The following is a 114,535-nucleotide window of genomic DNA, read 5'->3' as shown; positions in this document are numbered from 1 at the left end:
TTTCTTGTTCACCGTATCCGGCGCAGATTCGGCCTTTACCGTTAAGAGGTCCGCCTTCAGCGGCTGCGGCTGCGTTTGACGGCGCCGGCGACCACCTGTATTAAAGGGAGCGCCCCGAAAATCAGCATACATATCAATTCCTGCAGAGTAGTTGTAGCGAAGACTGTAGAAAGAGAATGCATGGATGTTGCCAGGCTGACTCCGGATAGTACATCAACCAATGTAATTAAGAGCAAGGTAAGGACGGCTAACAGGACATAAATACCGAGAATTTTCATGGGGATGCTCCTTAGGCTCCGCAAGCTGATTTGCCGGTTCCGGGCAGGCGGGCTACAGGTATTATCTCCATTTATGGAATGAGTAATCAACAAAAAAGCTGCCGGGAGCCCGTTAAGGCTGCCCAGACAGCTTCATGATCATTCATTTATTGCCCGGAAGTCAGCCAGTCGGCCAGCTCTTCCGTCTGTGCCAGAACGGCGATCGGATCATAATACCAGGAACGTTCTTCTTTCCATACATAGATATGCCCGTTCTTGACAGCTGGCAGGCTGCCCCAGATCGGATCTGCCTGGAAGTCTTCTACAGTCTGTGTGTTATCGGTCACGACGAGATAATCACCTGCATATTTACCCAGCGTCTCGGCGGATAATTCTGCCCACTGCTTCTCCATGATCTCTGCAGCGACTGCAGTGGGCGGCTTGCGTCCCAATGCCTGATAGATCGGCTGTCCGCCCCGTCCGAAGTTGTCGCCATACACCCAGGTGGATTTGTCGGCATGCTCCAGGATGCTGAAGGTAGCATCGGCAGGGATCGCTGCATCTACACGGGCCTTGGCGGCAGCGATCCGCTTGTCGTAATCAGCCAGCCAGTCTGCGGCTTCCTGTTCCTTGCCTAGCAGCTTGCCGAAATAAGTCAGCTCTGCGTGGGCATCCTTCAGATCACCGTACGGCACAATGACGGTAGGGGCAATCTGGCTTAGGGTCTCATAGCTGTCCGCATTGCCGGAGATGATGAGGTCCGGGTTCAGGGCGATAATATTCTCCGGTGACATCTTTCCGTAAGTGCCGGTATCCGTGACTCCGGTAAGTGATTCCTTGTAATACATATTCTCAAGCGTCAGTCCGGGAGCACCGACAGGGATCGTATCCAGCGCAATCAGACTGCCAAGATACTCTTCGGCCACAATCCGCTGCGGTGTGGTCGGCACTTCAATATCCCCATTTACAGTGGTTACTGTTTTGAAGGCGGGAGCTGCTGTTTCGGCTGCAGTCTCCGGCTGCGGAGACGAAGCGGGAGCTTCCGTAGCATTAGCTGCAGCACCACCGGTACTGTTATTGGACGTGTTGTTTCCACAGGCTGAGGCTATAAGCATCAGTGCCAGCAGCATAGGAAAGAAGATCCAATGTTTCTGGGGACTCGGGTTTGAATAGTGATTTATCAAGATGTATGCCTCCTTATGTAGAACGATTATCATTCTCAATAACACTTTACAGATTTTGCTCGGTTTACACTATGGCTGAATGTGATGTTCAGGCATGTAAATTTATGATGTCAGCGCCTGTAGGAGAACCCTTAACTGGGCTTCGGAGGAGAGCGGATCAAATCCGTAGAACATGGCAGGCTGATTCAGGAAATAGATCCTGCTGCCGGAAGAGGCAGTCTTATCCTGCTCCACTGCATGATGAAGAAAGGAACGGAGCGGCTCCTGCAACTTGGCTGTTCCGGCGCTGCAGGTAATAAATATATGATCTGCGGGATAACTGGCGACATCACTGAAAGCAATCTCCAGATAACCTTTGCGGATGAGACCTTCGCTTACAAGGCTGCCGGGGGGCCGGAAGCCAAGATCATTATACAGAATCTGAGATCCATGGCCATAGCTGCTGCTGAAGCAATAAGCAGCGTCTCTGCCAATCTCCCAGACAACTGCGGTTCCCCGGGTACCGATCTGCCGGTCGAGCTGCTGATTGGCGAGAACGCAGTGTTCATCATAGACACTTAGCCATTCTTCAGCCTGAGTCCTGCGGCCAGTGACCTCCGCAATGAGCCGGAACTGCTCACGCCAGTCCATTTGCATGAAGGGGATTTCAATCACCGGAGCTACGGATAACAGCTGCTTATTCCTGTCAGGCAAGGAGTAGCTGATAATTACATCGGGCCGGGCAGAAACCAAGCGTTCATATAGACCTGTGGAGCCGCTTCCCTCATTTAGCAGCTTATGCTTGGAGGGAACAGGCTGCAGCCTCTCCATCCAGGCGGAATATACTCCGAGCCGGGGAACAACTTCAAGCGCCTGCAGGCTGGCCGTGTGATTGAAATTCAGCGATACAACGGATTTATTCTTGCGGTGATAGGCTGCAGGAGATATCCCCACGACCTGCTTGAATTTGCGGCTTAGATAGGTGCCTTCGCCATAACCGACCTCAAGCGCCAGGGTGCTCAGGTTGGGGGCTCCTGTCAGAATGCGCTGCTGGGCTTTGCGGATGCGCAGCAGCGTTACATATTCATTAAAGGTCTGCCCGGTAGATTTGCGGAAAGCACGGGAGAAATGCTCCGGAGTAACTCCGGCAAGCTCTGCAGCCTGTCCTCTCGTTAAATCTTCATTATAGTGGAACTCTATGTATTGCAGTACCCGGTCAAGCCAATGACGCGCAGGCTCCGTGTTCTCAGCAGCACTGCCATGGAGTTCAGTGAGCAGCTCAGTGAACAGCTGCTGCAATGCAAAGGGCCGATGCTCTTCCGGCTGGTTCCAGCTGCTCAGCAGCCGTGACGCCATCGCGCAAATATATGGCGCACAGCTGCGGAGCGGTATACCGTTGTTCAGCGGACTGGAACGATGGCTTGTGCCGGGGAGGACAACATATTCGATCCACACACCCTGCAGGTTATGACTGTGCTGCAGGGTGAGGTGTGCGGGGCTGTCACAGCATACAGCAGTGCCGCTGGACAAACGGGTACGTTCTCCGTCCCTCTCAATCATTCCGCTGCCTCCGGTAACTATAATCAGCAGGGAAGAGGGCGGCTGGCGGATATCCTCCAGGTAAGAAGCGGGCTTGTCCAGTGCAGTAATCCGCACCGGGATATAAAAATTATGAGGATATGGCAATGAACTGCCGGAATGCGGTGTATGCATGTTCAGAGTCACTCTTTCCTTGGGTGATAATCATTCTCATTACCTAGTATAACAGCCTTTCCCGCTATTGACGATCCTCTGAATGGTAAGTAGAGTTTAAGGAGACAGACAAAGAGGGTATTGTTGTACTAGAGGGGAGCGGGAATTCTATGACGACCTGGAATCTGCAAGGGACGGTCAGCCATCTGCTGATCTGTAACGGAAGCGACTGCAAGAAGCACAAGGGTGAAGAGGTCGCTGACGCGATAGAGGATGAAATCGGGAAGCAAGGGGCTAACTCCCTGATCCATACTACTGTAACCCGCTGCAATGGAAGATGTTCGGATGCGTGTGTAGTCATCTCATATCCGGAAGGCGTATGGTACAGGGATATCACTCCCAAATCAGCCAAAAGTCTGGTACGCAAGGTGCTGAAGGGCGAACGGCTGGAAGAGAATGTGCTCTACACTTATGAAGAAGGCCTGAAAGCCGTTAACCCCAAAGGGGCAAAGGGTAAAAAGAAAAAGTGAATGATATACGATAATGCAGTCCGTCACTGGTAAATTTTCGGTGGCGGACTGTTTATTTTTGTCAGAGGGAGGATTATGATTGAAAGAAAAAGTCAGAGTAAGGGGGAAGCAGGATGTTTGTGAATTTCGAACCGGATGACCGTGTGCTGCACAGCAAGGCGTTCTTGCAGGAAGAAGTGGAGTATAATCTCATTCACCTTATCACCGGGAACCCGGAATCGCTCCGGCTCAAGACTGCCGAGGATGAGCTGATCTTCGCACATACGGAGGGGTATAATCCCTGGTTATGGATTTCACCGGAAGTGGACGCTGTGCAGCGCAGAGCACTGGTCAAGCAGCTCGGGGAGCGGGTGAAGGAGCTTGGGTTGTCAGGTGTAACCGGGGCTCCGGAGACGGCCAGGCTGTTCGCAGAGGCGTATTGTGAGAATACCGGCAAGCTGTATCATGTCCATATGATAATGGAAGCCTATCATTGCCCGCAGGTGCAGAAGCCCTCTAATGTCAGCGGTAAGCTGCTGCAGGCAGATGCTGGTTATATTCCGGTCATTGCAGATTATTTGGCCTGCTTCGTGAAGGATGCGTTCGGCACTGATAATGCGCCGGAGAATTTCCTCGGCTACGCCAGAGACATTACCGGATCCGGCACACTCCGTCTGTGGATGGTACAGGACAGGCCTGTATCCATGGCGAATCTGGCGCATCTGTCCTCCAGGTATGCCCGGATTAATGAAGTCTTTACTCCGCATGACTGCCGTAAGCAGGGATATGCGAGTGCAGCTGTAGCAGAGCTGTGTGCTGAACTGCTGGGCAAGGGCATTACGCCTATGCTCTATGCCGATGCCGCAAATCCGGATTCCAATAAGGTCTATCAGTCGATCGGGTTTGAGCGGACCGGCAGCGTCGCGGATTTGCGGTTTCAGTAATCCGGTTCTACCTGGGTGAATATAGGGTGAGGGAGTGTTAAAGAATGCTGCAGGGAATGAAAATAATTGTGACCGGGGCCGCTTCGGGGATCGGTAAGGCGATCGTCTTGCTTAGTCTCCAGGAAGGTGCTGAAGTGATTGCCTGTGATCTGGATGGCCGGGGGCTTGAGGAACTGAAGGCCGAGGCGGCTTCGGATAAGCTCTGCTCCTTCCGGGTGGATGTGAGCAATTACAGCGAGGTGGAGCAATTCTTCGCATACATACAGCAAGAACATGCTGCGGTTAGCGGTCTGGTCAATAATGCCGGCATCTATCTGGGGCGCAGTCTGCTGGAATATACGCCAGAGGATATCGGCAGGGTACTGGATATCAACATCAAGGGGTACGTCTATTTCTCGCAAGGGTTCGGACGGCTGCTGCTGGACCGGAAGCAGACAGGCGTCATCGTCAATATGGCCTCCGTCTCCGGTCAGGAAGGCAGTTCAGATGCAGTGTATGGCTTAACCAAGGCAGCTGTTCTCGGCTTGACCAAAAGCTGCGCCATGAACTTTGCCCCTCATATCCGGGTGAATGCAGTTGCCCCGACGATGACCAGTACTCCGATGATGGGGCATATCCCGGCCTGGAGGCAGCAGGAATATCTGGAGCATCAACTAACCCCGGAACCGCTGCTGGCGGAGGATATTGCCGATACGGTGGTTTTTATGCTAAGCCGCAAAGCCCGGGCCTACACCGGGGCGACTTTTGATATTAACAATGGCTGTTATTTGCGCTGAGCCGCCAGGCTGGCGGTTCTGCTGAACAGGCTGCAGTCCTTACTCCACTAGAGCAGCTTCGGGTTGAACCGGAAATTTGACTTGCAGCCTCCGTCTTGACTATGCTATTACAAAGTGCAATTAATCACACTTATATCGTAAGTGTTGCAGCAGGGGGGCGGCAGTATATGGATAGACGTCAGGTCTGGCCGGATAAATTCAAGAAGTTTTTTCTGAATAACAAGTTTGTGGTGGGGTTACTAATCGCGCTGCTGATTGGTGTTACCGTGCTCGTATTCTCTAAGATTCCGTTTATTTTCAAACCTTTGTCGGTGCTTCTGCATACAGTGGCAGCGCCACTGCTTCTCTCGGGGGTTGCCTATTATCTGCTGAATCCGCTGGTTGACCGTCTGGAGCGGAGAAGCAAGGTGAAGCGCGCTTACGGAATTGTTACCATGTACCTCGTAATTGCCGGGATTATTACACTGATCCTGCTTATGGTTATTCCCATTATCCGTACCCAGCTGATGGGACTGATCGACAATTTCCCTAAATACAGTGCGCAGATTCAAGAGGAATTCCTCCATCTGACAGGCAGTGAGTTTTTCGGGAAGATTCAGGAGAGTGTGGGCACGGATCTCAGTGATATCACCGGCAAAGTTACTACGTGGGGCACCTCGTTCCTCAATAATGCTGCCAGTGGCGTGGGCAACTTTGTAGGCACTTTGACAGAAATTGTTCTGGCAGTGGTGACTACGCCGTTCATTCTGTTCTATCTGCTGCGTGACGGTAAAAGATTGCCCGACTACCTGATGCGGTTCATTCCTACCTCACTCCAGCCGCAGTCCCGGATGGTTATGCAGGAAATGAACAGCCAGGTGGCCTCCTACATCCGCGGGCAGATCATTGTCAGCTGCTGCATAGGTGCATTGCTCTATATTGGTTATCTGATCATCGGGCTGGAATACTCCCTGGTCCTGGCTATCGTTGCCGCATGTACTGCGGTGGTCCCTTATCTGGGGCCTGTTATCGCGATTACGCCTGCACTTGTGGTAGCGATGGTAACTTCGCCGTTCATGCTGCTCAAGATGGTGATTGTCTGGACTGCCGTCCAGCTGATCGAAGGGAAGTTTATCTCTCCGCAGATCATGGGCAAATCGCTGAAGATACACCCGATCACGATTATTTTTGTAATTATTTTTGCCGGTAAAATGTTCGGGGTACTCGGCATCATTCTCGCGGTACCGGGTTATGCCGTGCTCAAAGTAGTGGTTACCCATATCTTCCAGTGGTTCCGTTTCCGCTCCGGACTCTATAAAGTGATTGAAGAAAAAGCTGAGGAATAAAGCGAAAAGGATGAGTGTAATGACAGGACAACTAGTGACTACAGCCTATGGGCAATTACAGGGGGAACAGAGCGGCGGAGTGAATGTCTGGCGCGGCATCCCGTTTGCTGCTCCTCCTGTCGGAGAGCTGCGCTTTCGTGCACCGCAGGCGCCGGAACCGTGGAGCGGAGTGCGCGAGGCGAAGGAATTCAGCCCGGTCAGCCTTCAGCCGGTAAGCACCAGCGGCACGCGGTTTGGCGGTCTTAATCCGGCATATTCGGAAGACTGCCTGTACCTGAATGTCTGGTCTCCGGCAGCAGAGCAGGATCAGGCCCTGCCCGTCATGGTCTGGATTCATGGCGGGACCTTTGTAACCGGTGCGGGCAGCCAGCCGATGTTTGACGGAGCCCGGATGGCCGCAAGCGGCAATGTTGTTCTGGTTACGGTGAATTACCGGCTCGGTCCGCTAGGTTTTCTGCATCTGTCTCCGATGGGAGCGGGGCTTGGCTCCAATCTTGGACTACTGGACCAGATTGCCGCTCTGGAATGGGTGCGGGAGAATATTGCGGCATTTGGCGGTGATCCCGGAAATGTTACGGTGTTCGGGGAATCGGCGGGCAGCATGAGCATTGCCGCGCTGCTGGCGATGCCGGCGGCCAAGAGGCTGTTCTCGCGCGCGATTATGGAGAGCGGCGCGGGGCAGTGCCTGAGCGGCCAGCAGGGGGAACAGATTGCCGCCGCCTTCCTGGCAGAGCTTGGCCTTCAGCCCGGCGGTGATACACAGCTGCTGCATACGCTCCCTGCCCAGCAGATTATGGAAGCGGCGGGCCGGATGGCGTACAAGCTGTCCGGGAATTCGCTGAGCATGTACTTCCAGCCGGTCATTGAGCCGCTGACCTTACCGGTGGAACCGGCACAGGCAGTGCGTGACGGGGCGGCAAGCGGCATCCCGCTGCTGATCGGGACGAATCTCCACGAAGGCAATCTGTTCTTCCGTGAGGGACAGGCAGGCGAAAGCTTCGATCGTTCGCTCAAATCGCTGGAGCTGCTGATGGGCATCGAAGACCTCTCAGAGCTGACCTCTGATTACAGCAAAACCTGGGAAGGGCAAGCCGAGGTGCTGACCGATCTGTTCTTCTGGGCCAGCTCGATTGCGTTCGCAGAGAAGCAGCGGGATCACGCTCCGGTGTGGATGTACCGGTTCGACTGGACCGTGTCCGGCCATCCGCTGCTGGAGAAGGCCATTCACGGTGCGGAGATTCTCTACGTGTTCAACAACCTGCCGCTGCTGAAGCAATATGGCCTGGCAGTTACGCCTGAGATGGAAGGTGTGGCCGAAGCAATGCAGAGAGCCTGGACAACCTTTGCCCACCGTGGAGATCCGTCTGCACCGGAACTTGCATGGCCGCAGTACACACCGGAAAAGCGCGCTACGCTGCTGTTCGATCAGGTCTCGCGTGTAGTGGAAGATCCGGATGGAGAGAAGCGCCGGCGGATTTTTGAGCATTATGCGGGGTGAACGGATACGGCTCTTGATTTCAATAAGGCGCGATATACCGGAATGAGGAGCAGAAGTGCCCCTGAATTCGCCGAAAGCGGGCGGGAAGCGGAAATGAGGGGCAGAAGTGCCCCTGAATTCGCCGAAAGCGGGCGGGAAACGGGGATGAGGGGCAGAAGTGCCCCTGAATCCGCCGCAAGCGGGAATGAGGAGCAGAAGTGCCCCTCATTCCGCAGAATTGGCTTAACTACGTCAAAGAAAAGTATCCTATTGATCAAGAAAAAGCAGCAGCCCTTACCGGAGAGTCTGATTCCCCGGCAAGAGGGCTGCTGCTTTTTAAGTTGAGTCTCACCGCAAGCCACCGAATAAGGATCGTGCAGCCCGCAAACGTTAGTTCACCGATGTATAACCAGTCTTCTCAACCAGCTCCTGTCCTTCAGGGGACAGAATCCAGTCCAGGAACGGCTCAATATTGGGATTGGTGCTTCCTGCAGTTACCGCATAGAATTCTGCAGCGAACGGGTACGCCCCGCTGCGGATGCTATCCTTAGTGGGAGGCACGTTATCAATCTCCGGCAGCTTGATCTCGTCGCTCGCGTTCATTTCCGAAGCATAGAACAGGAAGCTGAAGCCGAGTGCATTATTGTAGTTGCGGTAGCTGGCGGTCAGGCTGATAATCCCGCTCATGACGTCTGCAACATTTTCCGTAGGGGGATTCATCAGGTTCCGGTCCTCCATGATTTTCTCAAGCATAGTCTGGCTGCCGCTGTTCTCGTCCCGCTGAAACGCACGGATTGACGCCTTCTTGCCGCCGACCTCTTTCCAGTTCGTTACTGTGCCGGAGTAGATATCCTTCACTTGTTCAGTGGTTAAGCTACTGACCGGATTGCGCTTATTAACAAAGAAGACAAAAGCTTCGCGCCCGATCGGAGTGAGCTTCAGCTCACGGCCTGCCAGCTTCGCCTGTTTGGTCTGGGCGAGTGAGGGGGCTGCGGCAAAAATAATATCGGCATCGCCTTTGATCAGCCGCTTATAGGCTTCGGAAGTGGTGGTGCATACGGCAAGATCATTACCGGTCTCATAAATACTATGGTTATAAGTATCAGGCGGATATACCGCTTGAATAAAAGCGGAATATAGCGGGTAAAGCGCAGTTGCGCCGTCCAGCCGGGGCATTTGTTCCTGTATTTGATAGGCGGGCTTATGATCCAGGCCAGCGGCAAGGGTATTTACCTCAAACGGCGCGTACTGGGACAGATTGACCTCCGGCTCCCTTACTTCGGCAAGATTGTTCACATAAGCCTGTCTGATTTCATGACCGGCTGCGCTCAGCAGGCAGATTCCGGCAAAAACCGCCAGCGCAATCAGGCGGAACCGTCTGCTGAACAGTTCAAAAATAGAGATTACGGTGAATACAGCAAGGCCGGCGGCAGCGGCAAGGACAAGCGGAGCATAGAACAGCATACCACCGGTAAAAGTAGCAATAATGTAGGCAATAAAACCTGCAAATGTAATGATGGCTAAGGCAAGGATGGAGTATAGTAGATTGGTTCCAAATGATCTTTTCAAAGCGGCCTCCGTTGAGATTACTATATTATGGATGAATAGTTCATTTGTAACCTATTCTATAACATGCCTCCGTTTCTGCCAAACTCTATAGTGTGTATAAATGCGGAATGATGTATTTTCACGAAAAAATGATCGCTCGATGAAAAAAAGTATGCTTATTTTCATAAAAAGGCTAGACGAATTCAAGAAACGGAGTTATCCTGAGATTGTGAAAATAATAACAGAATACAAGATTCTCGGGGTAAGGTGAAATTCCTGACCGGCGGTGATGTTCTGAATGAACTAAGCCCGCGACTCGTTACTCTTTCACAAGAGGAAGCGACTGATCTGGTGACAATCCAGAGCCGACGGTAAAGTCCGGATGGGAGAGGATCATAAGGTAAAGGCGGCGGGGTATTCCCTGATGTCTTTATTGATAATGGCCCCCGTTGTTTGCCCTGTTTACAGGTGACGCGGGGGCTTTTGGTCTCTTATCGAGGGTTTGTATCGACAAGGAGAATGAATGATGAGTAATGTATCTGCTTCATCTCAAGGAGTCCGTACCGCACCGCTGCGCAGCGGATTCTGGCTGGTAGTTCTGGGCGCTGCCCTATGGGGTGTTGACCCGCTGTTCCGTATTATCCTGCTGAAATCACTGACCTCTTCACAGATCGTCCTGCTGGAGCATATTGTGCTCTTCCTGGTGGCTGCACCTGTGATGTGGCGCCAACGCGCAGAATTGAAGGGCATTCGCCTGCGTCAAGCCGGAGCACTACTGGTTGTGTCATGGGGCGGATCAGCCCTGGCTACGATTCTGTTCACCAAAGCCTTGTCCAGCGGAGATTTCAATGCTGTACTGCTGCTGCAAAAGCTGCAGCCGCTGTTCGCCATTGGTCTGGCCGCTGTTATTCTTAAAGAACGCCTGCCTAAAAATTTCGCACTGCTGATCATTGTTGCACTGGCCGGCACTTATCTCCTTACCTTCGGATGGACGATTCCGTTCGGCCATGTGAACAGCTTCATGGGTGTAGGGAGTCTTATGGCGCTGGGCGCCGCCGCATTATGGGGCGGGTCGACTGTTATGGGCCGCTATCTGCTGGGCTCGATGAAATATGAAACTGTAACTTCACTGCGCTTTATTCTGGCATTGCCGCTTTTATTCGTGATCACCAGCATGGAGGGAGCTCCGTGGCAGATTAGCGGAGGTATCAGCGGTTCGGCTGCTGTTGCCATTAATCTGCTGCTGCAGGCTTTGCTGCCCGGTTTGCTCAGTATGCTGCTCTATTACAAAGGTCTGAACACAACCAAGGCTTCTGTAGCCACTCTGGCTGAACTCAGCTTCCCGATGACAGGAATTCTGATCAACTGGATTGTATATCAACAGCTTGTGACTCTGCCGCAAATTATCGGCTTTGCACTGATCTGGACGGCGCTGTTCTTTATTTCGAGCCAGCAGAGCCGTCAGGTTGAGCTTATCAAACAGAATTAATAACCGGATAGCGCAGCCTGAGGGAACTACCCCAGGGCTGCGCCTTAATAAAGAGGATGTTCCCGCCAGCCGCACAACGGCCGGGAACATCCTCTTTTTGTATGCAGAGAAAGGCTGCCCACTACAGAGAGACGGCAACCTTATTTACTTATCCTGGAGCGGTTATTTCTGCAGGTACGGCGTGAATGCGATGCTGCTATAGCCGAGCTGCTTGAGCTGTGCCTGTGAGATGTACAGCCTGCTTCCGGAATTGAAGCTGTTCGCAGGTGTTAGATTTACACTCTTGCTGCCGCTTGAGATCTCGTAGCTGTAACCGGCTGACCTATCTACGGCGCTGCTCCGCTCCGGCACTTCAATGCTCCAGCCGAGCGCGGCTGCCAGCGGCTTCACCGGAATCCAGTCTTGCCCCATATTGGAGAATACGGTAGATACATCGACGCTCTGTCCATCCAGATTGACGCTGTATTCGTACGTTAAGGCTACAGGGATTTCCACGACAGGCAGGTCTTTCAGCACAGTATCCTGCGGCAGCACTGCTTCCGGTCTGGATGAAGGGGAAGCGGGAAACAGCGTTTCCAGTTCGCTATAGTCAGTGATCAGCCGTGAAGTCCCGCTCTTCAGGTCATAGACCCAGGGCAGACGCTGCGGCTCGTTTTTTACATAATAGATAATTCCCTTGTTAAAATTCCAGTTGTACATGGTACCTTTCAACAGTTCCTGCCGTTCCCCGGTTGACGGATTGTAGGTACTGATCACGTTCTGCCTGGCGGTCTCATTGTAGCCGCTCTCAAGCAGCGTATGCTGATTCAGCCATAAGGCTCTGTAGTATCTTTGTGAGGAATAATATACGGAGACGGCACCTGTCTTCATGTTTTTGAGATAATGGTCATTGAATTTGCCAATATATCCGCTGCCCAGCGGAGAAGTAGGCATTAACAGATATCGTGAGCGCTCCAGATACCCCCATTTGCCGTCCGGGGACAAGGCATAAATAGTTTTGCGCAGGATGGATTGGCTTTGGGGATCGTACACGTAGCTTTGCTCAGGGTCATCATTTCCTGTTAACTGCAGGGAGCCGCTGTCATTCTTCCGGAAGTACTGGAAGGGCTCCTGCCATTTGGCGTATGATCCGTCTTGTTGTCTGGCAACGACCGCATCAACAAACTGGTTCCCGTCCACTTGGCCCACCGAGTAGAGCTGGATGCCGCTGGTCTTGTTGATATACGAATCGTAATAATATATTTCTTCTGCGGCATGCGCTGTAAGCGGCGCAGCCAATGCCAGAATCATAGATGCACTAATAGCCATACGTAACGATTGACGCAGCACTCTCTTCATTGTATCTCCATCCTCTCTATGTAAATAACTGTTAATATAGACGGCCGCAGCAGGGAAAGGTTTCGGATACCGGGCTCAATAAATATGAATTCCAGGGTTAAAGAGTAAAAATAAACCTTTTCTCCCATACTACCGTTATTCTTGCATCTTCAGCTGCTTCATACCACAAACTTAGGAGGTACCGCAGATGGACAATAATCACCCGGCTCCGGCCATTTATATTCAGCTCAAAAACCGGGTAACGGTACCCAAAGGCAAAGGTGTGCTGCTGCGCGATGTGGCCTTTCTGATCACCGAGCCGGAGTGGCGGGAGCCGCTGTATTCGCTGCTGCTGGTGCAGCCGAAGCAAAGTGACGGCAATCTGATTCTGATTGATCTGCTGACGGTGATTCCCCGGATTCACACACTGCTGCCGCATGCGGATATCCAGCCGATTGGCGAAGGCCGGACGATTGTGCAGATCGAAGGCCCGGCGACGGCCAATAAACCCTCCATTGCTTTGTTTGTGCTGGTGTGGCTGCTGCTGTTCTTCGGCTCGGCGCTCACGATCATGAATTTCCATGCTGATGTCAGCATGCAGGAGGTGCAGATCCGGATTGTGGAGATGCTGACCGGCCATAGGGATGAACATCCATATGTATTTCAGATCGCCTATTCGCTGGGCATCGGGCTGGGAATGGTAATTTTTTTCAACCATTTGTTCAAAAAGAAATGGAACGAGGAGCCGACACCCCTCGAAGTGGAGATGTTCCTGTATCAGAAAAATATCGACCACTATGTCGTCAACGAGGAGTACAGCAAAATGAAGCGACGCGGAGATGATGTATCCAGGCGCGGGGAGGAGTGAGCATGACTGCACAAATATCGCTTGGACTTAACCTGCTGCTCGGCATTGCCGGAGGGATCGCTGTCGGCGGCGGGGTAATCGCTCTTTTTATCGTGCTTGATATGGTGCCCAGGCTGGCGCAGCTGACCTCCTCCTACGATAAAGTGCACTGGTATGAAGGAGCGATGGTCGGCGGTTCACTGCTAGGCACAATGAGTGATTTCTGGAACTGGAAAATAGCAGCGGGACCGCTCATAGAGCTGGGAGTCGGTCTGTTAGACGGTGTATTCATCGGTATGCTTGCCGCTGCGTTAACGGAGGTGCTAAACGTCCTGCCGATTCTGGCTAAAAGGCTGCATATGACACATCTGTTGTTCGGGCTGCTGATGGCTATGGTATGCGGCAAAGTGGCAGGTTCATTGTTCGACTGGTTTGTATACCGACAGTAAAAGGAGGCTACGGGGTGGTTAGGTATATTCACAGCGGTGATCAGGTGGAAGACAATAAAAAGCAAGACAAGCCGGCACAGCAAAAGCCGCCGCAGCATGAAGGTCAGGCTGCACAGCAAAATATTGTAGATGAAAGCCAGCCGCAGCAGCATGAAGAAAAAGCTGCACAGCAGGGTGGTGCAGACAGTGGCCAGCCGGAGCAGGATGGACAAGCTGCACAGCAGGATGGTGTGGTTGGAAGCTATACGCAGGATGCGGAGGTTTCGGCTGAACTTGGAGCAGTTAACCGGCCGATAGAGGGCGGTGCCGAAAGCCGCTCCGGCATGGATGCCGGTCCGGGTGCTGAAGGCAGGACCTCTGAAGCAGAGTCTGACGGCAGTACGGCAGCGGAAGGTCGTGATGCTCGGGGCGCAGCGGACCGTGCGGCTACAGGCAGTACAGCGCCGGACAGCCATGATGCTGGGGGAGCGGCGAATGCCAAGGCGACCGGCAGCACATCAGCGGACAGCCGTGAAACAGGAGGCGCAGCGGATAACGATTCTTCCGGAAGCACAGCGGAGGACAGCAACGCCGCCGGAGACGATCAGGATAGCCAGGAGTCCGGCGGCGGGGTCAAGGGATTCCTGACCAGTTTGTTCGGCGATGATGCAGGGCCGGAACAAGGAGCCGGAGCGGGGACAGGCTCCGGTGGCGGACAGAATCAGGATACTGAAGCTGCGGACGAGCTTGGCCAGCCGGACCGGTCCCAGGGAGATGCCGCCTCAGCTGCTCAAGGAGGCAAAGATACCGGGGAACCGGAACCCGGTGCGGATATCGGAGTGGATTCCGGGGCAACCGGTTACGGTGACCACGATCTGCAGGCTTCTGATGGAGCCGGTACACCGGATCAGGAGGGGCCGGCGAAGGCCCGTCAGGATCATTCGGATACGGGGGCTGACACTGCTCCGGGAACTAGAGCGGACGATGAGGACAAGCAGGAAGCTACGGCATCGGCTGCTGACGATGGCCGGGGCACAGCTTCAGGTTCAGGTGATGACCAACCGGCAGCACCAGCCCCAGGGAGCCAGTCACAGGATACGGAGACCTCGGATGAACTGGGTGCAGAGACGCAGGAGAAGAGCCATAAAGGTTTTTTTGCCAGATTGTTCGGGGATGATGAAGAACCTGAGGATGGGGAAGAGGACTCTACTGGAGCGGCAGGGGGGCAAGGGGCTTCGTCCAGGCAGGCGCAGAGCGATGGGACAGGTGATACTGAACAAGAGGAAGCACCTCAGAAGGCTAAGGATAAGAATAAGGATAAGGAGAAATCCAACAGCAAATCTAAGAAGGCCAAGTCCAGTCAAGGGGCGGACTCCGCCGGCAAGCCCAAGGATCTGCTCCAGCAGAAACGCGACAATGAACGTTCCGACTCTCTGGAGCAGTCTATCCTGTACTGGCAGGGCAATGATAAGGTATCGGCTGACCTGGAGGATACCAAAAAAACGCTGACCGAAGTCATGGGCCTGGGCTCATCCTTTGATATCGTTTTTAGGGAAATGTCCTTTGGAGGCCGGCGCGTTGCACTGCTCTGCATCAGCGGGTTCGCCAAGGATACGATCATCGACGAGATTCTGAAGCGTCTGACCTATCTGACCCCGGATAATATATCCACCGATGTGTTCGCCAGCTTCATGAGCGAATATATTCCCCATGTCCAGGTAGAGAAAGGCGAGCTGCTCAGCGAGAGCATCAATAAAGTCCTGTCGGGTATGAGCGTGTTCTTCATCGAGGGTGAATCCCAGGTTATTATCATGGATACCCGTTCGTATCCTTCACGCAGCCCGGATGAGCCTTCGATTGAACGGGTCGTCCGCGGAGCGCGCGACGGCTTCACGGAGACGCTGCTGAGTAACGTGGCTCTGGTCAGACGGCGGATCCGCGACCCGGGGCTGAAATACGAGATGCATCAGATCGGACGCCGCACCCGGACGGATGTCTGCTTAGCCTATATTGACGATATCGTCGACAAGACTCAGGTGCAGGCTGTTACCGATAAGCTGAAAAGCGTCGATATCGACGGGATTCCCCTGGCTGACAAACAGCTCGAGGAGGCCATTGTCGGCGGCGGCTGGAACCCCTATCCGCTGGTCCGGTACTCGGAACGGCCGGATATTGTGGCCTCGCATCTGCTGGAGGGCAGAGTGGTGGTTTTTGTGGATACTTCACCAAGTGTCATGGTTCTGCCGACGACCTTCTTTGATCTCTGCCAGCATGCGGAAGAAAACCGCCAGACGCCTTTTATGGGGAGCTATCTGCGCTGGGTGCGCTTCATCGGTATCTTTGCCTCGATGTTCCTGCTGCCGCTGTGGATGCTGCTGGTCCTCCATCCGGAGCTGAAGCCGGCGATGCTGGAATTTATCGGTCCGCAAAAGACGGCAAAAATCCCGCTTATCGCCCAATTTTTAATCGTTGAATTAGGGGTTGATCTCCTGCGGATGGCCGCTGTCCATACACCTACACCGCTCGGCTCGGCGATGGGTCTGATTGCTGCCATTCTCGTAGGCGACATCGCTGTGCAGACCGGTCTTTTTGTCAACGAGGTGGTGCTCTATATGGCGGTAGCTTCAATCGGGATGTTCGCAACGCCGAGCTATGAGCTGGGGCTGGCCAACCGGATTGTCAGGCTTGGGCTGTTGCTCGCCGTGGCTGCCTTCCAGGTTCCCGGCTTCATGATAGGGACGACGCTGCTTGTGGTGCTGCTGACCACTCACCGTTCCTACAATTCTTCTTACATGTGGCCGTTTATACCATTTAATGCAAAAGCGATGGGTGAGATCATCCTGCGCCAGCCGGTGCTCAGCTCCAAAACAAGGCCTTCCTTCAACAAAACCAGAGATAATACGCGGATGCCGCCTGTCCAGGAGGAAGAAAACAAGTCGTAGGAAAATACAAATCAACTGCAAATTAGTCCATTCTATGGAGTTCCCTCTGTCTGCTATACTGAATACACTAAACAGCCCCGCAAGAAAGTGGAATTCCTCTCCTGAGGCCACTTTTAGGGAACGCCGCGGGGTTCTGTAACATATACTAGACAGGGTGGAACAGATATTCCACAGAAATTGGAGGACTGCGCAATGTTTTTACACGGGACGAGCCGAATTAACGATGCAGGGCATTTGGAAATCGGCGGATGTGATGTGACGGAATTGAAAGCGGAGTATGGTACCCCGCTATATATAGTGGACGAGCAATTGGTCCGGCGCCGCTGCCGCGAGTACATGGACGCTTTTACAGCTTCCGGGCTCGGGTTTCAGGTTGCCTACGCCAGCAAAGCGTTCTCAACTATGGCGATGTGCAGGTTGGCGGATGAGGAAGGACTGTCGCTTGACGTCGTTTCCGACGGAGAGCTGTACACTGCACTGCAAGCCGGTTTCCCGGCAGCACGGATTCATTTCCACGGCAACAACAAGACACCGGATGAGATTGAAATGGCGATCGATGCAGGCATCGGCTGCTTTGTAGTCGACAATCTGGTTGAACTTGGTCTGCTGCAGGCAATTGCTGCCCGCAAGGAAGTTACGGTTAACATTCTCCTGCGCGTCACTCCGGGCGTTGAAGCACATGCTCATCATGCTTATGCATCCACCGGACAGACGGATTCGAAATTCGGTTTCGATGTGGGGAACGGATCGGCAGAGGAAGCGGTTCGGCAGGCTGACAGCAAAGCCAATCTGACCCTGCTTGGCATTCATTCGCATATCGGCTCGCAGATTTTTGAGACCGAAGGCTTCCAGCTGGCCATTGTACGCATTGCCGAATTCACCCGCAAGGTGAAGGAGGAACTGGGCATCAGCTTCCCGGTCGTTAACCTGGGCGGAGGATTCGGAATCCGTTATGTGGAGGGTGACACGCCGCTGCAGGTTTCGGAATACGTCGCTGCCATTACTGATGCAGTGAAGACGAATTTCGCCGGCATCGGCGAGAGCCTGCCGCAGATCTGGGTGGAGCCGGGCCGCAGCATCGTAGGCGATGCCGGAACGACACTGTATACTGTAGGAACAAGCAAGGAAATTCCGGGTGTGCGCAAATATGTGGCCGTTGACGGCGGAATGACGGATAACCCGCGTCCAGCGTTATACGAATCCAAATACGAAGCATTGCTCGCAAGCCGTGCGACTGAGCCGAACGTGGAGACTGTATCTATCGCCGGTAAATGCTGCGAGAGCGGGGATATGCTGATCTGGGATGTGGAGCTGCCCAAGACAGAGAGCGGAGACCTGCTGGCTGTTGCCTGCACAGGCGCTTACAATTACTCCATGGCCAGCAACTATAACCGTATCCGCCGTCCGGCGGTAGTCTTCGTACAGAACGGCCAGAGCGATCTGGTGGTGCGCCGTGAGAGTCATCAGGATATCGTGGCCAATGATATTGTGCCGGCACGTATTGCCAAACAGACCGTTACGAAATAAACCTTAACCGCTGCGCAGGCAGCAGGGGCAGTCAAACAGGGCAGGCGGGAATCGTTCCCGCCTGCTTTGCTTTGTGCCCCGTTTCATAGTAAACTAATAAAAGTGTTCTATATTTGTCATTTCGAAAGGGGTCATTTACATATGGCTAAGCAAGCGAAAATTACACTCGAAAACGGCGGTGTCGTGCTGATCGACTTGTTCGAACAGGATGCGCCTAATACTGTAGCAAACTTTGAGAAACTGGCTAAAGACGGATTCTACAACGGACTGTTGTTCCACCGTGTCATTCCAGGCTTCGTAGCTCAAGGCGGCTGTCCTAACGGAACAGGCTCCGGCGGCCCGGGTTACACCATCAACTGCGAAATCAACCCGAACAAGCATGAGCGCGGCTCCCTGGCTATGGCGCATGCCGGCAAGAACACAGGCGGAAGCCAGTTCTACATCGCCTACGCTCCACAGCCACACCTTGACGGAGTACACACTGTATTCGGTAAAGTGGTTGAAGGTATGGACCAAGTGGATGCCTTCAAAGGCCGCGACAAAATGGCTACTGTTGAAGTAGTAGAAGTATAAAACAAGCAGTACCAGAAGCACCCGGCTGGGTTATCCAGCCGGGTGCTTTTTATTGCACATATATGCATTTACCTCATTCTGATCCGGCCTCTGCGGCTGTGACGGGAGCCATACAGCTCCGGCAGCTTGAAGAAGATCAGGAACATCAGCAGGAAGATGACAAAGGCAAAGGCCTCTTCGACGAGCAGGTAATACGGATAAGGGCCGAAATAATCAAGTACAGAGAACGTGCTGGGCTTATGGGCCAGAAACATATAGTTGGAATCCAGCAGCCTGTCGGCGGCATAGACACATGCGGCGACAATATTCAGACAGAGCATCGTGAAGAACAGCGAGCGCCAGGTAGGCCTATAGCCTTCTATCCAGGTCATGTACAAGGATGCGAGAATAATCGACCCGTGGGCGATGAAGAACAGCAGGAAGCGGAAATGCGGAAACGGGTAGACAAGGTTAGGCGTAAGCAGGGCGATGAATGCACCGCCGATCCCGGCGAAGTAGAGAAAAGAATACAGCAGCCTGCTGCGTGTAAGCAGCATAATGACAGACAAGAGCAGGGTGATTCCGCATAGTTCAAGCGGCAGGGAGGAACTGCGGCTCCAGATATCCTGGGAGACATACCAGACATGCAGCCCGCCCTCGCAGGCGATCAGCAGCAACGCCAGCAGCAGGCGGATACTGAGCTTCAGACCGGAATGCGTCCGCAGGACGAAACGTGATACATAGAGCAACAGACAGCATAGGACAACGATAGACAGGGCAATGAGATGCGGGGTGGAGAACATTAAGAAATCTTGATCACGATAGCGGTCCCAAAAAAGATTATGGTTCACTGTGCTCTCTCCTTGAATCCAAGAATAATAAAAGAAAATAAAAATTCATAATTTGAATATATCTGATTCTAAAGATCTACTCTTAGGTGATATAAGTATATATCGTTCGGGCTGGACAGAAAAGGCAGGACTATCAGTTTATTTACATAAGATGGACGCATATGCCCGTATACATAACGACCCATCAGGCGGAGTGTTTTTACCGGTGCGTTCAGCAGCCATCTTTTCTGCATGCTTGTTTCATATCAAACTAAAGAACGGGGGCTTCTGGGAAATGGTGAAAAAAAGAACAAGTCTGGCCATTGTAATAATCATGCTGTTTGTGCAGTATGCCTACGGACTGGGGTTCACCCAGCAGGTTAAAGCGGCGGCGATCGAGCAGGACAGAGATATTATTACCAGTGTATCCATGGCCGTGTATGGGCCGGATGGACAGACCGTAACCGGAAGTGTATATGATGTGGATTCTACTGTTACGCTGGATTATACCTGGTCGCTTCCCAACGGGCACGGGTATACTCAGGGAGACAGCTTCACCTTCCAGCTTCCTGAACAATTCGAGCTGTTCAATGATATCCAGGGCGGACTCGTGTCCGACGATGGAGATGTCGGGACGTTCACAGTAAGCCAGTCGACACATCAGGTCGTCATGACCTTCAACGATTACATCCAGAGTCATGACAACGTACAAGGAACCCTGCGGATTAATACCAAATTCGATAAACAGGTGATAAGCGGCAGTACGGTTCAGCAAATTCTATTTCCGGTAAACGGCGGAATACAGACCATTAGCGTGGCATTTAAGCCATCCGTGGGTTCGACGATTGAGAAGAAGGGTGTCTCCAGCGGCTTCAATGCAGATCAGATCTTCTGGACTGTGGATGTTAACAAGAAGCTGGAGCCGGTCAGCAATGCGGTTGTCACAGACCCTGTTCCTGCCGGATTAACGCTGGACAGCACGGTAACCCTTGCAGTGTACCAGCTGAATGTTCTGCTTGACGGTACAGTGACTCAAGGCCTGCTTGTAGACAGCAGTAAATATACCGTTGACGTTTCCGGCGGTACAATTGTTCTCCGCTTCACGGACCCTGTAATCACAGGTGCTTACCGTATTGCCTATACGACACAGGTGGTCAGCGATAGCCTGACCAGCTTCACGAATACCGCTACCTTCACCGGTGACGGACGTGATCCGGTAAGCGGCTCGGCTACTGTCGATATCGAACGCGGGGGAAGCATCAAGAAGAAGGCAGCCAGCTATGAGTGGGGTAAGCAGACCATCACCTGGGCTATTGAGTACAACTACAATAAACGCACAATCTCTGCGGAGAATGCGGTGCTGACAGATGTATTCAATCAATCCCAGCAGCTGGTCGCGGATTCGCTGCGGATTTATCCGGTGACGCTGGATTCTGCAGGAGGAGCTACGAAAGGCACGGCTCTAACCGCAGGTGTAGACTACACCATAACGCCTGTTGTTGATGGAACAAACACCGGTTTCAAACTGCAGTTTGCGGGAACTGTGACCTCTGCATATCTGATCGAATATAAAACCAAAGCCGTGGACCGCGTATTCAGCGACACCACCATTACCAACACGGTCTCTGACAGCACATACAGCGATAAGGCTACACAGCTTATCCGTCCGGCCATTATTTATAAGAATCTGTCAGGAGTCAATTACGCCACCCATGTAACGGACTGGAAAATTACGCTGAACGGCGATAATTATCCGATGAGCCAGGTAGTGGTTACGGATAGTTTCCCGTACGGCGGACAGAAATATATTCCGGGTTCACTGGTCGTACGCAATGAAGCAGGTACTGTGCTTAATGCTTCAGCATATACCCTAATTGCCAGTTCACCGGTGCAGCCTAACGAAGGCTTCAAGGTGAAATTCAATTCACCGGTCAGCGGCACATACACAATTAGTTATCAGACTGAATTCAGCAATGACTGGCTTACAGGCACTACAGATAATTTCATTAACGTAGCGCGGATCGACTGGAAGGACAGCGCGGATAACGCCCAATGGACAGAAGCCAGAGGGCAGTTCATTCCGGGTCCTGAGGTGAAGAACAACGGTTTCAAATCCGGGGTATATGATGCCTCTGCCAAAGAGATCACCTGGACAGTGGGTGTAAATTACAACAGCAAGGCTATTGCCGATCCCCGGATAAAAGACATACTGAACGCCGGCCAGTCACTGGTGCCGGGTTCACTAAAAGTCTATCGGATGAACATTGCTCCCGGAGGGGCTCACAGCTTCGGTACCGAACTTGCGGGCAGCGCCTATAGCTACACTGTCGGAAGCGGGAACGAGCTTCAGGTGGATTTTGACAATGCAATTAATTCGCCTTACTATGTTGTGTTCAAAACAAGCCTGGCGGGACAGCTGATTGGTACCACCGTTGCAAACACGGCCAATCTGCTGGATGGCGTGAAGAAGGTCTCCAAAGATCTGAAGGCTTCAGTGAATATTCCGCATGGCGATGAGTACGTGTTCAAGGATGGCGTTCAGAATGGAGATAAGCTGCAGTGGACTATCGCGATTAACCGGACGCAGTCCCATGTGAAGGATGCCGTTATCACCGATGTGCCGAGTACCAATCAGATTCTGCTGCCCGACACGTTCCATCTGTACCGGACGGTTACGGCCGTGAATGGCGATGTTACGAAGAGCGGGCCTGAGCTCTTAAAGGATACGGATTATACCTTGAATATCAGTGCCGATGCCGAGGGTAAGCAGACCTTCGTGCTTAGCTTCCTTCAGGATATCCATTCCGCTTATGTGCTTGAATACCAGTCACTGATCGTAGCGAATACGGGGGATAAACTGGTCAATAGCGTTAACTTCAGCGGTAATAATGTCGTACTGGTCAATAAGGATACCAGCAAAGAGATCATAGTGGGCGTATCCAGCGGCTCGGGAACGGGCAGCGGGGTCAGAGGCACGCTGAATGTCCACAAAGTTGATGCCGGCGACGGCACGAAAGCACTTGCCGGAGCAACCTTTGAGCTGTACCGCCTGAACGGCAGCGATCGTGTACTGGTGAATACCCGGACTACTGATGCAGCGGGCAATGCAGTATTTAACAACATCTGGCTGGGCAGCTATGTCCTAATCGAAACTGCAGCACCTGCCGGTTATGTTGTGGATGCAAGTGAGCATCCGGTCACCATCGGTTCATCAGCAGCGGTGAATCTGACGGTAGCAAATACTCCTGCGGAGCAGCCGACAGCAACACCGACACCATCGCCTATACCGACGGCCACCATTGCTCCAACAGAAGCGCCTACAGCCACTCCGGTTCCAACGGAGCAGCCTGTAGAGACAGCTGGACCAACGGCTGTTCCAACGGCAACGAATGGACCTGAGGCAACTCCTAATCCTACGGCAGGACCAGTCACACCTGATATTACACCGGTACCAACACCGGCGGGCACGGTTGTTCCGGGGATCATTATCGATGATCTGGAAATCCCGGCAGGTCCCGGCGTACCTGCTACAGTGCAGCCTTCAGCACCGGTAGCAGCGGTTACACCTGCACCAGTCACGCCGGAGCCGGAAGTGCCGGTTGATGAGGACATTCCGCTCGGCGGTGTTGATATTGAAGATGAAGACATCCCCCAAGGGACGGTCACGGAACAAGACTCCGGCGGGACCCTGCCGCAGACTGGCGAGAACAGCCCGCTGCCGGTTTATATGGCAGGACTCGGGTTAATCCTAATCGGGTTCGTGATACACCGGGTGTACAGACGGAACCGGAATCAGGAATAACCGGTAATTAATCAGGGCAGCGTGATTATAGGATCAGCCGTCACTAAGAGCAGGCAGCAGATAATAGCTGCCTGCTCTTTTTTGCTGTGATTAATAAAGGCTTGGAATAGATTGGTCATCTGCGGCGGAAATGCTATAATTACTAAAATTCAAAGTTTCGGAGGGATACATCAATGTCCACGTGGAAGGAATTTAAAAGCTTCGCAATGAAGGGGAATGTGCTTGATCTGGCGGTGGCGGTGGTAATCGGGGCGGCTTTCGGCAAAATTGTTACATCACTCGTTAATGACATTATCATGCCGCTTATCGGACTAATCAGCGGAGGCATCGATCTTAAGGAACTGCACGTAGGCAGCGGAGAAGCCGCAGTGAATTATGGTCTGTTCCTGCAGTCGGTTGTGGACTTCTTCATTATCTCCTTCTCGATCTTCATGGTGGTTAAGCTGACCAGCAGATTCAGACGCAAGGAAACCGTTAAAGTTGAGGTAGTCGAACCACCAGCTCCGGCACCTGAGGTTGCGCTGCTGATCGAAATTCGTGATTTGCTGAGAGCGGACAAGCAGCGTGAGTCAGAGAATTAAGGGAACTAAGTTACATAAATAAAGTAAATTTCCGAAACACACTTGCATTTCCCGCACGTAAGTGATAATTTTGTTGTAGGCAAAACTTGTTATTCAACTGAATATATCAATCCTTCAGGGCAGGGTGTAATTCCCTACCGGCGGTGATGCTGTTAGAATGGCTGTTTCTGGCCAGTTCTGCTGCTCAGTCCGCTACCCGATCCGTATGCTGGTGATACGGACGGTGGACCTGGTGCAATTCCGGGACCGACAGTATAGTCTGGATGGAAGAAGGAGAGATTGACGTGCTGTGCTTGTACAGGCGGCCGTGCTGCAGTGTTTTCGAATATTACGTGCGAATTTTCACAATGCCATAAGTCCGGCGTTTATTTACGCACCTATTTTTTGAGCAGCTGTTACCTCTCGTATATCCCGTCTTGAACTCCTCCTGGAGATTGAGACGGGTTTTTCTGTTTAAACTGTACACATTATGAATATAGCCGGCTGATTGGAGGGAAGTCACATGGATAAGATGAATGATGAGTTTTATATGTCCCTTGCGCTGGACATGGCGGAGAGGGCTCAAGGTCAGACCGGGATTAATCCTGTGGTCGGATGTGTCGTTGTGAAGGATGGCGCGATGATCGGGATTGGCACCCATCTGCAGCGCGGTACCGGGCATGCCGAGGTCCATGCGCTCAACATGGCTGCAGGCAAGGCGCAGGGAAGCACTGCATACGTGACGCTCGAACCCTGCAGCCATTATGGTATCACGCCTCCCTGCAGCCAGAGACTGATCGATGAAGGGGTGGCAAGGGTTGTCGTTGCCTGTGAAGATCCTAATCCGCAGGTTGCAGGCCGCGGTGTTGAGATGCTGCGTGAGCAGGGCATTGAGGTGGAGGTAGGCCTGCTTCGGAGCCGCGCACTCAGGCTGAATGAGAAGTTCATCAAATACATTCTGACGAAGCAGCCGTTCGTTACGCTGAAGAGCGCAAGCACCTTGGACGGCAAAATCGCCACCCGTACAGGGGACAGCAAATGGATATCGAATGCGGAATCCCGGGAGCTTGTACATACCCTGCGCCATCGCCATCAGGGAATAATGGTCGGGGTGAATACGGTGATTGCCGATAATCCTTCACTGACGACCAGACTAAATGTGCCCGGGTTGAATCCAATCCGGATTATCATCGACTCTACACTGAGGCTGCCTCTGGAGAGCGCCGTAGTCACGGACGGGCTGGCTCCCACAGTAGTCGTTACTACAGAAGCGGCCGATCCGGCCCGCAAGGCAGCATTGCTCGCTGCAGGTGTTCAGGTTGTTGCCGCAGGCAGCGGACCGCGTGTCGATCTGCAGGCTGCCATGGCTGCATTAGGCGGGATGGAGATCGGTTCGATTCTGCTCGAAGGCGGCGGCACGCTGAACGGGGCCATGCTGGAGTTGGGACTGGTTGACCGTGTAGTCCTCTTCTTCGCTCCGAAGATTGTCGGGGGCGGCGCAGCAGCAGCAGGAACCTTCGACTTCCCGGGCGTGGAGCTGATGCGGGATGCGGTAACGCTGGAAGGATTGGAAGTGGAAGTGCTCGGGGATAATGTCTGTATCAGCGGCACCCCGGCGCGCTAACAGAAGCGTATTTAGGGACAGTGTTTTATTTATGAAAACTGTAATTTTGAAGGAGGGATATAATGTTCACCGGCTTGATTGAAGAGGTGGGTATCCTCCGCAGCGTCACCAGCGGGGGTGAGATGATGGTGCTGAATATCGGCGCCTCCCTCATTATGGGTGATCTGAAGATTGGCGACAGTGTCTCCGTCAATGGGGTCTGTCTTACAGCCACGTCCATAGGCGATCATTCTTTCACGGTCGATGTGATGCCTCAGACGTACCGCAACAGCAATCTCAAAAGCTTGCGGACCGGGGGCAAAATGAACCTGGAGCGCGCGATGGCAGCCGGCGGACGTTTCGGCGGACATATTGTCCAGGGTCATGTGGATGGAACGGGCGAGATCCGCAGCGTGAAGCGCGATCAGAACGCGGTCGTGTTCGAAATTGCGCCGGACCGCAAATCGCTGTTTAAGTATATCATTCCCAAAGGCTCCATTACGATTGACGGCATCAGTCTCACCGTAGTGAATACGGAGTCGTCCACGTTCACTGTCTCCATCATTCCCCATACCCTTGGAGAAACGGTGCTGGCCCACAAACGGCCGGGTGACAGTATCAATATCGAATGTGATGTGCTAGGCAAGTATGTGGATCATCTGCTGCATTATGGTTCACGTTCCGGCGATGAAGAAGATAAGAAGAGCTCGAAGATCAGCCACGATTTTCTGGCGGCTAACGGGTTTGTATAATTAAAGATTAGGCATACGGCAGCCGGCAAGGCAGCGTACAGCCATCAGGAGGACAGTAACATGAGCCAGCAAGACAAGAAGGACAGCGTCCTGGACCCGATTGAGGATGCAATTTATGATTTGATGCGCGGGAAGGTCATTATCGTTGTGGATGATGAGGACCGCGAGAATGAAGGGGACTTCATCGCGCTTGCCGAACGGGCAACCCCTGAAGTTATCAACTTCATGATCACCGAAGGACGTGGCCTGGTCTGCGTCCCAATTACCGCGGAACGTGCAGAGGAACTGGATCTGCAGCCGATGGTGGCCCAGAATACCGATAACCACGGCACCGCTTTTACCGTATCGATTGACCACAAGGATACCACTACCGGTATTTCCGCCGGGGAAAGATCCATGACCATCAAGGCGATGCTGGATCCGAATGCGAAGCCTTCCGACTTCCGCAGACCGGGCCACATGTTCCCGCTGATCGCGAAGAAGGGCGGAGTATTACGGCGTTCAGGCCACACGGAAGCCGCTGTCGATCTGGCCCGCATGTGCGGTGCCTATCCGGCGAGCGTTATTTGTGAAGTGGTCAAGGTTGACGGCACGATGGCCCGCCTGCCTGATCTGATCGAGATCGCCAAGAAGCATGACCTCAAGCTGATTAGCATCAAGGACCTCATTCACTATCGTAATGAGAAGGAGCATCTGGTTACCCGCGAGGTAGCGGTGAATCTGCCGACCGATTTCGGTGATTTCCAGACGATTGCCTATACAAACGAAGTGGATGACAAAGAGCATGTAGCTCTGGTAAAAGGGGATATCTCTGGTGATGAGCCGGTGCTGGTGCGTGTGCATTCCGAGTGCCTGACCGGCGATGTATTCCATTCCCACCGCTGCGACTGCGGCCCGCAGTTTGAAGCGGCGCTGCGCCAGATTGAAGAAGCAGGCAGAGGGGTGCTGCTCTATATGCGCCAGGAAGGCCGGGGCATTGGCCTGATCAACAAGCTGCGTGCTTACAAGCTGCAGGAAGAAGGACTGGATACGGTAGATGCCAACCTGAAGCTGGGCTTCGCGGCGGATCTGCGTGATTACGGCATCGGTGCACAGATTCTCAAGGATCTGGGCGTCCGCCAGATCAGACTGCTGACCAACAATCCGCGCAAGATCAAAGGGCTGGAAGGCTACGGCCTTGAAGTGGTGGAGCGCGTGGCGATCCAGATGCCGGAGAACAAGGACAACACCAAGTATCTTCATACGAAGCAGGCCAAGCTTGGCCATCTGCTGACTTTTGACAAGATCGAACAGAACGAGGATTCCAAAATTTAATCATAGAATCACTAAATTATACATGAAGGGTTGATGAGCACAATGCCGAATTATTTTGAAGGACATTTAGTATCCGAGGGTTTGAAATATGGGGTTGTCGTAGGACGTTTCAACGAATTCATTACAAGCAAGCTGCTCTCCGGAGCGCTCGACGCATTCAAACGCCATGGTGTAGCTGACGATGAAGTGGATGTTGCCTGGGTACCGGGGGTATTCGAAATTCCTCTAATCGCGCAAAAAATGGCCGAAAGCGGCAAGTATGATGCGGTGATCACGCTGGGTACTGTGATCCGCGGATCTACAACACACTATGATTATGTGTGCAATGAAGTTGCCAAAGGAGTTGCGGCAATTAATCTCAAGACAGGCGTTCCGACGATCTTCGGTGTTGTGACGACCGAGAATATCGAACAGGCCATTGAGCGCTCCGGAACCAAAGCGGGCAATAAGGGCTGGGATGCGGCAACTGCTGCGATCGAAATGGCTAATCTTAACAAGCTTTTTAAATAACACCCCTCTTGACGAATCAGTTCAAATCGTGCTTATTTATAAGTATGAGAAGAAAGCATGATCATAGATCTTTCTACTTGTGTAGCGTCCGTGCGGCGCTGCACTTTACTTTTTTTGGGCTGGAGGAAACCGCGTGACTGTATTGTACAAGCTGGAGACGTTCGAAGGTCCGCTCGATCTGCTCTTGCATCTGATTGACAAAGCGGAAATCGACATCCAGGACATTCCGGTCAGCGAGATCACTGAGCAGTACATGGAATACCTGCAGGGGATGCAGGAGCTTGAGCTGGATATCACCAGCGAGTTTCTGGTCATGGCTGCTACCCTCTTGTCGATCAAGAGCAAGCTGCTGCTGCCGAAGCCGCCGGTGATCGAGATTGAGGATTTCGATTATTACGAGGACGACGGTTATGATCCGCGTGCGGAGCTGGTACAGCGGCTGATTGAATACCGCAAATTCAAGAGCATTGCCGTGCAGCTGCTGGATATGGAGAGTGAGCGCAGCCTTATTTTCACGAAGGAGCCGGAGGATCTGGGCCCCTTTGTTCCTACGCAGATTGACAATCCGCTGACGGGATTACATACCGCCGATCTGATTGCGGCGTTCCGTAAGGCGCTGAGCAAGGCTGCCCGGAGATCCTCTTATCAGCGGATTACACGTGATGAGATTTCGGTGAAGGACCGGATCCGTGATGTGACGGAAGCACTGCAGCGTAAAGGGATGGGCGGCAGATTGCGCTTCTCGTCGCTTCTGCATGATGAGATGGCCCGGCATGAGATTGTAGTGACCTTCTTAGCTATTCTGGAGCTGATGAAGATGAAGGCGATTTTCTGCTACCAGGAGAAATTATTTGACGATATTGTGATGGAGTGGAGAGGAGGAGAGGAAGTCAGTGGACTACAACACGCTGAAATCAATTATTGAAGGCCTGCTGTTTCTCTCAGGGGATGAAGGGTTATCCGTCCGCCAGATTGCCGAAATTACCGAGCAGCGGCCCGATCTGGCCACAAGAGCGCTTGAGGATCTGAAAGAGGATTATATTTCGCAGGGCCGGGGCCTGCAGGTAGTGCAGATCGCCGGGAATTACCGTCTGGCGACACTTCCAGAGCATGCACAGTATTTCGAGCGTCTGGCGTATTCCCCTTCCAGATCATCCCTGTCCCAGGCAGCGCTGGAGACACTTGCGATTGTGGCTTACCGCCAGCCTATCACGAGAGTGGAAATCGAAGAAATCCGTGGTGTGAAGTCTGAACGGGCCATTCATACGCTGGGGAATAAGGATCTGATTCATGAGGTGGGCCGGGCGGAGGCTGTCGGACGTCCGATCCTGTACGGAACGACCAAGTCCTTCCTGGACAGCTTTGGCCTGGCCAGCCTGAAGGAGCTTCCGGAGCCGTCGAGCTTCGATACTTCAGAGGGCCTGGAAGAAGAGACGCAGCTGCTGTTCAGCAAGCTGGACAGCCAGATGACCTTTGAAGAGGTAGAGACAGAATAAACGCAGCGGATGAACGCTGTTCTATAAATGCCGTTGTCCCCGCCGGGACAGCGGCATTTTTTTTTGGCTGCAGATTCTTTTTGGAGATGTTTGCAGAAATGCCGAATTTTATCCAGCAGGATTTGCCATACTAAATCAGAGGCTCCGCTATTCACATTATCTGAGGCTTCTTGGAGGTTACGATTGTGACGTTATGGCTTGCGATACCCTTATGCCTGCTGCTGCTGGTTATTCTGCTGTTCGTGCTGGTTCTGGCTTCATCGATTCATTTTCATTTCCGTCTGTGCAGGCTGGGAAAGGATGACCGTATTGAGTTTGATATTAAAGCTGTATTCGGGCTGGTCAAATTTCATTATGAGCTGCCTGCGCTGGTTTTTGATAGTCTCGAACAAGGAATTAAAGTTAAACTCGAAAAAAGCGGAATCGCACCGGTGAAAATGGACAGTGACAAGGAAGAAAAAATTGACCGGGAATCCGTGACGGAATGGTTAAAGAACATCCGTACTGCACTCAAGGCAACCCGTGGGCTCAAAAAATGGCTGGTTGGCACATTATCGCATGTCAAGATTACCAAGCTGGACTGGTCCACGGATTTCTCGCTGGGTGATGCGGCTGATACGGCAACTGCGGCGGGGGCCTTATGGGGCATGAAGTGGACGATGATCGGCTGGGTGTCACGTTTCGTCAGACTCCAGCGGAATCCGCGGATGTTCGTTGCCCCGGTGTTCCGGGACGAACCATGTTTCTCTACGGAAGCGGTATGCACAGGCAAACTGTCTGCAGGGTATGCTTTTTATGCCGGACTGTTATTACTGCGGCGTGTATCGAAGGTGGAAGGCGGCCTTGGAAGATGGAAGAAACTGCTTAGCCGGACACAGTAATAAAAAAACTACATACTCCATTCCATAGTGGGCAAGATAAGACTGAAGGTACACTTATATACACACGAGGAGGAGAAAAACAATGTCAGATCATCCTATTCAAGGTCTCATGCAGACGGCTATGGAAAATATCAAAGGCATGGTTGATGTAAATACGATTGTCGGTGATCCTGTAGAAACGCCGGATGGCAGTATCATTCTGCCGATCAGTAAGGTTGCGTTCGGTTTTGCCGCAGGCGGCAGTGACTTCCGGGTGGAAGACGATGCTCCGGGCGTGAACGGCAGCGGAACCGGAGTCAAAATGCTTCCCTTCGGAGGCGGTAGCGGGGGCGGTGTATCCATACGTCCAATCGCTTTTCTGGTAGTGGGCAGGGATGGGGTACATATTGTGCCGCTTGACAATCAAACCCATCTGTTCGAGAAAATTATTGATGCCACACCTAACCTGATCGATAAAATCCAGAATATGTTCCAGCCAGGCGGCATTCCTGTGGGGAATGATGCCCATGTTGCCGAGGTGACCAAAACTGTAGTCAAAACTGAGCCAACCACTCACTCGTCGGCACATTAACACACCGCCAGGAAGCTGACGGTTATGTATAAGCGGGGGTATCGCCTTTCAAAGGTGATATCCCTTTTTTGACGGACAGAAGCGGATGGGACATACCAGTCCCCCGTACCGCATACACTTGTACAACCAGGCAAGACGGAAGAACCGCTGCCCTAGACCTGATAAGAAGCCGGAGGATGAACATGAAGACATTAACCCGTAAATCGTTGATTTCCTTAATTTTGTGTTTACTGCTGCTTGCACTGGTGCCATTGTCTTCTATCCGGGCAGAGAACAGTTCGATTTCTACTCATGCCAGAGCGGCGGCGCTGATTGATGTGGAGTCGGGAAGACTTCTATACAGCAGCCGCGGTGATGAGCCGATGCTGATTGCCAGTTTGACCAAAATAATGACTGCACTAGTAGCGATAGAAAACGGTAATTTGACGTCAAAGGTCAAGGTCGGCAAAAATGCCTTTGCCAAGGAAGGTTCTTCACTGTATCTGAAGCAGGGCGAAGAAATGACGCTGGAGGATATGCTGTATGGATTAATGCTGCGTTCGGGCAACGATGCGGCAACCGCAATTGCTGAGCATGTCGGAGGTTCCGAGCAGGGCTTTGTCTATCTGATGAATGCCAAGGCGGAGGCGCTTAACTTAACCCATACGCATTTTGCCAACCCGCACGGGCTTGATGCCGAAGGGCATTATTCCAGCGCAAATGATTTGGCTGTATTGACTGCTTATGCGATGCATAACCCCGTGTTCAAGGAGATTGTGGCCACCAAAGAGAAGACGGCGGACAATCCGTATGAGAAATGGGATTACAAATGGAGTAATAAAAATAAAATGCTGCGCCTCTACGAAGGGGCGGACGGTGTGAAGACGGGTTATACCAAAAAAGCGCTCCGCTGCCTGGTCAGCTCTGCCACCAGAAACGGCCAGCAGCTTGTCGCTGTTACGCTCAATGACGGCAATGACTGGAATGACCATTCGGCGCTGCTGGATTTCGGCTTCAACCACTATCCGCTCAAGACCTTAGTGGAACGCGGAGAAGCTGTCAGCGGCTACAGCCTGGTTACCGGCAAGGACTTCGCCTATCCGCTCGGACAAGGGGAAGAGGCAAGGCTAATTACGAAGCTGGTACTTAGTGAGGAGAAGAGTGCAGGGGTGGCGGATGCGCGTGGCAATAGCGGCACCGGCGCCAGTAGCAGCGCCAACGCCAGCAGCTTCGGGCTGAAGGGTGTGATTATAATGCAGCTTGGCGGCAAGGAAATCGGCCGGGTTCCCGTGTATACGCCAAGCCAGCTGCCGCCGGAAACATCCGCCTACGAGAAGAAATACAGTCCTGCGGGAGGAACTGCTTATCCGGCGGATAACTGGCTGCAGGCATTCGGCAGCGCGCTGCGAGCCTTGTTCCAGAGCGGCGAAGATCAGAGATAGTTGTATAATGTGCAATTAATAACAGCGAAAAGGGCTGCTTGCATCTTTTAAGTGTAGTCTGTACAACTAAATCTGCCCTAATGGGCGAGAACCAAGGTGCAAAGGTAATTTAATTGTACGAAATACAACTAAACGGGTGGCCGGTTGAAAGAGCAGACGTTTTAGTTGTACAAAGTGCAATTAAGCATACCTAATATACTGTGATCATGTCTCGGCAACCCTCAGCAGCGATATATCAAAGCGGTTTTCACTAGTTTAAATCGGACGCAAAACTAATGCTCAACTATAGCTCAATAAGTGTTCTACTAGCGCCAAAGATAAACCACCTTATCGTGTCTTGCTCATGGCGGGAGGGGCGTTAGGTGGCCAAGGGGATGGGCGGAATGAAGCAGCGAAAATCCACAAAACTGCCGAGAGCCGGAGAATATGTAACATAAATCCCGCTATTCCCCCGGAGTAATATAACTTTAAAGCAAGATATCATACTCAGATAGCAGCATCTGTACAGGTTAACTTTAAGCCGATTTCTAAAGTGGGGTTATGCAGAGGGCTAGGGGAGATAAGAAGAATAGAGCTGGAGGAGGGGATAAGCATGTTAAATGGAATCTGGCTGGGGATGATCCTGATCGGGTTTGTATTTGCAGCGGTTAACGGACGGATGAACGAGTTCACCGCTGCCGTGTTCGACGGTGCGAAGAGCGGGGTCACCGTCAGCTTCGGGCTGATCAGTGTGCTGGTGTTCTGGCTGGGGATTATGCGGATTGCGGAGGATGCAGACCTGCTGAAGAAGATCTCCAGAGTATTGGGACCGGTAGTCTCGTTTCTGTTTCCGGATGTGCCCAAAGGCCATCCTGCGATCGGCTACATCCTCTCCAATATGAGCGCTAACCTGCTGGGGCTCGGAAATGCCGCTACACCTATGGGCATTAAGGCGATGCAGGAGCTGCAGACACTTAATCCGGATAAGGAAACCGCAACGCCTGCCATGTGTACCCTTCTTGCACTGAACACTGCCAGTATCACGCTGATTCCGGCAACCCTGATTGCGATCCGGCTGAATTACGGATCGGCTGACCCGGCGGCAATCGTCGGCACCACGCTGGCGGCCACGGCGGTGGCTACACTTGCCGCCATTGCTGCGGACAGGCTGTGCCGCCGTCTGACACTGCTGCGCAGGCCGCCCGGACCGCCGCCTGCCATCAGGGCCGGCACTGCTTCAGCGACAGGGAGCGCAACGCTCCCACATTCTTCAGTGAAAGGGTGAGCCTTCCTTGTTCCAGTTAATCAGTCTGATCTCCGCCTGGGCGATTCCGGTGATGGTCACCTTTATTCCGCTGTATGCCTTCTCCCGCAAGGTTCCTGTCTATGAATCTTTCGTCGAAGGCGCGAAAGACGGATTCGGCACCGCCATTGCGATTATCCCCCATCTGGTCGGCATGCTGGTCGCGATCAGTGTCTTCCGCGCTTCGGGTGCGCTGGACTTCCTGATGGGCTTTGTAAGCCCTCTTGTGCAGAGCCTTGGGATTCCGGCTGAAGTCCTCCCGCTCGGTCTCCTGCGCCCTCTGACGGGCACTGGATCACTTGCCTATACCACAGACCTGATCCGCGTCCACGGACCGGACTCTCTGATCGGTATGATTGCTTCTACTATACAGGGCAGCACGGATACAACCTTATATGTGCTGACTGTATATTTCGGTGCTGTAGGAATCCGCAACGGCCGTTATGCCCTTAAGGTGGGCCTGTTTTCGGATGTAGTCGGCTTTATCGCGGCTATTGCGGTTTGTCTGCTGGTGTTCGGATAAGGGGGATTATGCATTTGTTTTCATTCATTTGATCCGGCATGCGGCCACCTGCATTAGCCCGCTCTTAAGAATCCTCCGTTAAGCATTCGATGTCTCGCTGACAACCGGCATCAGGCAAAATGTTGTAAGAATTACAACTTGCATACAGCGAAAAGCCGGTTTACTGGAGGATTGTTGTATGAAATACAAGAATTTCTTCATCATTCTCCTAAAAGAAGGGGAAATCATGCCTTTTATACAACAATTCTCGATTTAGGCAGATATCGTTTAGGGATTGTTGTATTTAGTGCAGGATTTCAGAATGGTGTAAGTGGTACGAGAGCTGAAACCACCCTTAGCTCCAATATTTACTTAGGCTTAACGCCTGTTCCAAGCGCTGCGCAGCCGCCGCTTGCCCCTGCAGTCCTCACCCGCCACACCGGGGGAGGACTGTTTGTTCTAATCTATACTGGGGTTGCTTGGTGCTGGCGGAGTAACGATTAGTCAGCGCCCGTTCACGTGCCGAGCTCTGTTCCCGCACCTCGCCCCGCTTTTGCGCCTCACGTCCCGCGCCCGCCCTTCACGGTCCGGGCCCTCGAGTCTTGCGTCTGCTCCCACGCCCCCTCCACGAGCCCCAAAGATTTTAACAACCGGCCATCACCCCGCGCCCTCCCGTTTCATATGCTATTTCAGCAATACGGAGGGAGGACGACAAGGGATGGAATACAAAGGCTTTATTCTGCATCATTCCCGCTGTCCGTCTATTAACGGCAAGGGTTTTGACTTCTGGGTCGGGCTGGGCGGAACGATCTACGCTGCGCCGCTGCTGACAGACCCAGAACATATCCATATCTGCCTGGAAGGCAACTACGGGGAGCCGGATGAGATTACGCAGCCGCAGGAACGCCAGCAGCAGCTGTTTGCGGCAGGTAAACTGATTCTGGAGCTGGCAGGGCGCTATCAAATTACGCCATTACTCGTTGAACCGCATAGTAAAACTTGTCCGGGAGCATTTTTTCCATGGAATGATCTTGTGATTTATCCTTCCGATGGTTATCATTAACCTGAGGTGAGTAGTCGAAAATGGAAAGATTACAGAAAATTTTGGCGCAAGCAGGTGTTGCGTCCAGACGCAAATGTGAAGAAATGATTTTGGCCGGTAAAGTGGAAGTCAACGGGGAACTCGTAACTACGCTTGGCACGAAGGTGGACCCCGCAACAGATATTATTAAGGTCTCCGGTAGACTGATCCGGGGCGAGAACAAAATCTACATCATGTTCAACAAGCCCAAGGGTGTAATTACAAGTGCATCCGATGACAAGGGCCGCAAGGTGGTAACCGATTACCTGAAAGGCATTACAGAGCGTGTGTACCCTGTAGGCCGTCTGGATTATGATACGGAAGGGCTGCTGCTGCTGACGAATGACGGTGAGTTTGCCAACCTGCTCACGCATCCGAAGCATCACGTGCCGAAGACGTATCTGGCCACGGTCAAGGGTGTGCCGCACGGCACGGCGCTGGACAAGCTGAAGGCCGGCATCAAGCTGGAAGACGGCATGACGGCTCCGGCGGAGGTGGAATACAAAGACATTGATGAAGCTAATAAAGAAGCTGTCATCAGCATTACAATTCACGAAGGCCGCAATCGTCAGGTTCGCCGGATGTTTGAAGCGATTGCGCATCCAGTAATCCGTTTGAAGCGGATTTCCTTCGGAGATATCCTGCTTCAGAACCTGAAGCGCGGTTCATACCGCCATTTGACCAAGGATGAAATCAATCATCTGCAGCAAATCGCCAAAGCCGGAGCGCTAAGAGAGAATACGACACGCAAAGACACATAAAGTTCACAATTCCCCCTCCTAAAACTGTGACAATATTCGTTATAATGTTCATAGGATGTTCACACCTAACAACTAAAGTAATGAGTTGCGTCACAGAAGGGGGCAGCGCGTGTGGGCAAAGCCAGAAAGCCAATCCAAATCGTGATACTATTTCTAATCCTTCTGCTCGGGGGTTATGCAATCGGTTCCTCGGTGTTTGGAGGAGACGGCAAACCCAGGGAAGGCGGGAGAGCGCCGGACTTTGAGCTGCTAGGGCTGGACGGCGTGACCCATACGCTGGAGGAATACAAAGGCAAGTCGGTAGTGCTTAACTTCTGGGGCTCCTGGTGCGCTCCCTGTGTGAAGGAGATGCCGGCCCTGCAGGCTCAGTGGGAGAAGTGGAAAGACCAGGGTGTAGTGGTCGTAGGCGTGAATGTAGGCGAGGATCAGATGACGGTGGACAATTTCGTGAAGCTGGTGGATATCGATTTTCCGGTTGTGATGGATACGGGGCGCGATGCCGTCCGCAGCTACGGGGTATCTCCGCTGCCCACCACCTTCTTCATTAATACGAAGGGCAAGGTGGACAGCATTCATATCGGCCAGCTGGATTTGAGCTCGCTTGACGAGCAAATCGGGAAGCTGGTGGGAGAATGAAGGAGCGTACGCCGCTGATCAGCAATACCAAATGCGAATGCGGGCATCAGAATCCTGTGGGAACCGTCCTCTGCGAAGCCTGCGGCAAGCCGCTGGATGAGAAGGAAGTGAACTCTTCCGAGAATCTGGAGATGCGTTACGACGGTGTAGCCCGCCGGTCACAGCGCGTAAGTCCCGGGGTGATCGACAGGGTCTGGAACTTTTTTTCCTCGGTCAAAATCGCCATCTATCTGATTGTGCTGACCCTGCTGGGTGCTATGCTGGGTACGATTTTTCCGCAAGAGAGCACTTTTCTGAATATTGACGCTTCAACATATTATCAAGAAACGTACGGAACAGCCGGGAATATATATTATAGACTCGGCCTTTCGCATACCTATGAATCCTGGTGGTTTGTGACGCTGCTCGTGATGATCGGAGCTTCACTGGTCATCTGCAGCCTGGACCGGGTGCTTCCGCTGTACAAGGCATTGACCCGGCAAAAGATCCGCAAGCACCGGCAGTTTCTGACCCGTCAGAAGCTGGTGCTCACAGCGCAAGTGGAAGAGGAGCCGGAGGTGTGGGTGGCACGCATCGTCCAGCCGCTCAGGAAGAAAGGTTACCGCGTCCGGACGGAGGGCGGCGCATTACTGGCCGAGAAACACCGTTTCAGCCGCTGGGGACCTTATGTAATACATATCGGTCTAATTATTTTTTTACTCGCTGTACTGGCGAGGGGACTTCCGGGACTGAATATGGATCAGCATCTTGCTTTTCCGCAAGGTGAGACGGTAAAGATACCAGATACCAGCCTCTACCTGAAGAATGAGAAATTCACCGTTGAATTCTATACGGAAGAAGAGATGCCGGAGGAGTTCAGAGGCACCAAGGTTCTTCCGAAGCTCTACGAGACCAAGGCGGTTCTCTATGAATGCACTGCGGATTGTACGGACCCGTCCAAAGAGCCGCAGCTTACAGAAGTGGCCCGCCATGACATTCAGGTGAATTCACCGCTCAGCTACAACGGATTGAAAGCGTATCAGTTTGATTATGACCTGACTCCTGTGCTGCGTTCTGTACAGCCTGGCCTGGTCAATTCGTCCACCGGTGAGATCTACGGCAAGTTTGAGCTGGATATGAAGAATCCGCAGCGCAGCTTCCAGGCGGGTCCATATACGCTGGAGCTGAAGGAGAAATATATGGATTTCGGACTGAATGATGATGGCCAGCCGGTGTCCAAATCACCTTATCCGAATGCCCCTGCATTCCTCTTCCTCATTAAGGGGCCGGAGCTTCCGGCGGACGGGCAGCAGTACTTCTATTTTCCGAAGCAGGTAGATAAGGAGCAATTCCAGCAGTCAGCCATCAACGACAAGCTTGGCGGCAGCGGGCGATTCCTGGAGCTTGAGGTCGGCAGCATGAGCGACGTTGATTTCTCGGAATCCACCACCTATCTCAATGTGAGAGTGGACCGTGCCATGCCTTTTGTCTGGGTGGGTGCGGGCATTATCATGCTGGGGCTGATCCTCGGCTTCTACTGGCAGCACAGGCGCATCTGGCTGACCGTCGACAGCGGGGAGCTGGTACTCGGAGGCCATACGAACAAGAACTGGTTCGGCTTCCGCCGTGAGATCGTTTCTATTCTCCAGAAGATAGACATGACAGTCGATGAAAAATCATTGGACAACGGAGGAGGCCTGGCATGAGCTTGCTCGATTTCAGCAGTGACGTCTTTATAGCCGCATTCTTTTTGTACAGCGGAGCTTTCATGTTGTTCACCATCGCCATAATGGGCCGCAGATGGTCCGGCAGGAAGCCGGAGGAGCATACCGCACGCTGGGGAAAAGTTGCTTTTATCGCCTCCTCACTTGGGCTGCTATGCCACTTGGCGTACTTCATTACCCGCTGGATGGGCTCGGGCCATATCCCGGTGAGCAACATGTATGAGTTCATGACCTTCTTATCGATGATGGTTATGGTTGCCTTTACAGTGATCTTTGCGATTTACCGTAAGATTATTCTCGGTGTATTCGCAGTTCCGATCTCCATTATTGTGATGGCTTATGCGGCAGTGTTTCCCCAGGAAGTACAGCCGCTGATCCCTTCTTTGAAATCGATCTACCTCAATATCCATGTCACACTGGCAGCACTGGGTGAATCCTTCTTCGCGGTAGGCTTCGCCGCCGGTCTGATGTATCTTCTGCGGACAGTGAATTTTGACAGCCGTGAACGCAGTGACCGCAAGCAGCAGAGACTTGTCGAATTTACTCTCTTCTCAATCATTGTTATAATTGGGTTTCTTGGATCTGTATTTGCGTTCCGCGGTGCCGGGTATGAATCTGTTTTTGTCCGCACCAACGTTACGATTGACAGCCCCGGGCAGGAAGATAGTACAATAGAGAAAGTGAGTTATAAAATGCCGCCGATTGTGGCACCTTACCATAGCGAAATTGAGAGCTTCCAGTCGTTTCTTGGCATAAAAGAACCGCTCTTCGAAGCTCCATCCTGGATGAACGGGGTCAATGCCGGCCGCAAGTTCAATACCGTTATCTGGTCGCTGCTGTCCGGGCTGATTCTGTATGGAATTCTCCGCCTGGCTGTCCGCAAGCCGCTGGGTAAAGCTATTCATCCGGTACTCGACGGAATTGATGAGAATGACCTTGATGAAATTACGTACAGGGCGATCGCCATCGGTTTCCCGATCTTTACGCTGGGGGCTTTGATTTTTGCAATGATATGGGCTCAAGTGGCCTGGGGCAGGTTCTGGGGATGGGACCCGAAGGAAGTATGGGCACTCGTCACCTGGTTGTTCTACAGTGCGTATCTCCATTTGCGGCTGGCCCGCGGATGGCAGGGACGCAAGTCCGCTTGGCTCGCTGTACTCGGCTTTCTAATCGTAATGTTTACCCTGGTTGGCGTTAATCTTGTTATCGCCGGACTTCATTCTTATGCGGGGACAGACTGAGTGTACTTTATTCTCCGGCACGCACAAGATATAGGGAAACGTTCTACTGTATTTGATGAAGGGGTTGTTGTGTAAATGGCAGAGCACTTGAATAGAATTCTGGTGGTGGATGACGAAGAACGCATCCGCCGCCTGCTCAAAATGTATCTTGAAAAAGAAGGTTATGAAATTGACGAGGCCGAAGACGGAGAAATTGCTCTGCGCAAAGCAACAGCCAATGACTATGGACTGATATTGCTGGATGTCATGCTGCCGGGCATCGACGGGATTGAAGTGCTGACCAGACTAAGAGGAGTCAAGTCTACACCGGTCCTGATGCTTACTGCCAAGGGCGAAGAGATTAACCGGGTTCAGGGCTTTGAAATGGGCGCAGATGACTATGTCGTGAAGCCGTTCAGCCCGCGTGAAGTGATATACCGGGTTAAGGCGATTATGCGCCGTTCTTCAGCAACTGCTTTTCTATCCAAAGAGAGCAATTCCAGCAATAATATCGTCTTCCCGTTTCTCATTATTGAGCATGATGCACACCGCGTAACCGCCGGCGGCCAGGAGGTAAGTCTGACCCCTAAGGAATATGAGCTGCTGCATTATCTGGCGATCTCACCGGATAAGGTGTTCTCGCGTGAGGAACTGCTCAAGGATGTGTGGAATTACGAATTCTTCGGAGACCTGCGGACCGTGGATACCCATGTCAAGCGGCTTCGCGAGAAACTGAATAAGGTATCCCCGGAATCGGCGGCTATGATCACTACGGTATGGGGAGTCGGCTATAAGCTTGAGGTGCCTAAATAAGTGAACTTCTGGAGAAGTCTTGTCGGTAAGCTGTGGATCACGATCATCTGTCTGGTTGCTGTCGTGCTCATTACGCTGGGGCTGTTCCTGTTGCCCTACATCGACAGTAATTTCGCCAATTCCGGGGCGATCAAACGTTTGTTTATGTATACCTGTATGATCGGGTTTTCCTTAACGACATTCTTTGCCTTATTCCTGTTTACGAAGATTACCCAGCCGATGCAGCAGGTGATTGAGGCGGCCAACAATATCCGCCGCGGCGAATATGGAACGAGACTGACGCTGGTCACCAGTGATGAGATCGGTCAATTGGCTACATCCTTTAATCACATGGCAGAAGAGCTGGAAGAGAATATACGCAGTTTAAATAATGAAAAAGGGCATTTGTCCAGCGTCCTGCGCAGTATGAGCGATGCGGTAATCACCTTCGATATAGAGGGACAGATTATTCTCACTAATCCGCACGGCCAGACGCTTCTGGAAACCTGGAGTGATCTTACCTGGGAGCAGGAAGAGGAAGAGGATAGCGGAATGTATCCGCAGGTTGGACCATCTGGTGATGTGCCTCCCCCGCTGCGGCCGCTATTCTACAGTACGCTCAGCCAGGGAGGCGACCAGCGCTCCAATATTCATGTCCGGCAGGGCGTATGGTCTGTGCATATGGCGCCTCTATATTCTGAGGATAACCTCCGGGGAGCGGTAGCTGTCCTGCGGGATGTGACCGAAGAAGTGCGTTTGGAGAAAATGCGCCGCGATTTCGTGGCCAATGTCTCGCATGAGATCCGCACACCGCTCTCGATGATGCAGGGCTACAGCGAGGCACTGCTGGATGGAATGGCCTCTTCACCGGAGGAGAGCAGCGAGCTGGTTCAGGTGATTCATGATGAGTCCCTGCGTATGGGACGGCTGGTCAAGGATCTGCTGGATCTGGCCCGCATGGAAGCAGGGCATACGGATATGATGAAGGCGCAAGTGGACGCGGGGGAATTGCTGGAACGCGTGTACCGCAAGTTCTCGGTCAGAGCCAAGGAACGGGATATTATTCTGGAGCTGAAGAGACCCGGGACAGACCTGCTCCTTAAGGCAGCCGATGAAGACAAGCTGGAGCAGGTGCTCACCAATCTGCTCGACAATGCCTTCCGCCACACCCCGGCCGATAAGCGGATCTCCATTACAGCGGATTCCATTGTACAGGAAGGCCGGAGGTACCTGGAGATTGTGATCAGGGATCAGGGGGTAGGAATTACGCCTGAGGATCTGCCGTATATCTTCGAACGCTTCTACAAAGCCGACAAAGCACGTGTCAGGGGAGAATCGGGAGGAACCGGTCTGGGACTTGCAATCGTGAAGAATATCGTCGAGTCGCATCATGGGAGCATCACTGCTTCCAGTAAGCTTGGAGAAGGCACCGCCTTTACCCTGCGGCTTCCTGTCGAAAAACAGTAAATCCGGACAATGCATGACAGCGCCTCTGACAGCAGAGGTGCTTTTTGTTGAAACCACCACATTAATCTTGTTCATCGTGGAACATATCTTAGAAGCTGAGGCTGCAGGAGGCTGTGCATAATGATCTTATCCTTGGACCAAGGTACCACCAGTTCACGGGCGATCCTCTTTAATGAGGAGGCAGGAATGATCTCGCAGGGGCAATACGAGATTAAACAATCCTTTCCCCGGCCGGGCTGGGTAGAGCATGATCCGGAGCAAATCTGGGAGAGTCAGCTGGCTGCGGGCAGAGATGCTATTGCGGCAAGCTCCGCTCCTGCTGACAGTATTACAGCCATCGGTATTACCAATCAGCGCGAGACGGCGCTGATCTGGGACAAGGCTACCGGAACGCCTATCTATCCGGCCATCGTCTGGCAGGACCGCCGGACAGCGGGGCAGTGTGAGGAGCTTAAGGCGCAGGGGATGACCGGAGAGATCGCGGAGAAGACCGGGCTTGTCATCGATGCGTATTTCTCGGCAACGAAGCTGGCCTGGATCCTGGACCATGTGCCGGGAGCGCGGGAGCGCGCATCCCAAGGCGAACTATTGGCAGGAACCATAGACAGCTGGCTGATCTGGAAGCTTACCGGAGGTGCTGTGCACGCTACGGATGTCACCAATGCTTCGCGTACCATGCTCTACAATCTCCATGAGCGCAAATGGGATGCAGGCCTGATCGAAGCGCTGCGCATTCCGCCCTCGATTCTGCCTGAGGTGAGGATGTCAGGCGGGGACTTCGGAGCTGCAGACAAGCAGTGGTTCGGTGCAGATATCCCTATCCGTTCTGTGCTTGGGGACCAGCAGGCAGCGCTGTTCGGACATACCTGCCTGGAGGCTGGCAGTGCCAAGAACACCTACGGCACAGGCTGCTTTATCCTGATGAACACAGGCACAGAGGCAGTGGCTTCGAGTCATGGCCTGTTGACCACGGTCGCCTGGGGCATGGGGGATGAGCTCTATTATGCCCTTGAGGGCAGTGTGTTCGTGGCTGGAGCAGCGGTGCAATGGCTCCAGGAGGGCCTTGGGCTGATCGTAGCTCCGGCTGACTCGGAAGAGAAGGCGAGTGAGGTGGAGGACAGTGAGGGTGTTGTGGTCGTGCCGGCCTTTACTGGCCTTGGCGCACCCTACTGGGATATGTATGCCCGGGGCGCAGTGTTCGGATTGACACGCGGCACGACTGCCGGCCACCTTGTCCGTGCGACGCTGGAGTCGCTGGCCTTTCAATCCCGTGATGTCATTGGTGCGATGGAGAAAGACGCCGGCATGCCGCTCAGCGGCCTGCGGGTGGACGGAGGCGCCGTGCGCAATAATCTGCTGATGCAGTTCCAGGCGGATATTCTCGGCAGCGAGGTAACCCGCACAACGTATGCGGAGACTACAGCGCTCGGCGCTGCGCTGCTTGCCGGACTCACCTCCGGCATATGGACCCGTGAGCAACTGGAGAGCTTCAATAAGGCTGAGAAGGTGTTCTCGCCACAGATGGAAGCCGAAGAGAGAGAACGCCGTTACAACGCCTGGCAGGATGCCGTGTCACGGACCATGGGCTGGGAGAAGCATGAAGGACTGCCCTCATAACTACATATCAAAACAGCCCGCTGGCAGAAAATCTGCTGCGGGCTGTTTTGATATGCACATGAAAGTACAAGTTCAACTGGTAAGATTAATACTCCATTACAAAAGCGACATTCTGCCATCCGGCGCCTACGGTCCAGAACAGGACCTTGTCTCCGCGTTCGAGCTTTCCAGTAGTCACTGCCTTGTGCAGCGCGATAAACGGGCTGCTGGTAGAGGTGTAGCCGAATTCATCACCGATGTAGACGGCTGCATCAGAGTCAATTCCGGTTTTGCCGGCAACAGCCTTGATGTTCGGAAGTGACAGCTGCGAGAAGCAGGCAGCCTTGATGGATTCAGGTGCGATTCCGTTATTGCTCAGCAGTGTGATGATCGATTCTGAAGCAGCATCCACGCAGATAGAATCATCGAATGGAATGAACTTGACATTGAACTCTCCGGCAGCCACACCTGTACGTCCGAGATTAGCTAAACCTTCCGCCGGGAACAGCGAGTTGCCGTAGACGCAGGTATCAGTCTGATAGATCGAATCAATGAAACCTACAGAATTCTCGTCACGCTCCAGAATAAGTGCGGCAGCAGCATCGCCGAAGTTGGCGTAATATACCGGGTCATTCTTGTTGGCATGCGGGGCAACGTAGTCAGAGCCGATAACAAGTGCACGGCGGATTCTCGGGTTCGCCATCATCTGGCGGCTGACCTGTTCCATGGAAGCGGTCATTCCTGCACAGTTGGCATTACTGTCGATACAGATCGTGTGGGATGCGCCATTAATCAGGCGGTGAATCATCAATGAATTCGTTGGGAAAATGTATTCAGGAGTCTGGCTTGCATAAGCGATCAGGTCAATGTCTGCGCCGGTCAGGCCGGTCTTGTCCAGTACATTGCTTGCGGCTTCAAAAGCCATCGTCAGGGAGTTCTCATCCTTGCTGTCGATACTGTAGCGGTTTTCACGGCCTAGAGCAGCCAGCAGGCCACGGATATCAATTCCCTTCTCATCGAAGTGCTGAATGAAGAAGTCATTGCCGATGCTTTTGCTTGGATGATAGATATCAATGTCCTTAATGCGAATCCCTGCCATAGTGAACCTCCTAAAAGTTTTGTAGCCCGTAAGCATACACTTGGTTTCGTGAGCGAATTTTGCGTTTCAAACCGCTAATAATGGTTTAAAAATAAGTTAACCTAAGCTTGTACCGTAGACGTGATTTCCAGGTTTTCGAGTCCAGCTTTGCGGCCCAGACGCGCCAGCTGCATTTTGAGAATAGGGTTATTCTCAAGGGTCAGGCTCACTTTTTGGAAGCCGTCGGCCTTGAACATGATGAAGCAGCCTTCGAGCAACGGCACAACATCAGGAGCGGTTACATTGAGCTTGCGGCAATCGATATCCAGTGCATATTCAGAAGGATTAATCGGATTGATGGTTTGCTGATAGGCCTGTATGGATTTAAGACCGTCCTCGTTCGAGAAGGTTCCTTCCAGCTCGATGTTAATTACTTTCTTCGCAGTGTCTGTCTTCAAAATAAATTGTCCCATGTTCATCTCTCCCGTAATTTAATTGCATGACTATTCAGAGTAATCTGATATTTCATCATGTTGATATCCCGAAAAACTACGTTCATGCGACTAGATTCGACAATATGAACTTGGTTTTGGGATATTTTGCCTTCATTATAACCAGATATTTCTTAAATGCGCAATACAAAAGTCGAATGATGTAATATTTTGTTGTTACTTAACGAATTTCTTCCAGCGTCTCCAGCAGAACATTGAATGCCGAGATCACTCTGGGTGCGCCGATGCAAGGTGTCAGATGAAGCAGGATACCTTTAATTTGATCAACGGTCATCCCCACGCGGAGTGCCATTACATAGTGAACCCCCAACTGCTCAAATTGTCCCATGGTGATCAAAGAAGAGATGACAGCAATTTCTTTCCAGTCTGAACCGATGGTGGTCCGCTGAAAAATATCACCGTATGCGTTGCCCATGATATACTCGGCTAATTCGGGAAAATGCTCTTTAATGGGAGCTAGGGCTTTGGCCCCATAGTCCCCGGAAAGATTGGTGAAATGGTCCAGTCCGCTGTCTACGTTCATATTCACTTGTTTGCCTCCTGATAGTAAGTTAGAAAATCTGTAAGATACAGTCTAATTGAGATCCAGTGTACGGTGGGCAGTAGGAGGCATTTCATCACGGTCGGTCAACAGTTCAATGACGGCAACGCGGTTAAGTTCAACAGCCTGGCTGATTGCGGCAGCAAACTCCTCCTGCGTCTCCGCACGGAAGCCGGCGGCCCCCAGGGATTCAGCAAACTTTACGGCATCCATAGGAACTTCGAAGATGGTTCCATCGATCCGGCCGGTTGTTTTTTCCATACCCTTGAGTGCCATATCCAGCTGCATATTATTCACCACAATGAAAATGACCGGGATATTCTTGCAAACCGCAGTGTTTATTTCAGTACCGAGCATCATGAAGCAGCCGTCACCGGTGATGCAGAAGATAGTCTCTTCCGGGGAAGCAGCCTTGGCGCCGATAGCCATACCGATTGAATTACCCATGCAGGCAAAGTAAGCATCAAATATAAAGCTGCCCGGTTTCTTCACATTGAACCATTTGACCGCATTGAAGCCGTGGCTGCCGTCATCTACAAACACACTGCTGTTGTAAGGAATCAAATCGCTCATCGTGCTCATTACCGAAGCCAGAGAGAGTTTGGGCAACAGAGGCAGCTCTTCAGTATAGGAATTGAAGATCTTTCTTTCATGTCTGGTAATAGCAGAATGATCGATTTTTTCGAGATACAGCTCCAGATTATCCCGCAAATCACCGCCGACAGAGATGGTGGAGGAAGTTAGGATTTTACCGACGAAGGTAGGATCAACATCAAACTGGATTAACTGCTCCGGATGATTCTCACGCTTAAGATTGCATATGGTCATATCGCTTAGCCGTGAGCCAAGTACGATAAACAAATCACTATCATTCATTAATTCATCGCCGTGCGTGCATCCGCCAACGCCTACAGGACCGTGATACAGCGGTTGATCTGATGCAATGGCTCCTTTGCCGCCAGGTGAGGTTACCACAGGTATGTTGAAGGTCTCGGCTAACTGAACCAGTTCCTTGTGCGCACCGGAGCGGTTAACGCCTTTGCCGGCAATGATCAGTGGTCTGCTGGACGCATTGATAGCTGAAATGACCCGGTCGTAGTTCGCGTAGCTGACGAGTTTTTCGCGCTGCGGCAGGACAATCCGGCATTCTTCAAGCCGCTCGGTCTGAACATCAAACGGAATGCATAAATGGACAGGTCCTTTTTTGTCACCAAGTGCGATAGATATGGCATGATTGAAAATGGTGCTGAAATGGTCCCCCCGTTCAACAAGCTTACTGAATAGAGTTGCCGGTCTGAACATATCCGCCAAATCGGCAAGATAGGATGTGGAATCCTGACACTGGGGAATCCCAAGCTCTTTAATGGACTGATGACCGGTAATGAAGAGGACCGGGAGATTGTTGGCCTTGGCGTGTGCCGCTGCGGTGAGCAGATTCGTTCCGCCTGGACCGGAGGTGCCGAAGGCTACCCCGAGACTGCCTGTTTTCAGTGCGTAGCCGCCTGCTTCGAAACCGGAGCTGGACTCATGCCTACTGGGAATAAACTCAATGCCGTAGTCAACAAGTTTGAGAGCAATAGGGCAAATGGACTTACCAATAATACCAAAAGAATGTGTTACCCCAAGATCGTGTAATGCTTCCGCCATATAATCTGCAACTGTCTTCAGAACATCCACCCCACAAGTTGTTATTTGATATATGCTAGCAATAGAAAACCTGTACTCAAAATAGGAGCACAGGCCTGTCGCACGAATCACCATATCTGAACGCGGGTTCCCGGACGTTCATAGTTTTTCAGCAACCTGGCTGTCATGATCTCACCAGAATAGTGAGACTGTAGATCCATGGCTTTGCGTCATTCCCTTTCGGTGAATTTTGCCTCATATGTTGTTATCAATATAACGGAAGGATAATTTTCCTTTACAATATATTCCTCGCTCTCCTTTTGTCAATAAGTCTTTCGCAGTAAAGCGCGAAATTTGGCGAATATTCAGAGGGGAAGAGAGCTGAAATATTAGATATTCAAACTTTTGAAAATGGATGCGCCTGGAAGACCAAAGTCTTATAATGCAAATGCAAAAAAAGAGTTGAATTTAATTTGAGTAAGTCTAAAGCCTCATAAAATCCTGGTTTTTTCAAGAAACAGTGCGGAAGTAACAGAAATATAAGCTGGGAGAACTGCGGAATGGGACTTAAGAAATGGGTAATTCAAATTTAAAATAGTGTCAATTTATTAGTCATTATGAGTTAGCAGTAAAGAAGTGCAAAGGTGAGTTTTTAGTGTTATGCACTATTTTAACACTTTGTGAATATTACATTATATTCTCCAAAAAGAGACCGTTCCGGCAGACTGATCTGCAGAAACGGTCTTTTAGGGCTGATGCTAGAATTTGAAAATATGGATCGTTTTTTGCAGCTGGAAGACAGATTGTGTCATTTTCTCGGTCTCTTCCGCGACGGATTGCAAGGCATGGATCTGTTCGTTCATGGCTGCGGATACCTCCTCAGTACCTGCGGCCGTCTCCTGGGTAATAGCGGAGATATTCTCAATCGCCCCGGAAATTTTGAGCGCGCTCTCCAGCATCAGATCACTCTCTGCGGAGAAAGAGGAGATCTGCTCGGTTATGTATTGCACACTATGTACGATTTGGGCGAAAATATTTGCGGTCTCCGTAATCATCTGGTTCTGCACCTGGACAACCTCTTCATTAATAGCGATGTTATCGATAGCCTGCTTGATGTCGGCCTCGATACTGCGTACCAGCCCGAATACTTCTTTGGTGGAAGCGGTTGATTCTTCGGCTAGCTTACGGACCTCCTGGGCCACAACTGCAAATCCGCGTCCATGCTCACCTGCGCGTGCAGCTTCGATGGAGGCATTAAGCGACAAGAGGTTGGTCTGTTCGGCAATTTCCGTGATGGTCTTGGTGATCATGGTAATACCGCGGGCATTCTGTGAGAGTGCCTCAATCGTATCTGCTACTTTTTGCGTAGCCTGGATATTCTTCCGCATGCCTTCAGCTTGAGTATCCACAGACTGGCGGCCCTGTTCAACCAGTTCAAGCGTATGGGCGGAGCGTTTGTTCATTTCTTTGGTAGAGTTCGTATAATTGGAGACTTTGGTTTCGATATCTTTGATCGATTCTGTCATATCGGCGATATCTACTGAGATTTCATTCGCGCCCAGGGCCAGTTCATTGGAAGAGGAGGCTACTTGTGCCATTACAATCTTCAGGTTCTGATTCTTGTCCTCGATCCCCCGGCTGGCATCCATAACCTGGCGGGTAAGCTGTGAAACATCGGTCAGGATCTTCTTCAATTTATCAATCATGGTGTTGAAGGAGCGGCTGATGTCGCCCATTGATCCATTCTCGTCAGCACGGCTGGTGAAGTCGCCTTTGGCGATCGTATGCGTCACATTAGAGATGTCCTCGAACGAGGATGTAAGCGTTCTCTCAATAAAGCGCGCAAGCGGGTAGGTCAGCGCAGCCAATGCCGCAATAAGAATAATGCCGATAATTACCTTTCCCATTACGATCAGAGTAATTAACACAGGGACAGCGAATAAAGCGGCAACCAGGTAACATCCGGCAACGATTCTTTGTTTTAACGGCAGCTTGTTCATCCAGTCCATAGACTATAGTTCCCCCTAGAAATAAATATTGTGTATTGTAATATTATAGGGGATTAGAGCGTAATCGGTCTATTGTAAGAACTGACATAAAACTTCTTTCCGGGCTGTTCACTAAGAGTAGTTTTGCACATTGTCTTCATATAATGCAGCCGCTTCCCGCAGGGTGGATACAACATTGTCTGCGAGCTCCGCCGGGGCAGTAACTCTTATGCCCGGACTCAGGGATAATATGATCCGGCAGGCAGACTCCGGCGTGTTAAATTCGGCTTCCACTGAGAGCCAGCCGGGAGACGATGAATGCTCCTGGCATAGTAAGGAAACATAGCGCTCCTGCTTAAGATCCTTCATTATATTGTCTTTCACGAGCAGCTTGGCATGATAACGGGGCAATGCAGATTTGAATGCCGTAGTAGAGGCTTCCCAGTACTGCGCCAGATTGAAATCAAGAGGTCTGTTAAAATGTTCATCCGTGACTTCAGCACTAGTGATTCTGGATACCCGGTAGGTCCTCATTTCACCGTCTGATTCGGCTACGGTATACCAGACACCACGTTTGGCTACGAGCCCAAATGGTGAAATCAGCCGTTCAGTACTATCATCCCCGCGCAAGTAACAGATTCTCACTTTACGGTCCTCCCATATGGCCTCCTGTAATGCAGTGAGGCAGGGGTAGGTCTCGCCGGACGGATGCCAGCCCGCACCGTCAATATGGATACGCTCATTAAGGAAGCTGAAAGCTGCAGCGGGCTGCCTTGCCCCAGCGGCCTGGAGCTTACGTACGGCGGAAGAGAACTCTTCCTGAATCCCGAGTGCCTGCATAATCGCCGGATCTGCCGGCAGCAGCAGCGCACCGATTTCCTTGGGGTTCATACCTGTCAAGGAGGTCCGGTACCCCTCAGCCAGCTTCCAGCCTCCTTCACGGCCGCGTTCAGCCAGCACGGGAATACCGGAGATACTCAGGGACTCCATATCCCTGAAGATGGTCCGTTCGGATACCTCCAGTGTTTGTGCCAGCTCCCGGGAGCTGATTTTGCCGCGGCTTTGCAGCAGCAGCAGGATCGACAATAAGCGGTCTGCTCTCATTAGTCGGATACCTCCTATTATAGTGAGATTAGTTTCTGCCGGAAAATACTTTAAGTTTATCATATATATATGCCGGGGTTTGTCATATATAAAGATTAATATTAATCAAAAACACTCTTTGAAATGCCGGCAGGGCCGTCATTCCTAAAGAGTGTTTTTGTGTGCGCTTAATTGTGTCCTTCTAATTCTGTCCGGGTATAAAGCTGCGTTCTACAGCAGAGTGATTTCTTCTGCAGTATTGATCTCCGGCAATCCGGCCAGTTTAACCAATACATCCTGCGGAACAGCCTTGTCAGCAGTCAGCAGCATAATGGCAGCTCCACCGACAATTTTACGGCCAACCTGCATGGAAGCGATATTGACGTCATTCTGGCCGAGCAATGTGCCGACGAGCCCGATAATCCCCGGTTTGTCGTTGTGGGAGATTACGATCTGATGGCCTTCCGGAGCGATATCCACCGGGAATTTATTAACCTGCACAATCCGTTCACCATAGCCTTGCAGCAGGGTGCCGGCAACCAGGCGTTCTTCGTCATGCTCAGCTTTGAGCGTAACCGTAATGAGGTTAGTGAAGCCTTTGGTCTTGGAAGCCTTGGTCACTACTACATTGACTTCACGCGTTTTTGCCAGGTGCATCGAGTTGACGATGTTAACATCACCGGCGAAATGGCGGGAGAGCACGCCTTTGACAATATAGCGGGTCAGCGGCTGTGTATCCACATCGGAGAGATCACCGGCATATTCCACATGAATCTCACGGATCGCTCCGTCTGTAATCTGGGTCACGAAGCTGCCGAGCTTCTCGCCGAGGGTGAAGTATGGCTGCAGCTTGTTCATTACACTCGGAGCAACCGGAGGGATGTTCACGGCGTTGATGAACGGCTCGTTGCGCAGAATATGCAGCACCTGCTCCGATACATCGATCGCAACGTTCTCCTGGGCTTCTACGGTCGAGGCACCCAGATGCGGGGTCACGATAATCTTTGGATGGGAGAGGAACGGGTGATCCGCTTCAGGCGGCTCTTTCTCGAAGACGTCAAAGGCTGCGCCGGCAACGATGCCGCTGTCGATAGCTTCAACCAGCGCCATTTCATCAATTACACCGCCGCGGGCACAGTTGATGATGCGCATCCCTTTTTTCATGACTTCAAATTGCGGACGGGAGATCATATGGCGCGTTTCCGGTGTCAGCGGTGTATGAACAGTAATGAAATCTGCCCCGCGGACGATATCGTCTACCGAAGCCAGCTTCACTTCCAGTTTCTCCGCACGGTCTGCAGTCAGGAACGGGTCATAGGCAAGAATGTCCATTCCAAAAGCTTTGGCCCGTTTGGCCACTTCGCTGCCGATCCGTCCCATGCCGAGCACACCCAGCGTTTTGCCGCGCAGCTCTACGCCCAGGAAGGTCTTTTTGTCCCATACGCCGGAAATAGTCTTGGCATAGGCTTGAGGAATATGACGGGCCAGAGCCATCATCATGGCAAAAGCATGTTCACAGGTGGTGATGGTATTACCGTCCGGAGCATTAATGACCACCACACCGCGTTGTGTAGCTGCCTCCAGCTTAATATTATCCACGCCTACCCCGGCACGGCCAATAACTTTAAGATTAGTACCGGCTGCAATAATTTTCTCAGTCACGGTTGTCTGGCTGCGGACGAGTAAGCCGTCGTATTCGCCAATGATTGCAATAAGCTCGTCTTCACTAAGTCCTGTTTTCTTGTCCACAGTCACATCGCTTGCGTCCATCAATTTCTGAATGCCCAAATCACTGATCGGATCCGATACTAATACTTTAAACATGGTCTCTTGTCCTCCTTCAAATTGGAAAGCCTAATATATATGCCAAGGATGCCCTGGTAGGGTAATCCGCAGTACCTGATTCATAAAAGGTTGAAATTTGTCAGAATAACGGGGCAACGCGTTGTCGCATAAAAGAAAAGGCGTGCAGAAGTACTGATTCAGGCAGAGTCTGGGCGGGCAGGGTGATTTCAAAGGATCCGGGTAACAAAAAAAACTCCCTACCCCATACTACTGCCGTAGTAAGGGACGAGAGTTCTCGTGGTACCACCCTAATTCACTGCAACGGTTAAGAAGCAGCCTCATTGGCCTGCAAAGGCCACACTGGTAACGGAGGTGATCCGATTGTATCTACTCAAGGTTCAATACAATATCTCAGGAGCGCTAAAGATTTCCGTCTGCCACCGGTTTGCACCACCCACCGGCTCTCTGAAGACATCAGTAATCTTTGTTCCATCATCGGTTTTGCTTGATTAATTTTTCATAATGTAACATGGTGATGCCAAGTGTGTCAATAGGCTTATTCTGCGATGAGCCGCCTTGAAGTGCGCCCTGTTTTTCGTTATGATGCAATAACTGGTCTTACTCATAGAAGAAAGGGAGCTGCGGCATCGTTTCCTTGCCGTAATATTGTTCCCGCCATTTGATGAAGTCCTGCTCCTGCACAGCACCGGTAGAAATGAGCAGGGTGACCGAAGACTGGATATCCGCAAGCTTCAGGGAACTAGCGGTTCCGGAGTAGATCATATCGTCAATCTTGGCCGTAATATCCTGCGGGTCATAGCCGGCATAAATTCCGCGGTTCAGCATCATGTTGGCGATGGAAGCATTCTTAAGCAGCAGGGGCATCTTTTTCCACTGAATGAAAGTCAGAGTCTTCAGATCCCCGGATTCATCGGGTATAGCAGAGTTAGTTTTGGACCCCCACTTAAGCATAGAATCATAGAAGTTCTTCTGGGCCATAAGGCCGAATTTCACAGCGCTGGACGTAAAGTTATCGCTTCTCAGCAGCTTGGCGGCTTCTGCTCCTGAGGATCCTGCTGTGACCTTGCCTGAAGCCTGTGAGAAGAGAGTCAGACTCTTAAGAACGTTAAGCTGTGACTCATACAGCAGCGGTGAATTGGTAAAGAGGGAATCCTGTGTGACCTTGTCGTACTGCTTGTCCGCCAGAATGCTCAGGTTCTTCAATGTTGCCGCGTTCTGCCGTGCATCTGTGCTGCGTGCAAGGGTGTCCACCTGATCGTTCCAGTTTCGCTTGAATTCCCGATACGGCAGAAATACGTTATGATAGAACGTAACAAGGTCCTGCTGCTGGTAGGAGCCGGAGAATTCCTCCGTAACTTCATGGCCGGTCAGCTGTGCATATTTGGCCTCCGTTTTGTCTGCTCCAACCTTTACTCCCGTAAAAAATGAGGCGAATGCGGATATTAAAAATAATATAAAACCTAGTGTGTACAACATTTGAGTGCGGGAGGTACGGCTGTTCATAATTAGTGCTCCTTCGTATAGGGAAATTATCTTATGTAAAAATATTTATAGAACAGGCAGGTTACGATGAAAAAATTCAAATTAGGTGAAATCAAAATTAAAAAGGCCGATCCTCAGCAGTTAACAGACAAGCTGCTCTTGATCAATCTGTATATTACTCAAGGCCTTACTCTATTTATCGGTTTGATATGGATATTATTACAGAAGAGAAATCCTATTCACATATTAAATTTTCCGGAGAATGTACATTTTGTGTATTGGGGCCTTGGACTCGCAGCTGTTATGCTGGTTGTTGATTTCCTGCTGACCCATATTGTGCCTGAAGACAGCATGGATGACGGGGGGATTAATGAACTGCTGTTCGGCAACCGTCCTTTGTGGCATATCGTTGTCATTGCAGCGGTTGTTGCAGTATGCGAAGAGCTTCTGTTCCGCGGTGCCATACAGCATTCACTCGGACCGTATTGGACGAGTATTCTCTTCGCTGTGATTCATGTGCGCTATCTGCGCCACTGGATTCCAACCGGCTGGGTATTTCTCAGCAGTTACGGCCTTGGCTACATTTATATCCATTCCGGCAGTCTATGGGCCCCGATTCTGTGCCACTTCCTCATAGATTTGTTCTCCGGAATGGTGATTCGTTACAGGAGGACATCATGAGTGAAGAATTAAGCCGGGTAAGGTCCCGCCAGAAACAGTATAAGGGCGGAGGACAGTCTCCTGTCAAAGAAAAAAATGGAAATAGTACTTCCGATGCAGTTGCCGGACCGCCGGATGCTCCAGTAGTTGCACCTGGAATATTGTCCAGGAAGGTCCGCCATGCCGGACAGCAGGCCCAGAAGAAACCGAAGCATGAAGCAGAACAGCAGGAGGGGGAGGCAACGCCTTCCCGGGCGCAGAGTTATCCGTCCGAACGAATCCGTTTCAGTAAAATGTTCATTAACTCACTGATTGTCATATTTATAATGCTGCTTGCCTTTCTTTTGTTCTGGGGAATCAAGGGAGCGCCTCCGCTGCGGGAGTTATGGCAGTGATGCGGCTGCTGATTTTCTTGAGTGTATGTGCGGGAGCTGCAGGCATCATGGGTATAATCATGGTTGCCGCAGCCTTCAAAAAACGCATTATTGCCGAGGAAATAGTGCTGGACAGACTGCCGGCCGCTTTTGACGGCTTCCGTATTCTGTTCATTACCGATATTCACCGCCGCCGTCTTCCCGCGGCCATGCTGGCACCCCTGCGCGGGAAGGTGGATGCAGTCTTCCTGGGCGGCGATCTGACGGAGAAGGGCAGCCCGGCAGAGCGCCTGGCGGATAATATGAAGCTGACGGCCTCGCTGGAGGCGCCTGTCTACGCTGTGCATGGCAATCATGATTACCGGGCAAATATCTCGCTTGTCGATAATATCATCCGCGGCAGCGGAGCCAGACTGCTGCTGGATGAGAATGTGACTATCGGACGGTCCGGGTCCAAGGTTATCCTCACCGGTGTTGATTTCCCGCGAACTGGCGGCAAGAAGGCGTATTCAGCGCTGCCGCCAGTGGCAGCCGGGGATTCAGAGCTCCTGCGGATCATCCTTGTGCATGATCCGCTCTGGCTGTCCCGGCAGCAGGAAGTGCCCGCCGATCTTATTTTGGCTGGACACACACATGGCGGGCAAGTGGTGCTTCCCTTTATCGGAAGCAGGCATGGCGATGACTTTTACCGTCACTACAATGCCGGCAGGTACGAAATTCCCGGGTACGGGAATTCCGCACACCCGCTGAAGATGCTGATCAGCCGTGGCTTCGGCACTGCGCACTTACCGCTGCGCTGGGGCAGCCCGGCCGAGATGCATGTACTGACACTGCGCTGCATGCAGGATCAGCACTTATAAACCTGCGTTACCAGGAGCAGGCTCGGGACTATCCGGCGAAGCGAGGAAGGCTATGCCCTTGTGTAAGCCTTACGGCACGGTCTACTTCGCGCATGGAAAATGTGACGCTTGAGGTCGGTTGGCTTTCGCTTGCCGATCATATGTTAAAGCAAACCACGGTGGACCAAAAAAGCAAGGCAGCGATTCTCCAATAACAGGAAAATCGCTGCCTTACTGTTTTTTTACGGCTTCTTGAACAAATATGGGCTGTTTCTTTTGTTGAAAATGTACTTATGAGACAGCCTCTAACTATTTGAATTTTTCAGATAGACTTAACGCATTTTCAGCTCGATACTGCGCGGATCGACAACGCTATAGCCTTTGCCTTCAAGCGTAGTAAGCAGTGTATCCAGCGCCTCAACAGTCCAAGGCAGCTCGTGCATCAGAATGTTGCTGCCGGAATGCAGCTGGCTGGTAACATTCGTAATCAGCTTGTCCGTTTTATTGGCATCCTTTTCCTTCATCTCCCAGTCCAGCGAGCCGACGGACCAGGTCATATAGAGCAGGCCATTGTCAGCAGCAATCTTCTTGCCGACATCACCGCCTGCCCCGTGCGGCGGACGGAAGAACTGTGGGGTCTCACCGGTGACTTCTTTGACAATATTCTGCACATCTTCAATCTGTTTCTTTACTTCCACCTCGGATTTATCCTTCAGCACAATGTGATCCCAGCTGTGGTTCCCGATAATGCCTCCGCGGCTATGAATCAGCTCAAGCAGCTCGGGATGCTCCTTCACCCGGTAACCGTTGACGAAGAAAATGGCTTTGGCCTTGTGCTTGTCCAGCGTATCCATCAGCGGATTGATTAATTCCGCATCCTTGGGCCCGTCATCGAAGGTCAGCAGGACGACCTTTTTGTTTGTTGCGGCATCGTTCGGGATGATGTCGTAGTTTTTGTTCATATGGTACAGCACCGGTACTTCCTCTGAAGCTGCTGCCCCGGTTGGCTGAACTGTTGCTGTGACTGCAGCTGCAGGAGTTACGGCAGGTGTAGCCTGCGCAGCAGGAGATGCTCCGGCAGAACTGTCCGGCTGAGCCGAAGCGGAGGCCGGCTGCCCTGTGGCAGGCTGTATTGTAGCCGGAGGCTGCGATTCATTCCCCGCAGCAGTGCTGCCTGTATTTCCGTCATTGTTGCTGCAGGCTGACAGCAGAAAAGCAGCCAGGAGCAGCAGTGTTGTCGCTTTACCCACTTTTTTCATCTCGCTTTCTTGTTGTTTGGCTGTATGAGCCGGAATCTTTCCGCGAACACTAAGCATGATTTTACCATACAAGGAGGTTAGAGATATGAATACTTCGTCATTTCTATGCGGAGTGGTGATGGGTGCGGCCGCCAGTATGATTATGTCCAAAAAACGCAGCGCCATGATGTCTTCACTGCTTCATACGGCCGGTTCTTCAGGAAATGCCGGTGAGAAAGCCAAGGACAAAATTATGGGAATGGCTATGACCGGCTTCGGAAGTACCGCTGAGGGCAGCAGCCATGATAACGGCTCTCATGCATCCGGCAGCAGCGAACACAAACATGAGGATTCTCCGGTGAAGTCCAAAGAGTCCAACCTGAATATGCTGAAAGACTTCATCCGCAGCAATCCCGATGTGAAGCATGAAGTAGAACAGATTCTTAAGGATACACATACAGCCATACCGGGATTGTAACCGGAACAGGCCGCTTCAGAATCATTTTGGAGACTCCAAAGTCGCCGGAATGGTTCTTTTTTTTAGCCTGGAGGAGGTTTGTAATACATGCATGTGCATACACCCAATAGGCGGCTAAGCCGTGCTTTGCAGATATTGGGCAGTAAATTGGGCCTTTTCTATATTTATTTACGTGCATTTGTAGCGTCAAAATGATAACATACATACATAGTAACCATTTTTGGCTCATTACTCGGGACTCATCATACATTAATACTAAATGAGCTTGCAAAAGGAGGATCCTGTCATGAGAATAGAGCGATTAAGTCAAGATAAGATACGGATTTTCCTCACTTTTGACGACCTGAGCGAGCGGGGCATCCAGAAGGAAGACATGTGGCAGGAAGTTCCCAAGGTGCACGACCTCTTTACGGAAATGATGGATCAGGCGTACAGTGAACTTGGTTTTGACGCTACAGGTCCGCTTGCCGTGGAAGTGTTCGCATTGCCCGCGCAAGGCATGGTCGTTATTGTGACCCGGGGGAAATATGATCACCATTCGTACGGTGGTTCCGGGGAAGATGAATTGCCTGAAGAGATTTACGAGATGGAAGTTACTCTTGAACAAAGCGACTCCATTGTATATGCATTCCGCGATTTTGAGGTTCTGGTTGAAGCGGCCCATGTGCTCATCGGCAATATTACTTCTCAAGGACAGCTGTATTCTTATAATGATAAATGGTATCTCTACTTTGATCCGAAGGAATTTGAAGAAGCGGCATTATCGGGTCTTGTAGGCGTGCTTGCGGAGTTCGGTGATTCTTCTCCGGTTACCCAGGCTGTACTGGCTGAATACGGCAAAACAGTGATGGCGGAGAACGCAATCCAGACATTGTGCACTCATTTTAAACGCCAGGAATAAAGCAGGTAAGGGCAAGGAAGCACCCGCTTAATTGCTCTTACTGAGGTTTACTAACGGGAGACGGCCGATCTTGAGGACGGGCAGTAGTTCAGCCCTGTATTGAAATTCAGGAGATACTAGTTTTTAGGCGCGGGGAGGCTATTCGGTGCTTTTGTTATCGGTCATTTCGTCAGCAGTGGCACCGGGACTTGCGCTGCTGACTTTTTTCTATCTGAAAGACAAGTATGATCAGGAGCCGCTCCATATGGTGCTGAAGGTGTTCCTGCTCGGCCTGATTATCGTTCTGCCGGTGATGATCATCCAGAGAGGTCTTGTGCTTGGTCTGGACGGCGGCCCTTATGTAGATTCGTTTCTGATCTCCTCCGGCGTGGAGGAAGGTCTGAAGTGGTTTGTGCTGTACCATATGATTTACAATCATACCGAATTTGACGAGCCCTATGATGGAATACTATACGCCGTAGCGATTTCGCTCGGCTTCGCAACGATAGAGAATGTAATGTATGCCTGGTACAGCAATGCTTCAATCGGTTCAATGGTCATGAGGGCGCTGCTTCCGGTATCCGGCCATGCCATGTTTGGCGTGATTATGGGTTACCATATGGGAAGGGCCAAGTTTTCAAAAGGAGTCAAGACCAGGGGGATTCTGCTTATTTCCCTGCTGCTGCCTTGGCTCTGGCACGGGATCTATGATTTTATACTGACAACTACGGCAAACTATTGGATCTGGTTCATCGTGCCCCTGATGGCTGTTTTATGGTACGGAGGGATGGGCAAGGTGGCGCGGGCCAACAGCCGCTCCCCGTTTCGTTTTTTGAAGCGGGAGGAAGAGGTTAACCTATAAAAGAGATGGACACACTTAATCCTACAGGGCAGTTCCTTATGCAAGGAATTCCAGAGAGGAGAGGGGTGTCTTTTTTTGCGTGTAAAAGTTCGGATCGTCTGCAAACAGTGCGGAGAAACTTACATATTAAGAGGAAGCAAGGAACAGGGGATCATCCAGACCGGCTTCAAGCAGTGCTTGTGCAGCAGTGTCAGCGGCTTCGACATCGAAGAACGGGCATGACAAGCCGTTTCTTGAGCTAAGTCCCCACATTGTGTTGGGATTATGGGAAGTATTCACTTCCTTTAATGGGTCTTCCGGGTGCATAAGACTTCTCAGTTATTGTCAAACTAACGGCAATAAGCTAATGAAGGGAGTTTTGCGGACCTATGTACAAAAGATTAAGTGCCATAATGTTCCCGCTTACCGCACTCTTGCTGCTTGGAGCGCTGGTCTGGGGGTATCAGGAGAACCAGGAGAAGAATTCGATTCTGATCAAAGCGGAGAATCAATATCAGCGTGCGTTCCATGATCTGTCCTATCATGTGGAGCGGCTTCATGGAGAGCTGGGTAATACGCTGGCGGTCAACACCACCTCCAATGGAATGCACCGCAAAGGTCTGGTGAATGTATGGCGGATTACGAGCGAGGCGCAGAACGAGATCAACCAGCTGCCGCTTACGCTGCTGCCGTTCAGTGAGACGGAAGAATTTCTCTCAAAGATCTCCAATTTCTCCTATAAGGCAGCGGTACGGGATTTCACCAAGCAGCCGCTGACAGAAGGGGAAATGGCCAACCTGAAGACACTCTATGCCAATTCGGCTGAGATTTCCAAGGATCTGCAGGATGTCCAGAACAAAGTCATTAGCAACCGGCTGCGCTGGATGGATGTCGAAACGGCATTGGCTACAGAGGAGAAAGCAGAAGACAATACGATCATTGACGGGTTCAAAACGGTCGACAAGCGGGTTGCTGCCTATCCTGAGCTGGACTATGGCCCTTCGGTAGCAAGTATATATGATAAGCGTTCTGTCAAGAAGCTGGGCGGCAAGCCCGTCACAGCAGAGCAGGTCAAAGCCAAGGCGCTAAAATTTGCCGGGTTGGGCGGGAATGCAAAAGTGAAGATCCAGGAAAATGGTAAGGGGACCGAATGGGCATCCTACACAGCAACTATTACCTCGGCAGACCACAAAGAGCCGGTCACCATGGATTTCACGGCAGAAGGCGGATTGTTGATCTCCTACAACGACAACCGAGAAGTGGGTCCGGCCAAGGTGTCGATGAAGCAGGCTGTGGAGAAGGCGGGCAAGTTTCTGGAGAAGAAGGGATATCCCGGCATGACTGCAGTCAGTGCTGACAGATACGATAACCTGGGCAATTTGACCTTCGTTACGAGCCAGGACGGCGTGCTGATCTATCCGGAGAAGATGTCGGTGCGGGTCGGACTGGATACGGGGGAAGCAACCGGATTTCAGGCCAGCGATTATGTGCATGAGCATAAGGAAAAACGTGAGATTCCTAAGCCGCAGCTGTCCCTGGCCGAAGTCAGAGCCAAGCTGAACCCGGAGTTCAAAGAATTGTATAACAGGCTGGCCTGGATTGAGAATGAAGATGCCGAAGAACTGCTGACGTATGAATTCGGAGGCAAAATCAACGGCTCACAGTTCCGGATCTATCTGAATGCTGCAGACGGGAATGAGGAATCGGTTGAGCAGGTCCGTACCTCCTCAGGAGCGCAGGACAAATAACCGGAGATTCCAGCAGAATAAGCTTAATCTTTAGGAAAGGCGTATTTCCGAAACCGGAAAGCGCCTTTTTTGCCGGGCGTGTACCGGTATTCATTCCCGTGGCTTAATAATATTTCTGACCGGGCATGAAAGGCCATGCTATAATCGGGTTAGCATTAATTACTAACTCAAGCGGCGGTGACAGGTTTGTATCCCAAAATCAACGAATATTTATACCTACAGGTTGCTTCCAGCGATGCAGCGGAGTCAGAGATCGAATACCGGGCAAGAATTGCTGACATGGAGGATGAGACTTTCCTGATAGAAATCCCCATGCAGGAGAGTAACGGGCGGCTGAAAAAATTGTTTGTCGGTGATGAGCTGTCTGTTTATTTTCTTACAGAAGGCGGAATTAAGAATTATTTCAATACTCATGTGATTGGCTTCAAGGAAGAGGTCATCCGGATGGTGCGGCTGCGCAAGCCTGCTGTAGAATCCATCTTCAAAATCCAGCGCCGCAGCTTTTTCCGCGTCAATGCCGAGCTGGAGCTTGCCGTTAAGGACTCCTTGGGCAGCCGTTTTCTGGTGCGGACTGAGGATATCGGCGGCGGCGGAACCTCGTTTCTCAGCGATGCCAAAATTGCACTGAAGGTAGGAGATAAGCTTGCCTGCTGGCTGCTGGTATCGTACCGCAACGGCAGCACGGAGCATGTTAATTTCGAGGGTGAGATTGTGCGGATCAAGAAGCTGGAAACCGGACGTAATCTGGTTATGGTAAAATTTTCGGCAATATCCGATTCGGAACGCCAAAAAATAATCCGTTACTGTTTTGAACGCCAATTTGATTTCCGTAACCGTTGATAGGACTGTGCAGGAATCCCAAAAAGGCATCAATATAAGCTTTTTTTCTCCGTAAAAACCTCCGGGTCATTTTGCACTGAGGTATAAACTGTGGTATAATTTTATAAGTCGCAGGCAATGCCTGCTTTTTTCTTGATAATATCAGCAAGTCCCTAGAGAGATATGCCGATAGGCATATTTCCTGCGGAGAGTGTTTGAGGAGGAATGCCCCGTTGGACAGGCAGGGGACACATACTTACGACAGAATTAACGTCGCCATCGACGGACCTGCCGGGGCAGGCAAGAGTACTGTAGCCCGATTGGTAGCACGGGAGTTGTCTTACATTTATGTGGACACGGGTGCGATGTACCGGGCAATCACCTGGTATATGATTCGTGAAGGCATATCTGCGGAGGAACATGAACTGGTGGATCAGATCGTCCAGGGCATGAATATTGATCTTCTTCCGGAGAAAGACGTGCAGAAAGTGTTGATTAATGGGGAAGACATGACCCCGCATATCCGGAGTCTTCAGGTCAGCGGCCAAGTGTCGCAGTATTCGAAGATCGAGGGTGTCAGATCCAGACTCAGTCAATTGCAGCGCCAGATGGCGCTCCGCAAGGGAGTCGTAATGGATGGCCGGGATATCGGTACGACCGTGCTGCCGGATGCCGAAGTGAAGATTTTCATGACGGCAAGTGTGGAGGAGCGTGCTCTCCGTCGTTACAAGGAACTGAAGGATACGGAAACAGTGACTCTCCAGCAGCTTGAACATGATATTGCAGCGCGGGACCGTCTTGATGAGGGCCGTGAGATTTCACCGCTGCGCCGTGCCGAAGACGCTGTTCTTCTGGATACGACCCATATGGATATCAGTCAGGCCGTGGAAGCCATCGTCTCCCACTGCAGAACTTATGTTGACGGGGAGAGAAATCATCTATGATTTATGCAATTTGCTGTGGATTGCTTCGCTTGATTTATGCCATACTGTTCCCGCTTAAGATTGTGGGAAGAGAAAATGTGCCAAAGGAGGGCGGAGTCCTGCTCTGCGCAAATCACATCAGCCTGCTCGATCCGATGACGATTGGTATTAAGCTGAAACGACAGGTCAAATACATGGCCAAGGCGGAGCTCTTTAATGTTCCTGTACTAGGCTGGCTCATTAAGCAACTGGGCGCTTTTCCTGTCAAACGTGGAGGCGTAAGCAAAGAATCCATAAAAACGTCCCTTAATACGCTTCGCAGCGGAAATGTTATGGGCATCTTTCCGGAAGGAACGCGCAACTCTGACTCCGGTGCAGCTAAGAAAGGCGCAGCAAGTTTTGCCCTTCGCAGCGGCGCTGCCGTTGTACCTGCAGCCATTATCGGATCTTACAAGCCCTTTCGCCGGATGACTGTTGTTTACGGGGCTCCCATAGATCTCAGTTCGTTTGAAGGTACGGGAAGTGAATCTCTGGAGGCGGTAACCGATGTTATCATGGGGCGTATCCACGAGATGATCCGAACAGGCAAGCCCAGTGCACGCTAAACCGGGGCACCGTGCAGCTGCTTCTGCGAATGCAGATGATTAACAGCATAACCGTTATTTTTTGGAACATACTAACGTATAAAGTGCAAGTGATGATTGTTTTGAACTCTGCTATGCGCGGGTTTAAATAAATGGGGTTTTGAATCGAGGAGGGTAATCACATGTCTGAAGAAATCAAAAATCAAGAAGCTGCGGATAACGTTGAGAACAACGATACCGTGGAAGAAACAGAAGCTGTGGAATCCGCAGAAGCTGTTACGGGTACCGAAGAAGAAGTGACAAGCCAAGAAGGCCTGGAAATCATTTCTTTGAAAAAAGGCGATACCGTGAAAGGAACGATCGTCAAAATCGAAGATAACCAAGCTTATGTAAGCATTGGATATAAATACGACGGCGTAATTCCTATTCGCGAATTGTCTTCCGTACAACTGGACAATGCCGCAGCAGCGGTAGAAGTCGGACAAGAAGTGGAATGCAAGGTTGTCAGCATCAACGACAACAAGGAAAGCCTGGTGCTTTCCAAACGTGCAATCGACAGCGAAAAATCATGGGAAGATCTTGAGAAATACTTCGCTTCCCAGGAATCCTTCGAAGTTACTGTGGCTGACGTTGTCAAAGGCGGCCTCGTGGCTGATGTTGGCGCGCGCGGATTCATTCCGGCTTCCATGGTTGAGCGTCACTTCGTTGAAGATTTCAGCGACTACAAAGGCCGCACATTGCGTGTGAAAGTGAAAGAACTTGACCGTGAGAACAGCAAGGTTATTCTTTCCGCCAAAGAAGTTCTGGAAGAAGAATTCGAAGCTAACAAACAGAAGATCATGGCTGAGCTGTCCGAAGGACAAATCATCGAAGGTACTGTACAACGTCTGACCCAATTCGGCGCATTTGTTGATGTAGGCGGCGTTGATGGTCTGGTTCACGTTTCCGAGATCGCCTGGAACCACGTTGAGAAGCCATCTGATGTAGTATCCGAAGGTGATAAGGTTCGCGTTAAAGTACTTAAGGTTGATCCTGAAAAAGGCAAAATCAGCCTCAGCATCAAAGCCGCTGCGCCAGGTCCTTGGGATTCCGCAGCCGGCCAAATCAACATCGGCGATGTAGTTACAGGCGAAGTTAAACGCCTTGTAAACTTCGGCGCATTCGTTGAACTGCTTCCAGGCGTTGAAGGCCTTGTGCACATTTCCCAGATCTCCCACAAGCACATCGGTACTCCGCATGAAGTGCTCAAAGAAGGACAGGAAGTACAAGTGAAAGTGCTTGACTTCAACCCATCCGAGAAGCGCGTAAGCCTCAGCATCAAGGAAACCGAAGAAGCTCCGGCTCCTACGGCTAGACCTGAACGCAGCAACAGCAGAGACAGAGCGCCAAAAGAAGTGCTGAACAATCCTAACGTATCGCTCAGCAATGAAGGCCTCAGCTTCACACTGGCTGAACGTTTCGGCGATAAGCTGGACAAATTCAAGGGTAACAACTAATCCCTTTGTTATTTCATCATAACGGGTAAAGTAATCGGCGAGCCCTCGATACGAGGGTTCGCCGATTGTGTTTTACAGGCAGGTACGGAGCGGCAGAACAGTTGTAAGACTGTTAGCCAATTGTATTGTTTTTTGCTATGATGAGTAACGTAAGGAAGACAGGAGGAATGAATATGGCAAGACCCGTTGTGGCCATCGTTGGCAGGCCTAACGTCGGTAAATCGACGATTTTTAACAGGCTGATTGGCGATAGACTGGCCATTGTAGAAGATAAACCGGGGATTACACGTGACCGGATATATGGAGTTTCCGATTGGAACGGCAAATCCTTCAGTGTGATTGATACCGGTGGGATTGAGATTGACGGTGAAGACGCCATTCTGAAGTCGATCCGCGTTCAGGCGGAGCTGGCCATTGAAGAAGCGGATGTCATCGTCTTTATGTGCGAGGCGAAGAGCGGACTTACGAGTTCGGATGAAGAAGTAGCACAGATTCTTTTCCGTTCCGGCAAGCCGATCGTACTGGCTATTAATAAAGTGGATAACATGAAGCGTACCGAGGATATTTATGAATTCTACAGCCTTGGAATTGGCGACCCGATCGGAATATCAGGAAGCCACGGAACCGGAATCGGAGATCTGCTGGATGCGGTTGTTGAACGTCTGCCTGATAAAACCGATGAGGAATATGACGATGATGTCATTCGTGTAGCTTTGATCGGCCGTCCGAATGTAGGTAAATCCTCGCTGGTGAATGCTATTCTTGGCGAAGAACGTGTAATTGTCAGCGATGTTGCGGGTACTACACGCGACGCGATTGATACGCCGTTTGAACGGGATGGCCAGCGTTATGTGCTTATTGATACTGCGGGCATGCGCAAACGCGGCAAGGTCTATGAAAATACGGAAAAATACAGCGTTATGAGAGCCATGAAGGCTATTGAGCGCGCTGATGTTGTGCTGGTCGTGATCAACGGGGAAGAGGGCATTATCGATCAGGACAAGCATATTGCCGGTTATGCCCATGATGCGGGCAAAGCCTCTATCTTTGTCGTCAACAAATGGGATGCCATTGAGAAAGACGACAAGACGATGCAGAATTTCGAACGCAATATCCGTGATCACTTCCTGTTCATGAGCTATGCGCCAGTAGTGTTCCTGTCTGCGCTTACCAAACAGCGCCTGCAGAAGCTGCTGCCGGTCGTGCAGCATGTCGCACAACAGCATGCTCTCCGGATTACCACGCATCTGGTGAACGATGTGGTATCCGATGCAGTAGCGATCAATCCTCCTCCAACAGACAAAGGACGCCGTCTGCGCATCAATTATGTAACCCAGGTTGCTACGAAGCCGCCGACAATCGTGGTATTCGTCAATGATCCTTCGCTGATGCACTTCTCCTATGAGCGTTATCTGGAGAACAAGCTGCGCGCGGCATTCAATTTCGAAGGCACACCGATCCGTCTCTTTACACGGCGCAAATCCGAAAACGAAGGTTAGGGGAGAAGAGTAGTGGCGTTTGAACTTCTGGTTATCGTTGTAAGCTATTTGCTTGGCTCTATCAGCTTCAGTGTATTGCTCGCCCGGCTGCTTAAAGGCATCGATATCCGCCAATATGGAAGCGGCAATGCGGGGGCAACGAATACACTGCGCGTGATGGGGAAGGGACCGGCCATACTGGTGCTGTTTCTGGACGTACTGAAGGGAATTGCCGCAGTCTGGCTTGGAACATGGGCCGGCGGCTGGGGAACCTGGATTGCAGTGGGCTGTGGTATCGCTGCCATCATCGGGCATAATTGGCCGCTCTATTTTCACTTTCGCGGAGGGAAAGGCATTGCAACGACAATTGGCGTAATGGCTACGCTTGTATTTTGGCCTGCGTTGATTGCGGGTATCATTGCTATTCTTGCAATCGTTCTGACCCGCTATGTATCGCTGGGCTCGCTGATCTTCGTGGCACTGACTCCGGTATTCCTGCTGTTTACCGGGTTCACAGCGCCTGAGCTGTGGGGCAGCCTGATTATCGCGCTGTTCGCGTTCTGGCGTCACCGCAGTAACATACTTAAGATTTCACAGGGCCGTGAGAACAAAATCGGCTCTAAAGTTAAGGAGGCGAATCGCGTTGTCTGATAAAGTAACCGTGCTGGTCGCGGGCAGTTGGGGAACTGCGCTGGCCACTGTGCTGGCGGCTAACCACTCGGAGGTTTATCTGTGGACGCGAAAGCCGGAACAAGCTGCCGAGATTAATGAAGCCCATACGAATCATCATTTTCTGCCGGGAATCACTCTTCCTGCGAACATTATTGCCACTACGGATATGGAAACGGCTGTTTCCGGTTCGAAGGCGGTAGTTATTGTTGCGCCTTCTTCCGGAATGCGCCAGGTTGCGCACAGCCTGAAGCCCTTCTGGAAGGAAGACATGCTCTGTATTCATGCTACGAAGGGCTTTGAGACGGAGAGCATGAAGCGTATGTCGACAGTGATCTCAGAAGAGCTCGGCTGCAAGGAAAGCCAGGTCGTTGTCCTCTCGGGCCCGAGTCACGCTGAGGAAGTGGTGCGGCTCTGTCCGACCACCGTTGTGGTGGCTTCACCTGAGGACAGCCGTGCCGCTGCTGCACAAGGGCTGTTCATTAACAATGACTTCCGGGTATATACCAACCGCGACCAGGTCGGCGTAGAGCTGGCCGGCGCGTTGAAGAATATTATCGCGCTGGGTGCAGGGCTGTCCGACGGCCTGGGCTTCGGTGACAATGCCAAAGCGGCACTTCTAACCCGCGGCTTGGCCGAGATTTCCCGTGTGGGCGTAGAGCTGGGCGCCAATCCGTTGACGTTCTCCGGCCTTGCCGGACTCGGTGACCTTGTCGTGACGGCGACCAGCCAGCACAGCCGCAACTGGCGTGCCGGTTCCATGCTGGGCCAGGGCAAGCCGCTGGCAGAGGTCCTGGAGTCCATGGGCATGGTGGTGGAAGGCATCCGGACAACGGAAGCTGCATATGCGATTTCGCTTAAATTGGGCGTGCAGATGCCGATTACCGACCAGATTTATCACGTGCTGTTTAAGGGAAGAACACCGCGTAATGCAGTGGAAGCCTTGATGGGCCGTGACCGCAAGACGGAGATGGAGGCCATTTCACAGGAAACCTGGGAGCAGTGGCATTCCTGATCACGTTCACCTTTTGCCGGAATACCTCATATGTTGTTATGGGGATTGACGGAGGAGGGATGAATAGTGAGCAGAGATTTTTCCAAGGATGCATTGAACGCCATCAACAAGAAGGCGGGCAAGAACATTACGGAGGGTGCCATCAAGAAGCTGGCCAGTACGGTCAAGCCGGGTACTACGCAGAATGAAGCCCAGCTCCGCCAGTTAATTAAGCAGGTGTCGGCAATGGCCAAAGTGCCGGTCAGTGAAGCTACCGTACAGGAAATTATCAATGCAGTCAAAAAAGGCGGCGCGGGTTCCGGTTCGATGGAGTCTTTAATGAAAATGCTGCTGAAAAAATAGCATATCTCGCAGAAAAGGGCCAACCCTTCAGGGCCGGCAAATTCCTTTTCTACTTGCGTAGGGCAAAAACTCCGGAATCTATCCAGATTCTGAGGTTTTTGCTCTTTTTTTATAAAAATAGACTTATAAAATCTAAGGTTTCACGCTATAATAGTCGCAATCCGGGTATAGTGAAATGGAGGCGCATGAACCATGGATCCGATGACGAAAATGTGGCTGTCTCTGATTGCGGTACTGATTATGGGGTTATCGGTTTTTTTGATTACATTTGCACGCAGCAGGACCAAAGGCTGGCTTAGAGGCGTATTATCCGTACTTGCTTTTGTGATTATGCTGATCGGGATATTAGGCGGAGCCGCTTCAATTATGTAAGCATTTACAATGCACTCAGACAGACGTATTTCTGACAGAATCGATAGATGATTTTACAGGAATGGGGCGTGTGCAGATCGATGAGCGGTTCAGGAATTCCCTATGCACTGGAGATTGCGCTCTGCAGCATAGTGGAAGAGTTAGAATTCTATGGGCTGGGCAACCCGCCTGTATGGCTTTTGGGAGGAAGCTGCGGGCTGCTGCTGCATGGGGCCCGGCTGGCTGCACCACCGCGTGATATTGATATCTATTGCGACCTGGAGGATACTTGGCGTCTTCATCAATCGCTGCTCCGTTATGCGGTCAGTCCGCCGGAAGAGGATTTCAGCGGGAGCTGTTATTCTCTGCGCAGTCTCTATTTCATGGGGGAGGCAAAGGCGGAGCTGGTTGGCGGATTCAGAATGGGCAGCAGCGATTTGCACTATTCGGTGGATGTCGGCATGCTGCAGCAATACGCCCCTGTACGCAACTTCGAAGGGATTGGCCTTGTGCGCCTGATGCCGGCTGTTCATGAGCTGATTTTTAATCTGCTGCGGGGCAGGGACGAGCGCTGCCATGCCATAGCGGATCTGATCAAACAGGATTTGGACACCCATCTGCCGCTGCTGTATCAGCTCATTCAAGGGAATCACCTGGAAGATCATCTGCAGACGAATTTGGAGGCATTGCTGGGGATACCTGCATCCATACAGATTTAACCTGAACTAAGGAAGGAACAACATCATGGCACCTCATAATAAAATAAATGTCGCTTTCCTGCCCGGCACCCGGCGCGTCTCGGTGGGGTATGGCGTATCGTTGCTGGAGGCCGTACGCAAAGCCGGAATCGTACTGCCTACGCGCTGCGGCGGCAAAGCCGGCTGTCTAATGTGCAAAGTGTCTATAGATCCGGGAGATTCGACAGCGCTGAGACCTCCGGCAGAGGCGGAGAGACGCAAGCTGGGCAGCCTGCTGGATGAAGGCGTCCGTCTGGCCTGCCAGGCCGCCGTTTGGGATGATGTGAGCGTGCACATTCCCGAGGACCCGCTTAAGGCGGCCGTACGCCGCAGACTGGAAGCTGCGCGCCGTGGAGAAGCAGAGGATTTATGGTGACCGGGAAGGCTTAGCGGATAACAGAGAGAGGGGGCGTATTTATCAACTTCATGTATGAGGTGAAACTCAGGCAATTGCTGGGAAGAGCAGCGCTGCTGCTCTGGGTCGTTCTGCTGCTATTGCCGCTTGGCGGCTGCATGTATCCCGGAGATTCGGATCAGCAGCAGCCCGGTAGCGGATACCGTGAGAGTGTAAAGCGGGTGCAGGCAGCGGTAGATGACTATCAGGAGCAGGAGGGCCTGCTTCCGATCAAGACCAGCGATGAAGCTACGCCAAGATATGAGAAATTCGTGGTCGATCTGAATAAGCTGCAGCAGGAGGGATACCTGGATGAACTGCCGGCAGCGTCTTTCGAGAAAGGCGGCAGCGCGTATTTTCTGATTCTGGACGAAGAAAGTGACCCTCAGGTTAAGCTGATGGACCTGGTGACCGTGCAGAAGGTTAATGATGTCCAGCGCAAGGTTAACCTCTACAAGTCTGCGCACGGGGGAGTACTGCCGGTTGAAGAAGAGGTGTATCCGGGCCTCTCTTCGATTGATGCCAAGAAGGCAGGAACAGCGTCTATTAAACTTGACAGTGTATATTCCGGCCAACTGTTGCGGTTCCTTATGGACAAGGACGGAACCGTATATGCCGACTACGGCGCGGATATCAGCTCAGCTATAGATAAGAATGGCGGAACGCCAGAGGCGGACCGCGACCTGCGTCTGGAGCTCGAGCAGGCATCGTATTACGTGCCCGTTAAGTCCTTGCCTTATATGTGGGTTGACGGCCAGGCGGTTCCGCAGGCTCCGGTAGAATAGAGGCTTTAGATGCAGCACCGGATTATCATTCCGGTGTTTTTTTGTATTTGTAAGGATTAATTACAAACCCTGCAGTTAAAGTGGTTCTAGGCGAAAACCCGGCCTCATAGGATTGATGAGAAGACTTCCGGGCGTCGTGACGCATTGGCGTGCTAGAGCGGGCATACAAAATTTCAGCTGCAAAATGCACGGACGAGGGTCATAAATCCGTTCTGGATACATATGATGATACTAGTCCAAATGCATGTCCGAGCATTCGGAGTTTAGCGCGGGGCAACATGTTCCGCCTCAGGCAGTAGCTAGGCTTCGGGCGGGCAAAGCTTAGTCCGGTGGTTGTCCTGCAAGGGTCAGTTTGCCGGCGGAACGCGAAGTCGATGCTCTTCAGGCATTTTTTCTTCGGAGTAATATGAGGAGGGGATCTCTTTTGGAAAAAGTGGATATTTTCAAGGACATTGCCGAGCGTACCGGCGGAGACATTTATCTCGGCGTCGTCGGCGCGGTTCGCACGGGGAAATCGACATTCATCAAACGGTTCATGGAAACGATTGTTCTTCCGAACATCACAAGTGAAGCGGACCGGGTAAGAGCGGTGGATGAACTGCCGCAAAGTGCGGCAGGCAAAACAATTATGACTACTGAGCCTAAATTTGTACCGAATAATGCGGTGCAGATCAAGGTAGCGGAAGGTCTGGAAGTCAATGTCCGGCTGGTCGATTGTGTAGGTTATGCGGTAGAAGGTGCGAAAGGCTATGAGGATGAGAATGGTCCGCGTATGATCTCAACACCTTGGTTTGAGGAGCCGATTCCGTTCCAGGAAGCGGCTGAGATCGGCACACGCAAAGTGATTCAGGAACATTCCACACTCGGTGTGGTAGTGACAACCGACGGCACCATCGCTGAGATTCCCCGGAACTCATATGTAGATTCCGAGGAGCGCGTCATCGCTGAGCTGAAGGAGGTTGGCAAGCCGTTTGTGCTTGTCATTAACTCCACCCGCCCGCGCAGCGAGGAAGCACAGCAGCTGCGCAACGAGCTCGCACTCAAATATGATATACCGGTAATGACACTCAGCGCCGCCAATATGACGGAAGATGATGTGACCGGAGTCCTCCGTGAAGTGCTGTATGAATTCCCGGTACATGAAGTCAATGTCAATCTGCCTAGCTGGGTAATGGTGCTGGGCGAGAATCACTGGCTGCGCAGCAGCTACGAGAATTCCGTCCGTGATACGGTGAAGGATATCCGCCGCCTGCGGGATGTAGACCGGCTGGTCTCCCAGTTTACTGAATATGATTTCATCGACAGGGCAGGTCTTAGCGGCATGAATATGGGCCAGGGGGTAGCCGAGATCGACCTGTATGCGCCTGAAGAGCTGTATGACCAGGTTCTCATGGAAGTGGTCGGCGTAGAGATCCGCGGCAAAGATCATCTGCTCCAGCTGATGCAGGACTTCTCCCATGCCAAACGTGAGTATGACCGCTTCTCGGAAGCACTGGAAATGGTCAAAACTACGGGTTATGGCATCGCAGCTCCATCTCTGGCCGAGATGGCTCTGGATGAGCCTGAGCTGATCCGCCAGGGCTCCCGCTTCGGGGTCCGGCTGAAAGCCACAGCACCTTCGATCCATATGATCCGGGTTGATGTCGAATCTGAATTCTCGCCGATTATCGGCACAGAGAAGCAGAGTGAAGAGCTGGTGCGTTACCTGATGCAGGACTTCGAGAATGACCCGATCAAAATCTGGGAATCGGATATCTTCGGCCGCTCCCTGCATTCCATCGTACGCGAAGGCATCCAGGGCAAGATTGCCATGATGCCGGATAATGCCCGCTATAAGCTGCAGGAAACGCTGGGCCGGATTATCAACGAAGGTTCAGGCGGACTGATTGCCATAATTCTCTAAATTTAAGCAGGTACGAGATAAGAGCGGGAGCAATCCCGCTCTTTTGTGCTGCTGTTTTATTGGATTTGCCTGACAGTTTAGAAGAGAGTAAAAGGGGGATTCTCCCAGGGAAGACTCCGTTTTTACGGAATATTTGGTAGTAATAGACTGCGAGAAACCTAAAAAATGTGTGGAAACATGCTACTTTCTGCTCCTTTTTTGTATAACGCCTTGAAATTATGGGTGGGCTGTATTACTATAAGTTTGTTGCGCTTCTAGAAGAGAGGCACCAGTATCCAGTAATAAACGGGATTATCACGTATATTTTGCGTTGAAACGGAAACAGTGTATGATACCGGAAATTTGCCCAGGGAGGTGAGAACACATGAATAAATCAGATTTGATCAACGTAGTTACAGAAGCAACTGAACTTCCCAAGAAAGATGCTACTAAAGCGGTAGATGCCGTTTTCGAAGCTATCACAGGTGCACTGCAAAGCGGAGATAAAGTACAGCTGGTTGGATTCGGAAACTTTGAAGTGCGCGAACGTTCCGCACGTAAAGGCCGTAACCCGCAGACTGGTGAAGAAATCGAAATTCCTTCGAGCAAGGTACCGGCATTCAAACCCGGTAAAGCGCTGAAAGACGGAATCAAATAGAGATTTCTACATATCTATCCCATAGTCTTTGAATAACAACTATGCCGCCCTCCAAGGCGGCATTTGTTTTTTAGAAACTTAGGCTATCCCTATTTTAAGGAGGATCACAAATGACTGAGAAGAACAATGAAGTGAATCCTGCACCATCAGGCAGCGACTATATCGTAGTCAAAGCCAAAGAGAACGGTGTTCAGGTCATCGGGCTTACCCGGGGTCTGGATACACGGTTTCATCATACGGAGAAGCTTGATAAAGGCGAGGTCCTCATTGCCCAATTCACAGATCATACCTCAGCAATGAAAATCCGCGGTAAGGCTGAAATATGGAGCAAACACGGACAATTAGAGAGTGAAAGCTGAGAAGCAGGCATAGCCTGCTTTTTTTCAAAATATAACTAGATATAGGGCTGTCTGCGGATCAGTATAATCCTACTGTACAGCGGAAATTATGTGTAAGGGGGCTTGTCATGAACCGGAGCTGGCTGATCGGAACTGCCTTGCTGCTGACCGCGGCATCTACCATGCTGCTGCCTCAGCTAGCCGGCTTCGGGGCTGCGCCCCAAGGCAACTATGGTGCTGTTGAGACATTAAGCCGGGACGGCACCGTTCTGGCTGATGATAATCTGGTCGATCTCCTCGCGCAGATTCCCTTTACCCTGGTAATAGATAAGGCGGGCTGGGAAGACGAGGTGTTATCTCTGGATCTGAAAGTGACCGGCAATGACCATGAACCTCAGGAGCTGTATCAGAACATGGCGCTGGCGGTCGCTTTTGCCTTTCAGGAGACCGGCAATACCGATCAGCTGCTGCTCCGTGTGGTGGCAGAGGATAAATGGCTGGATACCCGCCGCCTGCTGCTGGCTGGTGATATCCGCCGGGCGGAATGGTCTCCCCGGCTGCAGGATGCGCTGCAGAATGCCGGCAATTCCCCGCTGCCGGATTCGCTGAAGAACGGCTTCCGCATTAGTGAAAGCGAGCTGTGGAAGAAGCAGTTCATTTATCCCTGAAGTGGGTAAAAGAAACTAGAAGGCTCCACCGTGCGTGACCAAAAAACATGTGATATAATAGACAAGATTGTGAACAAAGATATAGTCAAACGTCAATGGCTTCGGAGGCTGAAATGAAACCGTACCGCATACCGCAACTGGCTAAACCCTACACCGACTACGACATGATTCAGCGGCATACGGAGTTGCCGCCGTTCTCAGACGGGCGGGGTCATTTGTTATATATTTTTCTGGGGCACGGCCGGGGTGCCGGATTCCAGAGTGGAGAGCTGTTCACTCTGGTGACCGGGCTTGTGCAGCTCGGGCTTGATACGCATGAGAGCATCGACCGTTATCATGATGAACCCGGCGGTGATGTTATGCGCTCCCGCCAGCTGAAGGTGCTGGCAGGCGATTACTTCAGCAGCTGGTTCTACCATCTGCTCGCCAAACATGAACAAATTGAGATGGTAGGCGTCCTGAGCACTGCCATCGCTGATTTTAATGTGATGAAAGCCAATCTTTACGGCAAGATGAAAGAGATGTTTTTCACAGCCGAACAATATTTGAAGCACACGGTACAGCTCAATATGAGGCTGTTTCTTTCTTTTACACCGATGATTGAGGAGCCGCTCCGGGATAGCTGGGAGAAGCTGCTGGTGGAATTCAGCCAGTACGAAACCGTAACGCAGGAGCTGCGCCGCGGCGGAGACCCTGTAAGCGCTCTGGAAGGCTACTGCTACTGGAAGGTGCTGGAGTCGGCAACGGAAGAGGAACGCCAGCTGCTGGGAGAGCAGAAGCTGGATAACAGGGACTGGAAGAAGCTTAAGCTAAGAAGCAAATGTGATGCCCTGCTGACAGACAAACTGCATGCATCGCTTCAGTCCATTCAGGGATTGCTGCAGGGCATCAAGGACGAGGAACTGATCAGTGAGCTGAGTGGTGCGCTGGACCGCCTTCTTCTGCAAATGAAAATTTCCGGACAAGCTGCCGTGGAGGGTTAGAGGATGACTGTAGATAAAACTTCCGTTATGGGTGACCAAGGCATAAAGCCGAAAGAACAATTTGTACATTCCGTTTTTGAGAGCATTGCCGGCAAATACGATTTAATGAATGATATCTTAAGCTTCCGCCGCCATAAGGCGTGGCGCAAGTTTACAATGCGCAAGATGAACATGAAGCGTGGAGACTCGGCAGTGGATCTATGCTGCGGTACCTGCGACTGGAGCATTGCCCTGGCAGAGGCCAGTGAAACCGGCTGTGTAATGGGGCTGGATTTCAGTGCAGGCATGCTGGAGGTCGGCAAACGTAAAGTGGAGGAGCGCGGACTGCAGGAACGGATATCCCTGATTCAGGGCAATGCGATGAACCTGCCTTTCGGAGATAATTCCTTCGATTATGCGACGATTGGCTTTGGTCTCCGCAATGTGCCTGATCCTGTTCAAGTGCTGAACGAAATGAAGCGTGTGGTGAAGCCGGGCGGCATGGTGGTATGTCTGGAGCTGTCGAAGCCGATGAAGCAGCCCTTCAAGGGGATTTATTTCTTCTATTTCCAGCGTGTGCTTCCCCTGCTCGGCAAGCTTTTTGCCAAGCGGTATGAGCAATATAAGTGGCTTCCCGAGTCACTGGCCTTGTTCCCGGACAGAGAGCAGCTGGCAGTGATCTTCCGTGAAACCGGCTTGCAAAAAGTGGAATCCTTCCCCTTGACCGGCGGCATCGCGGCATTACATATTGGGCTCAAGGAGAACAGCAATGTTTAAGAAAATCGGCATTTTTCTACAAATGATAAAATTTGAACATACAGTTTTTGCTCTACCCTTTGCTTTTATGGGCGCTTTGCTCGGATCAGTTGTAATGTTTGGCGAGCTGCCTTCCTGGAGCCAGATCGGCTGGGTTGTAATTGCCATGTTCGGTGCACGCAGCGCGGCTATGGGACTTAACCGGCTGATCGACCGTATCAGCGATGCGAAGAATCCCCGGACAGCAGGAAGAGCGATTCCTGCAGGACTGCTGAAGGTTGGAGAAGTATCGCTCTTTATCGCCTTCTCTTTCTTTTTGCTGTTCTGGGCTGCTTTTAAGCTGAATCCGCTGTCTGCGAAGCTGCTGCCGATCGCCGTTTTCCTGCTCGTGTTCTATTCGTTCACGAAGCGCTTCACCTGGGCCTGTCATCTGATTCTCGGCCTGACAATCGCGCTTGCGCCTCTGGGAGGCTGGGTTGCGGTAACAGGAACTGTAGACTGGACCTCCATGGTTTTCTATTTCACCATCGTCTTCTGGACAGCGGGTTTTGACATCATATATTCCTGTCAGGATGTTGAGTTTGACCGGAAGGAAGGTCTGTATTCCATTCCTGTCCGCTTCGGGGTTGCCCGTGCGCTTCTCATTGCCAAGGTGTTTCATTTGCTTACGGGAATCGGATTTGTATCGCTGCTCTTTATCACCGAATTGAGCTGGTGGTATGTGGCCGGCATGCTGATCGCCTACATTATTTTATTTTATGAACATTATATTGTATCCCCGGGTGACCTCAGTAAATTGCAGACGGCGTTCTTCACGATGAACGGGGTGCTTAGTATTGTTGTCTTTTCCTTTACTCTGATTGACCTGGTGGTGCAGTTCTACAAATGACCGAGCTTAAGCCTAGAAATTTCGTAGTTGGCATTACCGGCGCAAGCGGCGGGATCTACGGCATCCGGCTGACAGAAACCCTGCTCTCGCTCGGGTACACGGTACATCTGGTGGTTAGCAATGCGGGCTGGCGTGTCTTCAAAGAAGAATTAGGCTTCACCGCCTCAGACCGGGAAGGGTTTCTGGACGAGCAGTTCAGCAGCTATCCCGGTTCTCTTCTGTATCATCCTATTGCTGACATTGGTGCTTCAATTGCCAGCGGCTCCTTCCGGACGGAGGGAATGATTATTATGCCTTGCTCCATGGGAACACTGTCTGCTGTAGCGCACGGCAGCTCTGATAATCTGATGACGCGGGCTGCGGATGTCATGCTGAAGGAGGGGCGTCCCTTGGTGCTTGTCCCCCGGGAGACACCGCTGCACGCGATTCACCTGGAGAATATGCTGAAGCTGTCCCGGATGGGAGTCAAGCTTATCCCGGCGATGCCGGCGTTTTATTTCGGACCCGCAACGATGGATGATCTGATTAATTTCATGGTAGGCAAAGTGCTGGACAGCTTTAATATTGAACATACTTTATTTCGCAGATGGGGGGAATGAAGGATGATACATCCAGAGCACACCGTTATCGGTAAAATCAGTTATACCAACTCATGGCCGGTATTTCATAATTTCCATCCTTCTTCTCTAAGCTTCCCCGCAGAGATGGTGAGTGAAGTGCCCGCCATTCTCAATCAAGGCATGGCCGCAGGGAGTATCCATGTGGGCGCATTATCCTCCTTCGCGTACGCAGCGGCAAGCGACCGGCTTCTGCTGCTTCCTGATCTGTCTGTCAGTGCTGACGGGCCGGTCAAATCGATCCTGCTCTTCTCAAGAATGCCGGTGCAGTCTATCGGCAGCGGCAGGATCGCCGTAACGAATACATCGGCAACTTCAGTCAATCTGCTGAAAATTCTCATGGACAAAGCGGTAGGCGCCAGCCCTGAATATATCACTGCCCCTCCTGATCTGAACGAAATGATGGAGCAGGCAGATGCCTGTCTGCTGATCGGGGATCATGCCATCCGGGTATCCTGGCAGGATCAGGGGTATTACGTAACGGATCTGGGTCAGCTATGGAAGGAATGGACTGGCCTCAGCATGACCTTTGCCGTTTGGGCTGTTAACCGCGGGGCTGCTTCACATAAGCCGGAAGCGATCGCCGAGATTGCTGAGGCTTTTGCCGTGAGCAAGAGGCGCGGCCTGCGTGATCTGGCGCCAATTACGCATGAAGCATGCTGCACTATCGGAGGTACAGCTGCTTATTGGAACGATTACTTCCGTAATTTATGTTACGACTTTGGGGAAAGGCAGCAGGAAGGTCTGAACCTCTATTTCCGCTACGCCTATGAATTGGGCCTGCTGCCGCAGGAAGTGAAGATGGAGCTTTGGAGCCACAATCTGCTGACACGGGTGAAAGAATGAAGCGAATGCAAATATTCGGCTTGCTGAACAAAGATATGGATCAGATTGAAAAGGAACTGTACCGCAGTGTCCAGGGCGATGATGAACTGCTGACAGAAACCTCGCTGCACCTGCTTAAGGCAGGGGGCAAGCGCCTGCGTCCGGTATTCGTCCTGATGGGCGGCAAATTCGGACAATATGACCTCGACAAGCTGAAGCGCGTGGCAATTCCGCTGGAACTGATACATAGCGCTTCGCTTGTCCATGATGATGTCATCGATGATGCTGAACTCCGGCGTGGAGAGCCCACCGTTAAGGCAAAGTGGGGCGACAAGATCGCCATGTATACCGGCGACTATATCTATGCCAAGGCACTGGTTATGACTTCGGAGCTGAAGAATCCCCGGATTCACCAGATTCTCTCTAAAGCTATGGTGGAGATGTCGATCGGAGAGATGGAGCAGATTCGTGATTTCTTCAACAGCGAGCAGAGCGTGCGCCATTACCTGCGGAGAATCCGCCGTAAGACGGCGCTGCTCATAGCCGTCAGCTGTCAGCTCGGCGCTCTGGCTGCAGAAGCAGAGCCGGAGACGGCACGGCTGCTCTATAATTACGGATACAACGTGGGAATGGCGTTTCAGATCCGTGATGATCTGCTCGATCTTTCCGGAACCGAGAAACAAATCGGCAAACCGCCGGGAAGCGATATGCGGCAGGGGAACATTACATTGCCGGTGATCTACTGCCTGCAGGATTCGCGGCTGCGCGAAGCGCTGCTGGAAGAGCTGGATTTGATCCGTGAGGGCAAAGGCGGAGTCGGCCGGGCAATCGATCTGATTCTCTCCGGAGATGGAATTACCCGTGCGGAGGAGCTGGCTTCTCGTTACATCGCCAAGGCGCTGGAGGCGCTGGAGCAGCTCCCTGGCAACCGGACCAAACGCAATTTGCGCGACATCGCCTTCTTTGTTACAGGCCGTGCATATTAACCGGGCAGCTTCCCGAGATTAAGCGTTCACAGATGACGTGGTTTCTGATAATATCAGAAAATGAACAACCTGATTATGCAATCCCATACAGATAAGCCTAGCAATCATTAAGAATAAGGAAATGGAGAGTGGCTCTATGGAACAAACGTATCTGATGATCAAGCCGGACGGTGTACAACGCGGATTGATCGGGCGTATTGTCGCCCGCCTGGAGGATAAGGGATTCAAGCTGGTTGCGGCTAAACTTACTACCGTTACAGAAGCACAAGCCAAAAAGCACTATGCAGAGCATGAAGGTAAAGATTTCTTCCCGGAACTGGTAGGCTTTATCACCTCCGGTCCTGTGTTTGCCATGGTATGGGAAGGCGATGATGTAGTAGCGTTGTCGCGTCTGCTGATCGGCAAAACCAAAGTGGGCGAGGCGTTGCCGGGAACAATCCGCGGTGATTATGCCAGCCACACCCCGCTTAATCTGATCCACGGATCAGACTCGCCGGAAAGCGCAGCACGTGAAATTGCCAATTTCTTTGCTCCGTCTGAACTGGCCCAGTATAACAAAGACATCTCAGTCTGGATGTAAGGTCCGGCGGGAGACAGGAGAATAGTTATGGCAGAACGTGAAGAACCCGCATTAACCCCAGACCCGGATTACACCGGATTTATTCATAATGTCAAACAGAGCACCGGAATTGATCTCGCCCAGTACAAGGAAGCGCAGATGAAGCGGCGTCTTACGACGCTCCGCATGAAGAATGGTTACAATTCATTTAGTGATTTTTATGCCGCAATGATGAAGGACAAGGCTTTATTCTATGAATTCCTCGACCGGATGACCATTAATGTCTCCGAATTCTGGCGTAATCCGAACCGTTGGGAAGTATTAAGGGACGTTATTCTGCCTGATCTTCAGCGTTCAGGCCGGAGACTGAAGCTGTGGAGTGCCGCCTGCTCCACCGGAGAAGAGCCGTATACACTGGCGATGATCCTGTCGGACAAGAATATTCTGGCCCAGACTGGTATTCTGGCTACGGATATTGATGACGGGGCGTTGGCCAAAGCGAAGCAGGGGCTCTATCTGGAGCGTTCCTTGAAAGACGTGCCTAAAGATGTGGCTGAACGTTATTTCACTCCGGAAGGCCCCGTGTTCAAGGTTAGTGAAGGGCTGAAGAAGAGTATCGATTTCCGCAAGCAGAATCTGCTGCTGGACAAGTTCGATGAAGGCTTTGATTTGATTATTTGCCGTAATGTGATGATCTACTTCACTGAAGAAGCCAAGAATAAGCTGTATCACAAATTCTCGGCCAGCCTGCGTCCCGGCGGCTATCTGTTCGTGGGCAGTACGGAACAGATTTTCACGCCTGCGCAGTATGGCTTCGAATCTACAGAAACCTTCTTCTACCGTAAGAAATAGGGGACTGCCGCTTATCCGCAGGGCCTGTCACCACAGGTATACTTTAACTTCTTTTCAGTGATACTGAAGAGTAGTAACCGTATGCCAAGGGAAAGGTCGTTATACTAGATGGACAAAAGCAAGGTTATAGCCGCCTATAGACGCGGCTTCCTCACAGTCCGCGAATGCGGGCAAGTTCTCGGGATCGAGGAGCTGCAGCTGCAGAGCCTGCTTGCAGCGGAGGAAGGCAGAACCGGCAGCCTGCCACCCGCACCGGGTAACCGGCAGCTGGAGACAGGTTCTTAGGACGGGGATGCACTGCAGCGCCGTTTCTGCTCGAAAGAGCGGGAGCGGCGCTGTTCTTGTTCCGGGGGTTAAGCAGCTCCGGAAAGGGGATCGCTTTCTTGTCAAAGCCGATTCCCTATACTATAATAAGCAAAGACATTTAACATTTTAGCGGTTTACAGTCCAAAAGTGTGAAGGGGGAACGCAGCATGAGTTTACGCTATCTGACAGCGGGGGAAACGCACGGCCCCCAGCTTACTGCCATTATTGAAGGATTACCCAGCAATTTGACACTTAATTTCGAAGAGCTTAATTTCCAGCTGCACCGCAGACAGAAGGGCTACGGCCGCGGACGCCGGATGCAGATTGAGAAGGATACTGCTGAGATCGTCGGCGGTGTGCGCCACGGCTCCACTACCGGTGCTCCTGTTGCCCTGGTGGTAGAGAACAAGGACTGGACGCACTGGAAGAACATCATGAATATCGAGCCGATTCCGGGCAGCGATGAAGAGAAGCGCCGGGTCAACCGTCCGCGTCCCGGTCATGCCGATCTGAACGGTGGTTTGAAGTATAATCTTACGGATCTGCGTAATGTACTGGAGCGCTCCAGCGCCCGCGAAACGGCTGCCAGAGTTGCGGTAGGCGCAGTAGCCCGCCAGCTGCTCGCCGCATTCGGTGTGAAGATTGCCGGACAAGTGATCCGCATCGGTGAGATTGAAGCACCCGCCAACCAGCTTTCGGCCGATGAGCTGATCGTGCAGACAGAAGAGTCCTCTGTGAGAGTCGTCGACAAAGAGACGGAACAGAAGATGGAGGCTTACATAGACAAGATCAAGGAAGAAGGCGACTCCATCGGCGGTATTGTGGAATGTATTGTCGAAGGTCTGCCGGTCGGCCTTGGCAGTCATGTGCAGTCTGACCGCAAGCTCGATGGAGCCATCGCCGGAGCCGTGATGTCGATCAATGCCTTCAAAGGCGTGGAGATCGGCATCGGCTTCGAAGCCGGCAAGCTGCGCGGCTCTCAGGTTCATGACGAAATTATGTATGAAGCCTCACACGGATACTTCCGGGCGAGCAACCGGCTTGGCGGATTTGAAGGCGGTATGACCAACGGAATGCCGGTGGTGGTCCGCGGAGTGATGAAGCCGATTCCGACCCTGTACAAGCCGCTGCAAAGCGTGGATATCGATACGAAAGAACCGTTCACTGCCCAGGTGGAGCGTTCGGATGCCTGTGCGGTTCCGGCAGCCTGTGTCGTACTGGAGAATGTGGTAGCCTGGGAGATTGCCAAGGCTTTCCTGGATAAGTTCGGCGGCGATTCAATGGAAGAGATCAAAGCCAACTATAATAATTACCTGGCGCAGCTGGAGAGCTATTAAGATGCGCAGCATTACGGTAGCTTTGGGCGAACGCTCTTATCCCATTTATATCGGCAGCGGCCTGCTGCAGAACACCGGCGAACGCTGCATAGAAGCCGGGTTCCCGCAGCGCAGTCCGCTGCTGCTGGTCAGCGACAGTGAAGTGGCTCCGCTGTATCTCGATAAGGTGGCGGCATCCCTGCGCGGCAGCGGATATACGGTTGTCAGCCATATTATTCAGGCTGGTGAAGCTTCCAAATCACTGGCCGTCTATGAAGAAGTCATTACGACTGCCATTCAGGGCGGCCTGGACCGCAGCTCTGCGGTGCTGGCGCTCGGCGGGGGAGTTGTTGGGGACCTGGCAGGATTCGTTGCCGCATCTTATATGCGGGGGATCGGATTCATGCAGATTCCCACTACTATTCTGGCCCATGACAGCAGTGTAGGCGGCAAGGTTGCGGTTAACCATCCGCTGGCCAAGAATATGCTCGGCGCCTTCTACCAGCCGTCTATGGTGCTGTATGATCTGGATACCCTTGCTACACTTCCTCCACGCCAGGTTGCTTCGGGTTTGGCAGAGGTTGTGAAGCATGGTCTGATCCTTGATAAAGAGTTCGCTTACTGGTGCCGTGAGCATGCCGGTGAACTGCTTGCTCTGGACCCGGAGGCTCTGGGGTACGCGCTGGAACGCGGCTGTGCCATTAAGGCTGACGTTGTTTGTAATGATGAGACAGAGCAGGGACAGCGTGCGATTCTAAACCTTGGACATACCATTGGACATGCTATTGAAGCAGTAGGCGGCTATGGTGTATTTCTTCACGGCGAAGCCATTGCCATTGGAATGGCGGGAGCTGCCCTGCTGGCCGCGAAGCTGGGCCGGGACAGAGCGATCTATGAGGATACGGTATCTATGCTCACCGCTTTGTCTCTGCCGGTCAGACTTCCGGCGCAGTACGATGAGGATGAGCTGATGGAAGCCATGATGCATGACAAGAAGTTCAAGGAAGGCAGAATGACCTTTATCGTGCCGGACAGCATCGGTGCTGTGAGTATTGTGGGCGATGTGCAGGCAAGTGATGTGCGCGGGGTTATCGCCCAGCTTAAGAAGGAGGAAAGCCCATGGTGAACCGGGGGATACGCGGTGCTACAACCGTAACCAAGAATGAGGAAACCGAAATTTTACGCGAGACTGTTGTGCTGCTCAGAGAGATTGTAGAGCGCAACGAAGTGATCGCCGAGGATATCTGCAGTGTGTGGATCACGATGACTGCTGATCTGGATGCCACTTTTCCGGCGCGCGCCATCCGTGAGATTGAAGGCTGGGAAATGGTGCCGCTGATGTGCTCCGTAGAGATTCCGGTCAAAGGCAGCCTGCCGCAGTGCATCCGCCTGATGGTCCAGGTGAACACCGACAAATCACAGCGTGACATCCGTCATGTGTATCTGAATGAAGCCCAGCGGCTTCGTCCCGATCTCTCACAAGGCAAGTAATAAATTATCTATGCGGGGTTGTCATGAACCGCCGCCATCATGTATAGTGTAGTTAGCCGAGTTAAGCAGAGTTTAGTTTAGTTGAGATGAGTATAGTTGAGCAGAGTGCAGGACAGGGTTTTTATAGGCAGACCATAGATTGTTAGTTTTCTTTTTTTGGCATACCCGCATAGCCGTGCAGCTGCTGCATATACGCTATCCGTGTACCCTTTGAAGGATAATCTGCATTCAATTTGGTTTATGCCGGTCCTATGGCGCTTAATCACATACTTTCTAACACAAACCTCTACTCCGGTAGAGGTTTTTCTGTATTTCGGACATTACCCCATATAACCCTAGGAGGTTACCCAAGTGACGAATCCGAGAATTGAAGAAGTGGTGTCGCTGTCGCGGGAGTACAATCTGATCCCGGTCGTGAAAAGGCTGCTGGCTGATATGGAAACGCCAATCCGCTTGTTCCAGCGTTTCGCAGAGCAGGATCGTGCATTCCTGCTGGAGAGTGTAGAGGGCGGCAGTCAATGGGCACGCTATTCTTTTATCGGCAGTGATCCGTTCCTGATGATTTCAGGCAAAAAGGGCTTGATTCACGTTGAAGTCGGCGGTGAGAAAAAACAGCTGCTGGGCAAACCTGTCGAGGAGCTTAAAGCGCTGCTTCGCTCCTACCGCAGTCCCAAGCTGGACGGGATGCCGCCATTTACGGGCGGCGCTATCGGATTCTTCGGCTATGATCTGCTGCAGTACTACGAGAAATTGTCCGCTCATGCCGTAGATGACCTCAATATGGATGATATCCGCTTCATGTTCTGTGACCGCATCATCGTCTTCGACCATGTGAAGCAGCAGATTCTGCTGGTGGGCAATCTGCATATCAAGGATGGAGATACCGATTCCGATATCCGGGCAGGTTATGAGGAACTTAGCCGCCGCCTGGAGAATATGGCTGAAGAGCTGCAGAAGGAAGGTCCGAAAGAGAACGTCAACCGCCGCAGCATCCCGCAGGACATTGAGCTGGGTGAGATTCACTCCAACCTGACCAAGGAACAATACATCAGCAATGTGGAGCAGGCCAAAGAGTATATCCGCGCCGGCGATATCTTCCAGGTGGTGCTGTCCCAGCGGCTGCATATAGAGACCGAGGTATCCCCGCTGCATGTGTACCGGATGCTGCGGACGCTGAATCCTTCACCTTACATGTATTATCTGAAAATGGATGAAGAGATCATCGTAGGCACTTCGCCGGAAGCACTGGTCAAGGTGGACAGCAGCGGCCGTGTCGAGACCCGGCCGATTGCCGGCACCCGGCCGCGCGGAGAGACAGAGGCGCAGGACCGCCAGCTCGCCGCTGAACTGCTGGAGGATGAGAAGGAGCGGGCGGAGCATCTGATGCTCGTGGATCTGGGCCGTAATGACCTGGGCCGTGTATCAAAGTTCGGCACAGTGAAATGCGATTCATTCATGGAAATCGAGAAATACTCCCATGTGATGCATATCGTCTCGAATGTGTCCGGAACGCTGGCAGACGATAAAGATTTCTTCGATGCCTTCCTCTCCTGCCTTCCGGCGGGTACCGTATCCGGAGCGCCGAAGCTGCGGGCGATGGAGATCATCGCTGAGCTGGAAAAGGAAGCCCGTGGAGCTTATGCCGGGGCTATAGGTTACCTTGGCTTCTCCGGGAATATGGACTCCTGCATTACAATCCGCACCATCATCTTCCGCAAAGGCCGGGCTTATGTGCAGGCCGGAGCGGGTATTGTCTGGGACTCGGTGCCTGAGAAGGAATACGAAGAGACCTTGAACAAGGCCAGGGGCATGCTGAAAGCAATCCGGATGGCCGAAGCGATGTTCCCCGCCGAGGTCAAGGAGAAGCAGGTTATCAACCAGGATTATATGTACGAATATACCCCGTGAGACGGGGATAAGCAGAGATGAGCCAGGATGAGCAGAGAATGCTCCATAATATTTTTGGCGTATGCTTCCGGAGCCAGTTTTGTAAGAAGCTGATTCAGGAAGCCCCGCCTACAAAACTCTTAGGAGGGAATACAATATGGAAGCTAGCCAGTTAATACAAACAGGAATTGCCGGATTAATCGAGGGTAAGGACCTCAGCCGTACGCAGGCCCGTGAGGTTATGGGTACTATTATGGAGGGGGCGGCAACACATGCACAGATCGGTGCACTGCTCACCGCGCTGCGGATTAAGGGAGAAACGGTAGAGGAAATCACCGGATTTGCGGAAGCGATGCGCGGATTCGGGACTCCTGTTCTGACAGAACGGAGCCAGCTGCTTGATACCTGCGGTACCGGAGGCTCCGGGATTCATAAATTCAATATTTCGACCGCCTCGGCGATTATCTCCTCAGCTGCTTCCGTCCGGGTTGCGAAGCACGGCAACCGTTCAGCTTCAGGCAGAGCGGGCAGCGCTGATGTACTGGAGGCACTCGGTGTCAATATTCATCTGAATGCGGAGCAGGCCCGGCAATGTCTGGACAGCATCGGGATCTGCTTCCTGTTCGCACAAATCTATCATCCGTCGATGAAGCATGCGGCTGCTCCCCGCCGTGAGCTGGGCGTGCGCACGGTATTTAATATGCTCGGCCCGCTGACCAATCCGGCTGGAGCTGACCGGCAGCTTATGGGCATCTACGACCGGAACAAAACAGAAACAGTAGCTAAGGTGCTGGGCGAGCTGGGCTCCAAGCGGGCGATGATTGTCAGCAGTCTGGATGGTCTGGACGAGATCAGCATTTCGGCGCCAACCCAAGTCTCCGAGCTGAGAAACGGAGCGGTCACAACCTATGAGATTACTCCGGAAGAATTAGGGCTGAGCCGGCATCCGCTGGAGGATGTGCTCGGAGGTGATGCCGCTGAGAATGCGGCTATTATCACTACAGTGCTGGAAGGACAAATCAATCCCTACCGCGATATCGTATTAGCCAATGCCGGGGCGTGCATCTATGTTGCCGGTCTGGCGAATACGCTGCGGGAAGGCGTGGACCGGGCAAGAGAAGTGGTGGATTCAGGAGCAGCATTGCGTAAGCTGGAGCAGTTAAAAGCCATGACGAAGGAGCTTGATTATGTATCTTGACCGGATTGTCGCCACCAAAGTGAAAGAGGTTGAAGCACTAAGCAAGACATTTTCTTTGGCTGAGGCCGAACGCGCAATCGCAGCATTGCCCTCAACCAGAGGGTTCCGCGCTGCGCTGACCGGGCGGCGGAACCGGGAGATGGGGTTGATCGCCGAGGTGAAGAAGGCTTCGCCTTCCAAAGGCCTGATCCGTGCCGATTTTGATCCGGTTGCGATTGCAAAAGGCTATGCGGCAGGAGGAGCGGACTGCCTGTCTGTGCTTACGGACCGGGAATATTTTCAGGGCAGCGGATTGTATCTCCAGCAGGTAAGGGAGGCGGTAGAGCTTCCTCTGCTGCGCAAAGACTTCATCATTGATGAGAAGCAGATCTATGAAGCACGCCTGCTGGGAGCGGATGCCATTCTGCTCATTGCCGCTATCCTGACATCCGAGCAGTTGAGCGCATTCACTGATACCGCTGCAGCGCTTGGCCTGGATATTCTGATTGAAGTCCATGACCGCAGCGAACTGGAAAAGGTGCTGGCCACCGGCAAGGCTATTCATCCAGGGGTGCTGCTTGGCATCAATAACCGGAATCTAAAGACCTTTGAAACTTCACTTACTGCCACAGCCGAGCTTGCGGCACTGCTTCCGGAGGGACTGCCGGTCATCAGTGAGAGCGGGATTACCGGTCCGGAGGACATTGCATTCTTAAGCAATACCCGGGCTACAGGCGTGCTGGTGGGTGAATATCTGATGCGCCAGCCGGATGTGGAGCAGGCAGTGAATCAGCTGCTCGGACCGCTTCCTGCAGGGAAGGACCGTGCGCTGCATGGCTGATACACTCGTAAAAATCTGTGGACTTCAGGACGTTGAAGTGCTAAAATCTATGAAGAGTTTGCCTCTAGATTATATCGGACTTGTATTTGCCCCGAGCCGCCGCAGAGTTACTGCAGAAGCTGCTGCTCAGCTTGTTGCAGAGCTGAAAGCGTGGGAGACTGGGACAGCACCCCGCGCTGCGGGAGTATTCGTCAATCCGCAGCTTGCGGAGCTGGCAGAGCTGCTCAGAACAGTACCGCTGGATGTCGTGCAGCTGCATGGACAAGAGAGCCCGCTGTTCTGCCGCGAGGTCAAGCAGGCTTTTCCGCAGATTCAAGTATGGAAGGCACTTTCTGTAGCAGGCCATGACCCTGATGTATTAATAGACATTCATGCTCTCCTGGAGAGCTACGCCGGTACAATCGATGCGCTGCTGCTGGATACCTATGACCCGCAGGGCAGCGGAGGCTCCGGACGTACGTTTGACTGGGAACAGATTCCGCTCTACCAGCAAGCGGCGGCGGACTATGCGCTGCCTTTATTTATAGCCGGAGGACTGAATCCGGACAACGTGAATGAGCTGCTGGACGGCTACGCGCCATATGGCGTGGATGTATCCAGCGGAGTGGAGAGTAACGGCCTTAAGGATATCGCAAAAATGACAGCTTTCGTGGAAAGGGTGAAGCAATCATGATACAAGTACCGGACAAGAACGGACGTTTTGGTTCTTTTGGAGGCCGCTTCGTTCCTGAAACTTTGATGAATGCATTGATTGAGCTGGAGGAGGCCTACCGTAAATTCTCGGCAGACCCGGCTTTTCAGGAGGAAATAGATTACCTGCTTAAGCAGTATTCCGGACGCGAGACCCCGCTGTATTATGCGGAGCGGCTAAGCAAGCATCTGGGCGAAGCCAAGATCTATCTGAAGCGTGAAGACCTGAACCATACAGGTGCGCACAAGATCAACAACGCTATCGGACAAGGCATTCTGGCCAAAATGATGGGTAAAACCAAGGTGATTGCCGAAACAGGAGCCGGCCAGCACGGCGTGGCTACCGCTACAGTTGCAGCCCTGCTCGGTATGGAATGCAAGGTGTTCATGGGTGAAGAGGATACCCGCCGCCAGGCGCTGAATGTCTTCCGCATGAAGCTGCTTGGTGCAGAAGTGATTCCCGTAACCTCCGGGTCAAGAACACTGAAGGACGCCGGTAATGAGGCACTGCGCTACTGGGTGAGCAACGTTGAGGATACATTCTACATCCTTGGATCTGCGGTAGGCCCGCATCCCTATCCGATGATGGTCCGTAATTTCCAGCGGGTTATCGGGGATGAGACCCGCCGTCAGATTCTGGAGGCGGAAGGACGTTTGCCGGATCTGCTGGTTGCCGCTGTAGGCGGAGGAAGCAATGCCATCGGCATGTTCTATCCTTTCATGGAGGACGAGCAGGTTGCTATGATCGGTGTTGAAGCTGCCGGTAAAGGAATTGATACTCCGTTCCATGCAGCAACTATGAGTAAGGGGAGTCATGGTGTCTTCCAGGGATCGCTCAGCTACCTGCTGCAGGATGAGCATGGACAGGTCACCGAAGCCCATTCTATATCGGCCGGACTGGATTATCCCGGTGTCGGACCCGAACACTCCTATCTCAAGGATATTCACCGGGCGCAGTACGTTCCGGTAACGGATGATGAAGCGCTGGATGCGCTGAAGCTGCTCTGCCAGACGGAGGGCATCATTCCGGCCCTCGAATCTGCCCACGCCATTGCCCATGTGGTGAAGCTCGGCAAGACACTGACCAAGGATGATATCGTGGTCATCTGCCTGTCCGGACGCGGCGACAAAGACGTGGAATCGATCATGGCCTATACGGAAGGGGCGGGGAAATAATGACTACCGAAACTACTAACCGGATGGATCTGACTTTCAAAAAGCTGCGGGCAGAGGGCCGGGCAGCCCTGATTCCTTTTCTTACCGTAGGCGATCCCGATCTTGAGACAACGCTGGATATTATCACTGAGCTGGAGGCGGCCGGTGCGGACATTCTGGAGCTAGGAGTTCCCTATTCCGACCCGTTAGCCGACGGTCCGGTCATTCAGCGGGCTTCCTCCAGAGCCCTGCGCAGCAACATTCATCTCCGCACCTGCATGGAGACAGCCCTCAAGGCACGTCAGGCCGGCAGCCAGCTGCCGTTCATCCTGTTCACCTACTATAATCCGGTGATGCAGATGGGGCTGGATACCTTCTTCGCCGAGCTGGATGCCCATGAAATCAGCGGGCTGATTATTCCCGATCTGCCTGTTGAAGAGTCGGAGGAAATGCGGGAGCGCAGCCGTGCAGCCGGAGTGAATCTGATTCCGCTGGTGGCCCCGACTTCCAGTGAGCGGATTGCCCGGATTGTTTCCGGCGCCAGCGGATTTGTCTACTGCGTTTCTTCACTTGGTGTAACCGGAGAACGGTCAACCTTTCATACTGGGGTGGATGACTTCATTCAATCCGTCCGCCGCTCTACAGACCTGCCGATCGCTGTAGGATTCGGGATCTCCACTGGAGAACAAGTGTCCCGGTTTGCGAAGATTTGCGATGGTGTAGTCGTCGGCAGCGCCATTGTCCGCAAGGTAGAGGATGTCATTCCTCTGCTGGCCCAGCCGGAGACTAGAAGTGCCGGACTGTTGCAAATTCGTGAATTTGTGGCACAATTAAGACCATAACGGTCTGCATACTGACCTGATACTAGCCAATTACTTCTAGAGAGCGAGGATGGGCCATGAACCCGAAACCGAATATCGTCGACCTCCCTGTCTACAAGCCGGGGAAACCGATCGAAGAAGTCAAGAAGGAGCTGGGCTTAAGCGATGTTATTAAGCTGGCATCCAACGAGAACCCTTATGGGGCAGCACCAAGCGCAAAAGCCGCTATTGTAGCGGAACTGGATAATCTGTATTTATACCCGGACGGTTCCGCTGCCGAGCTGACTGCAGCATTGGCCGAACATCTGGGAGTAGCAAGTGACAACATTATTTTCGGCTGCGGGTCTGACGAGATTATCGCACTGATCGCACGTGCTTTTTTCCTGCCCGGTGACGAGACAATTATGGCTGATCAGACCTTTTCCGTCTATAAGAGCAACGCTGATATAGAAGGTGCTGTATCTATTGAAGTGCCTTTGAAGAACGGTACCCATGATCTGGATGCCATGCTGGCGAAGATTACGGACCGTACCAAGGCAATCTGGATCTGCAATCCGAACAATCCGACCGGAACGATTGTGCCGGAGGATGCCCTGATTACTTTCCTGGATGCAGTACCGGCTGGAGTTATGGTTGTACTGGATGAGGCATATTTCGAATATGTAACTGATCTGAGTTACTCTAACGGCATTAAGCTGCTGGACACTTATCCGAATCTTGTTGTACTCCGTACATTCTCCAAGATCTATGGTCTTGCTGCACTCCGCATCGGTTACGGCGTGGCCAGCCCGCAGATTATCTCCTTGATCAATAAAGTGCGGGAACCGTTCAATACCACCCGCTTAGCCCAGGTAGGGGCTCTGGCTGCACTGGCTGATCAGGAATATGTCCAACAGTGCCGTACGCTTAACAGTGCGGGGATTGTGCAGCTGCAGGCGGAATTCCAGCGGCTTGGGCTGGAATCCTTCCCGGCTCACGGTAATTTCATTATGGTGGATGTACGTAAGCCGGCCTTTGAGGTCTTCGATGCCCTGCTGCGGCAAGGTCTTATCGTGAGAGCAGGCCATCACCGCTACCCGACCTACATCCGGGTTACAGTCGGTTCTGCCGAGCAGAACACAGCGTTTATCGCTGCCCTGGAGCAGGCGCTTCAAGAGCAGGGAGTACGTGCATAACCTGAATCAGAAGCGGGATTGACGATATCACAGAAGGCAGGTAGTTCTAAGAACATGACGACAAAAATAGCAATTTTCGGTGTCGGTCTGATCGGCGGCTCACTGGCCCTTTGCTTCAAAGGCAAGGAGGGCCTGACCGTTGTAGGACATGCCCACCGTCCTGAATCAGCAATCAAATATGTCAGCAGAGGTGTAGTCGACGAGGCTACACTATCCCTTGAGGAAGCGGCGCTGGGCGCCGATTATATTTTTCTGTGTGTGCCTGTAGGCATGATAGAGGATTATCTTCAGCAGCTAAGCCGGCTGCCGCTGAAGCCGGGCTGTATTATCACCGACGTCGGCAGCACCAAGGCCAGCATAGCGGCCTGCGCAGCTTCGCTTGACCTTCCCGGTGTGCATTTCATCGGCGGCCATCCCATGGCCGGCTCGGAGCGTTCAGGCGTTGAGGCAGCCTCCTCCTTGCTGTTCGAGAATGCCTATTATGTGCTGACGCCTCCGCCCGGAGTTCCGGAGGAAGCTTATCATGCACTGGAATCTTTGCTTCTACATACCAGAGCGCATATTGTCCGGCTTGACCCGGAGCGCCATGATGAGATTGTCGGAGCGATCAGCCACCTGCCGCATATTATAGCGGTGGCGCTGGTCAACCAGATTCATGCCTACCATGATTCAGATTCTTTGTACAGCACACTGGCGGCCGGAGGGTTCCGGGATATTACGCGGATTGCCTCAAGTGATCCGATCATCTGGCGTGATATCCTGCTGAATAACCGCTCGGTCATGCTGCGTCTGCTCAAAGACTGGAGTGATGAGGTCTCTTCGTTCATCCATCTGCTGGAGCAGGGGGATGGTGCAGGGATCGAGTCGGCTTTCCATGAGGCGAATGAATTCCGCAGCCAGCTGCCTGAACGCCGCAAAGGAATGATTGTCCCGCTGTTCGACCTTCATATTGATGTTCCCGATCATCCCGGGATTATCGGACGCATCACAACGGAGCTTGGCGACCAGGGCATCAATCTTAGCAACGTGCAGATTATAGAGAGCCGGGAGGATGTTCCCGGGATTATGCGCTTGTCCTTCCGCCAGGAGCATGATATGGAGCGGGCCAAGGTTGTGCTGCAGCAGAATGATTATACGGTATATGTGTAGAGTAGAGCCGGGGCATAATGCCCCGGCTTTTTCTTTATATAAGGATTTATTTGCTGCGCATGATTACTTGTCCTTCTATTTCCCGTTGGGACGGGAGCTGGAGCTGGCTGGGCGCCATGCGGACTGGAGGGACGTTCTGCTTGAAATGCTGCTTTTTTCGTCCATACGGACAATACCCAATTGTTCGCAAAAATGGACAAAAAAAAGACCGCTTACATAATAAGCGGTTACAGTTCACATTGTATTGGAACCGTGCAGTGTTTGGATAGGAGTGGAGAGAAACCATACTGTACTTTTATTATATGTATACGGTTACATTCTGTCAACCCCTTTATCAAACATTAATAACACCGCTTTCAAAATTCGACTTGTGCTGGAATCTGTAAGTCTATTAATGTCATCCTGTTAGAATGTATGCTATACTGGGTTAAGTATGTTTATAGATTTCTTCCAGGTATTAGGAAGCCGTTTGCCTATCTGAAGATTATTGGGAAATTGTAAAGGTACGAATTTCTTTCTGTATTTACATACAGTATGCCTTATTTAACGGCTGGTTGAATATACATAGGAAGTATTTCATTTAATCGTGCAAATTTGTAGCAATGCCGCAACTTTTTCTTACCTGACCGGTATAAGTAGATACGGACCGGACGGGATTAAACGTGCAAGGGCGAGGAGGGCCGAACTCACCATGACGGATTCCCAGTTGATCCAGCTTATCAAGCAAGGAGATACAGAATTATACTCGGAATTGATGCGACGTTATCAGCGCAAGATACTGGCGTTCGTGTATCACATGCTTAAGAATTCCCATATGGAGCTGATTGCCGAAGACCTCTGTTCGGAGACCTTCTACAAGGCTTTCCGGAGTCTTCATTCGTTCCGTGAAGTGGATGCTTCTTTTTCTACATGGCTGTACACTATTGCCCGTAATACGGTGCTTAGTGAGCTGCGCAAGAACCGTGCCGGCAATGTGTCGCTTGAAGAGAGCGGATATACTCCTGTGGCACCGCTTGACGTTGCCCCGGAACAGGCGGCATTACGTAAAGAACGGATGAATCTGGTCCGTGAAGCCATTAACAATCTCCCGGAGAAGCAGCGTTCTGCGCTGATTCTGCGTGAATATGATCAGATGGATTACCAGGAAATTGCAGTGATTCTGGATCAGAGTGTCAGCTCCGTGAAATCACTATTGTTCCGTGCCAGGAGCAGTGTGAAGCTCCAGCTCGAATCCTATTTCTATGAGCCTGAATTAGATGAGCAGGCTGAGAGGGTGTAAGGCCAATGAATTGCAGGGAAGCGCAGGATTCCATTCCGCTCTTGTGGGACGCTCCCCCCACGGATCCCAGACGGATTAGACTGGAAAAACATATCGCGACTTGTTCCTTCTGCAGTGCCGAATGGGCATTGTGGCAGGAGACTAGCGAGCTTATGCAGGACTCAAGATTTGAAGTGAGTGATGAGCGTGCAGAAGCGATTAACCTTAAGGTTATGGAGCGGATCTATCTGGAAAGCCCCTGGCTTATGCCCGGGGACGGCAAATCTGCGGGCAGCTCCGCTGTATTCCGCCGCCGGCTGAGCCTGTGGATTGCCTGTTTTCTGGCGGTGTTCATCTCCAGCTTTTTATATTTCACGATGTTCAAAACACCCTTGAATACCACTGCAGCACAGAGCGGGATAGTAGAAACAGGTGTGGCAGGACTGACGCTGGATTGGTCATCTTCTTATCCGGTTGAGTCGGAAGGCGGTATTATTGAACCGCTTGTAGCCAATATGGGCCCCTCCCACCCGCAATACTGGATGGTGTTGTCGACGCTCGGCGTCGGGTTGTCTATCTTCCTGCTGGTACGCCTGAACCGTTACCGCAGACAATGAAGGCCCCTTTACTTGTATAGTGAAGAGGGCTTTTTTCGTATCCGCATATGTGCTGCAAGTGATAAATAGACTTGCATATTTGTTAAAAAAGAAGACATTTGTTTTCATTCGTGTTACATTATTAAGCAAACATAAATGAAAGGGAAAGGTGATAGGCTATGCTGATCGGCTTAATACGCCACGGGCTGACGGATTGGAACGCGGAAGGTAAGATTCAGGGACAAAGTGACATTCCGCTTAACGACGAAGGCCGGAGGCAGGCTGAGATGCTGGGTGACCGGCTTCTGCAGGAGCCCTACCGCTGGGACTACTGCATAACGAGCAGTCTTTCCCGTGCAGCTGAGACAGGGAAGATTGTTGCCGCCAAGCTGGGAATTCCTTTACTGGACCCTGATCATCGTATCCGTGAGCGCGCCTACGGCCAGGTAGAAGGCATGACGGCCGCAGCCCGCGAGGCTAAATGGGGCAAAGACTGGAATCAGTTAACACTGGGGCAGGAGAGCGATGAGGCGCTTCAGGTCCGCGGGCTTGCTTTCCTTGAGGATCTCTCGGCCCGGTATCCGGACAAGAATGTACTGGTTATCTCCCATGGAGGGTTTCTTGCACAGCTGTATACCGCGCTATACAAAGACAAGTATTCGGAACGGCTCGGCAACCTCTCCCTGACGATTTTGGAGAAAAACGAGCAGGAATGGAATCCGTTATTGTACAACTGTACCCGTCATATCTTGCAGAATCAGCGTTAACCCGACCCTTCGGGTTATTTTTTTTGCGTAATAAGGAATAAAAAGGGCTGTATTTCCCATAATGGTAGTAAAACGGTGAGGCGATAAAAGATGAATCTGGCGGATATGCTCACTTACGCAGACATTGGTCAGCTTACCGCCATTGCGGGACGCTATCAGTGTGAGTGCAAACGGAATTCCAAACATGATTTGATTCAGAGTATACTCATCACCTTGGGCAGCCGTGAGTTTATGGAATCTCATATCCGGGGCTGTACACCCGAGGAACTGCGGTTCCTGAACACGTTATTATTTGATGAGCGCAGCCACTTCAGTCTGGAAGACCTTCTTGCCGCCGCAAGGCAGGCATGTTTCGACACCCCCTCCGGCAAAAGCGGCAGCTACCGCGATATGGTCAGCAGGTTCAAAAACGGCGGCTGGCTGTTTACCGGTGCATCGCAGCAGAGCAGGTATTTATTTCAGGTTCCACTCGATTTGAAGAACCGCTTCCGCGACAGGATGGGTGAGCATCTGAAGGAAGGCATTACTCCCAGTCCTGAACCGGCAATGTACCGGGGGGAGGGCGATCTGCTGGCGGGCGATCTGCTGCTCTTCCTGCGCTATGTACAGGAGAACGAGCCTGAGCTTGGCCAGGAAGGTGCACTCTATAAACGCAATCAGCAGGGTGTGATGAATGCCTTGCAAATTGCTGAACCCCTGCTCGGCAAAGGCGGGTGGAGATTCGGCTACGGCAGGGCCTGTGAGCATTATCCGCCGAGATTTGCCCTGCTGTATGATTATGCCCGCCACCGCCGCTGGATCTCGGAGGAGGGCTACCGGCTGAAGCTCACAGCCGCAGGCGGGCAGTTTCTGGAGGAAGGGAAATCGGAAAAGCTGATGCAGTTATTCTCCTTTTGGTTAAGACTGTATAAAGGCGCTATTCCAAACCTGCCGTCGCTCGTCTATTGGATTAGTCTTAGTGCAGGCAGATGGGTAACAGTGGCTTCGCTCTCAGAAGGGTTGGGCTGGCTGATTAAGCCGTTCTATTATGATGATGCCGCTGCCATACTTGAACAGCGGATTCTGCGGATGATGCTGCATCTGGGTATGATCAGGCTTGGTGAAGGTGCCGAAGGACCGGTGGTCATGATGACGCCCTGGGGAAGTGAAGCGGCAGTGCCGAAGCTGCTGCTTAAGTAAGGGGGAGAGCGATGCGGATTGCTTATGGGAGTTACATACCGCAGCTTGATGAATCAGTCTATGTGGCGGAAGGCGCTAAGCTGGTGGGCGATGTAAGAATGGGGAAACAGTCCAGCGTCTGGTTCAATGCCGTGCTCAGAGGAGATTTGGCTCCGGTAATTATCGGAGAGCGCTGCAATATTCAAGATGGAACAGTGGGTCATGTGGCGGAGGGTTTACCGCTGATTCTGGGAGATGATATATCAGTCGGCCATTCAGCGATTATCCACGGCTGCCGGATAGGCAAAGGCACATTAATCGGAATGGGAGCAATTGTATTGAACGGAGCAGAGATTGGTGAATATGCTTTAATAGGAGCCGGCTCCATTGTAACCGAAAACAAAATCATTCCGCCGTACACGCTCTCCTTGGGCACCCCGGCCAAAGTGATCCGTGAGTTGACGCAACAGGATCTGCTGAGGATGGCGCGCACCAGTGATAGCTACGTGAAGAAGGCATTGGAATACGGAAACTCTTAAACAGCGGAGGTGTATCGAATGGACAAAATGAAGGCTACTTATGAAGTGATGCTGGGGCTTGCTGCAGAAATGGTTTGGGATGAAGCGTTAAGAAAGCGTCGTACCGACATCTTGTACCGGAAGATTGACACGGCGCTGGCTGCCGGAGATGAGGCGGCTTTCCGGAATCTGACTGAAGAACTGAAAAGTTTGGCATAAGGAAATGCGCCTGGCGCATTTCTTTTTTTTAATGATAAGATTTTACATGTTTTGGGGTTCCCGCAAAGTACCTGTGTTATCATCGAAGGTAAAGCCTCACTTTGTGGGGGTATTTTACATTTATGATGTTTTTAAAGCTGCTGAGCGGCAAGAAGGGGGCCAGACGATGAAATTCAGTGATTTTGACCGTAAGACCTGGGAAGCGGATGGACATTTCTATGATACCTGTGTCATTCCGTATACAGGGCTTCAAGGCACGGAGACGCCTCCGGAGACCGTAGCAGCGCTGGAGCGGCAGCGGGATTTCCTCGATTTAGTCGAGAAGCCTTTTCAGGGACGGGTGGTGACCTATCCGGCTGTACAGTATGGGGGAGCTGAAAGTATAGCCTTATTGAATGGTCTCTGCCGAAAAGTCAAATCCATTGGTTTCCAGTATGCCATCGTGTTATCTGCGAATGAGGCGCTTTTGGAGGAGAAGGTTTATGAAAGCGATTTACTCCTTTGCCTGCCTGGATTGAAGGGGGATTCTGATGCTTCTGTAAGCTCCCGTGTACGGGATGAAATCCAAAGATTGTGGTTGAATGGAAAATGAGTTAAATGTGACGAAAAATCAACAATTATTATGAATTCAGCAATAAATGCCTGTCACAATTTAGACAATATTCTTGACGGGTTTTGGTGCCTAAGCTATGATTAGGGTGAACTTATATGTCATGTGATATTTTTCATTGAAAACGAATTTATTCCCAGAAATGCCTATGAACGGACTCTGCAGGTGCCTTCTCAAATTTTGAAAAGGGGGTTACACACAGTATGAGCAGCCTTAATGAAGAACAGGAACCGCTTCCGCAAGAAAAGCCCCAAAAGAAGGATATATCGCGTAGACAGTTTTTGGCCTACACACTAGGCGGTGCCACTGCTTTTATGGGAGCCGGAGCCATTCTGCCGATGATTCGTTTTGCCGTAGACCCGATATTACATAAAAAAGGCGAAGGAGACTTTATCAAGGTAGCCGAAACTTCCAAAATTACGGATGTGCCACAGGAGTTCACCTTTGAACTGCCGCAGCAGGACGGATGGTATGCCAGTACAGCGACGCTGACGGCGTGGATCCGGAAAGATGAGAGCGGACAAATTTATGCGCTTTCACCCGTCTGCAAGCACCTTGGCTGTACGGTAGGGTGGAACAATGACAAGGCTTTTCCGGATGAATATCACTGCCCTTGCCACGGGGCGCGTTATACGAAGCTGGGCAAGAATCTGGCGGTTGCCCCGAAGCCGCTGGATCAGTACACCACCAAGATTGACGGAGGCTGGGTGTATCTGGGTGACATCGTTCCAAATACTGAAGCTAATAAGGAGGCGTGAATCCGATGTTTAAAAATGTCTATAACTGGATTGATGAACGTCTGGATATTACGCCGATATGGAGAGATGTTGCCGACCACGAGGTTCCCGAGCATGTCAATCCGGCCCATCACTTCTCAGCCTTTGTATACTGCTTCGGCGGACTTACTTTTTTCATAACCGTCATTCAGATTCTGTCAGGCATGTTTCTGACGATGTATTATGTACCCGATATCATAAATGCCTATGCCAGTGTGGAATATCTGCAGACCAAGGTCGCCTTCGGCCAGATTGTCCGCGGAATGCACCACTGGGGGGCGAGTCTGGTTATTGTCATGATGTTTCTTCATACAATGCGAGTGTTCTTCACCGGCTCCTATAAGGCTCCGCGCGAAATGAACTGGGTAGTCGGGATGCTGATTTTCTTCGTCATGCTGGGACTGGGATTAACCGGCTACCTGTTGCCTTGGGACAATAAAGCGTACTTTGCAACTAAGGTTACCTTGGAGATCGCGAACTCTGTTCCGGTTATGGGGCCGGTGCTGAAGGAGCTGATGCAGGGCGGTACGATTGTTGGTGCCGAGACACTGACCCGCTTCTTCGCCCTCCATGTATTCTTCCTTCCGGCGGTCCTGCTTATACTGCTGGTCGGACACTTCATTATGATCCGCAGACAAGGGATTTCCGGCCCATTGTAAATGAAGCTTACAAAACTTAAGAGTATGCTTCCGAAGCGGGTTTTGTATGAAGCGGTTCGAGAAGCAGAGGCTCACAAAACTTTTAGGAGGAACGGTCATGGCGCATAAAGACGACTCCAAAGAGAAGGTGGTATTCGTAGGGGATTCCCGCGTCCGCAGGGGCAACGGGTTCATTACTCCTCCTGACTATTCGGCCTATCCGGGCAAGTCTGAAGCTTTTATACCTAACTTTCTGCTTAAGGAATGGATGGTTGGCGTAGTGGTGCTGGTGGGTATTCTGGTTCTGACGATATCGGAGCCGGCTCCGCTCGGGTTTCCCGCAAATGCGACAGCGACGGTTATTCCGATACCGGACTGGTACTTTTTGTTTCTCTATCAGTATCTCAAGCTGCCTTATGCATCGGGAGATTATATCGTGCTGGGAACGCTGGGCGTGACTGGTGTAGCGTTTGGCTCGCTGCTTCTGGCCCCTTTTCTGGATACGGGCCGTGAACGCCGGTTCTACCGTAGACCGATTGCTTCCTCTCTTATGTTTCTGTCCCTGGCGGCGATTGTTTACTTGACCAACACCGCCTGGACGGAATACAAGCACGAAATGGCAGAGACGGGACAGATTCCGGAGGATGTGCAGCGTGAGGAGAAAGCGGCCGAGAACAGGGCGGCGGGCTTGCCGACCACCAGTGTCGTCCAGACGAAGGACATTGCCATTGTGGACAAGGATGATCCGGCGATGGCACTCTATAAGCAAGCCACCTGCGTATCCTGCCACGCGGTAGATATGAAGGGTTCCGGCGGTCCGCCTTCGCTGCGCGGGGTCGGGGATAAGCATGATAAGGCAGCGATTCTTACTATTATTAAAGAAGGTAAAGGACAAATGCCTCCGATGTACGAGACCGCGATGGGAGCGGGGCTGTCCGAGCAGGATATTGACGATCTGGCCGGCTGGCTTGCCAAACAAAAAAGCGAACAGTAAAATAAAATTAACGCAAACCTGATCGTGCATGCGGTCAGGTTTTTGCTTTTTTTGAATTGAAGCTGCTACAGTCGGGAGGAAGTTGTCTATATGCCGGTTCATTGGTTTGACAGATTATTCAGGGACAGAAGGATCATTTGGCTGCTGTTCATCGTGAATCTTCTGGGTACGGTTTACGGATACATGTGGTATGGCAATCAGCTGGCGTTTACCGCTGATAATTATCCGCACTGGCTGCTTCCTTTTGTTCCGGACAGTCCTACGGCCAGCCTGTTCTTTACTGCTTCATTATTGCTGCTGCTATATCCGCCTAAGGGACTTACCGGAACTTTGGTGCGCCAGCTGATCGAGGCACTGGCTGTAGTTACATCGGTGAAATACGGCATCTGGGCAGTCAGCATGATTGTTGCCGGCGGTTATCAGGGCGATACGGTCACCTGGAAAGACTGGATGCTGATGATATCCCATACCGGGATGGCAGTTGAAGCGTTAATCTATGCCCGTTTCTTCTCGTTCCGCAGAATGCTGCCCGTTGCGCTGTTATGGACTTTCGCGAATGATATGGTCGATTATTCTGAGGGCGTATTTCCGTGGCTGCCTTCAGTGCTGGATGATGATATCAGTGCCGTACAGTATTTCACTATGGGTCTTACGTTGTTCAGCACAGCTGCGGCGTGGTTATTCGGCGGCAGAACAAGGCGTCCAGCTCTTCCCGCCAAATCTGCTGACAGGCACTGACAGGCTGTTCTAACTCTTGTCCCTCCGCCATACATTAAGGTGGGAGGGATGTCTCATGCCGCGCAGGAGAATGTTCATACTGTCAGGGATTGTGCTGTGCTTGCTGCTGGCCGGTATTCATGGAGGAAGAGTTCTGGCGGAAGCAGAAGCTGCTGATGCGAATTCCGGAACTGAAGCATACATAGAGGCAACAGGAGTCGCCGTTAGTGACCCCGCTGCCCTCACCGGCAGAAGCGGGGCACAGCGGCTGGAGCAGGCAGCGGAAGCCTTATATGCTTATGTGCTTGAAGGGGATGTGGTCAAGGCAAGGCAGGAGAGTGAGGCGGTCTCGCAGATCTTCATCTCTTCTTCCTTCGAAGGATTAACATCGGTGGAAGGAATCAATGCATTGTCCACAGTGATTATGGATATGAAGTCTGCAGTAGCGGCTGTAGAGCCTTCCCCGCAGCGGTGGGAAGCAGCCGCAGCCAGGCTCCGGCTCGCCGCGAACAGTCTGAACCACCCGCGGCAGCCGATGTGGCTGCAGTATTACAAGCTGGTCCGCGAGGATCTGAATGATATGGAGCAAAGCGCTGCCGCTAATGATCTGAAGAGCTGGAAGGCCGCTCTGGCCAGACTGCAGAGCCGGTACAATAATATCCGTCCGGCGGTAATCATCTCCCGGCCGCCAGAGGCCGTGAATACGTTTGATTCCTGGATCTCTTATGCACAGGGAACCGCCACCTCCGCACAGCCGGTGGAACGGGCCCGGCTGCTGGAGATTGTGTCCTACGGGCAGGATGCAGCCCGGGTCATGTTCGGTAAAGAGCGCGATGAGCCGGCGTTGTCACTGCCGCTCGCTCCGCAGCAGTACGGAACCTGGGGGCTGCTGGCAGGTGCGTTCATCCTTACCGTGCTGGCCTACGCCGCCTACCGCAAGTACCGGGGCCAGAACGGGGAGTGGAAGGCTGTATAGGCTGGGAGGGAAACATTCGCTGAAGCTGGTCTTCCCTTTAGGCATTTGAATCTTTTAAACTTTAAAAAGCTCTCTTCCCGCTGATGCGGATGAAGGGAGCTTTTTTAGTACATCTGAAACTGCAATTAATGAGTAAGTAAAATGTTGTACATATTACAACTTGATTTTCTATAAACCAGTGTATTCGGGAAGATTGTTGTATGGAGTACAAGAATTTTGCTGCTAAGCCGTTTGGAGAAGGCGGATTGTTGCCTTTAATACAACATTTTCGGATTAAGGCCAAGATCATGAGGGAAAAGTTGTACAGTGTGCAGGATTTCATGTTAATTGCTTTACTTCAGCTGATCAGGTCTCCCGGAAGCCTTCGCCGTGCACATCATGAACGTCGCTGATAATGACGAATGCCTTGGGGTCGACGGACTTGACCAGCAGGCTGAGCCGGCGGATCTCCTGTCTGGAAACAACGCAGTACACCATATGCTTCGCCTGTTTGGAATAGGCTCCAATCGCCGGGATCAGTGTAACGCCGCGCTCCATCTCTGCCGTAATCAGCTCGGCGATCTGCGGAGCATCATCACTGATGATGGTGAACGCTTTGGCCGCATAAGCCCCCTCCTGGATGAAATCAATGACGCGTGACGAGATGAAGACGGCTACCAGTGTGTACAATATTTTTTCACGGGGGATATAGAGCAGGGAAGCTCCGATAATGATCACATCGACTGCCAGAATGATCTGCCCCATGCTCCAGCCGAACTTGCGTCCGAGAATCCGCGCTACAATATCTACACCCCCGGTGGTGCCGCCGAAGCGGAAGACAATCCCCAGGCCCAGCCCCAGTGTTACCCCGGCATATAATGAAGCAAGTATGAAATCATGCTCTGTGCTGAACGTTACAATCCATCCGGCATCAATCATTCTTTCGAACAGCCAGAGGAAAAAGGACAAGGAGCCGATACCTAGGCCTGTATAGACGATTTGATTGGCGCCCAGCACCTTCCAGCCGAGCAGAAAGAGCGGGAGATTCAGCAGCAGCGTGGTCAAGAAGATAGGTATGCTGAAGGCATAGTTGAGCAGGATGGTAATCCCGGTTACTCCGCCTTCCATCAGCTGGTTGGGTACAATGAAGTACAGAAGTCCGAATGCGTAGATTGCAGCACCCAGCATGATGGGGGCAATGGTTTTGCTGATGGTGCTAAATTTAATTGATGATTTCATATAATCCCTCGCCTATGCCTCTAAATGGGCAGTTTATAGGTAGTTATTCTCACGGATAAAGCTGCAAATCCAGGAAGACTTTCAAAAAAGATTTGTCTTCAAAACGTCTTTACGATAACATAGGGGCAAACAGAAGGCAAGAACATACGGGGGGTGAAACAACAATTTATGGATAAAAGTCTTGGTGACATTCAGCGTGAGGTTGATGCTTATATCTCACAATTTAAAGAAGGTTATTTCAGCCCGCTGTCCATGCTGGCCCGGATGTCCGAGGAAGTCGGAGAGCTGGCAAGGGAAGTAAACCATCAGTTTGGCGAGAAACCGAAAAAAGCGGATGAAGCCGATAATTCGATCGAGCTGGAGCTGGGCGATATTCTCTTCATTACCGTTTGTTTCGCCAATTCCCTGGGCATAGATCTCACTGAAGCCCATAACAAGGTCATGCACAAGTTCAATACCCGCGATGCCGGGCGCTGGACGCCCAAAAACACCGATTAGGCCTTTACTACATATGCTGTACCAAACGAACGGGATTTAGCCGTGAGGATGGTGAGGATATGGATCATAACGACTATGTAAAAGCGGCATACCGCTCAATTCTGCGCAGTGACTTCGCTGAGGCGATTACTTTGTTCGAAGCGGCCATCGCAGCCAGTCCGGATGACGCTGAAGTAAGATACCGCTGCTCTATAACTTATGCACGCAGCGGCATGCTGGAGAAGGCGCTTGAACATGCAGTAGCTGCACGTAAACTGGATGTTTCCAAACCGGAGTACGAGCTGCATCTCCAGCATTTACAGGCACTGCAGCTCGTACAGGAAGCAAAAAGGCTGCTGGAGGATGAGGCGGCCGTACCGGCGAATCCATATCATCCGGTTACCTTGCTGAAACAAGCGGTATCGCTGGACCCCTTGTATGGGGATGCTTATGTATGGCTGGCTATTGCGCACAGCCGGATGAATGAACATCTGCAGGCGATAGCAGTATTGAAAGAAGTCATGTCGCTGCACCCGGATGATACCGGACTGCGCCAGCTGATGAAGGATCTGCAGAAATCACTGCAAAAATATATACAATAATATAAGAGCCAGGGAAAGCGGGGAGGAATTAATTTGAGCAACAAGATCAGGGTTATTGTCTCCGGAGCCGGAGGCAGAATGGGCAAAGAGGTTGTTAGGCTGGTACTGCAGGATGATGAACTGGAGCTGGCTGCAGCTGTCGACCGCTCTGCGGGCGACAGCGATGCCGGCCGGCTGGTTGGCCTTGAGGATTGTGGTGTTCGGGTGACTTCGGACCTGGAGGCAGCTCTTGCAGGAGTTGCTGCAGATGTGCTGGTGGACTTTACCATTCCGCAATCAGCCTACACCAACACTGCCCTGGCTATCAAATACGGCGTTCGTCCGGTGATCGGAACTACCGGATTTACGCCTGAGCAGATCGCCGAGCTGGACAAGCAATGTCAGGAGCAGGAGATCGGCGGACTCATTGCGCCGAACTTCTCCATCGGAGCCATTCTTCTAATGAAATTCGCGGCCCAGGCTGCCAAATATTTCCCGCATCTGGAGATTATCGAGTATCATGGAGACCAGAAGCTGGATGCACCTTCAGGAACGGCCATCAAAACGGCAGAGATGATCTCAGAGGCGCGGCAAGAACTCCGCCAGGGGCATCCGGAGGAAGAAGAGATTATTGAGGGATCGCGCGGCGGTTACTATAACGGATTCCGGATTCACAGCGTTCGGCTTCCCGGTGTATTCGCCCAGGAGGAAGTGGTCTTCGGCGGGTTCGGACAATCACTTAAGATCCGCCATGATTCATACGAGCGCGCCGGTTACATGCCGGGAGTCAAGATGGGAATCCAGAAGGTGATGGGTTATACCGGTTTGGTCTACGGGTTTGAGCATTTTATAGAATAGACAGGGGAGAGCAATATGTTAAAAATCGCTTTTATCGCACATGACCGCAAGAAAGATGAGATGGTCAATTTCGTAACCGCCTATGAGCATGTATTTGAAGGGCATCAGTTATATTCGACCGGAACCACCGGACAACGGATTATGGAAGCAACCAAACTCATCATTCACCGCTATATGTCCGGCCCGCTGGGCGGAGATCAGCAAATTGGCTCGATGGTGGCAACAGATGAGCTGGATTTGATTATTTTCCTGCGCGATCCGCTGATGGCCCAGCCGCATGAACCGGATATCACGGCACTGCTCCGTCTGTGTGATGTATACGGGATTCCGGTGGCAACCAATATTGCTACAGCGGAAATTCTGGTCAAGGCGATCGACCGCGGAGATTTCGGCTGGCGCGAGCTGGTACATAAATACAAACCGGGTGTGGATGAATAATGAAACTCGACATTCTGGTATTCGGCGCTCATGCCGATGATGCGGAGATCGGCATGGCGGGAACCATCGCCAAACACACTGCTGCCGGCTTCCAAGTGGGGTTGTGTGATCTGACACAGGCGGAAATGTCTTCGAACGGAACGGTGGAGCTGCGTAAACTTGAGGCACAGCAGGCTGCGGAGGTGCTGGGGGCTGCGGTGCGCACGAACCTCGGTCTTCCTGACCGGGGGCTCTATATGACAGAGAGCCATCTGGCGGCCGTGACTGCGGAAATCCGCCGTTATGCGCCTTCCATAGTGTTCGCTCCTTATTGGGAGGACAGGCACCCGGATCATATCGCCTGCAGCAAGCTGGTGGAAGAGGCCGTATTTAACGCCAAGCTGCGTAAATATATGCCGGACCTGCCTGCTGTTCCTGAGCCGCAATTATATTTCTATTTCATTAACGATCTGGGCCGTACCGATCTGATTGTCGATGTAACAGAACAATATCCGCTCAAGGAGCAGGCTTTAACCTGCTACCGGTCGCAATTTGGTATACTCCCTGGGGAGGATGCCGTGAAGACACCCTTAACAGAAGGCTATATCGAGCGTGTACGTTCGAGAGATATGCTGCTCGGGCAGCGGAGGCTCATTCCTTATGCCGAAGGGTTCGCGGGCAAGGTGCCGCATACGGTGGGCTTGTTCGGTACTCCCGGTAAATAAGGCCCTGATTTGAAAAAGCCCGAAAAACAACTATAATAAATTCATGTCATTACTTGTAGTAATAGATTTATGTCAAATGAAGGGGCGGAGCTATGGACCGGCTGAAAATAGGCATCACTTGTTATCCGTCTCTTGGCGGCTCGGGCGTAGTGGCGACTGAACTGGGCAAGCTTTTGGCCGAGAAAGGCCATGAGGTCCACTTTATTACACACAGCATCCCGTTCCGGCTGGGAACGTTTCAAAAAAATATATTCTATCATGAGGTAGAGGTTAACGATTATTATGTGTTCCGTTATCCGCCTTATGATCTCGCACTGGCGACCAAGATGGCCCAGGTGGCCAAAATGCAGAAGCTGGACTTGTTCCATGTCCATTATGCGGTGCCTCATGCGGTCTGTGCTTTTCTGGCGAAGCAGATGCTGGGTAATGACATTAAGGTTGTTACCACGCTGCACGGGACTGATATTACGGTTCTGGGCCAGGATGAATCGCTTAAGGATCTGATCCGTCTCGGCATTAATGAAAGCGATGCAGTGACGGCAGTATCTCAGGATCTGATCAAGGAAACGCGCAAAGTGCTTGATATTACCCGTGAGATTGACCTGACCTATAATTTCGTGGACAAACGGGTTTATTATCCCCGTGATGTCACGGACCTGCGCGGCGATTTCGCTTCACCGGATGAGAAGATCCTGATGCATATCAGTAACTTCCGTCCGGTTAAGCGGGTAAGTGATGTGGTGGATGTGTTCGCGAAGGTGAACAAGCATCTGCCTTCCCGCCTGCTTCTGGTGGGCGAAGGTCCTGATCTGCCGAAGATCCAGGCCAAGATCAGCGAGATGGGGCTGGACGACAAAGTCCGGTTTCTGGGGAAGCAGGATGAAATCGCCCAGGTGATCTCACTGGCTGACCTGCTGCTGCTCCCTTCAGAGAAGGAGAGCTTCGGGCTCGTTGCGCTGGAAGCGATGGCCTGCGGCGTTCCGACAATCGGATCGCAGACCGGAGGAATTCCGGAGCTGATCCAGCATGGCAAAACCGGATTCCTCGCCCCGGTGGGGGATACGGATTCTATGGCTGAATATGCGGTTAAGCTGCTCTCGGATGATGCTTTGGCCGAAAGGTTCAGACGAGCCTGTCTGGAACGGGCCTGTAATGATTTCAGCAGAGATATGATTACGAATCAATATGAAGATATATATTACCGTGTGCTAGGACGCAAGGTACTGGGCCTTGATCATATCCGGGGGTAAGGAGTACGGCATGGAATGGACAATGGCATCATCCGGCATGGCGGAAGCCGCCGGCACCGTAATCACCGGCCTGCTGGACGGCGGCCATGAGGCTTATTTCGTCGGCGGCTGCCTGCGCGATGAACTGCTTGGCAGACCTGTGCATGATATGGATCTTACCACCTCTGCACTGCCGGAGGAGGTTATGGCCCTGTTTCCGCGCTGTGTTCCTACCGGGCTGGCTCATGGCACGGTCACTGTGCTGCAGGATGGTTATAGCTTTGAAGTTACGACGTACCGGACGGAGAGCGGCTATGCCGATCACCGCCGTCCGGAGCACGTCTTTTTTGTGAGCGATGTGAAGGAGGACCTCCGCCGCCGTGATTTCACGATCAACGCCATGTGCTCCGGTATGGATGGTGTGCTGGTTGATCCCTTCGGCGGTGAGCGGGATCTTCAGCTCCGCCGGATCCGCTGTGTGGGCAAGGCGGAGGAACGCTTCGGCGAGGATGCGCTGCGGATGCTGCGCTGCGTGCGCTTCGCCTCCGTGCTGGATTTCGCCATCGCCAAGAATACGTGGCGCGGCCTGATGCGCCAGCGGGACAAGCTGGCGCATATTGCTGTGGAGCGGGTGCGCGCGGAGGTCGAGCGCATCGTGGAAGGTCCGCACCCGCAGCGCGGGCTGGGCCTCCTGCTGCGCAGCGGCCTGCTGCCGCGCGGCAAAGCGCCGTTCCCCTGGACCGGCAGTGACCTGGCGGCAGCCGCCGCCCGTACAGCCGGTCTCGGAGACCTGCAGGACGCCCGCCTGCGGTGGGCGCTCCTGCTGCATGCACTGGGATCGTCCGCCGCTGCGGCGGATGAGCTCCTGCGGGCATGGACGTTCCCGGGGGCGGCGCGCAGCAGCGCCGCCGCCGTACTGCGCGTCCGCGAAGCCTGGGACGCGGCTCTGTCTTCGGCGCGGCCGGAGGACCCGGGCGCCACGGAGGGCCTGCGGCGGCGGTGGATCGCCGCCGTGCTGGCCCACGGCCAGTCAGCCGCCGAAGGGTGGCTGACGCTGCTGGCGGCGGCGGAGGCTTCCGCGGCGCCAGCAATTAGCACTGGCGCCGTCCCGGCTGGCCAGGATGTCCCCGCCGGACCTCGTGCGCAGCTCCTGCGCTCCTGGACCGCGGCCATGCCGCTCCGCAGTCTCGCGGAGCTGGCGGTTACGGGCCATGAGCTGGCAGAGCTGCTGCAGAAGCGGCCCGGGCCTTGGCTTGGCGTGCTGCTGCATAAGCTGCTGCTGGCAGCAGCAGCCGGCGCTATTGCAAATGACAAACAATTATTGCTGCAGGAAGCACAAAGGATGGATAGAGATGAACAGTGATGATACCCTGCCGCTTCGCCTCATGAAGCGGGAGGATTTCGTTTCCGGCTGGCCTGGCGAAATCGTCCGGATGGATTCGGTGGCGTCCACCCAGGAGGAAGCCAAGAAGCTTGCCGAGAATGGGGCTCCTGAGGGCACCGCAATTATGGCCGAGGAGCAGACCGGCGGCCGGGGCAGAATGGGCCGCAAATGGCATTCCCCGCGCGGCAAGGGAATCTGGATGAGCCTGGTGCTGCGTCCGAATCTCCCGCTGTCCCTGACCCCGCAGCTGACTTTGCTGGCAGGGGTTGCTGTCTGCACGGCAATCCGTGAGGTTACCGGGGTTCCTGCCGGTATCAAGTGGCCTAATGATCTGCTGGCCGGCGGGCGCAAAATCTGCGGTATTCTGCTTGAATCCTCCCTGAGGGAGGGAGGCCTTCATTACTGCATCGCGGGGATCGGCATTGCTGTCAATCTGACAAATGACGATTACCCCGCCGAGCTGCAGGGGATTGGTACTTCGCTGCTGATTGAAGGCGGGGGCATTCCCGTCGACCGTACCAGGCTTGCTGATGCGGTGCTGGAAGAGCTCGAATATCTGTACACTCTTTACATAGAGCAGGGCTTTCAGCCTATCAGGGAACTGTGGGAATCGATGTCGGTAACGCTGGGGCGCCAGGTGTGTGTGAATACGCCGCAAGGCCGCAGCGAAGCCACCGCAGTAGGTCTGGATGACAACGGAGGATTGCGGCTGCGCAATAGCGCTGGCGAGATTACAAGCGTATTGTCAGGAGAGATCGAAATCATCTGAGCACCGGAATATGCCGCCTTATGTCATATTTTTAGGTGTAATTGTCTGCAGATTTTGTTATAATAGCTTCAGAGGCGGCATCGCTTGCGGGCGAGCTGTACTTCATGCCACTGAACCTTTTAAGAAGTTGTTTACCGGATTTACCTTCATAACTGTATGTAACGGTTACGTTGGATTCTGCTCTGAGCCGTAAGGACCGAGACAGAAGGGACGATCGCGAGTGACTCTTTTTTGCCCTTCGGACCTTTTTAGCGGACCATGCTAAAAGGTTTTTTTGTTTGCGCGGTAACGCGTATTTTATGGAAAAGGGGAATGAGAGCTAATGGCTGAGAAACATCCGCTGAATATTATCAAAATGAAAAAAATGAAAACGGACGGTGTGCCGCTGAGCATGCTGACCGCTTATGATTATCCTTCGGCCCTCCTGGCCGAGGAGGCAGGCGTCGACCTGATTCTGGTAGGCGACTCACTAGGGAATGTCGTGCTTGGTTACGATACAACCCTGCCGGTTACCATAGACGATATGGTCTACCACACCCGCTCTGTGAAGCGCGGGGCGCAGAACACGTTTATAATCGCGGATATGCCCTTCATGACGTATCACGGAAGTGTGGATGAGACCTTGCGCGGGGTGCGCAGGCTAATGCAGGAAGGCCAGGCCCATGCCGTCAAAATGGAAGGCGGCCTTGAAATCTGCGCAGCAGTATCCGCTGTAGTTGCCGCCGGAGTGCCTGTACTCGGACACATCGGCTTGACTCCGCAATCGGTCAATATGATCGGCGGCTACCGGATTCAGGGCAAGGATGCCAAGGATGCACAGCGGCTGATCGATGAGGCAAAGGCGCTTGAAGCTGCCGGTGCCTTCGGTATCGTCCTCGAACTGGTAACGGAAGAAGTGGCGGCCGCCATCTCCAAGGCTGTCAGCATTCCGACCATCGGCATTGGTGCGGGCCGCTATTGTGACGGTCAGGTGCTGGTGTTCCATGATGTGCTGCGCTATGCCTCCCCTTACCGGGAGAAACGGTTTGTCAAAACCTATGCCGATGTCGGCAGTCTGATCCGTGAAGGCATCAGCAGCTATGTCCGGGAAGTGAAAGACCGCTCCTTCCCGGCGGAGGAACATGTGTTTAACGCGGATGAAACAGTACTGGAATCCCTATACGGCGGTGCCGGCAAAGGAGCAAAATAAGATGAGAGTAGTCAGAACAATTGCACAGATGCGTGAAGCGCTGGAATATATGCGTCAAGGCGGCCATGGGCCGGTCGGTTTTGTACCTACCATGGGGTATCTGCATGAAGGCCATGCGAGCCTGCTGCGCGCAGCAGGTGAGAAGAGCGGCACAGTAGTGATGAGTATATTTGTCAATCCGCTGCAGTTTGGCCCTAATGAGGATTTCGCTTCCTATCCCCGCGATGAGCAGCGTGATCTGGCGCTTGCTGAACGCGAGGGTGCGGATATTGTATTTATCCCAAGTGTCGAGGAAATGTATCCCCAGCCGATCCGCACGGGAGTTTCGGTGTCTTCACTTACTACACAGCTCTGCGGAGCTTCTCGTCCGGGCCATTTTGACGGAGTGACTACGGTGGTGAGCAAGCTGTTTAATATTGTACAGCCGGATTATGCCTTCTTCGGGCTGAAGGATGCCCAGCAGGTAGCTGTTCTCCGCCGGATGGTGGCTGATCTGAATATGAATGTGGAAATTATCGCCTGTCCGATTGTGCGGGAAGAAGACGGACTGGCCCTGAGCTCACGCAATGTCTATCTGAGCGCTGAAGAGCGCAGACAGGCACTGGTGTTGTCCCGCTCCTTGCGTGAAGTGCGCCAGGCTCTGGAAGACGGCAAGGTGAGAACAGTGAATGAGGCGCGGGAGCTGCTGGTTTCGGTTATTGCTGAATCCCCGCTCGCGGTCATCGATTACGCGGAAATCCTGACTTTCCCTGATCTGGAGAGCCTGGAAGGCGGCAGTAAGCTGAGTGCTGCCGGCGGAGAGGTGATTATGGCACTTGCCGTGAAATTCGGCAGAACCCGCCTGATCGACAATAATGTATTTATTCCCAAGGAGGCTCACGCTCTTGTTTAGACATATGATGAAATCCAAAATTCACCGTGCTACCGTCACCGAAGCCAATTTAAATTATGTCGGCAGCATTACCATAGATGAGAATCTGATGGAAGCCGCGGATTTGCTGGAGAACGAGAAAGTGCAGATCGTGGATAACAACAATGGTTCCCGGCTGGAAACCTATGTGATCCCGGGGCCGCGCGGCAGCGGCGTTATTTGTCTGAACGGTGCAGCCGCTCGCCTGGTACAGCCGGGGGATACTGTGATCATTATTTCTTACGCCATGCTGTCATCCGAAGAGCTGGCGGCCCACAAGCCGACTGTTGTGTTTGTAGATGCCGACAATCAGCCGGTGAAGCTGGCGGATCATGAGATCCACGCGACGATTGCCTAAACCCCGCTGTTTGAGCCATGTAATCAATGGCAGGGATGAAGACACCCCGACTTGTGAAAAATGAAGTCAGGCAAGCTTAAGCTGACTTCATTATCAGTAAGGGTGGGATGTCCGGTGTTTCAACATTTATTTGCTGAGATGAACAAGATGCTGCAGGAGATCAGTACTGACTATCCTACTGCGGAGGGTGCCCGCCGCAACGACCTTTTATCCAAATATAATATGCTCCACCGGATCAGCGATGAGGTAATGGATGAATGGCTGGCCTTTGCCGAGAAGCTGAGCCAGTTCCGCGATCAGGCGGATTTCCAGCCGCAACCGGAGCAGGAGCAGGAAGCACCTGAGGAGGAAGCGCCAGAGCTTGCTATGGATGCTTTTGTCAGGGGACAGGGCTATTATAAGCTGCTTATGTACCGCAAATGTATCGAACAGTTCAAGGAAGTCACTGCCCGGCACCCGGACAGTCTGGCTGCCCGCCTGTACCTGGCGATGGCTTACCTGCAGGAAGGCGAAGCGGAGACGGCTTGGGGCCATCTGAATCATATGCTTGGCCTCATCCGTGAAACGAAGCTGAAGGCGATGATCTATAACGCGCTTGGCTGCATCAGAGCCTCCCAGGAACGCTTTAATGAAGCAAGTGAGCTGTTCAGCCTTTCTCTCCTGCATGATCCCGCTCTCCCTGAGCCGAACGTTAATCTGGAGGTTTGCCGCAAGCGGGGCGGAAAGCTTCAATTCGGACATCAGCTGGTCTCGCTTTTATAATTACTTTTCATCCATTCAAGCGATGCGGCCTTCTTCCCAGGGGGTGTGCATCGCCTTTTTTCGTAACTTCTGTTATGCTGATAAAGAGTCTCAAGTGAAAGGGAATAGAACTTATAATGAAATTTGCCGTGCTTGATTTTGAAACTACGGGAACCCAATCTGTGGGTGAGATCATCCAGGTTGGCCTTGCCATTATAGAAGAAGACAGGTCCATCTCCCGGGTGTATGGTTCCTTTGTCAAGCCCGGAGCACCCATTCCTCCTTTTATTACGGGCTTGACCGGAATTACAGACAGTGATGTGCAGGATGCGCCGGAGCTTGATGAGATGATGATGGAACTGGTGCCTCTGCTCGATGATGTTGTGCTGGTTGGACATAATGTGGCGTTTGATTTTCATTTCTTGCAGAATGCGCTGGACCGCTGCGGCTATTTGCCGTTTCAGGGCCGGATTCTGGATACCATCGATTTTCTCAAAATATGCTTTCCCTCGCTGACTACCTATCAGCTTGGGGCAGTGAGCAGTCATTTCGGCCTTACGCATGAGCGTCCGCATCAGGCGGACAGTGATGCCCTCGCGACGGCGCTTGTGCTGCTGAAATGTATGGAGGAGCTGGACAGCCTGCCTCTCCTGACCATCCAGCGTCTCAATGAGCTGTTCGCCGATGAGGACAGTGACCTGGCCTGGTATTTCGACGGTCTGCAGCGTGAGCGCGAAATGGAGACCTTCCAGCCGGAAGGAGACCTGACCTTCTACCGCCAGCTGGCACTTGCTGTAGGTGACTGGGCAGAGCTGGCTCCGCCGCGAGATGAAGGATCTGACAACCCGCTGCAGAATATTACCTTCGGGGAGTATATGGAAGAGGTAACCAAGCGTCTGAAGGACACCCTTCCGCAGTATGAGAGCCGTGAGGCACAGGAACTGATGATCCATGAGGTCATAACGGCGCTTGATCAGGATAAGCACCTGCTGATTGAAGCGGGCACAGGTACCGGCAAATCGCTGGGGTATCTGCTTCCGGCCATTTATCACAGTGTCCGCAGCAATCAGAAGGTCATGGTCAGCACGCATACGATCAACCTTCAGGATCAGCTGCGTGAGCGCGACATCCCTCTTTTGACGAGTGTTGTGCCATTTCCATTCAAGGCTGCGATCTTTAAGGGAAGAGGGCACTATTTGTGTCTGCGCAAGTTTGAACATAGAATAAATAAAAAGGACTTCATAAGTCCCAGGGAAGAAGCGCTTACCGCTGCTCAGATGATTGTCTGGCTGACCCAAACGGAGACAGGCGATGATGAAGAGCTTAACTTAAGCGGGCGCGGCGGTGACTTCTGGGAGACCGTAGCCAGTGATACCGACTCCTGTCTGGGACGTTCGTGCCCTTGGTTCCGGAAATGTTATTATCACCGGGCTAAACATGAAGCCGGAATTTCCGATGTGGTGGTGACCAATCACTCCAAATTATTTGCAGACGTTAAGGCCGGGCATCAGCTGCTTCCGGCTTACGAGCATCTCATTATAGATGAGGCTCATCATCTGGAGGATATAGCCGGCAAACACCTCGGCATGCAGATGAAATACTTCACCGTAGCGCATACGCTCACCCGCCTGTACAAGGACAGCCGGAGCGGACAGCTGCCTGCTCTGCGCCAGACTCTGCAATCGTCCGGCAGTGAGCAGGCTTCGGAATGGAGCGGCGTCATCGACCGGATCTACCCGGATCTGCTTACCGTTAAGGAGTCCTGGGATACGCTTAGCGATAAGCTCTTCGCCCTGCTGCCTGAACGCAGCGATGCCGGAGCTGGTGAAGCCGGCCAGCTGGTCGCACGCCTGCAGCCGGGCAAGAAGCCCAAAGAGTGGGAGGAGCTGGCTGCCCTGGAGAATACACTCAACCTCAGCCTGAGCGATATCATCCGCAAGGGTGATAAAATGCTTAGTGAGATGCGTGATACGGACAGCCAGTCCTCATCGGACAGCCTCGTGACGGATATCGGCGGGTTGTTCAAGGACCTGGCCTCCATTAGAGAGCAGATCCGATTCTTTATGGGACTGAATGACGAGAATATTGTGTACTGGCTGGAGGGGAGCGGTA

General features: G+C 52.2%; 118 protein-coding genes, 3 riboswitches and 1 other annotated feature (2 of these 122 running past the window's edge). Of the genes, 101 read left to right on the top strand and 17 right to left on the bottom strand.

The features are described from left to right. Positions 1-45, top strand: the end of a protein-coding gene (locus PBOR_RS22805) for a GerAB/ArcD/ProY family transporter (protein ID WP_042215658.1). It extends 1,053 nt beyond the left edge of the window; only the last 45 of its 1,098 coding nucleotides appear in the window; the start codon falls outside the window, past its left edge; its stop codon occupies positions 43-45. Between the two features lie 11 nt (positions 46-56). On the opposite strand, the gene PBOR_RS22800 is transcribed toward PBOR_RS22805, so the two are convergent. From PBOR_RS22800 to PBOR_RS22790, 3 genes are all read right to left on the bottom strand, one after another. Beyond that, positions 57-278 (bottom strand): YczF family membrane protein, encoded by a 222-nt coding sequence (locus PBOR_RS22800; RefSeq protein WP_042215656.1) that lies wholly within the window; start codon positions 276-278, stop codon positions 57-59. A gap of 146 nt (positions 279-424) precedes the next feature. After that, positions 425-1,441: an ABC transporter substrate-binding protein gene (locus PBOR_RS22795; RefSeq protein WP_425415501.1), complete on the bottom strand. Its 1,017-nt coding sequence runs from the start codon at positions 1,439-1,441 to the stop codon at positions 425-427. A gap of 102 nt (positions 1,442-1,543) precedes the next feature. Then, positions 1,544-3,133 carry a helix-turn-helix domain-containing protein gene (locus tag PBOR_RS22790; protein ID WP_042215654.1) on the bottom strand — a complete coding sequence of 530 codons (1,590 nt, stop codon included), beginning with the start codon at positions 3,131-3,133 and terminating at the stop codon, positions 1,544-1,546. A 149-nt stretch (positions 3,134-3,282) separates the two neighbouring features. Between PBOR_RS22790 and PBOR_RS22785 the strand changes: the two genes are divergently transcribed. The 5 genes from PBOR_RS22785 (at position 3,283) to PBOR_RS22765 (ending at position 8,164) form a co-directional block, all read left to right on the top strand. Continuing rightward, positions 3,283-3,642 carry a (2Fe-2S) ferredoxin domain-containing protein gene (locus PBOR_RS22785; RefSeq protein WP_042215652.1) on the top strand — a complete coding sequence of 120 codons (360 nt, stop codon included), beginning with the start codon at positions 3,283-3,285 and terminating at the stop codon, positions 3,640-3,642. Between the two features lie 113 nt (positions 3,643-3,755). Then, on the top strand, positions 3,756-4,565 hold the full coding sequence (locus PBOR_RS22780; protein WP_042215649.1) for a GNAT family N-acetyltransferase: 810 nt from the start codon (positions 3,756-3,758) through the stop codon (positions 4,563-4,565). 44 nt (positions 4,566-4,609) lie between these two features. Next, complete coding sequence (locus PBOR_RS22775) at positions 4,610-5,341, top strand: SDR family NAD(P)-dependent oxidoreductase (protein WP_042215647.1); 732 nt, start codon at positions 4,610-4,612, stop codon at positions 5,339-5,341. Between the two features lie 167 nt (positions 5,342-5,508). Beyond that, complete coding sequence (locus PBOR_RS22770; RefSeq protein ID WP_042215645.1) at positions 5,509-6,666, top strand: AI-2E family transporter; 1,158 nt, start codon at positions 5,509-5,511, stop codon at positions 6,664-6,666. 19 nt (positions 6,667-6,685) lie between these two features. Continuing rightward, a complete protein-coding gene (locus PBOR_RS22765; protein WP_042215642.1) occupies positions 6,686-8,164 on the top strand; it encodes a carboxylesterase/lipase family protein in 1,479 nt (492 codons plus the stop codon). A 369-nt stretch (positions 8,165-8,533) separates the two neighbouring features. On the opposite strand, the gene PBOR_RS22755 is transcribed toward PBOR_RS22765, so the two are convergent. Beyond that, positions 8,534-9,712: a PstS family phosphate ABC transporter substrate-binding protein gene (locus PBOR_RS22755; RefSeq protein WP_042215638.1), complete on the bottom strand. Its 1,179-nt coding sequence runs from the start codon at positions 9,710-9,712 to the stop codon at positions 8,534-8,536. Positions 9,713-9,940: 228 nt separating this feature from the next. Next, positions 9,941-10,089: riboswitch (FMN riboswitch) on the top strand. Positions 10,090-10,217: 128 nt separating this feature from the next. Between PBOR_RS22755 and PBOR_RS22750 the strand changes: the two genes are divergently transcribed. Next, positions 10,218-11,180 carry a DMT family transporter gene (locus tag PBOR_RS22750; RefSeq protein WP_042215636.1) on the top strand — a complete coding sequence of 321 codons (963 nt, stop codon included), beginning with the start codon at positions 10,218-10,220 and terminating at the stop codon, positions 11,178-11,180. Positions 11,181-11,342: 162 nt separating this feature from the next. Here the strand turns inward: PBOR_RS22750 and PBOR_RS22745 are convergent, their stop codons facing one another. Next, on the bottom strand, positions 11,343-12,518 hold the full coding sequence (locus PBOR_RS22745; RefSeq protein WP_042215635.1) for a hypothetical protein: 1,176 nt from the start codon (positions 12,516-12,518) through the stop codon (positions 11,343-11,345). Between the two features lie 187 nt (positions 12,519-12,705). Between PBOR_RS22745 and PBOR_RS22740 the strand changes: the two genes are divergently transcribed. The 5 genes from PBOR_RS22740 (at position 12,706) to PBOR_RS22720 (ending at position 18,814) form a co-directional block, all read left to right on the top strand. Next, a complete protein-coding gene (locus tag PBOR_RS22740) occupies positions 12,706-13,365 on the top strand; it encodes a stage V sporulation protein AA (RefSeq protein WP_042215634.1) in 660 nt (219 codons plus the stop codon). A 2-nt stretch (positions 13,366-13,367) separates the two neighbouring features. Beyond that, the gene (locus PBOR_RS22735) at positions 13,368-13,793 is read left to right on the top strand and encodes a stage V sporulation protein AB (RefSeq protein ID WP_042215633.1); all 426 of its coding nucleotides are present in this window, start codon (positions 13,368-13,370) and stop codon (positions 13,791-13,793) included. A gap of 1,142 nt (positions 13,794-14,935) precedes the next feature. Continuing rightward, entirely contained in the window at positions 14,936-16,714 is a 1,779-nt protein-coding gene (locus tag PBOR_RS38140; RefSeq protein WP_425415550.1) for a spore germination protein, read from the top strand. A gap of 192 nt (positions 16,715-16,906) precedes the next feature. Further along, entirely contained in the window at positions 16,907-18,241 is a 1,335-nt protein-coding gene (gene lysA / locus PBOR_RS22725; RefSeq protein ID WP_042215631.1) for a diaminopimelate decarboxylase, read from the top strand. A 141-nt stretch (positions 18,242-18,382) separates the two neighbouring features. Continuing rightward, positions 18,383-18,814, top strand: a complete 432-nt coding sequence (locus tag PBOR_RS22720) for a peptidylprolyl isomerase (protein WP_039301672.1) — start codon at positions 18,383-18,385, stop codon at positions 18,812-18,814. A 68-nt stretch (positions 18,815-18,882) separates the two neighbouring features. Here the strand turns inward: PBOR_RS22720 and PBOR_RS22715 are convergent, their stop codons facing one another. Next, the gene (locus PBOR_RS22715; RefSeq protein WP_081972146.1) at positions 18,883-19,644 is read right to left on the bottom strand and encodes a YwaF family protein; all 762 of its coding nucleotides are present in this window, start codon (positions 19,642-19,644) and stop codon (positions 18,883-18,885) included. Positions 19,645-19,918: 274 nt separating this feature from the next. Between PBOR_RS22715 and PBOR_RS22710 the strand changes: the two genes are divergently transcribed. From PBOR_RS22710 to glpK, 21 genes are all read left to right on the top strand, one after another. Then, a complete protein-coding gene (locus tag PBOR_RS22710) occupies positions 19,919-23,425 on the top strand; it encodes an LPXTG cell wall anchor domain-containing protein (protein WP_042215629.1) in 3,507 nt (1,168 codons plus the stop codon). A gap of 173 nt (positions 23,426-23,598) precedes the next feature. After that, entirely contained in the window at positions 23,599-24,006 is a 408-nt protein-coding gene (mscL, locus tag PBOR_RS22705) for a large-conductance mechanosensitive channel protein MscL (RefSeq protein WP_042215626.1), read from the top strand. A 106-nt stretch (positions 24,007-24,112) separates the two neighbouring features. Then, positions 24,113-24,285: riboswitch (FMN riboswitch) on the top strand. A gap of 223 nt (positions 24,286-24,508) precedes the next feature. Further along, entirely contained in the window at positions 24,509-25,609 is a 1,101-nt protein-coding gene (ribD, locus tag PBOR_RS22700; protein WP_042215624.1) for a bifunctional diaminohydroxyphosphoribosylaminopyrimidine deaminase/5-amino-6-(5-phosphoribosylamino)uracil reductase RibD, read from the top strand. 62 nt (positions 25,610-25,671) lie between these two features. Then, on the top strand, positions 25,672-26,340 hold the full coding sequence (gene ribE / locus PBOR_RS22695) for a riboflavin synthase (protein ID WP_042215623.1): 669 nt from the start codon (positions 25,672-25,674) through the stop codon (positions 26,338-26,340). A 60-nt stretch (positions 26,341-26,400) separates the two neighbouring features. Further along, positions 26,401-27,654, top strand: coding sequence for a bifunctional 3,4-dihydroxy-2-butanone-4-phosphate synthase/GTP cyclohydrolase II (locus PBOR_RS22690; RefSeq protein ID WP_042215621.1), 1,254 nt, complete (start codon positions 26,401-26,403; stop codon positions 27,652-27,654). Between the two features lie 42 nt (positions 27,655-27,696). After that, positions 27,697-28,164 carry a 6,7-dimethyl-8-ribityllumazine synthase gene (ribH, locus tag PBOR_RS22685; RefSeq protein ID WP_036727378.1) on the top strand — a complete coding sequence of 156 codons (468 nt, stop codon included), beginning with the start codon at positions 27,697-27,699 and terminating at the stop codon, positions 28,162-28,164. A 133-nt stretch (positions 28,165-28,297) separates the two neighbouring features. Beyond that, positions 28,298-29,089: a segregation and condensation protein A gene (locus PBOR_RS22680; RefSeq protein ID WP_042215619.1), complete on the top strand. Its 792-nt coding sequence runs from the start codon at positions 28,298-28,300 to the stop codon at positions 29,087-29,089. Further along, positions 29,058-29,660: an SMC-Scp complex subunit ScpB gene (gene scpB / locus PBOR_RS22675; protein ID WP_042215617.1), complete on the top strand. Its 603-nt coding sequence runs from the start codon at positions 29,058-29,060 to the stop codon at positions 29,658-29,660. The genes PBOR_RS22680 and scpB overlap by 32 nt, the downstream gene beginning before the upstream one ends. 185 nt (positions 29,661-29,845) lie before the next feature. Then, the gene (locus tag PBOR_RS22670; protein ID WP_042215614.1) at positions 29,846-30,541 is read left to right on the top strand and encodes a DUF2953 domain-containing protein; all 696 of its coding nucleotides are present in this window, start codon (positions 29,846-29,848) and stop codon (positions 30,539-30,541) included. 82 nt (positions 30,542-30,623) lie between these two features. Then, the gene (gene ytfJ / locus PBOR_RS22665; RefSeq protein WP_042215611.1) at positions 30,624-31,112 is read left to right on the top strand and encodes a GerW family sporulation protein; all 489 of its coding nucleotides are present in this window, start codon (positions 30,624-30,626) and stop codon (positions 31,110-31,112) included. A gap of 176 nt (positions 31,113-31,288) precedes the next feature. Further along, positions 31,289-32,533, top strand: a complete 1,245-nt coding sequence (locus PBOR_RS22660; protein WP_042215609.1) for a D-alanyl-D-alanine carboxypeptidase family protein — start codon at positions 31,289-31,291, stop codon at positions 32,531-32,533. Between the two features lie 592 nt (positions 32,534-33,125). After that, the gene (locus tag PBOR_RS22655) at positions 33,126-33,797 is read left to right on the top strand and encodes a nucleoside recognition domain-containing protein (protein ID WP_042215607.1); all 672 of its coding nucleotides are present in this window, start codon (positions 33,126-33,128) and stop codon (positions 33,795-33,797) included. A 52-nt stretch (positions 33,798-33,849) separates the two neighbouring features. Beyond that, positions 33,850-34,338: a spore maturation protein gene (locus PBOR_RS22650; RefSeq protein ID WP_042141358.1), complete on the top strand. Its 489-nt coding sequence runs from the start codon at positions 33,850-33,852 to the stop codon at positions 34,336-34,338. Positions 34,339-35,035: 697 nt separating this feature from the next. Further along, positions 35,036-35,380, top strand: coding sequence for a peptidoglycan recognition protein family protein (locus PBOR_RS22645; RefSeq protein WP_042215605.1), 345 nt, complete (start codon positions 35,036-35,038; stop codon positions 35,378-35,380). Between the two features lie 20 nt (positions 35,381-35,400). Beyond that, positions 35,401-36,159 carry a pseudouridine synthase gene (locus PBOR_RS22640; RefSeq protein WP_042215603.1) on the top strand — a complete coding sequence of 253 codons (759 nt, stop codon included), beginning with the start codon at positions 35,401-35,403 and terminating at the stop codon, positions 36,157-36,159. Positions 36,160-36,270: 111 nt separating this feature from the next. Further along, positions 36,271-36,795, top strand: coding sequence for a thiol-disulfide oxidoreductase ResA (resA, locus tag PBOR_RS22635; protein ID WP_042215601.1), 525 nt, complete (start codon positions 36,271-36,273; stop codon positions 36,793-36,795). Next, entirely contained in the window at positions 36,792-38,480 is a 1,689-nt protein-coding gene (resB, locus tag PBOR_RS22630; RefSeq protein ID WP_042215599.1) for a cytochrome c biogenesis protein ResB, read from the top strand. Before resA ends, resB begins: the two co-directional genes overlap by 4 nt. After that, complete coding sequence (gene ccsA, locus PBOR_RS22625) at positions 38,477-39,739, top strand: cytochrome c biogenesis protein CcsA (RefSeq protein WP_042215595.1); 1,263 nt, start codon at positions 38,477-38,479, stop codon at positions 39,737-39,739. The genes resB and ccsA overlap by 4 nt, the downstream gene beginning before the upstream one ends. A 75-nt stretch (positions 39,740-39,814) precedes the next feature. Beyond that, positions 39,815-40,531: a response regulator transcription factor gene (locus PBOR_RS22620; protein WP_039301726.1), complete on the top strand. Its 717-nt coding sequence runs from the start codon at positions 39,815-39,817 to the stop codon at positions 40,529-40,531. Further along, the gene (locus PBOR_RS22615; RefSeq protein WP_042215593.1) at positions 40,532-41,977 is read left to right on the top strand and encodes an ATP-binding protein; all 1,446 of its coding nucleotides are present in this window, start codon (positions 40,532-40,534) and stop codon (positions 41,975-41,977) included. It abuts the gene before it with no gap. Between the two features lie 120 nt (positions 41,978-42,097). Then, on the top strand, positions 42,098-43,594 hold the full coding sequence (gene glpK, locus PBOR_RS22610) for a glycerol kinase GlpK (RefSeq protein WP_042215590.1): 1,497 nt from the start codon (positions 42,098-42,100) through the stop codon (positions 43,592-43,594). Positions 43,595-43,679: 85 nt separating this feature from the next. Here the strand turns inward: glpK and PBOR_RS22605 are convergent, their stop codons facing one another. From PBOR_RS22605 to PBOR_RS22570, 8 genes are all read right to left on the bottom strand, one after another. Beyond that, positions 43,680-44,672: a 3-oxoacyl-[acyl-carrier-protein] synthase III C-terminal domain-containing protein gene (locus tag PBOR_RS22605; RefSeq protein ID WP_042215588.1), complete on the bottom strand. Its 993-nt coding sequence runs from the start codon at positions 44,670-44,672 to the stop codon at positions 43,680-43,682. A 101-nt stretch (positions 44,673-44,773) separates the two neighbouring features. Further along, positions 44,774-45,124 (bottom strand): hypothetical protein, encoded by a 351-nt coding sequence (locus PBOR_RS22600; protein ID WP_042215586.1) that lies wholly within the window; start codon positions 45,122-45,124, stop codon positions 44,774-44,776. A gap of 199 nt (positions 45,125-45,323) precedes the next feature. After that, positions 45,324-45,686 (bottom strand): carboxymuconolactone decarboxylase family protein, encoded by a 363-nt coding sequence (locus PBOR_RS22595; RefSeq protein ID WP_039301873.1) that lies wholly within the window; start codon positions 45,684-45,686, stop codon positions 45,324-45,326. Positions 45,687-45,737: 51 nt separating this feature from the next. Beyond that, positions 45,738-47,381, bottom strand: a complete 1,644-nt coding sequence (locus PBOR_RS22590) for a thiamine pyrophosphate-binding protein (RefSeq protein WP_052429605.1) — start codon at positions 47,379-47,381, stop codon at positions 45,738-45,740. Positions 47,382-47,498: 117 nt separating this feature from the next. Further along, positions 47,499-47,595, bottom strand: a riboswitch (cyclic di-GMP riboswitch). A gap of 493 nt (positions 47,596-48,088) precedes the next feature. Beyond that, positions 48,089-49,339, bottom strand: a complete 1,251-nt coding sequence (locus PBOR_RS22585) for a methyl-accepting chemotaxis protein (protein WP_042215584.1) — start codon at positions 49,337-49,339, stop codon at positions 48,089-48,091. Positions 49,340-49,450: 111 nt separating this feature from the next. Next, positions 49,451-50,422, bottom strand: a complete 972-nt coding sequence (locus PBOR_RS22580; protein ID WP_042215582.1) for a helix-turn-helix transcriptional regulator — start codon at positions 50,420-50,422, stop codon at positions 49,451-49,453. A 210-nt stretch (positions 50,423-50,632) separates the two neighbouring features. After that, the gene (gene serA / locus PBOR_RS22575) at positions 50,633-52,225 is read right to left on the bottom strand and encodes a phosphoglycerate dehydrogenase (RefSeq protein ID WP_042215578.1); all 1,593 of its coding nucleotides are present in this window, start codon (positions 52,223-52,225) and stop codon (positions 50,633-50,635) included. A 239-nt stretch (positions 52,226-52,464) separates the two neighbouring features. Continuing rightward, positions 52,465-52,691, bottom strand: a binding site (T-box leader). 113 nt (positions 52,692-52,804) lie between these two features. Continuing rightward, positions 52,805-53,710, bottom strand: coding sequence for a hypothetical protein (locus tag PBOR_RS22570; protein ID WP_042215576.1), 906 nt, complete (start codon positions 53,708-53,710; stop codon positions 52,805-52,807). A gap of 66 nt (positions 53,711-53,776) precedes the next feature. On the opposite strand from PBOR_RS22570, the gene PBOR_RS22565 reads away from it, so the two are divergent. The 3 genes from PBOR_RS22565 to PBOR_RS22555 are packed head-to-tail and all read left to right on the top strand — an operon-like array spanning position 53,777 to position 55,583. Beyond that, complete coding sequence (locus PBOR_RS22565; protein ID WP_042215573.1) at positions 53,777-54,370, top strand: CPBP family intramembrane glutamic endopeptidase; 594 nt, start codon at positions 53,777-53,779, stop codon at positions 54,368-54,370. Next, complete coding sequence (locus tag PBOR_RS22560) at positions 54,367-54,744, top strand: hypothetical protein (protein WP_042215571.1); 378 nt, start codon at positions 54,367-54,369, stop codon at positions 54,742-54,744. The genes PBOR_RS22565 and PBOR_RS22560 overlap by 4 nt, the downstream gene beginning before the upstream one ends. A gap of 47 nt (positions 54,745-54,791) precedes the next feature. Continuing rightward, positions 54,792-55,583, top strand: coding sequence for a metallophosphoesterase (locus PBOR_RS22555; protein ID WP_245647869.1), 792 nt, complete (start codon positions 54,792-54,794; stop codon positions 55,581-55,583). Positions 55,584-55,894: 311 nt separating this feature from the next. Here the strand turns inward: PBOR_RS22555 and PBOR_RS22550 are convergent, their stop codons facing one another. After that, entirely contained in the window at positions 55,895-56,821 is a 927-nt protein-coding gene (locus PBOR_RS22550) for a polysaccharide deacetylase family protein (RefSeq protein ID WP_245647867.1), read from the bottom strand. A gap of 85 nt (positions 56,822-56,906) precedes the next feature. Between PBOR_RS22550 and PBOR_RS22545 the strand changes: the two genes are divergently transcribed. From PBOR_RS22545 to prsW, 3 genes are all read left to right on the top strand, one after another. Beyond that, positions 56,907-57,278, top strand: a complete 372-nt coding sequence (locus PBOR_RS22545; protein WP_042215567.1) for a hypothetical protein — start codon at positions 56,907-56,909, stop codon at positions 57,276-57,278. Positions 57,279-57,564: 286 nt separating this feature from the next. Then, complete coding sequence (locus tag PBOR_RS22540) at positions 57,565-58,179, top strand: genetic competence negative regulator (protein WP_042215565.1); 615 nt, start codon at positions 57,565-57,567, stop codon at positions 58,177-58,179. Between the two features lie 145 nt (positions 58,180-58,324). Next, positions 58,325-59,020 (top strand): glutamic-type intramembrane protease PrsW, encoded by a 696-nt coding sequence (gene prsW, locus PBOR_RS22535; protein ID WP_039301765.1) that lies wholly within the window; start codon positions 58,325-58,327, stop codon positions 59,018-59,020. A 126-nt stretch (positions 59,021-59,146) separates the two neighbouring features. Here the strand turns inward: prsW and PBOR_RS37760 are convergent, their stop codons facing one another. After that, on the bottom strand, positions 59,147-59,299 hold the full coding sequence (locus PBOR_RS37760) for a hypothetical protein (protein WP_218918851.1): 153 nt from the start codon (positions 59,297-59,299) through the stop codon (positions 59,147-59,149). Between the two features lie 89 nt (positions 59,300-59,388). Between PBOR_RS37760 and ypeB the strand changes: the two genes are divergently transcribed. The 49 genes from ypeB to PBOR_RS22295 all read left to right on the top strand — a co-directional run bounded on the left by ypeB (position 59,389) and on the right by PBOR_RS22295 (position 101,567). After that, a complete protein-coding gene (ypeB, locus tag PBOR_RS22530) occupies positions 59,389-60,747 on the top strand; it encodes a germination protein YpeB (protein WP_042215562.1) in 1,359 nt (452 codons plus the stop codon). 186 nt (positions 60,748-60,933) lie between these two features. Further along, a complete protein-coding gene (locus PBOR_RS22525; protein WP_174479827.1) occupies positions 60,934-61,587 on the top strand; it encodes a flagellar brake protein in 654 nt (217 codons plus the stop codon). A 212-nt stretch (positions 61,588-61,799) separates the two neighbouring features. Next, entirely contained in the window at positions 61,800-62,510 is a 711-nt protein-coding gene (gene cmk / locus PBOR_RS22520; RefSeq protein ID WP_042215558.1) for a (d)CMP kinase, read from the top strand. Continuing rightward, on the top strand, positions 62,507-63,094 hold the full coding sequence (locus PBOR_RS22515; protein ID WP_042215556.1) for a lysophospholipid acyltransferase family protein: 588 nt from the start codon (positions 62,507-62,509) through the stop codon (positions 63,092-63,094). Before cmk ends, PBOR_RS22515 begins: the two co-directional genes overlap by 4 nt. 161 nt (positions 63,095-63,255) lie before the next feature. Continuing rightward, positions 63,256-64,569 carry a 30S ribosomal protein S1 gene (gene rpsA / locus PBOR_RS22510; protein ID WP_042215554.1) on the top strand — a complete coding sequence of 438 codons (1,314 nt, stop codon included), beginning with the start codon at positions 63,256-63,258 and terminating at the stop codon, positions 64,567-64,569. 173 nt (positions 64,570-64,742) lie between these two features. Next, positions 64,743-66,068: a ribosome biogenesis GTPase Der gene (gene der, locus PBOR_RS22505; protein ID WP_042138631.1), complete on the top strand. Its 1,326-nt coding sequence runs from the start codon at positions 64,743-64,745 to the stop codon at positions 66,066-66,068. 12 nt (positions 66,069-66,080) lie between these two features. After that, a complete protein-coding gene (plsY, locus tag PBOR_RS22500) occupies positions 66,081-66,698 on the top strand; it encodes a glycerol-3-phosphate 1-O-acyltransferase PlsY (RefSeq protein WP_042215553.1) in 618 nt (205 codons plus the stop codon). Continuing rightward, positions 66,691-67,731, top strand: coding sequence for an NAD(P)H-dependent glycerol-3-phosphate dehydrogenase (locus PBOR_RS22495; RefSeq protein ID WP_042215552.1), 1,041 nt, complete (start codon positions 66,691-66,693; stop codon positions 67,729-67,731). Before plsY ends, PBOR_RS22495 begins: the two co-directional genes overlap by 8 nt. Before the next feature lie 66 nt (positions 67,732-67,797). After that, complete coding sequence (locus PBOR_RS22490; RefSeq protein ID WP_042215550.1) at positions 67,798-68,073, top strand: stage VI sporulation protein F; 276 nt, start codon at positions 67,798-67,800, stop codon at positions 68,071-68,073. 192 nt (positions 68,074-68,265) lie between these two features. Continuing rightward, positions 68,266-68,445 carry a DUF2768 family protein gene (locus tag PBOR_RS22485; RefSeq protein WP_039301791.1) on the top strand — a complete coding sequence of 60 codons (180 nt, stop codon included), beginning with the start codon at positions 68,266-68,268 and terminating at the stop codon, positions 68,443-68,445. A 47-nt stretch (positions 68,446-68,492) separates the two neighbouring features. Further along, positions 68,493-69,143 carry a hypothetical protein gene (locus PBOR_RS22480; protein ID WP_157764098.1) on the top strand — a complete coding sequence of 217 codons (651 nt, stop codon included), beginning with the start codon at positions 68,493-68,495 and terminating at the stop codon, positions 69,141-69,143. A 25-nt stretch (positions 69,144-69,168) separates the two neighbouring features. Beyond that, a complete protein-coding gene (locus PBOR_RS22475; RefSeq protein ID WP_042215546.1) occupies positions 69,169-69,537 on the top strand; it encodes a 2Fe-2S iron-sulfur cluster-binding protein in 369 nt (122 codons plus the stop codon). Positions 69,538-69,587: 50 nt separating this feature from the next. Then, a complete protein-coding gene (locus PBOR_RS22470; RefSeq protein ID WP_042215545.1) occupies positions 69,588-70,340 on the top strand; it encodes a YphF family lipoprotein in 753 nt (250 codons plus the stop codon). 424 nt (positions 70,341-70,764) lie between these two features. Then, positions 70,765-72,243 (top strand): stage IV sporulation protein A, encoded by a 1,479-nt coding sequence (gene spoIVA, locus PBOR_RS22465; protein WP_039301803.1) that lies wholly within the window; start codon positions 70,765-70,767, stop codon positions 72,241-72,243. Between the two features lie 364 nt (positions 72,244-72,607). Beyond that, a complete protein-coding gene (locus PBOR_RS22460) occupies positions 72,608-72,880 on the top strand; it encodes an HU family DNA-binding protein (protein WP_019909963.1) in 273 nt (90 codons plus the stop codon). A gap of 110 nt (positions 72,881-72,990) precedes the next feature. Next, entirely contained in the window at positions 72,991-73,239 is a 249-nt protein-coding gene (mtrB, locus tag PBOR_RS22455; protein ID WP_042215542.1) for a trp RNA-binding attenuation protein MtrB, read from the top strand. A 107-nt stretch (positions 73,240-73,346) separates the two neighbouring features. Then, a complete protein-coding gene (locus tag PBOR_RS22450) occupies positions 73,347-73,886 on the top strand; it encodes a hypothetical protein (RefSeq protein ID WP_042215539.1) in 540 nt (179 codons plus the stop codon). 113 nt (positions 73,887-73,999) lie between these two features. Further along, entirely contained in the window at positions 74,000-74,869 is an 870-nt protein-coding gene (locus PBOR_RS22445) for a heptaprenyl diphosphate synthase component 1 (RefSeq protein ID WP_042215537.1), read from the top strand. A gap of 27 nt (positions 74,870-74,896) precedes the next feature. Then, a complete protein-coding gene (locus PBOR_RS22440; protein WP_042219799.1) occupies positions 74,897-75,625 on the top strand; it encodes a demethylmenaquinone methyltransferase in 729 nt (242 codons plus the stop codon). Then, complete coding sequence (locus PBOR_RS22435; RefSeq protein ID WP_042215535.1) at positions 75,618-76,493, top strand: UbiA-like polyprenyltransferase; 876 nt, start codon at positions 75,618-75,620, stop codon at positions 76,491-76,493. The genes PBOR_RS22440 and PBOR_RS22435 overlap by 8 nt, the downstream gene beginning before the upstream one ends. Further along, a complete protein-coding gene (locus PBOR_RS22430) occupies positions 76,490-77,092 on the top strand; it encodes a UbiX family flavin prenyltransferase (protein WP_042215533.1) in 603 nt (200 codons plus the stop codon). Before PBOR_RS22435 ends, PBOR_RS22430 begins: the two co-directional genes overlap by 4 nt. Before the next feature lie 3 nt (positions 77,093-77,095). Further along, positions 77,096-77,956, top strand: a complete 861-nt coding sequence (locus PBOR_RS22425) for a menaquinone biosynthetic enzyme MqnA/MqnD family protein (RefSeq protein ID WP_042215532.1) — start codon at positions 77,096-77,098, stop codon at positions 77,954-77,956. Next, positions 77,953-78,921 carry a polyprenyl synthetase family protein gene (locus tag PBOR_RS22420; protein ID WP_042215530.1) on the top strand — a complete coding sequence of 323 codons (969 nt, stop codon included), beginning with the start codon at positions 77,953-77,955 and terminating at the stop codon, positions 78,919-78,921. The genes PBOR_RS22425 and PBOR_RS22420 overlap by 4 nt, the downstream gene beginning before the upstream one ends. 136 nt (positions 78,922-79,057) lie before the next feature. Continuing rightward, positions 79,058-79,501, top strand: coding sequence for a nucleoside-diphosphate kinase (gene ndk, locus PBOR_RS22415; RefSeq protein ID WP_042215528.1), 444 nt, complete (start codon positions 79,058-79,060; stop codon positions 79,499-79,501). A 27-nt stretch (positions 79,502-79,528) separates the two neighbouring features. After that, positions 79,529-80,332 carry a CheR family methyltransferase gene (locus PBOR_RS22410; RefSeq protein WP_042215526.1) on the top strand — a complete coding sequence of 268 codons (804 nt, stop codon included), beginning with the start codon at positions 79,529-79,531 and terminating at the stop codon, positions 80,330-80,332. A 108-nt stretch (positions 80,333-80,440) separates the two neighbouring features. Further along, entirely contained in the window at positions 80,441-80,617 is a 177-nt protein-coding gene (locus tag PBOR_RS37460; RefSeq protein ID WP_167549564.1) for a hypothetical protein, read from the top strand. Positions 80,618-80,805: 188 nt separating this feature from the next. After that, positions 80,806-81,975: a chorismate synthase gene (aroC, locus tag PBOR_RS22405; protein WP_042215525.1), complete on the top strand. Its 1,170-nt coding sequence runs from the start codon at positions 80,806-80,808 to the stop codon at positions 81,973-81,975. A gap of 1 nt (position 81,976) precedes the next feature. Next, positions 81,977-83,080 carry a 3-dehydroquinate synthase gene (aroB, locus tag PBOR_RS22400; RefSeq protein WP_042215522.1) on the top strand — a complete coding sequence of 368 codons (1,104 nt, stop codon included), beginning with the start codon at positions 81,977-81,979 and terminating at the stop codon, positions 83,078-83,080. Then, a complete protein-coding gene (aroH, locus tag PBOR_RS22395; protein WP_042215520.1) occupies positions 83,074-83,445 on the top strand; it encodes a chorismate mutase in 372 nt (123 codons plus the stop codon). Before aroB ends, aroH begins: the two co-directional genes overlap by 7 nt. A 351-nt stretch (positions 83,446-83,796) precedes the next feature. Then, positions 83,797-85,353, top strand: a complete 1,557-nt coding sequence (gene trpE, locus PBOR_RS22390) for an anthranilate synthase component I (RefSeq protein WP_042215518.1) — start codon at positions 83,797-83,799, stop codon at positions 85,351-85,353. A gap of 136 nt (positions 85,354-85,489) precedes the next feature. Next, complete coding sequence (trpD, locus tag PBOR_RS22385; RefSeq protein WP_042215516.1) at positions 85,490-86,530, top strand: anthranilate phosphoribosyltransferase; 1,041 nt, start codon at positions 85,490-85,492, stop codon at positions 86,528-86,530. After that, positions 86,520-87,350: an indole-3-glycerol phosphate synthase TrpC gene (gene trpC / locus PBOR_RS22380; protein WP_042215514.1), complete on the top strand. Its 831-nt coding sequence runs from the start codon at positions 86,520-86,522 to the stop codon at positions 87,348-87,350. Before trpD ends, trpC begins: the two co-directional genes overlap by 11 nt. After that, positions 87,343-88,023 (top strand): phosphoribosylanthranilate isomerase, encoded by a 681-nt coding sequence (locus PBOR_RS22375; RefSeq protein ID WP_042215511.1) that lies wholly within the window; start codon positions 87,343-87,345, stop codon positions 88,021-88,023. The genes trpC and PBOR_RS22375 overlap by 8 nt, the downstream gene beginning before the upstream one ends. Beyond that, positions 88,020-89,216, top strand: a complete 1,197-nt coding sequence (gene trpB / locus PBOR_RS22370; RefSeq protein ID WP_042215509.1) for a tryptophan synthase subunit beta — start codon at positions 88,020-88,022, stop codon at positions 89,214-89,216. The genes PBOR_RS22375 and trpB overlap by 4 nt, the downstream gene beginning before the upstream one ends. Then, positions 89,216-90,037: a tryptophan synthase subunit alpha gene (gene trpA / locus PBOR_RS22365; RefSeq protein WP_042215507.1), complete on the top strand. Its 822-nt coding sequence runs from the start codon at positions 89,216-89,218 to the stop codon at positions 90,035-90,037. Before trpB ends, trpA begins: the two co-directional genes overlap by 1 nt. A gap of 56 nt (positions 90,038-90,093) precedes the next feature. Next, the gene (gene hisC / locus PBOR_RS22360) at positions 90,094-91,191 is read left to right on the top strand and encodes a histidinol-phosphate transaminase (protein ID WP_042215504.1); all 1,098 of its coding nucleotides are present in this window, start codon (positions 90,094-90,096) and stop codon (positions 91,189-91,191) included. Positions 91,192-91,245: 54 nt separating this feature from the next. Beyond that, complete coding sequence (locus PBOR_RS22355) at positions 91,246-92,340, top strand: prephenate dehydrogenase (protein WP_042215502.1); 1,095 nt, start codon at positions 91,246-91,248, stop codon at positions 92,338-92,340. A 691-nt stretch (positions 92,341-93,031) separates the two neighbouring features. Then, positions 93,032-93,619, top strand: a complete 588-nt coding sequence (locus PBOR_RS22350; protein WP_042215500.1) for an RNA polymerase sigma factor — start codon at positions 93,032-93,034, stop codon at positions 93,617-93,619. A gap of 152 nt (positions 93,620-93,771) precedes the next feature. Continuing rightward, the gene (locus PBOR_RS22345) at positions 93,772-94,215 is read left to right on the top strand and encodes a hypothetical protein (protein ID WP_052429604.1); all 444 of its coding nucleotides are present in this window, start codon (positions 93,772-93,774) and stop codon (positions 94,213-94,215) included. A 158-nt stretch (positions 94,216-94,373) separates the two neighbouring features. Further along, positions 94,374-94,961, top strand: coding sequence for a histidine phosphatase family protein (locus PBOR_RS22340; protein WP_042215497.1), 588 nt, complete (start codon positions 94,374-94,376; stop codon positions 94,959-94,961). Positions 94,962-95,051: 90 nt separating this feature from the next. Next, positions 95,052-96,140 carry a hypothetical protein gene (locus tag PBOR_RS22335; RefSeq protein WP_042215496.1) on the top strand — a complete coding sequence of 363 codons (1,089 nt, stop codon included), beginning with the start codon at positions 95,052-95,054 and terminating at the stop codon, positions 96,138-96,140. 11 nt (positions 96,141-96,151) lie between these two features. Then, the gene (locus PBOR_RS22330; protein ID WP_042215494.1) at positions 96,152-96,658 is read left to right on the top strand and encodes a gamma carbonic anhydrase family protein; all 507 of its coding nucleotides are present in this window, start codon (positions 96,152-96,154) and stop codon (positions 96,656-96,658) included. 18 nt (positions 96,659-96,676) lie between these two features. Next, positions 96,677-96,856, top strand: a complete 180-nt coding sequence (locus tag PBOR_RS22325; protein ID WP_039309877.1) for an IDEAL domain-containing protein — start codon at positions 96,677-96,679, stop codon at positions 96,854-96,856. A gap of 166 nt (positions 96,857-97,022) precedes the next feature. After that, positions 97,023-97,448: a DUF2487 family protein gene (locus tag PBOR_RS22320; protein WP_042215492.1), complete on the top strand. Its 426-nt coding sequence runs from the start codon at positions 97,023-97,025 to the stop codon at positions 97,446-97,448. 221 nt (positions 97,449-97,669) lie between these two features. Further along, positions 97,670-98,224: a Rieske (2Fe-2S) protein gene (locus tag PBOR_RS22315; protein ID WP_042215490.1), complete on the top strand. Its 555-nt coding sequence runs from the start codon at positions 97,670-97,672 to the stop codon at positions 98,222-98,224. A gap of 5 nt (positions 98,225-98,229) precedes the next feature. Then, the gene (qcrB, locus tag PBOR_RS22310) at positions 98,230-98,901 is read left to right on the top strand and encodes a menaquinol-cytochrome c reductase cytochrome b subunit (RefSeq protein WP_020427667.1); all 672 of its coding nucleotides are present in this window, start codon (positions 98,230-98,232) and stop codon (positions 98,899-98,901) included. A 97-nt stretch (positions 98,902-98,998) separates the two neighbouring features. Further along, on the top strand, positions 98,999-99,874 hold the full coding sequence (locus tag PBOR_RS22305; RefSeq protein ID WP_042215489.1) for a menaquinol-cytochrome c reductase cytochrome b/c subunit: 876 nt from the start codon (positions 98,999-99,001) through the stop codon (positions 99,872-99,874). A gap of 90 nt (positions 99,875-99,964) precedes the next feature. Then, complete coding sequence (locus tag PBOR_RS22300; RefSeq protein WP_042215487.1) at positions 99,965-100,612, top strand: DUF1405 domain-containing protein; 648 nt, start codon at positions 99,965-99,967, stop codon at positions 100,610-100,612. Between the two features lie 55 nt (positions 100,613-100,667). Further along, positions 100,668-101,567 carry a sporulation protein YpjB gene (locus tag PBOR_RS22295; RefSeq protein ID WP_052429603.1) on the top strand — a complete coding sequence of 300 codons (900 nt, stop codon included), beginning with the start codon at positions 100,668-100,670 and terminating at the stop codon, positions 101,565-101,567. Between the two features lie 345 nt (positions 101,568-101,912). Here PBOR_RS22295 and PBOR_RS22290 read toward each other — a convergent pair whose 3' ends face one another. Continuing rightward, the gene (locus PBOR_RS22290; protein WP_042215485.1) at positions 101,913-102,785 is read right to left on the bottom strand and encodes a YitT family protein; all 873 of its coding nucleotides are present in this window, start codon (positions 102,783-102,785) and stop codon (positions 101,913-101,915) included. Between the two features lie 168 nt (positions 102,786-102,953). Between PBOR_RS22290 and PBOR_RS22285 the strand changes: the two genes are divergently transcribed. The 13 genes from PBOR_RS22285 to dinG form a co-directional block, all read left to right on the top strand. Then, complete coding sequence (locus PBOR_RS22285) at positions 102,954-103,283, top strand: nucleotide pyrophosphohydrolase (protein ID WP_036698080.1); 330 nt, start codon at positions 102,954-102,956, stop codon at positions 103,281-103,283. Between the two features lie 59 nt (positions 103,284-103,342). Further along, the gene (locus PBOR_RS22280) at positions 103,343-103,864 is read left to right on the top strand and encodes a tetratricopeptide repeat protein (protein WP_042215482.1); all 522 of its coding nucleotides are present in this window, start codon (positions 103,343-103,345) and stop codon (positions 103,862-103,864) included. A 33-nt stretch (positions 103,865-103,897) separates the two neighbouring features. Then, positions 103,898-104,701, top strand: coding sequence for a 4-hydroxy-tetrahydrodipicolinate reductase (dapB, locus tag PBOR_RS22275; protein ID WP_042215480.1), 804 nt, complete (start codon positions 103,898-103,900; stop codon positions 104,699-104,701). 15 nt (positions 104,702-104,716) lie between these two features. After that, positions 104,717-105,139, top strand: coding sequence for a methylglyoxal synthase (mgsA, locus tag PBOR_RS22270; protein WP_042215477.1), 423 nt, complete (start codon positions 104,717-104,719; stop codon positions 105,137-105,139). After that, complete coding sequence (gene bshB1 / locus PBOR_RS22265; protein WP_042215475.1) at positions 105,139-105,843, top strand: bacillithiol biosynthesis deacetylase BshB1; 705 nt, start codon at positions 105,139-105,141, stop codon at positions 105,841-105,843. The genes mgsA and bshB1 overlap by 1 nt, the downstream gene beginning before the upstream one ends. Positions 105,844-105,935: 92 nt before the next feature. Then, on the top strand, positions 105,936-107,093 hold the full coding sequence (gene bshA / locus PBOR_RS22260) for an N-acetyl-alpha-D-glucosaminyl L-malate synthase BshA (protein ID WP_042215472.1): 1,158 nt from the start codon (positions 105,936-105,938) through the stop codon (positions 107,091-107,093). A gap of 10 nt (positions 107,094-107,103) precedes the next feature. Beyond that, positions 107,104-108,435 carry a CCA tRNA nucleotidyltransferase gene (locus PBOR_RS22255; RefSeq protein ID WP_052429602.1) on the top strand — a complete coding sequence of 444 codons (1,332 nt, stop codon included), beginning with the start codon at positions 107,104-107,106 and terminating at the stop codon, positions 108,433-108,435. Continuing rightward, entirely contained in the window at positions 108,425-109,225 is an 801-nt protein-coding gene (locus PBOR_RS22250; protein WP_052429601.1) for a biotin--[acetyl-CoA-carboxylase] ligase, read from the top strand. The genes PBOR_RS22255 and PBOR_RS22250 overlap by 11 nt, the downstream gene beginning before the upstream one ends. A gap of 322 nt (positions 109,226-109,547) precedes the next feature. Further along, positions 109,548-110,414: a 3-methyl-2-oxobutanoate hydroxymethyltransferase gene (gene panB, locus PBOR_RS22245; protein ID WP_042215470.1), complete on the top strand. Its 867-nt coding sequence runs from the start codon at positions 109,548-109,550 to the stop codon at positions 110,412-110,414. 1 nt (position 110,415) lies between these two features. After that, entirely contained in the window at positions 110,416-111,306 is an 891-nt protein-coding gene (gene panC, locus PBOR_RS22240) for a pantoate--beta-alanine ligase (protein WP_042215468.1), read from the top strand. Continuing rightward, positions 111,299-111,682, top strand: coding sequence for an aspartate 1-decarboxylase (panD, locus tag PBOR_RS22235; RefSeq protein ID WP_042215466.1), 384 nt, complete (start codon positions 111,299-111,301; stop codon positions 111,680-111,682). Before panC ends, panD begins: the two co-directional genes overlap by 8 nt. 114 nt (positions 111,683-111,796) lie before the next feature. Next, on the top strand, positions 111,797-112,444 hold the full coding sequence (locus tag PBOR_RS22230) for a tetratricopeptide repeat protein (protein ID WP_042215464.1): 648 nt from the start codon (positions 111,797-111,799) through the stop codon (positions 112,442-112,444). A gap of 116 nt (positions 112,445-112,560) precedes the next feature. Beyond that, positions 112,561-114,535 carry the 5' portion of an ATP-dependent DNA helicase DinG gene (gene dinG, locus PBOR_RS22225; RefSeq protein ID WP_042215461.1) on the top strand. The gene runs 884 nt beyond the window's last position, so only the first 1,975 of its 2,859 coding nucleotides appear in the window; its start codon is at positions 112,561-112,563; its stop codon lies beyond the right edge, outside the window.

It is taken from the genome of Paenibacillus borealis (genome assembly GCF_000758665.1).
Taxonomy (GTDB): Bacteria; Bacillota; Bacilli; order Paenibacillales; family Paenibacillaceae; genus Paenibacillus_AQ; species Paenibacillus_AQ borealis.
This window is presented reverse-complemented; position numbering and strand designations above follow the sequence as displayed.

Excerpts from the sequence above, each read along its gene's own strand:
- PBOR_RS22605 (WP_042215588.1), bottom strand. The coding sequence starts at position 44,672 with ATGGCAGGGATTCGCATTAAGGACATTGATATCTATCATCCAAGCAAA.
- panB (WP_042215470.1), top strand. The coding sequence starts at position 109,548 with ATGGCTGAGAAACATCCGCTGAATATTATCAAAATGAAAAAAATGAAA.
- serA (WP_042215578.1), bottom strand. The coding sequence starts at position 52,225 with ATGTTTAAAGTATTAGTATCGGATCCGATCAGTGATTTGGGCATTCAG.
- PBOR_RS22255 (WP_052429602.1), top strand. The coding sequence starts at position 107,104 with ATGGAATGGACAATGGCATCATCCGGCATGGCGGAAGCCGCCGGCACC.
- PBOR_RS22660 (WP_042215609.1), top strand. The coding sequence starts at position 31,289 with ATGAACATGAAGACATTAACCCGTAAATCGTTGATTTCCTTAATTTTG.
- PBOR_RS22305 (WP_042215489.1), top strand. The coding sequence starts at position 98,999 with ATGGCGCATAAAGACGACTCCAAAGAGAAGGTGGTATTCGTAGGGGAT.
- PBOR_RS22545 (WP_042215567.1), top strand. The coding sequence starts at position 56,907 with ATGAATACTTCGTCATTTCTATGCGGAGTGGTGATGGGTGCGGCCGCC.
- PBOR_RS22340 (WP_042215497.1), top strand. The coding sequence starts at position 94,374 with ATGCTGATCGGCTTAATACGCCACGGGCTGACGGATTGGAACGCGGAA.
- glpK (WP_042215590.1), top strand. The coding sequence starts at position 42,098 with ATGATCTTATCCTTGGACCAAGGTACCACCAGTTCACGGGCGATCCTC.
- PBOR_RS22560 (WP_042215571.1), top strand. The coding sequence starts at position 54,367 with ATGAGTGAAGAATTAAGCCGGGTAAGGTCCCGCCAGAAACAGTATAAG.
- PBOR_RS22800 (WP_042215656.1), bottom strand. The coding sequence starts at position 278 with ATGAAAATTCTCGGTATTTATGTCCTGTTAGCCGTCCTTACCTTGCTC.
- panC (WP_042215468.1), top strand. The coding sequence starts at position 110,416 with ATGAGAGTAGTCAGAACAATTGCACAGATGCGTGAAGCGCTGGAATAT.
- PBOR_RS22765 (WP_042215642.1), top strand. The coding sequence starts at position 6,686 with ATGACAGGACAACTAGTGACTACAGCCTATGGGCAATTACAGGGGGAA.
- PBOR_RS22460 (WP_019909963.1), top strand. The coding sequence starts at position 72,608 with ATGAATAAATCAGATTTGATCAACGTAGTTACAGAAGCAACTGAACTT.
- qcrB (WP_020427667.1), top strand. The coding sequence starts at position 98,230 with ATGTTTAAAAATGTCTATAACTGGATTGATGAACGTCTGGATATTACG.
- PBOR_RS22710 (WP_042215629.1), top strand. The coding sequence starts at position 19,919 with ATGGTGAAAAAAAGAACAAGTCTGGCCATTGTAATAATCATGCTGTTT.
- ndk (WP_042215528.1), top strand. The coding sequence starts at position 79,058 with ATGGAACAAACGTATCTGATGATCAAGCCGGACGGTGTACAACGCGGA.
- PBOR_RS22735 (WP_042215633.1), top strand. The coding sequence starts at position 13,368 with ATGACTGCACAAATATCGCTTGGACTTAACCTGCTGCTCGGCATTGCC.
- PBOR_RS22595 (WP_039301873.1), bottom strand. The coding sequence starts at position 45,686 with ATGAACGTAGACAGCGGACTGGACCATTTCACCAATCTTTCCGGGGAC.
- PBOR_RS22655 (WP_042215607.1), top strand. The coding sequence starts at position 33,126 with ATGTTAAATGGAATCTGGCTGGGGATGATCCTGATCGGGTTTGTATTT.
- PBOR_RS22335 (WP_042215496.1), top strand. The coding sequence starts at position 95,052 with ATGAATCTGGCGGATATGCTCACTTACGCAGACATTGGTCAGCTTACC.
- mscL (WP_042215626.1), top strand. The coding sequence starts at position 23,599 with ATGTCCACGTGGAAGGAATTTAAAAGCTTCGCAATGAAGGGGAATGTG.
- PBOR_RS22440 (WP_042219799.1), top strand. The coding sequence starts at position 74,897 with ATGGGTGACCAAGGCATAAAGCCGAAAGAACAATTTGTACATTCCGTT.
- PBOR_RS22720 (WP_039301672.1), top strand. The coding sequence starts at position 18,383 with ATGGCTAAGCAAGCGAAAATTACACTCGAAAACGGCGGTGTCGTGCTG.
- resB (WP_042215599.1), top strand. The coding sequence starts at position 36,792 with ATGAAGGAGCGTACGCCGCTGATCAGCAATACCAAATGCGAATGCGGG.
- PBOR_RS22585 (WP_042215584.1), bottom strand. The coding sequence starts at position 49,339 with ATGGACTGGATGAACAAGCTGCCGTTAAAACAAAGAATCGTTGCCGGA.
- bshA (WP_042215472.1), top strand. The coding sequence starts at position 105,936 with ATGGACCGGCTGAAAATAGGCATCACTTGTTATCCGTCTCTTGGCGGC.
- PBOR_RS22355 (WP_042215502.1), top strand. The coding sequence starts at position 91,246 with ATGACGACAAAAATAGCAATTTTCGGTGTCGGTCTGATCGGCGGCTCA.
- trpA (WP_042215507.1), top strand. The coding sequence starts at position 89,216 with ATGACTACCGAAACTACTAACCGGATGGATCTGACTTTCAAAAAGCTG.
- PBOR_RS22435 (WP_042215535.1), top strand. The coding sequence starts at position 75,618 with ATGTTTAAGAAAATCGGCATTTTTCTACAAATGATAAAATTTGAACAT.
- PBOR_RS22750 (WP_042215636.1), top strand. The coding sequence starts at position 10,218 with ATGAGTAATGTATCTGCTTCATCTCAAGGAGTCCGTACCGCACCGCTG.
- PBOR_RS22475 (WP_042215546.1), top strand. The coding sequence starts at position 69,169 with ATGGCACCTCATAATAAAATAAATGTCGCTTTCCTGCCCGGCACCCGG.
- PBOR_RS22565 (WP_042215573.1), top strand. The coding sequence starts at position 53,777 with ATGAAAAAATTCAAATTAGGTGAAATCAAAATTAAAAAGGCCGATCCT.
- trpC (WP_042215514.1), top strand. The coding sequence starts at position 86,520 with ATGTATCTTGACCGGATTGTCGCCACCAAAGTGAAAGAGGTTGAAGCA.
- PBOR_RS22330 (WP_042215494.1), top strand. The coding sequence starts at position 96,152 with ATGCGGATTGCTTATGGGAGTTACATACCGCAGCTTGATGAATCAGTC.
- hisC (WP_042215504.1), top strand. The coding sequence starts at position 90,094 with ATGAACCCGAAACCGAATATCGTCGACCTCCCTGTCTACAAGCCGGGG.
- PBOR_RS22285 (WP_036698080.1), top strand. The coding sequence starts at position 102,954 with ATGGATAAAAGTCTTGGTGACATTCAGCGTGAGGTTGATGCTTATATC.
- PBOR_RS22600 (WP_042215586.1), bottom strand. The coding sequence starts at position 45,124 with ATGGGACAATTTATTTTGAAGACAGACACTGCGAAGAAAGTAATTAAC.
- PBOR_RS22375 (WP_042215511.1), top strand. The coding sequence starts at position 87,343 with ATGGCTGATACACTCGTAAAAATCTGTGGACTTCAGGACGTTGAAGTG.
- PBOR_RS22445 (WP_042215537.1), top strand. The coding sequence starts at position 74,000 with ATGAAACCGTACCGCATACCGCAACTGGCTAAACCCTACACCGACTAC.
- ytfJ (WP_042215611.1), top strand. The coding sequence starts at position 30,624 with ATGTCAGATCATCCTATTCAAGGTCTCATGCAGACGGCTATGGAAAAT.
- PBOR_RS22485 (WP_039301791.1), top strand. The coding sequence starts at position 68,266 with ATGGATCCGATGACGAAAATGTGGCTGTCTCTGATTGCGGTACTGATT.
- PBOR_RS22410 (WP_042215526.1), top strand. The coding sequence starts at position 79,529 with ATGGCAGAACGTGAAGAACCCGCATTAACCCCAGACCCGGATTACACC.
- ribH (WP_036727378.1), top strand. The coding sequence starts at position 27,697 with ATGCCGAATTATTTTGAAGGACATTTAGTATCCGAGGGTTTGAAATAT.
- PBOR_RS22570 (WP_042215576.1), bottom strand. The coding sequence starts at position 53,710 with ATGAACAGCCGTACCTCCCGCACTCAAATGTTGTACACACTAGGTTTT.
- aroH (WP_042215520.1), top strand. The coding sequence starts at position 83,074 with ATGGTGAACCGGGGGATACGCGGTGCTACAACCGTAACCAAGAATGAG.
- PBOR_RS22350 (WP_042215500.1), top strand. The coding sequence starts at position 93,032 with ATGACGGATTCCCAGTTGATCCAGCTTATCAAGCAAGGAGATACAGAA.
- PBOR_RS22770 (WP_042215645.1), top strand. The coding sequence starts at position 5,509 with ATGGATAGACGTCAGGTCTGGCCGGATAAATTCAAGAAGTTTTTTCTG.
- PBOR_RS22300 (WP_042215487.1), top strand. The coding sequence starts at position 99,965 with ATGCCGGTTCATTGGTTTGACAGATTATTCAGGGACAGAAGGATCATT.
- trpD (WP_042215516.1), top strand. The coding sequence starts at position 85,490 with ATGGAAGCTAGCCAGTTAATACAAACAGGAATTGCCGGATTAATCGAG.
- PBOR_RS22650 (WP_042141358.1), top strand. The coding sequence starts at position 33,850 with ATGGTCACCTTTATTCCGCTGTATGCCTTCTCCCGCAAGGTTCCTGTC.
- PBOR_RS22645 (WP_042215605.1), top strand. The coding sequence starts at position 35,036 with ATGGAATACAAAGGCTTTATTCTGCATCATTCCCGCTGTCCGTCTATT.
- PBOR_RS22295 (WP_052429603.1), top strand. The coding sequence starts at position 100,668 with ATGCCGCGCAGGAGAATGTTCATACTGTCAGGGATTGTGCTGTGCTTG.
- PBOR_RS22425 (WP_042215532.1), top strand. The coding sequence starts at position 77,096 with ATGATACATCCAGAGCACACCGTTATCGGTAAAATCAGTTATACCAAC.
- PBOR_RS22690 (WP_042215621.1), top strand. The coding sequence starts at position 26,401 with ATGAGCCAGCAAGACAAGAAGGACAGCGTCCTGGACCCGATTGAGGAT.
- rpsA (WP_042215554.1), top strand. The coding sequence starts at position 63,256 with ATGTCTGAAGAAATCAAAAATCAAGAAGCTGCGGATAACGTTGAGAAC.
- PBOR_RS22320 (WP_042215492.1), top strand. The coding sequence starts at position 97,023 with ATGAAATTCAGTGATTTTGACCGTAAGACCTGGGAAGCGGATGGACAT.
- PBOR_RS22420 (WP_042215530.1), top strand. The coding sequence starts at position 77,953 with ATGAAGCGAATGCAAATATTCGGCTTGCTGAACAAAGATATGGATCAG.
- PBOR_RS22325 (WP_039309877.1), top strand. The coding sequence starts at position 96,677 with ATGGACAAAATGAAGGCTACTTATGAAGTGATGCTGGGGCTTGCTGCA.
- PBOR_RS22280 (WP_042215482.1), top strand. The coding sequence starts at position 103,343 with ATGGATCATAACGACTATGTAAAAGCGGCATACCGCTCAATTCTGCGC.
- ccsA (WP_042215595.1), top strand. The coding sequence starts at position 38,477 with ATGAGCTTGCTCGATTTCAGCAGTGACGTCTTTATAGCCGCATTCTTT.
- PBOR_RS22290 (WP_042215485.1), bottom strand. The coding sequence starts at position 102,785 with ATGAAATCATCAATTAAATTTAGCACCATCAGCAAAACCATTGCCCCC.
- der (WP_042138631.1), top strand. The coding sequence starts at position 64,743 with ATGGCAAGACCCGTTGTGGCCATCGTTGGCAGGCCTAACGTCGGTAAA.
- PBOR_RS22315 (WP_042215490.1), top strand. The coding sequence starts at position 97,670 with ATGAGCAGCCTTAATGAAGAACAGGAACCGCTTCCGCAAGAAAAGCCC.
- aroC (WP_042215525.1), top strand. The coding sequence starts at position 80,806 with ATGAGTTTACGCTATCTGACAGCGGGGGAAACGCACGGCCCCCAGCTT.
- trpB (WP_042215509.1), top strand. The coding sequence starts at position 88,020 with ATGATACAAGTACCGGACAAGAACGGACGTTTTGGTTCTTTTGGAGGC.
- PBOR_RS22740 (WP_042215634.1), top strand. The coding sequence starts at position 12,706 with ATGGACAATAATCACCCGGCTCCGGCCATTTATATTCAGCTCAAAAAC.
- mgsA (WP_042215477.1), top strand. The coding sequence starts at position 104,717 with ATGTTAAAAATCGCTTTTATCGCACATGACCGCAAGAAAGATGAGATG.
- PBOR_RS22780 (WP_042215649.1), top strand. The coding sequence starts at position 3,756 with ATGTTTGTGAATTTCGAACCGGATGACCGTGTGCTGCACAGCAAGGCG.
- PBOR_RS22555 (WP_245647869.1), top strand. The coding sequence starts at position 54,792 with ATGGGTATAATCATGGTTGCCGCAGCCTTCAAAAAACGCATTATTGCC.
- PBOR_RS22790 (WP_042215654.1), bottom strand. The coding sequence starts at position 3,133 with ATGCATACACCGCATTCCGGCAGTTCATTGCCATATCCTCATAATTTT.
- PBOR_RS22450 (WP_042215539.1), top strand. The coding sequence starts at position 73,347 with ATGAACCGGAGCTGGCTGATCGGAACTGCCTTGCTGCTGACCGCGGCA.
- PBOR_RS22345 (WP_052429604.1), top strand. The coding sequence starts at position 93,772 with ATGCAGGACTCAAGATTTGAAGTGAGTGATGAGCGTGCAGAAGCGATT.
- PBOR_RS22540 (WP_042215565.1), top strand. The coding sequence starts at position 57,565 with ATGAGAATAGAGCGATTAAGTCAAGATAAGATACGGATTTTCCTCACT.
- PBOR_RS22470 (WP_042215545.1), top strand. The coding sequence starts at position 69,588 with ATGTATGAGGTGAAACTCAGGCAATTGCTGGGAAGAGCAGCGCTGCTG.
- bshB1 (WP_042215475.1), top strand. The coding sequence starts at position 105,139 with ATGAAACTCGACATTCTGGTATTCGGCGCTCATGCCGATGATGCGGAG.
- PBOR_RS37460 (WP_167549564.1), top strand. The coding sequence starts at position 80,441 with ATGGACAAAAGCAAGGTTATAGCCGCCTATAGACGCGGCTTCCTCACA.
- lysA (WP_042215631.1), top strand. The coding sequence starts at position 16,907 with ATGTTTTTACACGGGACGAGCCGAATTAACGATGCAGGGCATTTGGAA.
- ribE (WP_042215623.1), top strand. The coding sequence starts at position 25,672 with ATGTTCACCGGCTTGATTGAAGAGGTGGGTATCCTCCGCAGCGTCACC.
- aroB (WP_042215522.1), top strand. The coding sequence starts at position 81,977 with ATGCGCAGCATTACGGTAGCTTTGGGCGAACGCTCTTATCCCATTTAT.
- PBOR_RS22775 (WP_042215647.1), top strand. The coding sequence starts at position 4,610 with ATGCTGCAGGGAATGAAAATAATTGTGACCGGGGCCGCTTCGGGGATC.
- PBOR_RS22640 (WP_042215603.1), top strand. The coding sequence starts at position 35,401 with ATGGAAAGATTACAGAAAATTTTGGCGCAAGCAGGTGTTGCGTCCAGA.
- ypeB (WP_042215562.1), top strand. The coding sequence starts at position 59,389 with ATGTACAAAAGATTAAGTGCCATAATGTTCCCGCTTACCGCACTCTTG.
- mtrB (WP_042215542.1), top strand. The coding sequence starts at position 72,991 with ATGACTGAGAAGAACAATGAAGTGAATCCTGCACCATCAGGCAGCGAC.
- PBOR_RS22550 (WP_245647867.1), bottom strand. The coding sequence starts at position 56,821 with ATGAAAAAAGTGGGTAAAGCGACAACACTGCTGCTCCTGGCTGCTTTT.
- PBOR_RS22620 (WP_039301726.1), top strand. The coding sequence starts at position 39,815 with ATGGCAGAGCACTTGAATAGAATTCTGGTGGTGGATGACGAAGAACGC.
- PBOR_RS22745 (WP_042215635.1), bottom strand. The coding sequence starts at position 12,518 with ATGAAGAGAGTGCTGCGTCAATCGTTACGTATGGCTATTAGTGCATCT.
- PBOR_RS22580 (WP_042215582.1), bottom strand. The coding sequence starts at position 50,422 with ATGAGAGCAGACCGCTTATTGTCGATCCTGCTGCTGCTGCAAAGCCGC.
- PBOR_RS22430 (WP_042215533.1), top strand. The coding sequence starts at position 76,490 with ATGACCGAGCTTAAGCCTAGAAATTTCGTAGTTGGCATTACCGGCGCA.
- PBOR_RS22515 (WP_042215556.1), top strand. The coding sequence starts at position 62,507 with ATGATTTATGCAATTTGCTGTGGATTGCTTCGCTTGATTTATGCCATA.
- PBOR_RS22480 (WP_157764098.1), top strand. The coding sequence starts at position 68,493 with ATGATTTTACAGGAATGGGGCGTGTGCAGATCGATGAGCGGTTCAGGA.
- PBOR_RS22250 (WP_052429601.1), top strand. The coding sequence starts at position 108,425 with ATGAACAGTGATGATACCCTGCCGCTTCGCCTCATGAAGCGGGAGGAT.
- PBOR_RS22785 (WP_042215652.1), top strand. The coding sequence starts at position 3,283 with ATGACGACCTGGAATCTGCAAGGGACGGTCAGCCATCTGCTGATCTGT.
- ribD (WP_042215624.1), top strand. The coding sequence starts at position 24,509 with ATGGATAAGATGAATGATGAGTTTTATATGTCCCTTGCGCTGGACATG.